The sequence below is a fragment of the Streptomyces colonosanans genome, from assembly GCF_001866645.1.
GTDB classification, from domain to species: Bacteria; Actinomycetota; Actinomycetes; order Streptomycetales; family Streptomycetaceae; genus Streptomyces; species Streptomyces colonosanans.
Map to the genome: position 1 here is coordinate 57,672 of NZ_MLYP01000043.1, position 105,522 is coordinate 163,193.

The 105,522-nt window shown below is 70.3% G+C and carries 98 protein-coding genes, 3 tRNA genes and 2 pseudogenes (1 of these 103 cut by a window edge); 51 read left to right on the forward strand and 52 right to left on the reverse strand.

Features of this window, described 5'->3' with window-relative positions:
• Positions 1 to 74, forward strand: partial view of a radical SAM family heme chaperone HemW gene (hemW, locus tag BIV24_RS17160; RefSeq protein ID WP_071367289.1) — the final stretch only. 1,159 nt of this gene lie to the left of the window's left edge; the window shows 74 of its 1,233 coding nt (coding positions 1,160–1,233); its start codon lies beyond the left edge, outside the window; its stop codon occupies positions 72 to 74.
• A gap of 103 nt (positions 75 to 177) precedes the next feature.
• Positions 178 to 321 (forward strand): hypothetical protein, encoded by a 144-nt coding sequence (locus tag BIV24_RS33905; RefSeq protein WP_425442571.1) that lies wholly within the window; start codon positions 178 to 180, stop codon positions 319 to 321.
• Here BIV24_RS33905 and BIV24_RS17165 read toward each other — a convergent pair.
• Together BIV24_RS17165 and BIV24_RS17170 are read right to left on the reverse strand one after the other, a co-directional pair.
• On the reverse strand, positions 299 to 1,108 hold the full coding sequence (locus tag BIV24_RS17165; RefSeq protein WP_071367200.1) for a DUF3097 domain-containing protein: 810 nt from the start codon (positions 1,106 to 1,108) through the stop codon (positions 299 to 301). The two genes, BIV24_RS33905 and BIV24_RS17165, sit on opposite strands and share 23 nt — an antisense overlap.
• Before the next feature lie 45 nt (positions 1,109 to 1,153).
• On the reverse strand, positions 1,154 to 1,888 hold the full coding sequence (locus BIV24_RS17170) for an MBL fold metallo-hydrolase (protein ID WP_071367201.1): 735 nt from the start codon (positions 1,886 to 1,888) through the stop codon (positions 1,154 to 1,156).
• A 194-nt stretch (positions 1,889 to 2,082) separates the two neighbouring features.
• Between BIV24_RS17170 and hrcA the strand changes: the two genes are divergently transcribed.
• From hrcA to BIV24_RS17225, 11 genes are all read left to right on the forward strand, one after another.
• Complete coding sequence (gene hrcA, locus BIV24_RS17175) at positions 2,083 to 3,102, forward strand: heat-inducible transcriptional repressor HrcA (protein ID WP_071367202.1); 1,020 nt, start codon at positions 2,083 to 2,085, stop codon at positions 3,100 to 3,102.
• Positions 3,103 to 4,239: a molecular chaperone DnaJ gene (gene dnaJ / locus BIV24_RS17180; protein WP_071367203.1), complete on the forward strand. Its 1,137-nt coding sequence runs from the start codon at positions 3,103 to 3,105 to the stop codon at positions 4,237 to 4,239.
• Between the two features lie 145 nt (positions 4,240 to 4,384).
• Entirely contained in the window at positions 4,385 to 5,503 is a 1,119-nt protein-coding gene (locus BIV24_RS17185) for a nitronate monooxygenase (RefSeq protein ID WP_071367204.1), read from the forward strand.
• Positions 5,500 to 6,240: a 16S rRNA (uracil(1498)-N(3))-methyltransferase gene (locus BIV24_RS17190; protein WP_071367205.1), complete on the forward strand. Its 741-nt coding sequence runs from the start codon at positions 5,500 to 5,502 to the stop codon at positions 6,238 to 6,240. The genes BIV24_RS17185 and BIV24_RS17190 overlap by 4 nt, the downstream gene beginning before the upstream one ends.
• 15 nt (positions 6,241 to 6,255) lie before the next feature.
• A complete protein-coding gene (locus BIV24_RS17195; RefSeq protein WP_071367206.1) occupies positions 6,256 to 6,648 on the forward strand; it encodes a VOC family protein in 393 nt (130 codons plus the stop codon).
• 97 nt (positions 6,649 to 6,745) lie between these two features.
• Entirely contained in the window at positions 6,746 to 7,312 is a 567-nt protein-coding gene (locus tag BIV24_RS17200) for a hypothetical protein (protein ID WP_177198749.1), read from the forward strand.
• Between the two features lie 71 nt (positions 7,313 to 7,383).
• Entirely contained in the window at positions 7,384 to 10,590 is a 3,207-nt protein-coding gene (locus BIV24_RS17205) for a S41 family peptidase (protein ID WP_071367208.1), read from the forward strand.
• A 183-nt stretch (positions 10,591 to 10,773) separates the two neighbouring features.
• Positions 10,774 to 11,127 carry a histidine triad nucleotide-binding protein gene (locus BIV24_RS17210; protein WP_071367209.1) on the forward strand — a complete coding sequence of 118 codons (354 nt, stop codon included), beginning with the start codon at positions 10,774 to 10,776 and terminating at the stop codon, positions 11,125 to 11,127.
• Between the two features lie 14 nt (positions 11,128 to 11,141).
• Entirely contained in the window at positions 11,142 to 12,047 is a 906-nt protein-coding gene (locus BIV24_RS17215) for a ribonuclease Z (protein ID WP_071367210.1), read from the forward strand.
• Between the two features lie 55 nt (positions 12,048 to 12,102).
• On the forward strand, positions 12,103 to 13,101 hold the full coding sequence (locus BIV24_RS17220; RefSeq protein ID WP_071367211.1) for an adenosine deaminase: 999 nt from the start codon (positions 12,103 to 12,105) through the stop codon (positions 13,099 to 13,101).
• Positions 13,102 to 13,296: 195 nt separating this feature from the next.
• The gene (locus BIV24_RS17225; protein WP_071367212.1) at positions 13,297 to 14,409 is read left to right on the forward strand and encodes a carbohydrate kinase family protein; all 1,113 of its coding nucleotides are present in this window, start codon (positions 13,297 to 13,299) and stop codon (positions 14,407 to 14,409) included.
• A 42-nt stretch (positions 14,410 to 14,451) separates the two neighbouring features.
• Here BIV24_RS17225 and era read toward each other — a convergent pair whose 3' ends face one another.
• The 8 genes from era to BIV24_RS17265 all read right to left on the reverse strand — a co-directional run bounded on the left by era (position 14,452) and on the right by BIV24_RS17265 (position 21,213).
• Positions 14,452 to 15,411 (reverse strand): GTPase Era, encoded by a 960-nt coding sequence (era, locus tag BIV24_RS17230; protein ID WP_071367213.1) that lies wholly within the window; start codon positions 15,409 to 15,411, stop codon positions 14,452 to 14,454.
• An 85-nt stretch (positions 15,412 to 15,496) separates the two neighbouring features.
• Positions 15,497 to 15,850: a cytidine deaminase gene (locus BIV24_RS17235; protein ID WP_071367214.1), complete on the reverse strand. Its 354-nt coding sequence runs from the start codon at positions 15,848 to 15,850 to the stop codon at positions 15,497 to 15,499.
• 85 nt (positions 15,851 to 15,935) lie between these two features.
• On the reverse strand, positions 15,936 to 16,295 hold the full coding sequence (locus BIV24_RS17240; protein WP_071367290.1) for an MmcQ/YjbR family DNA-binding protein: 360 nt from the start codon (positions 16,293 to 16,295) through the stop codon (positions 15,936 to 15,938).
• A complete protein-coding gene (locus tag BIV24_RS17245) occupies positions 16,292 to 17,602 on the reverse strand; it encodes a hemolysin family protein (protein ID WP_071367215.1) in 1,311 nt (436 codons plus the stop codon). Before BIV24_RS17245 ends, BIV24_RS17240 begins: the two co-directional genes overlap by 4 nt.
• On the reverse strand, positions 17,599 to 18,096 hold the full coding sequence (gene ybeY / locus BIV24_RS17250) for an rRNA maturation RNase YbeY (protein WP_071367216.1): 498 nt from the start codon (positions 18,094 to 18,096) through the stop codon (positions 17,599 to 17,601). Before ybeY ends, BIV24_RS17245 begins: the two co-directional genes overlap by 4 nt.
• 12 nt (positions 18,097 to 18,108) lie before the next feature.
• Positions 18,109 to 19,179 (reverse strand): PhoH family protein, encoded by a 1,071-nt coding sequence (locus BIV24_RS17255; RefSeq protein WP_079168329.1) that lies wholly within the window; start codon positions 19,177 to 19,179, stop codon positions 18,109 to 18,111.
• A gap of 664 nt (positions 19,180 to 19,843) precedes the next feature.
• Positions 19,844 to 20,110, reverse strand: coding sequence for a protealysin inhibitor emfourin (locus tag BIV24_RS17260; protein ID WP_071367218.1), 267 nt, complete (start codon positions 20,108 to 20,110; stop codon positions 19,844 to 19,846).
• A 32-nt stretch (positions 20,111 to 20,142) separates the two neighbouring features.
• Positions 20,143 to 21,213 (reverse strand): M4 family metallopeptidase, encoded by a 1,071-nt coding sequence (locus tag BIV24_RS17265; protein WP_071367291.1) that lies wholly within the window; start codon positions 21,211 to 21,213, stop codon positions 20,143 to 20,145.
• Positions 21,214 to 21,557: 344 nt separating this feature from the next.
• Here BIV24_RS17265 and leuA point away from each other — a divergent pair, with 344 nt between their 5' ends.
• Together leuA and BIV24_RS17275 are read left to right on the forward strand one after the other, a co-directional pair.
• Entirely contained in the window at positions 21,558 to 23,279 is a 1,722-nt protein-coding gene (leuA, locus tag BIV24_RS17270; protein WP_071367219.1) for a 2-isopropylmalate synthase, read from the forward strand.
• Between the two features lie 183 nt (positions 23,280 to 23,462).
• A complete protein-coding gene (locus BIV24_RS17275) occupies positions 23,463 to 24,167 on the forward strand; it encodes a TerB family tellurite resistance protein (protein WP_071367220.1) in 705 nt (234 codons plus the stop codon).
• Between the two features lie 18 nt (positions 24,168 to 24,185).
• Here BIV24_RS17275 and BIV24_RS17280 read toward each other — a convergent pair whose 3' ends face one another.
• Positions 24,186 to 24,719: a GNAT family N-acetyltransferase gene (locus tag BIV24_RS17280; RefSeq protein WP_071367221.1), complete on the reverse strand. Its 534-nt coding sequence runs from the start codon at positions 24,717 to 24,719 to the stop codon at positions 24,186 to 24,188.
• A 264-nt stretch (positions 24,720 to 24,983) separates the two neighbouring features.
• Between BIV24_RS17280 and BIV24_RS17285 the strand changes: the two genes are divergently transcribed.
• The 6 genes from BIV24_RS17285 (at position 24,984) to BIV24_RS17310 (ending at position 31,618) form a co-directional block, all read left to right on the forward strand.
• The gene (locus BIV24_RS17285) at positions 24,984 to 25,772 is read left to right on the forward strand and encodes an SCO2525 family SAM-dependent methyltransferase (protein WP_071367222.1); all 789 of its coding nucleotides are present in this window, start codon (positions 24,984 to 24,986) and stop codon (positions 25,770 to 25,772) included.
• A gap of 68 nt (positions 25,773 to 25,840) precedes the next feature.
• Positions 25,841 to 27,679 (forward strand): SCO2524 family protein, encoded by a 1,839-nt coding sequence (locus BIV24_RS17290; RefSeq protein WP_071367223.1) that lies wholly within the window; start codon positions 25,841 to 25,843, stop codon positions 27,677 to 27,679.
• 3 nt (positions 27,680 to 27,682) lie between these two features.
• Entirely contained in the window at positions 27,683 to 28,600 is a 918-nt protein-coding gene (locus BIV24_RS17295) for an SCO2523 family variant P-loop protein (protein ID WP_071367224.1), read from the forward strand.
• Positions 28,597 to 29,580, forward strand: coding sequence for an SCO2522 family protein (locus BIV24_RS17300; protein WP_071367225.1), 984 nt, complete (start codon positions 28,597 to 28,599; stop codon positions 29,578 to 29,580). The genes BIV24_RS17295 and BIV24_RS17300 overlap by 4 nt, the downstream gene beginning before the upstream one ends.
• 1 nt (position 29,581) lies before the next feature.
• Positions 29,582 to 30,550 (forward strand): SCO2521 family protein, encoded by a 969-nt coding sequence (locus BIV24_RS17305; protein WP_071367226.1) that lies wholly within the window; start codon positions 29,582 to 29,584, stop codon positions 30,548 to 30,550.
• A gap of 39 nt (positions 30,551 to 30,589) precedes the next feature.
• Positions 30,590 to 31,618, forward strand: coding sequence for a hypothetical protein (locus tag BIV24_RS17310; protein WP_071367227.1), 1,029 nt, complete (start codon positions 30,590 to 30,592; stop codon positions 31,616 to 31,618).
• Positions 31,619 to 31,632: 14 nt separating this feature from the next.
• Here BIV24_RS17310 and BIV24_RS17315 read toward each other — a convergent pair whose 3' ends face one another.
• Together BIV24_RS17315 and BIV24_RS17320 are read right to left on the reverse strand one after the other, a co-directional pair.
• A complete protein-coding gene (locus tag BIV24_RS17315; protein WP_071367228.1) occupies positions 31,633 to 32,466 on the reverse strand; it encodes an ABC transporter permease in 834 nt (277 codons plus the stop codon).
• The gene (locus BIV24_RS17320; protein WP_177198750.1) at positions 32,463 to 33,377 is read right to left on the reverse strand and encodes an ABC transporter ATP-binding protein; all 915 of its coding nucleotides are present in this window, start codon (positions 33,375 to 33,377) and stop codon (positions 32,463 to 32,465) included. Before BIV24_RS17320 ends, BIV24_RS17315 begins: the two co-directional genes overlap by 4 nt.
• A 133-nt stretch (positions 33,378 to 33,510) precedes the next feature.
• Between BIV24_RS17320 and BIV24_RS17325 the strand changes: the two genes are divergently transcribed.
• Positions 33,511 to 34,716 carry a sensor histidine kinase gene (locus BIV24_RS17325; protein ID WP_071367229.1) on the forward strand — a complete coding sequence of 402 codons (1,206 nt, stop codon included), beginning with the start codon at positions 33,511 to 33,513 and terminating at the stop codon, positions 34,714 to 34,716.
• Positions 34,713 to 35,366 (forward strand): response regulator, encoded by a 654-nt coding sequence (locus BIV24_RS17330; RefSeq protein ID WP_071367230.1) that lies wholly within the window; start codon positions 34,713 to 34,715, stop codon positions 35,364 to 35,366. Before BIV24_RS17325 ends, BIV24_RS17330 begins: the two co-directional genes overlap by 4 nt.
• 38 nt (positions 35,367 to 35,404) lie before the next feature.
• Here BIV24_RS17330 and BIV24_RS17335 read toward each other — a convergent pair whose 3' ends face one another.
• Both BIV24_RS17335 and BIV24_RS17340 read right to left on the reverse strand, forming a co-directional pair.
• Entirely contained in the window at positions 35,405 to 35,686 is a 282-nt protein-coding gene (locus tag BIV24_RS17335; protein WP_071367231.1) for a DUF397 domain-containing protein, read from the reverse strand.
• Positions 35,668 to 36,501, reverse strand: coding sequence for a helix-turn-helix domain-containing protein (locus tag BIV24_RS17340; RefSeq protein ID WP_071367232.1), 834 nt, complete (start codon positions 36,499 to 36,501; stop codon positions 35,668 to 35,670). The genes BIV24_RS17335 and BIV24_RS17340 overlap by 19 nt, the downstream gene beginning before the upstream one ends.
• A 364-nt stretch (positions 36,502 to 36,865) precedes the next feature.
• Between BIV24_RS17340 and BIV24_RS17345 the strand changes: the two genes are divergently transcribed.
• From BIV24_RS17345 to BIV24_RS17360, 4 genes are read left to right on the forward strand one after another with little or no spacing between them, the layout of a single operon-like run.
• On the forward strand, positions 36,866 to 37,081 hold the full coding sequence (locus tag BIV24_RS17345; protein WP_071367233.1) for a hypothetical protein: 216 nt from the start codon (positions 36,866 to 36,868) through the stop codon (positions 37,079 to 37,081).
• A 59-nt stretch (positions 37,082 to 37,140) separates the two neighbouring features.
• The gene (gene recO / locus BIV24_RS17350; RefSeq protein WP_071367234.1) at positions 37,141 to 37,887 is read left to right on the forward strand and encodes a DNA repair protein RecO; all 747 of its coding nucleotides are present in this window, start codon (positions 37,141 to 37,143) and stop codon (positions 37,885 to 37,887) included.
• Positions 37,888 to 37,911: 24 nt separating this feature from the next.
• Positions 37,912 to 38,748, forward strand: coding sequence for an isoprenyl transferase (locus tag BIV24_RS17355; RefSeq protein ID WP_071367235.1), 837 nt, complete (start codon positions 37,912 to 37,914; stop codon positions 38,746 to 38,748).
• Between the two features lie 24 nt (positions 38,749 to 38,772).
• On the forward strand, positions 38,773 to 39,225 hold the full coding sequence (locus BIV24_RS17360; RefSeq protein ID WP_071367236.1) for a hypothetical protein: 453 nt from the start codon (positions 38,773 to 38,775) through the stop codon (positions 39,223 to 39,225).
• A gap of 22 nt (positions 39,226 to 39,247) precedes the next feature.
• Here BIV24_RS17360 and BIV24_RS17365 read toward each other — a convergent pair whose 3' ends face one another.
• The 4 genes from BIV24_RS17365 to BIV24_RS17380 are packed head-to-tail and all read right to left on the reverse strand — an operon-like array spanning position 39,248 to position 42,375.
• Entirely contained in the window at positions 39,248 to 39,670 is a 423-nt protein-coding gene (locus BIV24_RS17365; protein WP_071367237.1) for a Fur family transcriptional regulator, read from the reverse strand.
• 58 nt (positions 39,671 to 39,728) lie between these two features.
• On the reverse strand, positions 39,729 to 40,634 hold the full coding sequence (locus tag BIV24_RS17370) for a metal ABC transporter permease (RefSeq protein WP_071367238.1): 906 nt from the start codon (positions 40,632 to 40,634) through the stop codon (positions 39,729 to 39,731).
• Positions 40,634 to 41,401 (reverse strand): metal ABC transporter ATP-binding protein, encoded by a 768-nt coding sequence (locus BIV24_RS17375; RefSeq protein WP_071367239.1) that lies wholly within the window; start codon positions 41,399 to 41,401, stop codon positions 40,634 to 40,636. The genes BIV24_RS17370 and BIV24_RS17375 overlap by 1 nt, the downstream gene beginning before the upstream one ends.
• Before the next feature lie 17 nt (positions 41,402 to 41,418).
• Positions 41,419 to 42,375 (reverse strand): metal ABC transporter substrate-binding protein, encoded by a 957-nt coding sequence (locus BIV24_RS17380; protein ID WP_071367240.1) that lies wholly within the window; start codon positions 42,373 to 42,375, stop codon positions 41,419 to 41,421.
• 200 nt (positions 42,376 to 42,575) lie between these two features.
• Here BIV24_RS17380 and BIV24_RS17385 point away from each other — a divergent pair, with 200 nt between their 5' ends.
• A complete protein-coding gene (locus BIV24_RS17385) occupies positions 42,576 to 43,958 on the forward strand; it encodes a glycine--tRNA ligase (protein WP_071367241.1) in 1,383 nt (460 codons plus the stop codon).
• Positions 43,959 to 44,034: 76 nt separating this feature from the next.
• On the opposite strand, the gene BIV24_RS17390 is transcribed toward BIV24_RS17385, so the two are convergent.
• Positions 44,035 to 44,490, reverse strand: a complete 456-nt coding sequence (locus tag BIV24_RS17390; RefSeq protein ID WP_071367242.1) for a VOC family protein — start codon at positions 44,488 to 44,490, stop codon at positions 44,035 to 44,037.
• A gap of 21 nt (positions 44,491 to 44,511) precedes the next feature.
• Here BIV24_RS17390 and BIV24_RS17395 point away from each other — a divergent pair, with 21 nt between their 5' ends.
• Positions 44,512 to 45,135, forward strand: coding sequence for a CGNR zinc finger domain-containing protein (locus tag BIV24_RS17395; RefSeq protein WP_071367243.1), 624 nt, complete (start codon positions 44,512 to 44,514; stop codon positions 45,133 to 45,135).
• Positions 45,110 to 45,319: pseudogene (locus BIV24_RS34460) on the forward strand (hypothetical protein); the annotation flags it as partial. The gene BIV24_RS17395 and the pseudogene BIV24_RS34460, both read left to right, overlap by 26 nt.
• Before the next feature lie 102 nt (positions 45,320 to 45,421).
• Here BIV24_RS34460 and BIV24_RS17400 read toward each other — a convergent pair.
• Both BIV24_RS17400 and BIV24_RS17405 read right to left on the reverse strand, forming a co-directional pair.
• Entirely contained in the window at positions 45,422 to 46,018 is a 597-nt protein-coding gene (locus tag BIV24_RS17400; RefSeq protein WP_071367244.1) for an HAAS signaling domain-containing protein, read from the reverse strand.
• Positions 46,015 to 46,389: a PadR family transcriptional regulator gene (locus BIV24_RS17405; protein WP_071367245.1), complete on the reverse strand. Its 375-nt coding sequence runs from the start codon at positions 46,387 to 46,389 to the stop codon at positions 46,015 to 46,017. Before BIV24_RS17405 ends, BIV24_RS17400 begins: the two co-directional genes overlap by 4 nt.
• 43 nt (positions 46,390 to 46,432) lie before the next feature.
• Between BIV24_RS17405 and BIV24_RS33390 the strand changes: the two genes are divergently transcribed.
• Positions 46,433 to 46,606 carry an LAETG motif-containing sortase-dependent surface protein gene (locus BIV24_RS33390; protein ID WP_245766845.1) on the forward strand — a complete coding sequence of 58 codons (174 nt, stop codon included), beginning with the start codon at positions 46,433 to 46,435 and terminating at the stop codon, positions 46,604 to 46,606.
• A gap of 62 nt (positions 46,607 to 46,668) precedes the next feature.
• Here the strand turns inward: BIV24_RS33390 and BIV24_RS17410 are convergent, their stop codons facing one another.
• The 4 genes from BIV24_RS17410 to BIV24_RS17425 form a co-directional block, all read right to left on the reverse strand.
• Positions 46,669 to 48,102 (reverse strand): hypothetical protein, encoded by a 1,434-nt coding sequence (locus tag BIV24_RS17410; RefSeq protein ID WP_071367246.1) that lies wholly within the window; start codon positions 48,100 to 48,102, stop codon positions 46,669 to 46,671.
• 361 nt (positions 48,103 to 48,463) lie between these two features.
• Positions 48,464 to 48,781 carry a helix-turn-helix domain-containing protein gene (locus BIV24_RS17415; protein ID WP_071367247.1) on the reverse strand — a complete coding sequence of 106 codons (318 nt, stop codon included), beginning with the start codon at positions 48,779 to 48,781 and terminating at the stop codon, positions 48,464 to 48,466.
• Positions 48,782 to 48,791: 10 nt separating this feature from the next.
• Positions 48,792 to 49,871 carry a tyrosine-type recombinase/integrase gene (locus BIV24_RS17420; RefSeq protein WP_071367248.1) on the reverse strand — a complete coding sequence of 360 codons (1,080 nt, stop codon included), beginning with the start codon at positions 49,869 to 49,871 and terminating at the stop codon, positions 48,792 to 48,794.
• Positions 49,872 to 50,065: 194 nt separating this feature from the next.
• Positions 50,066 to 51,517, reverse strand: coding sequence for an MFS transporter (locus BIV24_RS17425; protein ID WP_071367293.1), 1,452 nt, complete (start codon positions 51,515 to 51,517; stop codon positions 50,066 to 50,068).
• A gap of 106 nt (positions 51,518 to 51,623) precedes the next feature.
• Between BIV24_RS17425 and dusB the strand changes: the two genes are divergently transcribed.
• From dusB to BIV24_RS17440, 3 genes are all read left to right on the forward strand, one after another.
• Positions 51,624 to 52,769, forward strand: coding sequence for a tRNA dihydrouridine synthase DusB (gene dusB / locus BIV24_RS17430; RefSeq protein ID WP_071367249.1), 1,146 nt, complete (start codon positions 51,624 to 51,626; stop codon positions 52,767 to 52,769).
• Positions 52,770 to 53,838: 1,069 nt separating this feature from the next.
• A complete protein-coding gene (ppdK, locus tag BIV24_RS17435; protein ID WP_071367250.1) occupies positions 53,839 to 56,580 on the forward strand; it encodes a pyruvate, phosphate dikinase in 2,742 nt (913 codons plus the stop codon).
• Positions 56,581 to 56,793: 213 nt separating this feature from the next.
• On the forward strand, positions 56,794 to 57,576 hold the full coding sequence (locus tag BIV24_RS17440; RefSeq protein WP_071367251.1) for a sulfite exporter TauE/SafE family protein: 783 nt from the start codon (positions 56,794 to 56,796) through the stop codon (positions 57,574 to 57,576).
• A 3-nt stretch (positions 57,577 to 57,579) separates the two neighbouring features.
• Here the strand turns inward: BIV24_RS17440 and BIV24_RS17445 are convergent, their stop codons facing one another.
• Together BIV24_RS17445 and BIV24_RS17450 are read right to left on the reverse strand one after the other, a co-directional pair.
• Entirely contained in the window at positions 57,580 to 58,218 is a 639-nt protein-coding gene (locus BIV24_RS17445; protein WP_071367252.1) for a class F sortase, read from the reverse strand.
• 113 nt (positions 58,219 to 58,331) lie between these two features.
• Complete coding sequence (locus BIV24_RS17450; protein ID WP_071367253.1) at positions 58,332 to 58,853, reverse strand: hypothetical protein; 522 nt, start codon at positions 58,851 to 58,853, stop codon at positions 58,332 to 58,334.
• A 582-nt stretch (positions 58,854 to 59,435) separates the two neighbouring features.
• Here BIV24_RS17450 and BIV24_RS17455 point away from each other — a divergent pair.
• Complete coding sequence (locus tag BIV24_RS17455) at positions 59,436 to 60,317, forward strand: intradiol ring-cleavage dioxygenase (protein ID WP_071367254.1); 882 nt, start codon at positions 59,436 to 59,438, stop codon at positions 60,315 to 60,317.
• 45 nt (positions 60,318 to 60,362) lie between these two features.
• Here the strand turns inward: BIV24_RS17455 and BIV24_RS17460 are convergent, their stop codons facing one another.
• Entirely contained in the window at positions 60,363 to 61,832 is a 1,470-nt protein-coding gene (locus tag BIV24_RS17460; RefSeq protein ID WP_071367255.1) for a membrane-associated oxidoreductase, read from the reverse strand.
• Positions 61,833 to 61,834: 2 nt separating this feature from the next.
• Complete coding sequence (locus BIV24_RS17465; RefSeq protein ID WP_071367256.1) at positions 61,835 to 62,530, reverse strand: SanA/YdcF family protein; 696 nt, start codon at positions 62,528 to 62,530, stop codon at positions 61,835 to 61,837.
• A gap of 150 nt (positions 62,531 to 62,680) precedes the next feature.
• Between BIV24_RS17465 and BIV24_RS17470 the strand changes: the two genes are divergently transcribed.
• The 3 genes from BIV24_RS17470 (at position 62,681) to dnaG (ending at position 67,397) form a co-directional block, all read left to right on the forward strand.
• A complete protein-coding gene (locus BIV24_RS17470; protein WP_071367294.1) occupies positions 62,681 to 64,036 on the forward strand; it encodes a deoxyguanosinetriphosphate triphosphohydrolase in 1,356 nt (451 codons plus the stop codon).
• A 92-nt stretch (positions 64,037 to 64,128) separates the two neighbouring features.
• The gene (locus BIV24_RS17475; protein ID WP_071367257.1) at positions 64,129 to 65,394 is read left to right on the forward strand and encodes an NAD(P)/FAD-dependent oxidoreductase; all 1,266 of its coding nucleotides are present in this window, start codon (positions 64,129 to 64,131) and stop codon (positions 65,392 to 65,394) included.
• Between the two features lie 101 nt (positions 65,395 to 65,495).
• Entirely contained in the window at positions 65,496 to 67,397 is a 1,902-nt protein-coding gene (dnaG, locus tag BIV24_RS17480; protein ID WP_071367258.1) for a DNA primase, read from the forward strand.
• 19 nt (positions 67,398 to 67,416) lie between these two features.
• Here dnaG and BIV24_RS17485 read toward each other — a convergent pair whose 3' ends face one another.
• A complete protein-coding gene (locus tag BIV24_RS17485) occupies positions 67,417 to 67,611 on the reverse strand; it encodes a hypothetical protein (RefSeq protein ID WP_245766846.1) in 195 nt (64 codons plus the stop codon).
• 292 nt (positions 67,612 to 67,903) lie between these two features.
• Between BIV24_RS17485 and BIV24_RS17490 the strand changes: the two genes are divergently transcribed.
• A complete protein-coding gene (locus BIV24_RS17490) occupies positions 67,904 to 69,115 on the forward strand; it encodes an RNA polymerase sigma factor (protein ID WP_071367259.1) in 1,212 nt (403 codons plus the stop codon).
• A 34-nt stretch (positions 69,116 to 69,149) separates the two neighbouring features.
• Here BIV24_RS17490 and BIV24_RS17495 read toward each other — a convergent pair whose 3' ends face one another.
• The 4 genes from BIV24_RS17495 to BIV24_RS17510 all read right to left on the reverse strand — a co-directional run bounded on the left by BIV24_RS17495 (position 69,150) and on the right by BIV24_RS17510 (position 74,927).
• A complete protein-coding gene (locus BIV24_RS17495; RefSeq protein ID WP_425442572.1) occupies positions 69,150 to 71,066 on the reverse strand; it encodes an ABC transporter ATP-binding protein in 1,917 nt (638 codons plus the stop codon).
• Positions 71,067 to 71,071: 5 nt separating this feature from the next.
• Positions 71,072 to 72,805 (reverse strand): ABC transporter ATP-binding protein, encoded by a 1,734-nt coding sequence (locus BIV24_RS17500; protein ID WP_071367261.1) that lies wholly within the window; start codon positions 72,803 to 72,805, stop codon positions 71,072 to 71,074.
• Positions 72,806 to 73,059: 254 nt separating this feature from the next.
• A complete protein-coding gene (locus tag BIV24_RS17505; RefSeq protein WP_079168331.1) occupies positions 73,060 to 74,508 on the reverse strand; it encodes an FGGY family carbohydrate kinase in 1,449 nt (482 codons plus the stop codon).
• A gap of 113 nt (positions 74,509 to 74,621) precedes the next feature.
• Positions 74,622 to 74,927: a hypothetical protein gene (locus tag BIV24_RS17510; protein ID WP_071367295.1), complete on the reverse strand. Its 306-nt coding sequence runs from the start codon at positions 74,925 to 74,927 to the stop codon at positions 74,622 to 74,624.
• 165 nt (positions 74,928 to 75,092) lie between these two features.
• Here BIV24_RS17510 and BIV24_RS17515 point away from each other — a divergent pair.
• The 3 genes from BIV24_RS17515 to BIV24_RS17525 all read left to right on the forward strand — a co-directional run bounded on the left by BIV24_RS17515 (position 75,093) and on the right by BIV24_RS17525 (position 75,486).
• Positions 75,093 to 75,165: transfer RNA gene (locus tag BIV24_RS17515), tRNA-Asn, on the forward strand.
• A 5-nt stretch (positions 75,166 to 75,170) separates the two neighbouring features.
• A tRNA-Asn gene (locus BIV24_RS17520) sits at positions 75,171 to 75,243 on the forward strand.
• 169 nt (positions 75,244 to 75,412) lie between these two features.
• Positions 75,413 to 75,486, forward strand: a tRNA-Ile gene (locus tag BIV24_RS17525).
• Positions 75,487 to 75,752: 266 nt separating this feature from the next.
• Here the strand turns inward: BIV24_RS17525 and BIV24_RS17530 are convergent.
• A complete protein-coding gene (locus tag BIV24_RS17530) occupies positions 75,753 to 76,484 on the reverse strand; it encodes a DUF4232 domain-containing protein (RefSeq protein ID WP_071367263.1) in 732 nt (243 codons plus the stop codon).
• A gap of 188 nt (positions 76,485 to 76,672) precedes the next feature.
• Here BIV24_RS17530 and BIV24_RS17535 point away from each other — a divergent pair, with 188 nt between their 5' ends.
• Positions 76,673 to 78,184 carry a transcriptional regulator gene (locus BIV24_RS17535; RefSeq protein ID WP_071367264.1) on the forward strand — a complete coding sequence of 504 codons (1,512 nt, stop codon included), beginning with the start codon at positions 76,673 to 76,675 and terminating at the stop codon, positions 78,182 to 78,184.
• Positions 78,185 to 78,243: 59 nt separating this feature from the next.
• Here BIV24_RS17535 and BIV24_RS17540 read toward each other — a convergent pair whose 3' ends face one another.
• The gene (locus BIV24_RS17540) at positions 78,244 to 79,281 is read right to left on the reverse strand and encodes a rod shape-determining protein (RefSeq protein ID WP_071367265.1); all 1,038 of its coding nucleotides are present in this window, start codon (positions 79,279 to 79,281) and stop codon (positions 78,244 to 78,246) included.
• Between the two features lie 881 nt (positions 79,282 to 80,162).
• On the opposite strand from BIV24_RS17540, the gene BIV24_RS17545 reads away from it, so the two are divergent.
• Positions 80,163 to 83,777 (forward strand): S8 family serine peptidase, encoded by a 3,615-nt coding sequence (locus tag BIV24_RS17545; protein WP_071367266.1) that lies wholly within the window; start codon positions 80,163 to 80,165, stop codon positions 83,775 to 83,777.
• Between the two features lie 160 nt (positions 83,778 to 83,937).
• Here BIV24_RS17545 and BIV24_RS17550 read toward each other — a convergent pair whose 3' ends face one another.
• Positions 83,938 to 85,386: an acyl-CoA synthetase gene (locus BIV24_RS17550; protein ID WP_071367267.1), complete on the reverse strand. Its 1,449-nt coding sequence runs from the start codon at positions 85,384 to 85,386 to the stop codon at positions 83,938 to 83,940.
• A gap of 134 nt (positions 85,387 to 85,520) precedes the next feature.
• Positions 85,521 to 86,126 (reverse strand): hypothetical protein, encoded by a 606-nt coding sequence (locus BIV24_RS17555; RefSeq protein ID WP_071367268.1) that lies wholly within the window; start codon positions 86,124 to 86,126, stop codon positions 85,521 to 85,523.
• Positions 86,127 to 86,454: 328 nt separating this feature from the next.
• Here BIV24_RS17555 and BIV24_RS17560 point away from each other — a divergent pair, with 328 nt between their 5' ends.
• Complete coding sequence (locus BIV24_RS17560; protein ID WP_071367269.1) at positions 86,455 to 86,943, forward strand: isochorismatase family protein; 489 nt, start codon at positions 86,455 to 86,457, stop codon at positions 86,941 to 86,943.
• Positions 86,944 to 86,987: 44 nt separating this feature from the next.
• Here the strand turns inward: BIV24_RS17560 and BIV24_RS17565 are convergent.
• The 4 genes and pseudogenes from BIV24_RS17565 to BIV24_RS17580 all read right to left on the reverse strand — a co-directional run.
• Positions 86,988 to 87,146, reverse strand: a pseudogene (locus tag BIV24_RS17565) (helix-turn-helix domain-containing protein); the annotation flags it as partial.
• Between the two features lie 119 nt (positions 87,147 to 87,265).
• Positions 87,266 to 90,217 carry a glycoside hydrolase family 35 protein gene (locus tag BIV24_RS17570; RefSeq protein ID WP_071367270.1) on the reverse strand — a complete coding sequence of 984 codons (2,952 nt, stop codon included), beginning with the start codon at positions 90,215 to 90,217 and terminating at the stop codon, positions 87,266 to 87,268.
• Between the two features lie 619 nt (positions 90,218 to 90,836).
• Entirely contained in the window at positions 90,837 to 91,811 is a 975-nt protein-coding gene (locus BIV24_RS17575) for an aldose epimerase family protein (protein ID WP_071367271.1), read from the reverse strand.
• A gap of 114 nt (positions 91,812 to 91,925) precedes the next feature.
• Positions 91,926 to 92,822 (reverse strand): SGNH/GDSL hydrolase family protein, encoded by an 897-nt coding sequence (locus BIV24_RS17580; protein ID WP_071367272.1) that lies wholly within the window; start codon positions 92,820 to 92,822, stop codon positions 91,926 to 91,928.
• A gap of 237 nt (positions 92,823 to 93,059) precedes the next feature.
• On the opposite strand from BIV24_RS17580, the gene BIV24_RS17585 reads away from it, so the two are divergent.
• Positions 93,060 to 93,554, forward strand: a complete 495-nt coding sequence (locus BIV24_RS17585; protein ID WP_071367273.1) for a DUF3145 domain-containing protein — start codon at positions 93,060 to 93,062, stop codon at positions 93,552 to 93,554.
• A 119-nt stretch (positions 93,555 to 93,673) separates the two neighbouring features.
• Here BIV24_RS17585 and fabF read toward each other — a convergent pair whose 3' ends face one another.
• The 5 genes from fabF to BIV24_RS17610 all read right to left on the reverse strand — a co-directional run bounded on the left by fabF (position 93,674) and on the right by BIV24_RS17610 (position 98,679).
• The gene (gene fabF, locus BIV24_RS17590) at positions 93,674 to 94,945 is read right to left on the reverse strand and encodes a beta-ketoacyl-ACP synthase II (protein ID WP_071367274.1); all 1,272 of its coding nucleotides are present in this window, start codon (positions 94,943 to 94,945) and stop codon (positions 93,674 to 93,676) included.
• 121 nt (positions 94,946 to 95,066) lie between these two features.
• The gene (locus tag BIV24_RS17595) at positions 95,067 to 95,315 is read right to left on the reverse strand and encodes an acyl carrier protein (RefSeq protein ID WP_071367275.1); all 249 of its coding nucleotides are present in this window, start codon (positions 95,313 to 95,315) and stop codon (positions 95,067 to 95,069) included.
• A 103-nt stretch (positions 95,316 to 95,418) separates the two neighbouring features.
• Positions 95,419 to 96,450 carry a ketoacyl-ACP synthase III gene (locus tag BIV24_RS17600; protein ID WP_071367276.1) on the reverse strand — a complete coding sequence of 344 codons (1,032 nt, stop codon included), beginning with the start codon at positions 96,448 to 96,450 and terminating at the stop codon, positions 95,419 to 95,421.
• A 16-nt stretch (positions 96,451 to 96,466) separates the two neighbouring features.
• Complete coding sequence (locus BIV24_RS17605) at positions 96,467 to 97,381, reverse strand: ACP S-malonyltransferase (RefSeq protein WP_071367277.1); 915 nt, start codon at positions 97,379 to 97,381, stop codon at positions 96,467 to 96,469.
• Between the two features lie 89 nt (positions 97,382 to 97,470).
• Positions 97,471 to 98,679, reverse strand: coding sequence for a PucR family transcriptional regulator (locus BIV24_RS17610; RefSeq protein WP_071367278.1), 1,209 nt, complete (start codon positions 98,677 to 98,679; stop codon positions 97,471 to 97,473).
• A gap of 85 nt (positions 98,680 to 98,764) precedes the next feature.
• Here BIV24_RS17610 and BIV24_RS17615 point away from each other — a divergent pair, with 85 nt between their 5' ends.
• A complete protein-coding gene (locus BIV24_RS17615; protein ID WP_071367279.1) occupies positions 98,765 to 99,421 on the forward strand; it encodes a pirin family protein in 657 nt (218 codons plus the stop codon).
• 92 nt (positions 99,422 to 99,513) lie between these two features.
• On the opposite strand, the gene BIV24_RS17620 is transcribed toward BIV24_RS17615, so the two are convergent.
• Positions 99,514 to 100,986 carry a M1 family aminopeptidase gene (locus BIV24_RS17620; RefSeq protein ID WP_079168333.1) on the reverse strand — a complete coding sequence of 491 codons (1,473 nt, stop codon included), beginning with the start codon at positions 100,984 to 100,986 and terminating at the stop codon, positions 99,514 to 99,516.
• 342 nt (positions 100,987 to 101,328) lie between these two features.
• On the opposite strand from BIV24_RS17620, the gene BIV24_RS17625 reads away from it, so the two are divergent.
• A complete protein-coding gene (locus BIV24_RS17625; RefSeq protein WP_177198751.1) occupies positions 101,329 to 101,601 on the forward strand; it encodes an NAD(P)-dependent oxidoreductase in 273 nt (90 codons plus the stop codon).
• Positions 101,602 to 101,625: 24 nt separating this feature from the next.
• On the opposite strand, the gene BIV24_RS17630 is transcribed toward BIV24_RS17625, so the two are convergent.
• Both BIV24_RS17630 and BIV24_RS17635 read right to left on the reverse strand, forming a co-directional pair.
• On the reverse strand, positions 101,626 to 101,895 hold the full coding sequence (locus BIV24_RS17630; protein WP_071367280.1) for a DUF397 domain-containing protein: 270 nt from the start codon (positions 101,893 to 101,895) through the stop codon (positions 101,626 to 101,628).
• Positions 101,855 to 102,703, reverse strand: a complete 849-nt coding sequence (locus BIV24_RS17635) for a helix-turn-helix domain-containing protein (RefSeq protein WP_071367281.1) — start codon at positions 102,701 to 102,703, stop codon at positions 101,855 to 101,857. Before BIV24_RS17635 ends, BIV24_RS17630 begins: the two co-directional genes overlap by 41 nt.
• 94 nt (positions 102,704 to 102,797) lie before the next feature.
• Here BIV24_RS17635 and BIV24_RS17640 point away from each other — a divergent pair, with 94 nt between their 5' ends.
• The 3 genes from BIV24_RS17640 to BIV24_RS17650 all read left to right on the forward strand — a co-directional run bounded on the left by BIV24_RS17640 (position 102,798) and on the right by BIV24_RS17650 (position 104,846).
• Positions 102,798 to 103,247 (forward strand): ATP-binding protein, encoded by a 450-nt coding sequence (locus tag BIV24_RS17640; protein WP_071367282.1) that lies wholly within the window; start codon positions 102,798 to 102,800, stop codon positions 103,245 to 103,247.
• 130 nt (positions 103,248 to 103,377) lie between these two features.
• A complete protein-coding gene (locus tag BIV24_RS17645) occupies positions 103,378 to 103,962 on the forward strand; it encodes a type IV toxin-antitoxin system AbiEi family antitoxin domain-containing protein (protein ID WP_245766847.1) in 585 nt (194 codons plus the stop codon).
• A complete protein-coding gene (locus tag BIV24_RS17650) occupies positions 103,959 to 104,846 on the forward strand; it encodes a nucleotidyl transferase AbiEii/AbiGii toxin family protein (protein WP_245766848.1) in 888 nt (295 codons plus the stop codon). Before BIV24_RS17645 ends, BIV24_RS17650 begins: the two co-directional genes overlap by 4 nt.
• Positions 104,847 to 105,012: 166 nt before the next feature.
• On the opposite strand, the gene tnpA is transcribed toward BIV24_RS17650, so the two are convergent.
• Complete coding sequence (gene tnpA, locus BIV24_RS17655; RefSeq protein ID WP_071367284.1) at positions 105,013 to 105,441, reverse strand: IS200/IS605 family transposase; 429 nt, start codon at positions 105,439 to 105,441, stop codon at positions 105,013 to 105,015.
• Positions 105,442 to 105,522: the final 81 nt, after the last annotated feature.

Here is a 105,522-nt window from a genome sequence, read left to right on the forward strand (position 1 = left end):
CGGAGGGGCGGGCCGTTCTGACGCTGCGGGGGCGGCTGCTGGCGGACGCGGTGGTGCGGGACCTGGTGGACTGATCACTCCGGCGGGTGAATCGGTGCGGGACGGCGGTTCGGTCCCTGACCTGGTTCGTACGCTGCTGCCGTAATTGACGGTGGCGGAAACCGGAGGACTGCGGAGATGACCGCTGTGATGGACCGACCGATGACCACCGACGTCGTGGCGTTCTTCGAGAACCTCGAGGTTCCCGAGGGATACAAGGCCGAGCTCCTCCGGGGGGAAATCGTGACCTACCAGGCAATCAAGCCCCACCGCTGGCCGTGACGAAGTCGATCAACTCCTCCACTCGGCCCAGCAGTTCCGGCTCCAGATCCTTGTAGGACCGCACCCGCGACAGAATCCCCTGCCAGGCCGCGCCCGTGTTCTCCGGCCACCCCAGTGCCCTGCACACCCCCGCCTTCCAGTCCTGGCCGTGCGGAACCCGAGGCCACTCCCTGATGCCCAGGGACGCCGGCTTCACCGCCTGCCAGATGTCGATGTACGGGTGGCCCACCACCAGGGCGTGTTCGCTCGTCACCGACTGCGCGATGCGCCACTCCTTGGTGCCGGGGACCAGATGGTCCACCAGGACGCCGAGGCGGGCGTCCGGGCCGGGAGAGAAGGCCGAGACGATCGAAGGCAGGTCGTCCACGCCCTCCAGGTACTCCACCACCACGCCCTCGATGCGCAGGTCGTCGCCCCACACCCTTTCGACCAGCTCCGCGTCGTGGCGGCCCTCCACATAGATCCGCCCGGCACGGGCCACACGCGCGCGTGCGCCGGGGACGGCCACCGAACCCGACGCCGTACGGGCCGGACGCGCCGGCGCCTTCGACGGCCGTACCAGCGTCACCACGCGTCCCTCCAGCAGGAACCCCTGCGGCTCAAGCGGAAACACCCGGTGCTTGCCGAAGCGGTCCTCCAGGGTGACCGTGCCCGCCTCGCAGCGGATCACCGCGCCGCAGAAGCCGGTGTGCGGCTCCTCGACCACCAGACCGGGGTCCGCGGGGACCTCCGGCACGGGCTGGGGCTTCTTCCAGGGCGGGGTCAGGTCCGGCGAGTACTGGCGCATTCGGATGACGATAGGAGAAGCCCGGGGGTGATGTCGTACGGCCGCCTACGACACGCCGAAACGGGCCGCCAGCCCGTCCCGCTGGGAGCGGACGAACCGCGCGTCCACCACCGCACCGTGCCCCGGCACGTACAGCGCGTCCTCCCCGCCCAGCTCCAGCAGCCGGTCCAGGGCGGCCGGCCAGTGCGAGGGAACCGCGTCCGGGCCCGCCTGCGGCTCACCGGACTCCTCCACCAGGTCCCCGCAGAACACCGTCCCCGGGTCCCCGGGGACGAGGACGGCCAGGTCGTGGGCCGTGTGACCCGGGCCCACGTTCGCCAGCAGCACCTCCACCCCGCCCAGGTCCAGCGTGCGTTCGCTCGCGACCTGGTGGTGCGGACGCACCAGCACGTCCGCGGCCTCGGCCGCCTCACCCGGGGCCAGGCCGTGGCGCACCGCGTCCGCCAGCAGTTCGTCGCGCTCGCGGACGAACAGCGCCTCGAGGCCCACCGCCCCGAACGCCTCCGCGCCCGTGAAGACCGCCGCACCGAAGACATGGTCGAAGTGGGGGTGCGTGAAGGCGAGATGCGTCACACACCGGTCCGTGCCCAGCGGGGCGAGCAGCCGCCCCGCCTCGGCGCGCAACCGCGCACCCTCGCCCAGACTCGACCCCGGGTCGATTATGAGCGCGCCATGGTCACCGACCACCAGCCCGGCCGTGCAGTCCCAGACCGGAAGCCGTACGCGGCCGGCCCGCGGACCGAGCGCCTCCCACCCGGACTCTTCCCACAACACCTTCATGCGGCGACGCTATGGGCAGGTATCCGGGCCCGGCAAGACAGTCCCGGACAGGTCGGTACACGTCGGTGGACAGCCGGGCCCGCCCTTGCCGGGGGTGTACCCGACGGCCGTACACTGGGCCGGGGATGCTGGCACTCGCACGGACAGAGTGCCAGGGGAGACGTCGACGGGAAGAGTTGCTGGAGGTGTGCGCGATGCTCAGTGAACGCAGGCTCGAAGTGCTGCGCGCCATCGTCCAGGACTACGTCGGCACCGAGGAGCCGGTGGGCTCCAAGGCGCTCACCGAGCGGCACCAGCTCGGCGTCTCCCCGGCCACCGTCCGCAACGACATGGCCGCGCTGGAGGAGGAGGGCTATATCGCCCAACCGCACACCAGCGCCGGACGCATCCCCACGGACAAGGGCTACCGCCTCTTCGTCGACAGGCTCGCGGGCGTCAAGCCGATGACCGCGCCCGAGCGCCGCGCGATCCAGAACTTCCTGGAGTGCGCGGTCGACCTCGACGACGTGGTGGCGCGCACGGTGCGGCTGCTCGCGCAGCTCACCCGGCAGGTCGCCGTCGTGCAGTACCCCTCGCTGACCCGTTCGACCGTGCGGCATGTGGAACTGCTGTCGATGGCGCCCGCGCGCGTGATGCTCGTGCTGATCACGGACACCGGCCGGGTCGAGCAGCGCATGATCGACTGCCCCGCACCGTTCGGGGAGGCGTCTCTCGCGGATCTGCGCGCACGGCTCAACAGCCGGGTCGTCGGACGCCGTTTCGCCGACGTCCCGCAACTGGTGCAGGACCTGCCGGAGGCCTTCGAGGAACCCGAGGACCGCGGCACGGTCTCGACGGTGCTCTCCACCCTGCTGGAGACGCTCGTGGAGGAGACCGAGGAACGGCTGATGATCGGCGGCACCGCCAACCTCACCCGCTTCGGGCATGACTTCCCTCTCACCATCCGGCCCGTCCTGGAGGCGCTCGAGGAGCAGGTCGTGCTCCTCAAGTTGCTGGGTGAGGCGAAGGATCCGGCCATGCGGGTGCGTATCGGTCATGAGAACGCGTACGAGGGACTCAACTCCACGTCCGTGGTCTCCGTGGGCTACGGTTCGGGCGGCGAGGCGGTAGCGAAACTCGGCGTGGTCGGACCGACCCGCATGGATTACCCGGGAACGATGGGAGCGGTACGAGCGGTGGCACGGTACGTCGGACAGATCCTGGCGGAGTCGTAAGTGGCCACGGACTACTACGCCGTACTCGGCGTACGCCGCGATGCGTCACAGGATGAGATCAAGAAGGCGTTCCGCCGGCTCGCGCGCGAGCTGCACCCGGACGTCAACCCCGATCCGAAGACGCAGGAGCGGTTCAAGGAGATCAACGCCGCGTACGAGGTGCTCTCGGACCCGCAGAAGAAGCAGGTCTACGACCTCGGCGGCGACCCGCTGTCCCAGGCGGGCGGCGCCGGTGCGGGCGGCTTCGGCGCGGGCGGTTTCGGAAACTTCTCCGACATCATGGACGCGTTCTTCGGCACGGCGTCGCAGCGCGGCCCGCGCTCGCGTACCCGCCGGGGCCAGGACGCCATGATCCGGCTGGAGATCGAGCTCGACGAGGCGGCCTTCGGCACGACGAAGGACATCCAGGTCGACACGGCCGTCGTCTGCAACACCTGCAACGGCGAGGGCGCCGCGCCCGGCACCGCCGCGCAGACCTGTGACATGTGCCGCGGCCGCGGTGAGGTCTCCCAGGTCACGCGGTCCTTCCTGGGCCAGGTCATGACGTCCCGGCCGTGCCCGCAGTGCCAGGGCTTCGGCACGGTCGTCCCCAACCCCTGCCCGGAGTGCGCGGGCGACGGGCGAGTGCGTTCCCGCAGGACGCTCACCGTCAAGATCCCGGCCGGCGTCGACAACGGCACGCGGATCCAGCTCGCGGGCGAAGGCGAGGTCGGCCCCGGCGGCGGCCCCGCCGGCGACCTGTACGTCGAGGTCCACGAACTGCCGCACCCGGTCTTCCAGCGCCGCGGCGACGACCTGCACTGCACGGTCACCATTCCGATGACGGCGGCGGCCCTCGGCACGAAGGTCCCGCTGGAGACACTGGACGGCCTGGAGGAGGTCGACATCCGGCCCGGCACGCAGTCCGGGCAGTCGATCCCGCTGCACAACCGAGGTGTCACGCATCTGCGCGGCGGCGGCCGGGGCGACCTGATCGTCCACGTCGAGGTTCAGACGCCGAGCAAGCTGGACGCGGAGCAGGAGCGACTGCTGCGCGAGCTGGCGAAGCTGCGCGGCGAGGAACGGCCCCTGGGGCAGTTCCAGCCGGGGCAGCAAGGGCTGTTCTCGCGACTGAAGGACGCGTTCAACGGACGATGACCCGGGCGGGGGCACCCTGCGCCGGTGAGACATCCGGCGCGGGGTGACTCTGTCGGCGCCCCGAACCTCTTGCCGCCCATTCCCTGACACATGCCGACGGAAGGCCGGATTCGGACCTGATCGCAGGACGTGACACGATGCCGTCATGTCCTCCGCGCTGACCGATCTCCTTCGGTACCCGATCGTGCAGGCTCCCATGGCGGGCGGCGTCTCCGTACCCCAGCTCGCCGCCGCCGTGTCCGAGGCCGGCGGCCTGGGGTTCCTCGCCGGCGGGTACAAGACCGCCGACGGCATGTACCAGGAGATCAAGCAACTCCGCGGGCTCACGGGCCGCCCCTTCGGCGTGAACCTGTTCCTGCTGCAGCCGGAGCACCCCGGAGCAAGCACCGGTTCCACCGGAACCGCTGCCGCCACACCGCCCTCCGCCGCCGTCGAGGTCTACGCCGACCAGCTCGCCGGCGAGGCCGCCTGGTACAAGACCGAGCTGGGCGACCCCGACAGCGGCCGCGACGACGGCTACGACGCCAAACTCGCCGTCCTCCTCGACAATCCGGTGCCGGTGGTCTCCTTCCACTTCGGGACCCCCACCCCGGACGTCCTGGACTCGCTGCGCCGCGCGGGCACCCTCACCCTCGTCACCGCGACCACCGCAGAGGAGGCCCTCGCCGTGCAGCACGCGGGCGCCGACGCGGTGATCGTGCAGGGCGTCGAGGCCGGCGGCCACCAGGGCACCCACCGCGACAACACCGAGAACGACGGCTGCGGCATCGGGCTGCTCACACTGATCGCCCAGGTCCGCGAGACCGTGCGGATCCCGGTCGTCGCCGCCGGAGGCATCATGCGCGGCAGCCAGATCGCCGCCGCGCTCGCGGCGGGCGCGAGCGCGGCCCAGCTCGGCACCGCGTTCCTCGCCACGCCCGAGTCCGGCGCCCCCGCGCTGCACAAGCAGGCGCTGACCGACCCCCGGTTCGTCCGCACGGAGCTGACGCGCGCCTTCTCCGGGCGCCCGGCGCGAGCCCTGGTCAACCGCTTCATGCGCGAACACGGCCCGTACGCGCCCGCGGCGTACCCCGAGGTCAACCACCTCACCTCGCCGCTGCGCAAGGCGGCCGCCAAGGCGGGCGACGCGCAGGGTATGGCGCTGTACGCGGGGCAGGGCCACCGCATGGCCCGCGAACTGCCCGCCGGGGAACTGGTGGAGGTGCTGGCGGCGGAACTGGAGGCGGCCAGGACCGTGTTGTCGCAGGGAGGTGCGGACCGATGACCGCTCCCGTGTTCGTCGTGGACCGACTCGACGTGATCGGGCCGGAGTTCGTGCTCGACGGCTCCGAGGGGCGGCACGCCGTCTCGGTGAAGCGGCTGCGGCCCGGCGAGGACGTGGTCCTCACCGACGGGCGCGGCCGGTGGGCCGAGGGCGTGGTGAAGGCCGCCGAGGGCAAGGACCGCCTGGTGGTCACGGACCTGGAGTCCGTTCACGAGGAGCCGCCTCAGTCCCCGCGCATCACCGTCGTCCAGGCCCTGCCCAAGGGGGACCGGGGCGAGCTGGCCGTGGAGACCATGACCGAGGTGGGCGTGGACGCGATCGTCCCCTGGGCGGCCTCCCGGTGCATCACGCAGTGGAAGGGCGAGCGCGGGGTGAAGGCGCTCGGCAAGTGGCGGGCCACCGCTCGTGAGGCCGGCAAGCAGTCCCGCCGCGTGCGCTTCCCGGACGTCGCGGACGCGGCGACCACCCGGCAGGTTGCCGCACTTCTTGCCAAAGCCGACTTCGCGGCGATCCTGCACGAGAGCGGCGACGAGCCCCTGGCGAGTGTGGAACTCCCCGCCGAAGGCGAGATCGTGCTGGTCGTCGGACCCGAAGGGGGCGTCTCCCCCGAGGAGTTGGCGCTGTTCGGGGAGGCGGGCGCGAGGGCGTTCCGGCTGGGGCGTACCGTCTTGCGTACCTCGACCGCCGGTACCGCGGCGGCCGCGCTGCTGCTCGGTCGTACGGGCCGCTGGTCCTGATCCAGGGGGCGCACCATGGAACTCGCCCAAGTACGGCTGCTTGTCTCGGACTTCGCCGCCTGCTATCGGTTCTACGCCGACGTCCTCGGCCTCAGGCCCCAGTCGGGGGCGGCGAACGGACCGTACGAGAAGTTCAGCCCCGCCGCCGGCTCGGCGGGCATAGCACTGCAGGACCGGGCGATGATGGCCGAGGTCCTGGGCGAGCTGGGCGACGAGGCGACGGGCCACCGCTCGCTGGTGGTGCTGCGCGTGGACGACCTGGAGGCGTACTGCGAGCAGATAACCGCCCGCGGTGCGACGCTTCTGCACGGTCCGGCCCCCATGACGGACCGGATGCGCGTCGCCCACCTCAAGGACCCCGAGGGCAACCTGGTGGAACTCCAGCAGTGGCTGCTGCTGCGCAACTGACGGCACACCGGGGGGCGGTCACCGGGGGCGCACGCGGGCGCTCGAGTGGCCGTATGCGCTCTACCGTCACGGGCGGGAGAGTGGGAGGCTGCCACCCATGCGGGCATTGAGGCGGATGCGACGGCCGGCCGGACGGCGGCTCGCGGGGGTCACCGGCCTTGTGGTGGTCGCCGTGGGCGGGGCCGCGGCATGCGAACCCGCCGATCTGAGCTCCGCGTCGGTGGCGTACACGACCAGCCAGACCGCGACCAAGCAGCTGGAGCGGCAGCACGTGAAGGTGCGCTGGCTCAGCTGCAGCGGCGACTACGGCAGCAGCACCAGGTCCGTCACGGGCGGCGGACAGCCCGCGCCGAGCGAGACCACCGTCGTCACCGTCGACTGCAAGGGGCAGACGGACGACGGCAAGGACATCACCGTCAAGGGCAGAGTCACCCGCGCCGTCGACGGCAAGTGCGTCCGCGGCGACCTCAGGGCCACCGTCGGCGGCAAGCAGTGGTTCCACGTGAAGGGCCTCGGCAACTGCAACGCGCCCAATACGCCGGCGTACACCCCGCCCGTCTCGTACCACCCGATCACCCCCGGGCAGCCCCGGCCCACCGTCACCGTCACGAAGACCCTCTGGTGCCAGGGCGACCCCAAGTGCTGGCCGGTCGAGGGCAAGTGACACGCGCACGGGAACAAGCGCAAGTGCGTAAATCCCTGTCAGGAAGCGTGATCACTGCTTAGGGTGAACCGGTGACTCAGTCCGCATCGCGCGCGTATCTCCGGTTCCCGCACCTGCACGGCGAGTTGGTCGCCTTCACCGCCGAGGACGACGTCTGGGTCGCCCCGCTCGACGGCGGTCGCGCCTGGCGGGTCAGCGCCGACAACGTCCCGGTGAACCATCCCCGCATATCCCAGGACGGTACAACCGTCGCCTGGACCTCCACCCGCGACGGCGCCCCCGAGGTCTACACCGCCCCGATCGACGGCGGTCCGGCCAAGCGCCTCACCCACTGGGGCAGTTCGAGGACCCAGGTGCGCGGCTGGACCCCAGAGGGGCATGTGCTCGCGCTCAGCACGGTCGGTCAGGCCTCGCTGCGCCGTACCTGGGCACATGCCGTGCCACTCGACGGCGGCCCCGCGACCAGCCTGCCCTACGGGCCCGTCGGCGCGGTCGCGTACGGGCCCGGCACGGTGCTGCTCTCCGCCGTGGGCCGCGAGGCCGCCTTGTGGAAGCGCTACCGGGGCGGAACCGTCGGCAAGTTGTGGATCGACCGCACGGGCGAGGGGGAGTTCGTACGGCTCCACGAAGGCCTCGACGGCAATATCGAGTACCCGGCGTGGGTGGGAGAGCGCGTCGCCTTCCTCTCCGATCACGAGGGTGTCGGCGCCCTGTACTCGTCATTGGCCGACGGGTCGGACCTGCGCCGCCACACCCCCCTCGAGACAGGCTTCTACGCCCGGCACGCCTCCACCGACGGCACCCGGGTCGTCTACGCGTCCGCCGGTGAACTGTGGCTCCTCGGCGACCTGGACGGGGCCGAACCCCGGAGGCTGGACATCCGGCTCGGCGGGCAGCGCGTCGACCTGCAGCCGTATCCCGTGGACGCCTCCCGTTCGTTCGGGGCCGCCTCGCCCGACCGCACCGGACGCGGCAGCGCGATCTGTGTGCGGGGCGCCGTCCACTGGGTCACCCACCGCTCGGGGCCCGCCCGCGCGCTCGCCGCCGAGCTCGGCGTACGGACCCGGCTGCCCCGCACCTTCCGCGTGGACGGCGAGGAGTGGGTGGTGTGGGTGACGGACGCGGAGGGCGACGACGCGCTGGAGTTCGCGCCCGCCACCGGACTCGCGCCCGGAGCCACCCCGCGACGGCTCGCGGCCGGGCGGCTCGGGCGGGTGCTCGGACTCGCGGTGGCACCCGACGGCAGCTGCGTCGCGGTCGCCGCGCACGACGGGCGGGTGCTGCTCGTCGAGCGGGACAGCGGCGAGGTGCGCGAGGTCGACCGCAGCGAGGACGGCGAGGCCGGCGGGCTGGTCTTCGCGCCGGACTCGGCATGGCTGGCCTGGTCGCACCCGGGCCCGGGCCCGCTGCGCCAGCTCAAGCTCGCCAGCACGGCCGACCTGTCGGTGACGGAGGCGACACCGCTCCGCTTCCGGGACTACGCACCCGCGTTCACGCTGGACGGCAAGCACCTGGCGTTCCTCTCGGACCGCTCCTTCGACCCCGTCTACGACGAGCACGTCTTCGACCTGGCGTTCGTGGGCAGCTCGCGGCCGCACCTGATCACGCTCGCCGCGACCACCCCGTCCCCGTTCGGGCCGCAGCGGCACGGCCGGCCCTTCGAGGCGCCCGAGAAGGACGAGACACCCGACAGCGAGGGCGCGCCCACGACCCGGATCGACCTGGAGGGACTCGCCGACCGGATCGTGCCGTTCCCGGTCGAGGCCGCGCGCTACTCCGGGCTGCGGGCCGCCAAGGACGGCGTGCTGTGGCTGCGGCATCCGGTGCAGGGCGTGCTGGGCGCCTCGCGGGCCACCCCCGACGACCCCGACCCCAAGACGGAACTGGAGCGGTACGACCTCGTCCAGCAGCGCATCCAGCATCTCGCCTCGGACGCCGACGCCTTCGCGGTCAGCGGCGACGGCAAGCGGGTGCTGCTGTGGACCGACGGCCGGCTCAAGGTCCACCCGAGCGACCGGAGCAGCTCGAACGACGACGACGGCGACACGAACCTCACCATCGACCTCTCGCGCATCCGGCAGACCGTCGACCCTGCGGCCGAGTGGCGGCAGATGTACGACGAGACCGGCCGCCTCATGCGGGACAACTTCTGGCGGCCCGACCTGGGCGGGGCCGACTGGGAGGGCGTACTGGACCGGTACCGGCCGGTCCTGGAGCGGCTCGCCACCCACGACGACCTCGTGGACCTCCTGTGGGAGGTGCAGGGCGAACTGGGCACCTCCCACGCGTACGTCATGCCGGACGGCTACGGGCTGGGCTCGGACCGGCGTCAGGGCCTGCTCGGGGCCGACATCTCCCGGCAAGCGGACGGGAGCTGGCGCATCGACCGCGTACTGCCCTCGGAGACCTCCGACCCGGACGCGCGCGCACCGCTGGCCGCACCCGGAGTCGCCGTACGGGCCGGGGACGCGATCGTCGCGGTCGGCGGGCACCCGGTGGATCCGGTGACCGGCCCCGGACCGCTGCTGGTCGGCACGGCCGGCAAGCCGGTGGAGCTGACGATCTCACCGGCCGGTGGCGGCGATCCGCGGTACGCCGTCGTGGTCCCCATCGCGGACGAGGAGCCGCTCAGGTACCACGCCTGGGTGGCGGAGCGGCGGGCGTATGTGCACGAGAAGTCCGGCGGACGGCTCGGGTATCTGCACGTGCCGGACATGGTGGGCGCCGGATGGGCGCAGCTCCACCGCGACCTGCGGGTCGAGGTCGCCCGGGAGGGGCTGGTCGTGGACGTCCGGGAGAACCGGGGCGGGCACACCTCCCAGCTGGTCGTGGAGAAGCTGGCCCGGCGGATCGTGGGGTGGGACCTGCCGCGCGGACAGCGCCCCTCCAGCTACCCCGAGGACGCGCCGCGCGGGCCCGTCGTCGCCGTCGCCAACGAGTTCTCCGGGTCGGACGGGGACATCGTGAACGCGGCCATCAAGGCGCTCGGGATCGGGCCGGTGGTGGGAACGCGGACCTGGGGCGGGGTCATCGGGATCGACAGCAAGTACCGGCTCGTCGACGGGACGCTGGTGACCCAGCCGAAGTACGCGACCTGGCTGGAGGGTTACGGGTGGGGCATGGAGAACCACGGGGTCGATCCCGATGTGGAGGTCGTCCAGGCGCCGCAGGACTACGCGGCCGGGCGTGACACGCAACTCGACGAGGCGGTGCGCATGGCGCTGGCCGCGCTGGAGGACCGTCCGGCGAAGCGGCCCCCGGAGCTGCCGTCGCTGTGATGCGCCGGGGCCGGTGCCGGCGGGGCTGCGCACCGCCGCCGTGGCGCGCGTGATCCGCCACCCAGCGGCGGGCGTTCCCCACCGGCCCGCCCTCAGGACGGGCCGGAGACGGGCGTTCCCCCGGTGCCCGTCCGGCCGATACCATGCCGTCGTAGTGATCAGTCTGTGTGAGGAGGCACGCACATGGCGGGAGAGCCGCAGGACGACTGCCTGTTCTGCAAGGTCGTCGCGGGGCAGATCCCGGCGACCGTCGTCAGGGAGACCGAGACCACCGTCGCCTTCCGGGACATCAACCCCCAGGCGCCGACGCATGTGCTGGTCGTCCCCCGGGCCCACTACCGGGACATCGCCACCCTCGCCGCCGCCGAACCGGCCATCACCGCCGACCTGCTCCACGAGACCGGTGAGGTCGCCGCGCAGGAGAAGCTGGACAGCTACCGCGTCGTCTTCAACACCGGCAGCGGTGCCGGGCAGACCGTCTGGCACGCGCACGCCCACGTCCTCGGCGGCCGTGGCCTGCAGTGGCCCCCCGGATAACCGGACAGCACACCGTGTCCGTACGTGAAGTGGTGGTCCTCGGCACCGCCAGCCAGGTCCCCACCCGGCAGCGCAACCACAACGGCTATCTGCTGCGCTGGGACGGCGAGGGCATCCTCTTCGACCCCGGCGAGGGCACCCAGCGGCAGATGCTCCGCGCCGGCGTCGCCGCCCACGACCTGCACCGGATCTGCGTCACCCACTTCCACGGTGACCACTCCCTCGGACTGGCCGGCGTCATCCAGCGCATCAACCTCGACCAGGTGCGCCACAAGATCACCGCGCACTACCCGGAGTCGGGGCAACGGTTCTTCGAACGGCTGCGGTACGCGACGGCGTACCGCGAGACCGTCTCGCTGACCGAGGCGCCGGTCGCCGCCGACGGGCCCCTCGCCGTCACCCCCGCATACACCCTTCAGGCCCGCAGGCTCTCCCACCCCGTCGAGTCCTACGGCTACCGGCTCGTCGAGCCCGACGGCCGCCGGATGCTGCCCGAGCGGCTCGCCGCGCACGGCATCAAGGGGCCCGACATCGGGCGGATACAGCGCGAGGGCTCCCTCGGCGGCGTCTCGCTCGACGAAGTCAGCGAGATGCGGCGCGGGCAGCGTTTCGCCTTCGTCATGGACACCCGGCTGTGCGACGGCGTGCACGCGCTCGCCGACGGCTGCGACCTGCTCGTCATCGAGTCCACGTTCCTGGACGAGGACGCACAACTCGCCGCCGACCACGGGCACTTGACCGCCGGGCAGGCCGGGCGCGTCGCCGCCGACGCCGGCGTGCGCCATCTCGTCCTCACCCACTTCAGCCAGCGCTACTCCGATCCCGACCTGTTCGCGCGGCAGGCGCGGGACGCCGGGTTCGAGGGGGAGCTGACCGTGGCACACGACCTGATGCGGGTGGCCGTGCCGAAACGGCGGTGACGGGCGGCCACCGTGGCGGGAAAGGGGCAGCCGTAACCGCCCGTACGATATCTCGATGCCCCTCCCCAAAGCCGAACTGCACCTTCACATCGAAGGCACCCTCGAACCCGAGCTGGCCTTCGCCCTCGCCGCACGCAACGGCGTCGAGCTGCCGTACGCCGACACCGAACAGCTGCGCAAGGCGTACGCCTTCGAGGACCTCCAGTCCTTCCTGAACCTGTACTACGAGCTCATGGCCGTCCTGCGGACCGAGCAGGACTTCGAGGACCTCGCGAACGCCTATCTGGAGCGGGCCGCCGCGCAGGGCGTGCGGCACGCCGAGATCTTCTTCGATCCGCAGGCCCACATCGCCCGGGGCGTACCGATGGGGACGGTGGTCGAGGGCCTGTGGCGCGCGCTCGGCCGCAGCGAGGAGAACCACGGCGTCTCCACCCAGCTGATCATGTGCTTCCTGCGTGACGAGTCCGCCGACTCGGCGCTGGAGACGCTCGACGCCGCGAAGCCGTACCTGGACCGGATCGTCGGTGTCGGCCTCGACTCCGCCGAGGTCGGGCATCCGCCGGTGAAGTTCCGCGAGGTGTACGAGGCCGCCGCCGCCCTCGGACTGCGCCGGGTCGCGCACGCCGGGGAGGAGGGGCCGCCGGAGTACATCACCGAGGCCCTCGACGTGCTCGGCGTCGAGCGGATCGACCACGGGCTGCGCTGTATGGAGGACCCGGCGCTGGTCGAGCGGCTGGTGCGCGAGCGCGTGCCGCTGACGCTCTGCCCGCTGTCCAACGTCCGGTTGCGTGCCGTCGACGTCCTCGAGGAGCACCCGCTGCCCGCGATGCTCGACGCGGGGCTGCTGTGCACCGTCAACTCCGACGACCCCGCGTACTTCGGCGGATACGCCGGCGACAACTACCACGCGGTGCGGGACGCGCTCGGCCTGAGCACGGAGCGGATGCGGGAGCTGGCCCGCAACTCCTTCGTCGCCTCCTTCCTCGACCACGACGAGGAGCGCCGGGCGCGCTACCTCGCCGAGGTGGACGCGTACGAGTTCGCGAAGGATTAGAGAAGGAACAGAGCGGTCCGGGCCCCGGCGCGGCGGTCGCCCGCCGGGGCCCGCGTGTCGTACGCCGGCGGTTCCCCGCCGGTAGCGGCTCACGTGGTGCGCGCCGGGCGCCGACGGCGGCTTCGGAGTCACCGCACCCTGCGGCGGGACACGTGGTGCACACTGACGGGATCCGTATCGTGTCAGGAGCGCACCGTGACCGCGTTCATCGGAGAAGGCCCGCACAACCAGGCCCACATCGACCCGCTGGCGGCGCTGCGCGCGCCCGGAGATCCGTCGTGGGACGTGTACCTCACGGGGACGGTCTTCCTCGACATCATCTTCACCGGGCTCGACTCCGCCCCGGTGCGCGGGACCGAGTCCTGGGCACGCGGGATGGGATCGAGCCCCGGTGGCGTCGCCAACATGGCCACCGCCCTGGCCCGCCTCGGCCTGAGGACCTCCCTGGCGGCGTCCTTCGGCGACGACCACTACGGCGAGTACTGCTGGGACGCCCTGGAGCAGGGCGAGGGCATCGATCTCTCCCCCTCGCGGACCGTGCCCGGCTGGCACTCCCCGGTCACCGTCTCCATGGCGTACGAGGGGGAGCGGACCATGGTCTCGCACGGCCATGAGCCGCCGCCGGAGGAGCCCGCCCCCGACTGCCCGCCCCGCGCCCGGGCCGCCGTCGCCTCGCTGACCCCGGGCCGGCCCGCCCCCTGGATCGCCAGGGCCGCCGAGAAGGGCGCCCGCGTCTTCGCCGACGTCGGCTGGGACGGCACCGGCGCCTGGAACCTGGCGGCCCTCGCCGATCTCGAACACTGCGAGGCGTTCCTGCCGAACGCGGAGGAGGCCATGCGCTACACGGGCACCTCCTGCCCGCGCGCCGCCGCGCACGCGCTGACCGAACACGTGCCGCTGGCTGTCGTCACCCTCGGCGCGGAGGGCGCGTACGCCGTGGACCGGCGGACGGGCGAGACGGCCAGCGAGCCCGCGATCGCCGTGGAGGCGCTGGACCCCACGGGCGCAGGGGACGTCTTCGTGGCGGGATTCGTGACCGGCACGCTGGCCGAGTGGCCGCTGGCCGACCGTCTCGCGTTCGCGGGACTGACGGCCGCGCTCTCCGTGCAGGAGTTCGGCGGGTCGCTGTCGGCGCCCGGTTGGTCCGAGGTCGCGGCCTGGTGGCGCAGGGTCCAGTCGTACAAGGGCCAGGAGCCCGCGGCGCTCAGCCGGTACGCGTTCCTGGAGGGGCTGGTGCCGAAGGCGTGCGGCGAACCGTGGCCGCGGCGCAGGGCGGTGCCGACCATCGGGTTCGGCAGATCGGCGTGACCGGCGCGGGGTCACACCCCGCGCCCCGCCGGGCGAGAGCCCTCAGAAGCCCAGCCGCCGCAGCTGCTTCGGGTCCCGCTGCCAGTCCTTGGCCACCTTCACATGCAGGTCCAGGAAGACCGGCGTGCCCAGCAGCGCCTCGATGTGCTTGCGGGACTTGATGCCGACCTCCTTCAGGCGCTTGCCCTTGGGGCCGATGATGATGCCCTTCTGGCTGGGGCGCTCGATGAACACGTTCGCGTGGATGTCGAGGAGCGGCTTGTCGGCCGGGCGGTCCTCGCGCGGGAGCATCTCCTCCACGACCACCGCGATCGAGTGGGGCAGCTCGTCGCGCACGCCCTCCAGCGCGGCCTCCCGGATCAGCTCGGCGACCATGACCTGCTCGGGCTCGTCCGTGAGGTCGCCCTCGGGGTAGAGCGCGGGCCCCTCGGGCAGCATCGGGATCAGCAGATCCGCGAGCAGCTCGACCTGCTTGTCCCCGACCGCGGACACGGGGACGATCTCCGCCCACTCGATGCCCAGTTCCTTGCCCAGCTGGTCGATCGCGATCAGCTGCTCGGCCAGGGCCTTGGAGTCCACGAGGTCCGTCTTGGTGACGATCGCGATCTTGGGGGTCTTCTTGATCCCCGCCAGCTCCTTGGCGATGAAGCGGTCGCCCGGACCGATCTTCTGGTCGGCGGGCAGGCAGAAGCCGATCACGTCGACCTCCGCCCACGTCGTCCGTACGACGTCGTTCAGCCGCTCGCCCAGCAGCGTGCGCGGCTTGTGCAGGCCCGGGGTGTCCACCAGGATCAGCTGGGCCTCCGGCCGGTGCACGATGCCCCGGACCGTGTGCCGCGTCGTCTGCGGCCGGTTCGAGGTGATCGCCACCTTCTGCCCGACCAGAGCGTTCGTGAGGGTGGACTTGCCCGCGTTGGGGCGGCCCACGAAACAGGCGAAGCCTGCCCGGTGGACGGCCTCGGTAAGCTCGGAAGACTGGGTACGAACGCTCATGGCGCCCATTGTCCCTGATCGTCGGAGCCCCACCGCACCGCCGGTCGCCCGCCGGCCGGAATGATCTTCCGGAAGCCGCGCGGCACCAAGGAAATCAGTCGGCCGCAACCGTCGCGCCAACCGTCCCGTCAGGCCCGGCCACCAGCACCGGCGTCCCAGCCCCTCCAAGGTCCCGTACGGCCGCCAGGTCCTCGGCGGAGGCGGATTCCGCCTCCGTCACCACGGCCGCCGCCTCCAGCGACGTCGCGCCCGACGCCACGGCCATGGCCACCGCCGTCCGCAGCGCGCTCAGCTTCAGGGAGTCCAGGGACACGGTCCCGGCCGCATAGGTACGGCCCGTCTCGTCGCGTACGGCCGCGCCCTCCGGCACGCCGTTGCGGGCCCGTACGGAACGGGCCAGCGTGACGATCTTGCGGTCCTCGGGGTCGAGCGCGTTGGTGTCGGTCATGCCCCGAGCATACGAAGCGTGACCGGGGCCGTCCCGCAACGGGGTGCACACGGGCACCTTCGGCGCCGTCGCTCTCCCAGTGTGCTCAGGGGCGGTCGAGACGAAGGCGGTCGGCGCGCGGCAGACCGGCGACGACCAGGTCGTAGGAGTCCTCGACGAGCTCCCGGACCAGACCGTCCGGGAGCTTGCCATCGACCGTGACCGTGTTCCAGTGTCGTTTGTTCATGTGCCAGCCGGGCACGATCAGGCCCTCGTACTCACCGCGCAGCCGGACCGCGTCCTCCGGGTCGCACTTGAGGTTGACCTTCAGGGGCTGCGCGTCGAGGTTCGTCAGTGCGAACAGCCTGCCCTGGACCTTGAAGACCGAGGTCTCCGGGTTGAAGGGGAAGTCCTCGACGACCGCATTGAAGGACAGGCAGAACACGCGCAGCTCCCGAGGGGTCACTCCGGCCACTTCTCCTCGTCGCCGGATGGCTCCACCGGGGCCACCGGCTCCACCAGCACCGTCACGATCTTGTTCCGGCGGCCGGCCGCGGCCTCCGCGGTCAGCTGCAGTTCCCGGCCGTCCGGGAGTTCGACCATGGACGTCGCACCGGCGATCGGCACCCGGCCCAGGGCCTTGGCGAGGAGGCCGCCGACCGTCTCCACGTCCTCGTCGTCGTACGACTCCAGTCCGTACAGCTCGCCGAGGTCGCCGATGTCGAGGCGGGCGGTGACCCGGTAGCGGTCCTCGCCCAGCTCCTCCACCGGCGGCAGCTCGCGGTCGTACTCGTCGGTGATCTCGCCGACGATCTCCTCGAGGATGTCCTCGATGGTGACGATGCCGGCCGTGCCGCCGTACTCGTCGATGACGACGGCGACGTGGTTGCGCTCCTTCTGCATCTCGCGCAGCAGGTCGCCCGCGTTCTTGGTGTCGGGCACGAACGTCGCGGGCCGCATCGCCGTGGACACCAGCTCCGCCTCGGCGTCCCGGCTGATGTGCGTCTTGCGGGCGAGGTCCTTCAGGTACACGATCCCGACGACGTCGTCCTCGCTCTCCCCGGTGACGGGGATGCGCGAGAAGCCGGACCTGAGCGCCAGGCTCAGTGCCTGGCGGATGGTCTTGTGACGCTCGATGACCACCAGGTCCGTCCGCGGGACCATCACCTCCCGCACCAGGGTGTCGCCCAGCTCGAACACCGAGTGCACCATGCGGCGCTCCTCGGCTTCGATGAGGGACTCCTTCTCCGCGAGGTCGACGAGGGCGCGCAGCTCCGCCTCGGAGGCGAAGGGGCCGCGGCGGAAGCCCTTGCCGGGAGTGAGCGCGTTGCCGATGAGGATGAGGAGGGACGGGATCGGTCCCATCACCCGGGCCAGCGGAACCAGGACGTACGCCGCCGCAGTCGCCGTGGTCAGCGGGTGCTGGCGGCCGATGGTGCGCGGGGAGACGCCGACCGCGACGTACGACACGAGGACCATGACCGCGATCGCGATCAGTAGGGCCTCGGTGGTCTGGTGGAACTCGCGCAGGCAGGCGAACGTGACCAGTGCGGCGGCGGCCATCTCGCAGGCGACGCGGACCAGCAGCGCCACGTTGAGGTAGCGGGTCGGGTCCGCGGCGACCTGGGCGAGCTTGCCGCTGCCGCGCCGGCCGCCGCGCACGGCCTCCTCGGCGCGGAAGCTGGAGACGCGCGCCAGGCCCGCCTCCGCGCAGGCGGCGAGCCAGGCGACGACGATCAGAGCGACGGCACCGAGGACGAGTTGCGGACTCATGACACGGTCGGGGCCGGGGAGGGGCCCGTCAGACCCTTCTCCGCACGCCAGCCGTCCACGATGGCGGCTTGGAGGCCGAACATCTCGGCCTTCTCGTCGGGCTCCTCGTGGTCGTAGCCGAGCAGGTGCAGCACGCCGTGCACGGTGAGCAGCTGCAGTTCCTCGTCCATGGAGTGCTGCGTCGGAGCCTCGGCGCCCTGCTTCGTGGCGACCTCCGGGCACAGCACGATGTCTCCGAGCAGGCCCTGCGGCGGCTCGTCGTCGTCCTTGGACGGGGGCCGCAGCTCGTCCATGGGGAAGGACATGACATCCGTGGGTCCCGGCAGGTCCATCCACTGGACGTGGAGCTGCGCCATGGCGTCTGCGTCCACGACGATCACCGAGAGCTCGGAGAGCGGGTGGATGCGCATCCGCGCGAGCGCATAGCGGGCGATGTCGAGGATCGCCTGCTCGTCGACCTCGGTGCCGGACTCGTTGTTGACGTCGATCGACATGGTGGTGCTGGTCTACTTCCCCTTGTGCCCGTGCGCGGCCTTGCCGCGGGGCTTGTGCGTGCCGTTCTCGGTGCCGTACTTGCTGTCGTACTGCTCGTACGCGTCGACGATACGGCCGACGAGCTTGTGCCGTACGACGTCATGGGACGACAGCCGGGAGAAGTGGACGTCCTCGACGCCTTCGAGGATCTCCTGGACCTGCCGCAGACCGCTCTTGGTCCCGTTCGGAAGGTCCACCTGGGTCACGTCACCCGTGATCACTATCTTCGAGTCGAAGCCGAGGCGGGTGAGGAACATCTTCATCTGCTCGGGGCTCGTGTTCTGGGCCTCGTCGAGGATGATGAAGGCGTCGTTGAGGGTGCGTCCGCGCATGTAGGCGAGCGGAGCGACCTCGATCGTGCCCGCCGCCATGAGCCGCGGGATCGAGTCCGGGTCGAGCATGTCGTGCAGCGCGTCGTAGAGCGGGCGCAGATACGGGTCGATCTTCTCGTACAGCGTGCCGGGCAGGAAGCCGAGGCGCTCGCCCGCCTCGACGGCGGGGCGGGTCAGGATGATGCGGTTGACCTGCTTGGACTGCAGGGCCTGCACTGCCTTGGCCATGGCGAGGTAGGTCTTGCCCGTGCCTGCGGGACCGATACCGAAGACGATCGTGTGCTTGTCGATCGCGTCCACATACCGCTTCTGGTTGAGCGTCTTGGGGCGGATCGTGCGGCCGCGCGAGGACAGGATGTTCTGCGTGAGCACCTGGGCCGGCGTCTCCTCGGGGCCCTCCCCGTTCTCGCTCGCCCGGAGCATGGCGATCGAGCGTTCCACTGCGTCCTCCGTCATCGGCTGACCGGTGCGGAGCACCAGCATCATCTCGTCGAACAGGCGCTGGATCAGTGCGACTTCACCCGCGTCGCCGACCGCGCTGATCTCATTGCCCCGGACATGGATGTCGGCCGCCGGGAAGGCCTTCTCGATCACGCGCAGGAGGGAGTCTCCGGACCCCAGCACGGTGACCATGGGGTGCTGGGCGGGAACGGTGAAGTGCGCTCGGGCCTGTCCCTCCGCGGGGCTGGGCGCTGTGGGTGTCTGAGTCATGGGCCGGCTCTGTAGGCCTGCGATTCCTCCTCCGTAGGGCCGCGCAACTGCGGGCGGCCTCGCCGGTTTCAAGAGTACGACGCGCGGCTGTCAGAGCCGTAGGACTTTTCCTCGGGCACCTGTACGACCCCGGCCCTCGCGGGGGCAGTGTGGCCAGGCGGGAGGCCAGGACCCTGGCCCACGCCCGGTAGCCCGCCGGCGACGGATGGAAGCGGTCCGTCGCCAGCCACTCGCCCGGGACCTCGGGCGGGCCTCCGGACGGCAGGTGGAAGACGGTGACTCCCCTCGCGGCCACCGTCCTCACCTGCCGGTCCAGAACCCGGACGTAGAGACCGAGCGGTCCCCGGACCCGGCGCGGGAGCGCGGTGTGACCGCCGAGCGAGGGCAGGCCGGCGAAGACCACCGGCACGTCCTCGCCGAGCCGCAGCCGCACGTCTCGGACCAGCCCCTCCACGTCCCGGCGGAACGCCCGCGGCCTGCGCAGCCGGGGACTTCGCGGTCGCCGCCGGGGACACCCCGGACCGGGCGGTGCGGTCCGTGCGGTCAGGGCTCGCCCAGGGGCCCCGTTCCGCCGGGTGACATGCCCTGCGGGCCCGCCCGTTGTGCCGCGGCCGGCCCGCGGAGTTCGGGATGCGCCGAGAGGAGCGGAAGGCCGGTCACAGCACTAGGCGCCTTCCTTGAGTACCCGCGAGATCAACTCCCGCTGTTCCTCGGTCAGCCGGGGGTCCGCGCAGTACGCGGTCCTGCCGTTCACGGTGATCTCGTAGCTGAAACCGTCCGGCACGCCGATCGGCGGTGTGTCCCGGCCCGCGGCGAGCGCGCGCTCGGCCAGGGTGTGCCACTCCTCGGCGTCGGCCCGTCCCGAGGTCTCCACCTCGCCCCGGCGCTCGATGCCCGCGAACCCGCCCGTGCGCCTCACCCGAATCTGCATGGGACCTGTCTAGTACGAGTCGGGCGCCCCGGCTACGAGGTTGGTACCCCGACCTGCTCCCAGGCCTTGAGGACGGCCTCCTGCTCCTCGCCCTCGTGGTAGCGCGCCCTGGCCGCCGCGACCGTCAGCTTCGCGAAGTCCGCGAACGTGGCCCGGGGCTTCAGCCGCCCGCCGGTCAGCACGTCGTACCAGACCTGTCCGGCCCGCTCCCAGGCGTTCCCGCCCAGTGCGGTGGCGACCAGGTAGAACGCGTGATTGGGAATGCCGGAGTTGATGTGCACGCCGCCGTTGTCCCGGCTGGTCCTCACATAGCCGTCCATCGTCCCGGGCTGCGGGTCCCTGCCGAGCGCGGTGTCGTCGTAGGCGGTGCCGGGTGCCTTCATCGAGCGCAGCGCCTTGCCGGTGACATGCGGGGCGAGGAGCCCGGCGCCGATCAGCCAGTCGGCCTCGGCGGCCGTCTGGCCGAGCGCGTACTGCTTGATCAGCGAGCCGAAGACATCCGAGACCGACTCGTTGAGGGCGCCCGGCTGGCCGAAGTAGGCCAGGTTCGCGGTGTACTGGGTGACGCCGTGGGTGAGTTCGTGGCCGATGACGTCCACCGGGAGGGTGAAGTCGAGAAAGGTCTGGCCGTCCCCGTCGCCGAACACCATCTGCTCGCCGTTCCAGAAGGCGTTGTCGTAGTCCTCGCCGAAGTGCACGCTCGCGTCCAGTGGCAGCCCGTTGCCGTCGATGGAGTCGCGGCCGTACGCCGTCAGATACAGCTCGAAGGTGGCGCCGAGGCCCGCGTACGCACGGTTGACCGTGCTGTCCCTGCCGGGCTTGTCGCCCTCGCCGCGGACCTTCTTGCCGGGCAGGGTCTGCTGGTGCCCCGCGTCGTAGACGGTGCGGTGCGGCCGGCCGGCGGCCGCACCCTGGGGCGCGGCCACGGTGGGCGCGCCGATGACCGTGGTGAGCCGGCGGCGGGTGCGCTCCAGGGCGTCGCGCTCCAGGGTGCGACGCGCGGGAGTGGCGAGCGCGGTGTCCCCGTGCTGGGCGAGCTTGTCGAGGACATGCGGTGGCACAACGGTGCAGAAGGCGGGCTCGTGGCCGCTGGGGGTGGTCATGGACTGCACCATTGCACTGCGTGACGATGCTGTCACGACCCGCAACCATGATTGGTAAAAGTCGCACCAGGGGTCCGGTGTTCCATGAGGGGGCGTCGGGTCCCGAGGGTCGGACAGCTGTGATGTCCCGCACTTTTCACCCGAAATGTCCCCCCGGTCCCGCATACTGATACAGACCTTCGCATCGGGCGCGGCTCGGCTAGCATGCGAGGCATCATGCGTTTCGGGCTGCTCCTTCTTAGCTGCCGCGGCGAGGGCCTGTAGTCGAGGCCGACTCCCTCCCCGCGGAGCTTGGCGTTGCGTCGTCGGCCGTCCTTCCGGACACCCTGAGGAGCCCACGCATCATGGCGAACCGTCAGCAGCCCACGTCCATGCCGATCCACAAGTACCGTCCGTACGAGATGGTCGAGATCCCCGACCGCACCTGGCCGGACAAGCGGATCACCCAGGCTCCCCGCTGGCTCTCCACGGACCTGCGCGACGGCAACCAGGCCCTGATCGACCCCATGTCACCGGCGCGCAAGCGGGCGATGTTCGACCTGCTGGTGAAGATGGGTTACAAGGAGATCGAGGTCGGCTTCCCGGCCTCCGGCCAGACCGACTTCGACTTCGTACGCTCGATCATCGAGGACGAGGGCGCGATCCCCGACGACGTGACGATCTCCGTGCTGACCCAGGCCCGCGAGGACCTGATCGAGCGGACCGTCGAGTCCCTGAAGGGCGCGAAGCGCGCGACGGTCCACCTGTACAACGCCACCGCCCCGGTCTTCCGTCGGGTCGTCTTCCGCGGCTCCAAGGACGACATCAAGCAGATCGCGGTCGACGGCACGCGGCTGGTGATGGAGTACGCGGACAAACTGCTGGGCCCCGAAACCGAGTTCGGCTACCAGTACAGCCCCGAGATCTTCACCGACACCGAGCTGGACTTCGCGCTGGAGGTCTGCGAGGCGGTCATGGACGTCTGGCAGCCCGGCCCGGACCGCGAAATCATCCTCAACCTGCCCGCCACCGTGGAGCGTTCGGCCCCGTCCACGCACGCGGACCGCTTCGAGTGGATGCACCGCAACCTCTCCCGCCGCGAGTACGTCTGCCTGTCGGCCCACCCGCACAACGACCGCGGCACGGCCGTCGCCGCCGCCGAGATGGCCGTGATGGCCGGCGCCGACCGCGTCGAGGGCTGCCTGTTCGGCCAGGGCGAGCGCACCGGCAATGTCGACCTGGTCACCCTGGGCATGAACCTCTTCTCCCAGGGCGTCGACCCGCAGATCGACTTCTCCCGCATCGACGAGATCCGCCGGACGTGGGAGTACTGCAACCAGATGGAGGTCCACCCGCGCCACCCCTACATCGGGGACCTCGTCTACACGTCCTTCTCCGGCTCCCACCAGGACGCCATCAAGAAGGGCTTCGATGCCATGGAGGCCGACGCCAAGGCCCAGGGCAGGACGGTCGACGAGATCGAGTGGGCGGTGCCGTACCTGCCGATCGACCCGAAGGACGTCGGCCGCTCCTACGAGGCGGTCATCCGCGTCAACTCGCAGTCCGGCAAGGGCGGCGTCGCCTACGTCCTGAAGAACGACCACAAGCTGGACCTGCCGCGCCGGATGCAGATCGAGTTCTCGAAGATCATCCAGACGAAAACGGACGTGGAGGGCGGCGAGGTCACGCCGAACGAGATCTGGACGGTCTTCCAGGACGAGTACCTGCCGAACCCGGACAACGCCTGGGGCCGCATCCAGGTCAAGGTGGGCCAGGCGACCACTGACAAGGAAGGCGTCGACACGCTGACCGTCGAGGCCACGGTCGACGGCGAGGACAGGACCCTGACCGGCTTCGGCAACGGCCCGATCTCCGCGTTCTTCGACGCCCTGCAGTCCATCGGCATCGACGTACGCCTGCTGGACTATCAGGAGCACACGATGAGCGAGGGCGCCTCTGCGCAGGCCGCCTCGTACATCGAGTGCGCGATCGACGGGAAGGTCCTGTGGGGAATCGGCATCGACGCGAATACGACACGTGCCTCGCTGAAGGCGGTCGTCTCCGCGGTCAACCGCGCCGCCCGCTGACCCTCTGACCGGCACGTTCACGGCCCCGTCCGCCCCACAGGGCGGGCGGGGCCCCGTCGTGGACCGGCCATTTCGGCCCGATGTCACGGAGAGGTCTCGTCCGGGGTACTGACTCCGCATCGCCAATGTGGCTAACATCACGCAAGCAGCGGCGATGTTGCCGCTGCGATACGGAGGTGCGACGTGCTGCCAGGACGGGGACGCAACGGCCGTGGAGCCCGCACGGGCCGCGTTTCGCAGGTCCTGGGCATCCGCACGGCGTGGACCAGCATCGGTGACGGCGAGTTCTTCTGCCCCGGATGCGGGGGTGACCGCAACTACCAGCGGCTGACCGGACGCCGCCGGTTCACCCTGGCCGGCATCCCCGTCCTCCCCCGGGGCGAGACGGGCCCGGTGGTGGAATGCACGGCGTGCGGCCACCACTACGGCACGGACGTCCTCGACCACCCCACCACCACCCGCTTCTCGGCGATGCTCCGCGACGCGGTCCACACGGTCGCCCTCGCGGTCCTCGCAGCGGGCGGCACCTGCTCCCGTACGTCCCTGGAGGCGGCCGCGACCGCTGTCCGCTCCGCGGGCCTCGACGACTGCACGGAGGACCAGCTGAGCGCCCTGGTGGAGGCCCTGGCCGCCGACACGGGCCGCGTCCTGTGCGAACCCGGCGGTGCGAGCCTGGCCATAGAGCTCCACGAAGCCCTGGACCCCCTGGCTCCGCACCTCGCCCCCACGGGTCGGGAGTCGATCCTGCTCCAAGGCGCCCGTATCGCCCTCGCGGACGGCCCGTACACCCCCGCGGAACGCGATGTCCTCACCACGGTGGGTGCGGCCCTGACGATCTGCTCGGACGACGTGACCCGCCTCCTGGCGGAGGCCCGCACGCCGTCGTGACGGGGGCGTCCCCGCGTCTCACAGGCCGAGCGTCATGATGAGCCGGTCCTCGTCGACGCCGAAGTAGTCCTTGCGTACGCCCTCGTCGGACGAGAAGCCCAGCGACCGGTACAGCGCGATCGCGGCGGCGTTCGTCGGCTCCACCGTCAGACGGGCCTCGCGGACCCCCTCGGCGCGCAGCCTGCGCAGCACCTCCAGCATCAGCCGCCGCCCCAGTCCCCGCCCCCGCTGGTCGCGGGTGACACCCAGGCTGACGATCCAACTCCGGTAACCGTCCGAGGTGGTGACGAACAGGACGTACCCGTGCAGGTGCTCCCCGTCGTCGAGGACGAGCAGGCGATCCCCATGCAGGTCGAACAACTGACGGAGTACGAAGTAGGGGTAGGGCTCCTGAGGAAAGGCCTCCCTGTCGACACGGACGAGTTCGGGCAGATCCGCCTCCGTGACCCCCCTCATCGTCAGCGGCCGGTCGACGAACGCCTGGTCGTGGAACAGCGCCGGGCCGCTCAGGCCGCCGCGCGAAGGGATACGCTCCTCTGGAAACGCAGTCATGCCGCCCCCCTGCGGGATGAAGTCAAGGGCACGCTGTCGCCCGAACGGGTGGTACGGGCGGGACGCGCGATCTCTGTCGTTCGGGTGTTTTCGGCAGAGTCCCGACCATCTTGAACGGGGCGATCCGGGCCGTACAAGGCCGGAACAGGCCCAAATAGTCATTCAGTGCGATGCGCCCCCGGTGCGCCTCGTGCGACGTAAAGTGTTCCGCCAGGTCGGCGCGAGAAGGATCCGCCTGACCTCCGGCGTTGGTACCGTAAGCCAATGACCTTCAGTTCGCTGGGAGATGCGCAGCTGAATGCGGATGTCTCCTGGGCTGCATTCGATCCGATCGCCTACGTGGATCACAATTACCGTGACCTGCAGGCGGAGGACGCGGAGATCCTTCAGATCCTGCGTGATCATTTCGTTGATCATTTTTCACGAGGTGCCGCAGGACCGGTTTCGGGTATCGACGTGGGTGCCGGTGCGAACCTCTATCCCGCACTGGCCATGCTGCCCTGGTGCGACCAGATCACCCTCTTCGAGCGCTCGCCCGCGAACGTGCGCTACCTGGAGAGCCAGGTCGGTTCCTACGACCGGAACTGGGACCAGTTCTGGAGCGTCCTGTGCGAGAACGAGGCATACGCCGCCCTCGGCATGGAACCGCGGGCCAAGTTCCGGAAGGCCGTCCAGGTCGAACCGGGCAACCTCTTCGACCTGGTGCGGCACGAGGGGAAGTGGTCCATGGGGACCATGTTCTTCGTCGCGGAGTCGATGACCAACTCCCGCGAGGAGTTCACCCGGGGTGTCGAGTGCTTCCTGCGCGCCCTGGCCCCCGGCGCCCCTTTCGCCGCCGCGTTCATGGAACATTCGAAGGGTTATCACGCGGGCGAGCATTTCTTCCCGGCGTGCGACGTGGGAGAATCAGAGGTGTACGAGAGCCTTGCGCCTTTTACGAGCGACTTCGAGACCCGGCGCCTGAAGGCCTCGGCCGCCGTACGCGAGGGGTATTCGGGAATGATCGTCGCCTGCGGCCACCGGAATTCGGATCCCGGCATTCCGACTGGTTGAGGACCTCGTCTTCAGGGCAGAAGAAGGCTCTCAAGTGATAGCAGCGCGGCCTGCGTGAGGGGCATGGGATGCAGATCAAGCCACGCCAGCATCTGCTGGATATCTGGCAGGCGGTCGCCCGCCAGTCGTTCGACGGCGGAGAGTGGACATGGGGTAAATGGGGTGGGCAGAGCAGTGTCGCCGACGCCGAACGCCTGCTGTGTCTCCTGTACCCGGCCACCGAGATCCCGTCGTTCCGGCTGGACGATCCGGACACCACGTCGGACGACGTCCAGAACGTGTTGAGGAAGGCCGGCGGACGGCTTGAGCTGCCCACCAACATCGTGACGGCCGCAGCCCAGTTCATGCGCACGCACACCGGCGACGACAAGAGGCCCACGTTCGCCGGCGGCTACTACTTCGCCTCCGCGGACAAGGACCAGGACCTCACCAGGGAACAGCGTGAGCTGGGGGTGGTCGACTCGTATTCGATGTCGATCACCCTCTGCCTGGCCACGCTCGGCTTCCTCAAGGTGTACGAGTCCAAGACCCGCCGCAGCGACGTCCTGGAGACGATCCAGGAACTGCGCAGCGCCACCAGTAACCGGCTCACCGCGGCCATGGTGTGCCTGCTGCGCTCGTTCACGGTCAACGTCTTCGACGCCGACTCCTCCCAGGGCCGCACGCTCTGCGAACTTCTCGGCCAGGGACGGCTGTCGCAACGGCACGTCCTGCAGAACTTCCAGCGCCGCTTCCGGGCCCTGCGCGCCGCCGTCGTCGAGAGCATCTCCCTCGGTGTCGACGTCGAGGAGGTCCTCAAGGACGAGAACCAGCTCTTCGAGTGCGGTTGGGCCTGGAGTCTGGTGAAGGACGCACCCGAGGTGGAGACCGACGAACCGATCGGGCAGCCCGCCGGGGTCGCCAACCCGGTGCCGTACCTCTACTTCACGGTCGTCGCCCTCGACGGCATCCAGGACCTGTTCTCCGACCGCACCCTCACCCTGGGCCTGCTCACCCCCGAACAGCAAAGGCTCGCCGAGGCGTTACGCCTGCGCTGGGAGATCACCCAGCAGTACTGGTCGGGCATCGCCCGTTTCGACCCCGACCGCTGGCCCCTGGAGGACATCCCCTGGCGTACCACCGGCCAGAAGCTGGAATCCGAGTACTTCTCCCTCTCCATCGCCGCCATCCTCGTCCACGACCTGATGCGGCGCCGTGCCACCGACGACGACCTGACCCGCACCGTCAGCGTCATGGAACGCCTCGCCGAACGCGGCCGCATCACCAGCCGCCTGACGCGCGACGACCCCATGGTTCAGTTGCACAACCCCGGCATCACCCTGCCGCTGCAAGGCAGCGAACGCATGGGGCCGCCCATGCAGTGGACCATGACCGACTTCTCCGCACAGCTGCTCAAGCGGACCATCCAGCTGGGCACGCTCTCCCGCAATCTCGCTTCGCACGACCGGCTGCTCAGGCTCGCCGAGAACGTCTTCGGCCACCTATGGCGGCGCCGCATCCGGGACGGGGACGGCGTGGGCCTGTGGGACAACGTCCACGCCGCCTACCCCGACTCGCCCGTCCTGGAAGGCCCGGTCTCCTGGAACATCACGGAGCGCGTCATCGAGGTGATGGTCCAGGTCCATCACATGTACCGGCAGTCGCCGATCCGCAGCATCGAACTGACTGAAATCGCACGGGCGTTGCTCAGTGAGTCCACCCACATCCTCGGCAACGAGCAGATGGAGCCCGCACCGTCCTCCGAGGGCAACCGCGGGATGGAACTCAGGAGTATCGAGGTCAAGTTGCGTCGGGCCCGCAAACTCGTGGACGAACAGCCCGGCACCGCATGCGCGTTGACGCTCGACGTACTCGGACAGCTCGACGCCCTCGCCCGTGCCCGCGATGCCGCGGTCCAGGGGGTGTGACCTGTGCTCGTCTTCGCGGCCTCCGACAAGGGAGGCACGGGCCGGTCCGTCACCAGCGCCAACCTCGCCTACCACCGGGCGTTGGCCGGTGACGACGTCTGCTACCTGGACTTCGACTTCGGCTCGCCCACCGCGGCGGCCGTCTTCGACGTGCCCGACGCACGCCAGGCCGCCGAGGACCGGGGCCTGCACTCGTATCTGATCGGCGAGGCCGCCGAGCCGGCCCGCATCGACGTCTGGTCGGACACCGAGCACCGGGTCCTGCGCACCCGGCCGCCGGGCTCCGGCCGTCTGGTGCTGATGCCCGGCGACGTCAGCGGCGGCGAGTTCGCCACCACCGACGACAACCTGCGCCGCTGCGTGGACCTCCTGCTCCGGCTCAACAGCGAGTTCGACCTGATCATCGTCGACCTCAGCGCCGGCCGCAGTTACGCCGTCGACATGGTTCTGGAGGCCACCTCGCTACGCGAGATGAGTGGTGTCGAGGCCCGCTGGCTTGTGTTCCATCGCTGGACCCGCCAGCATGTGGCAGCCGCGGCGAGCCTGGTCTTCGGCAAACGCGGCATCGTCGCCGGCGGGGTGGCCCGAGGCCACGACGAGGAAGCTCTGCGCAACGTCATCCGCTTCGTACGCGCCGCCGTCCCCGATCCCGAGTCGGCGCTCTGGTCGCAGGTGTCGCCCACCCAGTCGGCCTGGATGCGCGAATGCGACCGGGACCTCAAACAACTCGCCTCCACCCAGGGCATCGGCTACAGCCTGGTCCTCGGTTCCGTGCCTCTGGAGCCCGTCCTGCAGTGGCGCGAGCAGCTCATCACCGACGAGGACGTGCTCGACAGCCAGATCGCCAACCGGGAGACCTGGGACGCGCTGAGCGAGCTGGCCGGACGGCTCACCGACGACAAGTTCTGGGAGCAGCCGTGACGGATTCCGTGTTCCGGGAGACCACCGCGGAACCCCGCACCCAGTCCGTGCCGCTGGCTCATCTCTCCCTGGAGCTGGGCCACCTCTACATGGAGGACTTCGAGGCCGGCCCCGAGCGGCTGCGCGAGCACTTCGCCGAAGTACGGATCTGGGTGGACGCCGCCCGTGCTTCCGCCGCGCGCCGCATCGGCGGCAAGCGGCCCCGCATCAGTACCTGCTTCCTCATCGACGACTACTTCAGGCGCTTCTCCACCCCCGCCGAACTCGTCCCGATGGTCCTCGAAGAAGCCGAGCGGGCCGGCCTCGTCATCGACTACCTGGCCCGCGAGTCGGGCTGTGCCGTCGCCGACAAGACGGAACTGGCCGAAGCCGTGATGCACCGCCTCGTGGAGTCGCCGCCGCCCGGCAGCTACGGTTCCCGCCCGCCCGTCAGCCAGACCGGCTGGCTCGCCAACGGGCAGCGCACCCCCGCCACGCGCACCGCCATGGCCGAGACCACCGGCTGGCAGCCGCCCCAGGAGACCGCGGCCCGCAACCACTCCGTGTTCATGGACGTCGAACTGTGGTCGGAGAAGGACAAACAGCGCCTGTGGTCCTGCCCGTTCCTCGCCGCCGTCTGGCAGCTGGCCCGCCTCGGCCTGCTGCGCCACCTCGGCGAGCCCGTGCTGATCCCGCGTCTCTGGAACGGCGGCGACTTCCCCTACGACTGGGACCAACTGCCTCCACTGCTCCAGCTCAACGCCTCAGCGGCGCCCTTCAGCGCCTACCGCACCTGCACGCTGATGGCCAACCGCTTCCTGCCTGTCGAGGACGCCGTCCGGCTCATCCTCGACCAGATAGACGTCGACTCCGGCGCACTGCGGCAGGTTGCCGAGCGGTCCGCCCGCGAAGGGGCCGCGGTGCCGGCCGCGGTCGCGCAGCGCGCCACCTACGTGTTCTACGAGGAGTCGGCGGGTGCCTTCTCCTACGGGGAGACCTGAGATGCGAGTCCTGGCACTGTCGGCGCCTTTGGTCCTGGCCTGCGGCGAGGTGCGCACCTGCCTGCTGCCGTCCTTCCAGGCGCTGGACGGCCGGGCAGCCGCCCAACTGCTGAGGCTGCGCGCCGACGAACTGGTCCGCGTCTCCGAACGGCCCAACCTGTACGCGCTCTCCCCGGACGTCCTCACCGGGGTGGACTGCCGACTGCCCACCTCGAACGGCACCAAGGTGCGGGCCGTCGGCACGGTGGCCGCCCGCGCCGCACTCACCGAGGGCCGCGTCCTGCAGGCCACCGCCTACTTCAGTGCCCCGGCCGGCGGACCCGACACGCGCCGGCCCTGGGGCCACTACCTCGTCAGGCCCGGTCTCGTCGAACCCTTCGGAAAGCTCCCCGAACAGGCCACCGCCGAAGGCGTCCTACGCGGCGGCGGACGCGGCGAACTGGACCTGGGAATGATCTCCGAGGGCCTGCTCGCCCAACTGCTGCGCCATCCGCTGCTCGACCACAAGGCACCTTTCAAGTCCCGGCGCACTCATCTGCGCTGGGCCGCACGGCGCGCCCCGGAGGGCGAGGGCCCCTCCCTGGAACGGTTCACCCTGGCCGAGAACGGTCTGCGGACCGTCTCGCTCAGGCTGCCGGAGAACACCCCGGCCGCCGCGGCCGCAGGCCTGTGCGAGGACCTCGCCCTGCACGACTGGCTGCTGACAACCGTCGTGCACATGCTGGACAACAGCCGGCTCGGTGCGGCGGACGGCCCCTCGGCCGTCCTGGCGCTGCGCCCGGCCGTCGATCACCTGCTGCATCTGTGGATGCCACGCGCACACGTCGACCACACACTGGGCCACCTGTGGGACGTGCTGGAGCGGGAGCCGGGGTTCACTCGCCAGTGGCAGACCCTGGTCCAGCGCATCCGTGACCAACTGGCCGTCCAGGCCGTTCCGTTGCTGCACAAAGCGCTGAGTACGCGCTGAGGAGCGGCACCAACGACACACCCGACGGGGGAGAACGACATGAACGGAGCATCGTCAGGGGACGTACGGGTCGCGCCGAGGAACCAGGACCAGCCGCAGACAGCGAAGCTGTTCAAGAGAACGCTGATCACGGTCGTGGTGGGGGTCGCCACCTATGTGCTGACCAACGTCCTGAACCAGGACAAGAACCAGGTGTGGCAACTGACCGTGTCCGTCGTCCTGGGTGGCGCGGCACTGATCATCCAGTACCTCGTGGAGTTCGAGGGGCGGCTGGAGGCCATGGAGGAGGGCCAGAAGAAACGCATCCGTGAGATGAGGGACCGCCTGGGCGGCCATCACGCGGAGATGCTCGCGGTGGTCGACGACCGCTTCGCCAAGATCAATGACGCGACGGAGCTGTTCAGCCAGGTGGACCGTTCGGTGCTCCGTTCCGACGGGGTGACACGGCTGGCCCGCAAGTACACACAGGTCGGCGAGCAGGGCTCGGAGATCGTGAAGACCTTCGCCCAGGAGGAGATCGCCCGCCTCGCCTCGCTGATGGAGAGCCTCAGCAACGGCAGCGCGGACTGCCCGGGCGAGAACCACGAGTGGCTGATAGACCTCACCACGTGCGCGAAGAGGACGATCTACGCCACCAGCACCGACGTGGACCGGGACTTCTGGTCGAGCGAGCCCGCCAAGCGCTATCTCGCCGCACAGGGAGAGGCGATCAAGAAGCGCCAAGTGGAGGTACGGCGGCTGTTCCTCGTGGAGGAGTCCCGCGATCTCACCGGGAGCCTGGAAAGACTGTGCGAGACGCAGCGCCGGTTCGGCATCGACGCGCGGATCGCTGTCCGGTCGCTGCTGGAACCGAGTGCCCAGATGACCCCGTTGAACGACTTCATCATCTTCGACGGCGAACTCTGCTACGAGACCGAGCCGGACGTGCGGGTCGTACCCGCCAAGACCACGCTGAAGATGAAGCGGGAGCACGTCGAGGAGCGGATCAACCGGTTCGGTGTGCTCTGGGAGGCCAGCGGGCCCGCTGATCCGGACCCCGGGCCCGAACCCACCACCACGTCCGACTGATCCGGCCGCACGCCTCACACATCGCGGCGGTCCACGGCGACCACCGCGACGACGGCCGCCACCGACGCCCACACCGCGAACACGACCCAGCCGCCCGCCACCGTGGTCGGATACCGGGAGACCAGGGTGTACGGCTCATGGCCGTACTCGATATTGACGAGGCGGGCCCAGGCGTTGAAGGGGAGCGCGTTCCTGACGCAGGCCGTCCAGTGGTAGCGCTCGGTGACGAAGGAGGGCAGGAGCAGCAGGAGGAAAACGGAGAGCACCATGGTGGTCGCACTGTGCCGGATCAGCGCAGCCAGCCCCATGCCGACCAGCGCGGACACCGGGGCGAGCAGTGCCGATGCCGCGACCACCCGCAACGCGCCGGGGTGGCCGATCGACAGGCCCTGGCCGCGCCCGTCGAGGATGGCCTGTGTCGCGATGAAGGAGGCGCCCGCGATGACGGCGCCGTACACCGTCATGACGGCGGTCACGACGAGCATCTTGGCGGTTGTCAGCGCCCGCCGGTCGGGCACGGCCGCGAAGGTCGTACGGATCAGTCCCGTCGAGTACTCGCCGACGATCGTGATCGCGCCGATGCTCGCCGCCGCGAGGACCAGGATCAGGGCGGCGCCCTGCGTGAAGGCGTCCCGTAGCGCCCAGGAGGTGAAGTGCGCCCGGACGACCCCGTTGTAGTGCGGGTAGTTGGTGTAGTCGGCGCGGGCCGCGTTGGCGTTGAAGAAGATGATGCCGAGGGCGCTGGAGCCGAGCGCCCAGTAAGTGGACCGCAGTGACCGGAGCTTGATCCACTCGGCGGCCAGCAGGTCGGTGAAACGAGCGGCGGGCAGGGCAAGGGCGGTCGTCATCGGGGCTCTCCGGCGAGGTATTCGACGCTGTCGGCGGTCAGTTCCATGAAGGCGGCCTCCAAGGAAGCGGTCTGGGTGGCCAACTCGCGTAGCAGAAAACGATGTTCGAAGGCGATCTCCCCGATCCGGTCGGAGCTGAGCCCGGTGACCTTCAGCGTCTCCTCGTCGTACGGCGCAACCGCCGCGCCCTCCGCCGACAGCGCGTCGGCCAGCGCACCGGCGTCGGGCGTGCGGACGGTCACGGCCGGCCGGGTCCCGCGCTCGGCGAACGCGGTGAGGCTCTCGGCGGCGATGAGTTCACCGCGCCCGATGACGATCAACTCGTCGGCGGTGTTCTCCATCTCGGACATGAGGTGGCTGGAGACGAAGACCGTACGGCCTTCGGCGGCCAGCTTCCGGAACAGCCCTCGCACCCACAACACACCCTCCGGATCAAGCCCGTTGAGCGGCTCGTCGAAGAGGAGGACGGGCGGGTCGCCGAGCAGGGCGGTGGCGATCCCGAGCCGCTGCTTCATACCCAGCGAGTAACCGCCGATCCGGCGCCGTGCCGCGGCCCCCGCGAGCCCCACCTCGATGAGGACCTCCTCCACTCGGCGTGCCGGGATGCGGTTGCTGCGGGCCAGCGCCTGCAGATGCGCCCGCGCGGTCCGCCCGCCGTGCACATCCCCGGCGTCCAGAAGGGCACCGACATGGTGCAGCCCGCGCGGATGCCGGCGGAAGGAGTGCCCGCTGACGGTGGCGGTTCCGGAGGTCGGCTCGACGAGACCGAGCAGCATCCGCAGGGTGGTGGTCTTGCCCGCGCCGTTCGGGCCGAGGAAGCCGGTGACATGGCCGGGACGGACGGTGAAGGACAGGTCGCGGACGGCCATGGTGCCGCCGTAGCGTTTGGTGAGTTGGCTGACTTCGATCACGGGGTCCACGCTCGCGCGGGCGGGGGATGCAGGGCATCGCCCCGCTGCTGACACTGCAGGCGGCCGGTTGTCGACCGTGGTTGTACATCCTCGGCACGATGACCGCCGGCCGAGTCGGACCTACGATCACGGCATGCACGCCACTTCGCCGCTGCCTCTGCTCAAGCGTGTGCCGCCCGGCGCATGGATCACACTCGTCTGGTGTACGAGCATGCTGCTCACGCTCCTGGCGCGGGTCAGGCTTCCTGGTGAGTGGCAACCGGACCAGCTCCCGGCGGTCCAGCTGTACCGCTGGGACGGCCTGCTGATCCATGCGCTGTCCACCGTCATGGTGCTTGTGGGCGCCTGGCTGCTCGAGCGGCGACCGCTCGCGGCACTGACCTGGCTGATCCTGGCCCCGATCTGCGAGACCGCAACCCTGGGGGCGGGCGGGTTGCCGATGGCGCAGTACCTGACGCCGATCGTGGCGCTGTACTTCATCGCGTCGGCCCGGCCGCGCCGCACCGCTGGTGCGGCCCTGGCCATGGGAATCGGCACCCTGGTCGTGTACATCGCGACAAGGTTGCTGTGCGGGTGGCCCGCCGGCATCTCGGCGGAGGTGGCCGTGGCGCTGGTCACCGTGATCGCCTGGCTGCTCGGCACATCTACGCGCCATGCCCGCGAGCACGCGGAGAGGATGAGCGCCCAGACGGCGGCTCAGGCGGTGACCGCCGAACGGCTGCGCATAGCCCGCGAGATGCACGACACGGTCGCCCACAGCATCGGCATCATCGCCCTTCAGGCGGGCGCGGCGGCCCGGGTGGCGACGACCCAGCCGGAGGCGGCACGCGAGGCGATGCGCGCGGTGGAGACGACGGGCCGGGAGACGCTGGCGGGCCTGCGGCGGATGCTGGTCGCGCTGCGGGCGGCCGATGCGGGACAGGGGGACGACACGGCCGCGGCGGCGCAGCCCGCAGGGCTGGACGACGTGGACCGGCTGGCCGCGGCGACGACCGCGGCGGGGGTGCGCGTCGAGGTGCAGCGCGTCGGCGAGCCGCGTCAACTCCCCCCAGACATCGACCTGTCCGCGTTCCGGATCATCCAGGAGTCGGTCACCAACGTCGTACGGCACTCGGGTACGCATGCGTGCCGGGTGACCGTGGACTACGGCGAGGAGGAACTCGCGCTGGAGGTGACGGACGACGGCCGGGGCCGCAGCACCTCGACGGACACGGGCTTCGGCCTGGCGGGCATGCGCGAGCGGGTGGCGCTGCTGCACGGCCAGTTCAGCGCGGCGCCGCGCCCCGAGGGCGGCTTCCGGGTGGCCGCGCGGCTGCCGGTGCCGGCGGGTGCCCGATGACGGTCCGGGTGGTTCTCGCAGACGACCAGCAACTGATCCGTACGGCGCTGAGCATGGTCATGGCCGACATCGAGGACGTGGAGGTGGTGGGGGAGGCGGCCACGGGAGCGGAGGCGGTGTCCTTGACCGAGGAACTTGCCCCGGACGTGGTCGTGATGGACATCCGCATGCCGGAGATGGACGGCATCGAGGCGACGCGCCGCATCACGGAAGGCCCGACGGACACGAGGACCGTGGTCCTGACGACCTTCGACGACGACGAGTACGTGTACGGGGCGCTGCGCGCGGGCGCGTCCGGGTTCCTGGTGAAGGACATGGCGCTGGACGACATCATCGGCGCGGTACGGGTGGTGGCGTCCGGCGACGCGCTGATCGCACCGAGCGTGACCCGCCGCCTGATCCAGGACTTCACGGCCCGCCCGGAACCGGCCCGCAGCCGCCGCGACCTGACGGCCATCACGGACCGGGAGCGGGAGGTCCTGACCCTGGTGGGCGGCGGCCTGTCGAATGCGGAGATAGCCGCCGAGCTGTACATCAGCGTGGCCACGGCGAAGACGTACCTGACCCGGCTGCTCACCAAGCTGGACGCCAGGGACCGCGTCCAACTGGTGATCATTGCGTACGAGGCGGGGCTGGTGGCAGTCGGGTAGGTGCTGGGGTTGGGGGTGGCGTGAAAGCACGACACTGGCTAGAAGCGGGCGGTCCCCGCCGTACGGATGAACTTCGTCCACGCCACCGAACCGAAGAGCAGCACGGCACCACCGGGCACCTTGCTGTCGCGGACCGGTACGACACCGGGGATTCCGTCGGCGACCTCGACGCAGCTGCCGCCCTCGCCGTTGCTGTAGCTGCTCTTGCGCCAGCGGGCGGCGCCGGGGAAGTCGTACGCGACCTCGACGCAGCTGCCGCCGTTGCCGTCGCTGTGCGTGCTCTTGCGCCAGCGGGCGTTGCTCAGGTCGTACTCGCGCATCGTCTGAAGTCCTCCGCCGCCGAGTCGATCAGGGCAAGGGACGCCTCTGGCGACAGCGCGACGGCCCTCAGCAGATCGTATGCGCGCTGTGCACGCTTCACCACGGCTGGATCGTCGACGAGCGTTCCCGAAAACGACGTCTCTGTATAGGCAGTTGGCGGTGCGTCCTCAAAGTCCATCAACTGGAGCATCCCGCTCATGGCAGTATGCGCCCCCTGCCGGTACGCCAGTACCTGCACCAACACCTTTCGCTGCCGCCCTGCCTCCGCCACGTGCTCCAGCTGCATCGCCATCGCCTCCGGCCTGCCCACCGGGATACGCAGCACGTTCTCGTGCAGTACGACCCAATACTCGGGTCTTGTAGCGTCGGCCAGGATGCGTGACCGCTCCAGTCGCGCGGTCACCGTCTCCTCCACGTACTCGTCGGTGGCGAACGGGTTGTTGGCCAGCGTCACCGCCCGCGCATACCCACCCGTCTGCAACACCCCCGGCACCAACGTCGGCGCGAACTCGCAGATCCTCGTAGCCGTCCGCTCCAGCTCGACCACGGCCGCGAAGTAATCCGCGTACCGCTTGTCATCAATCAGCTTTCGCCAGGTGCGCTCGAAAAAACCATCGGTTTGCAGGACCTCGTCGATCCGCTGGGCCACGTCCAACTGTGGTTTGCGAATAGCCTGTTCGAATTGGCCGACATAGCCGCCGGAGACGAAAACCCTCACCCCCAGCTCGACTTGGGTGAATCCCGCGTCCTCCCGCCGGCGTTTCAGCTCCGCGCCGAAGAACTCCCATGCCGCCTGGCGCGAACCGTTGGCCATGGCCCACCGTCCCTCCGCTGCCTCGCACTTGTAGGGCACAGACACCTGCCGAGTGTAGGTGCGGAGCGTCACCATGGAGATGCAAAGTGTAAAGCTGGAAAAGAAAGGGGAGCACGGTGGCTGCGGTACACGTATCACCCGGTGGACGACACTCGGCGCGCTGCGTCGAGGAGGCGGAGGAAACAGTGAAGGATTTGCGGGCGGTGCTCGCGAACGCGGGAATTACATTGCCGTCACTCCGGCTCGACCCGGCAAGTGTTGCGCGTGAGGTTCCCCGCCCGATCGTGGAATTGGGTGGCTGTTCCGTCGATGTCGCCGCCCGGCTGGCGGCGGCCCTGCGCCCGCAGCGGGTCGCGGAGGCGGGATGAAGCCGCCGATCGGGTCGTACGCCGTCGATGTCCGCACCGGAAGGGTGGGCGTGGTGATGGGGCACGAGAGCCCGTACGTACAGCTGAGACCGTACGGCGGGGGAAGGGAGTGGGACGTCGAGCCGGAGGCCGTACGCCCCGCTACGCCGACGGAACGCCTCCGCGCGGCGACCGCGTACGCCAACGCCCGCAGTCGCGGTGAGGTGCCCTGAAACGCGTACCCCGGCGAACGGGGGCGGGGGTGCTCCCGGCGTAGGCGAGAATGGGGTCCATGAGTCTGTTCCGCGACGACGGCATTGTGCTGCGCACCCAGAAGCTGGGTGAGGCGGACCGGATCATCACGCTGCTCACGCGCGGGCACGGGCGGGTACGTGCCGTGGCGCGCGGGGTGCGGCGGACCAAGTCGAAGTTCGGGGCCCGGCTGGAGCCCTTCTCGCATGTGGACGTGCAGTTCTTCGCGCGGGGGGGCGAGCTGGTGGGGCGCGGGCTGCCGCTGTGCACGCAGAGCGAGACCATAGCTCCCTACGGTGGCGGGATCGTGACCGACTACGCCCGCTACACCGCCGGGACCGCCATGCTGGAGACCGCCGAGCGGTTCACCGATCACGAGGGGGAGCCGGCGGTCCAGCAGTATCTGCTGCTCGTCGGCGGGCTGCGCACGCTCGCCCGTGGCGAGCACGCGCCGCACCTCGTCCTCGACGCCTTCCTGCTGCGCTCCCTCGCCGTCAACGGCTACGCGCCCAGCTTCGGCGACTGCGCGAAATGCGGCATGCCCGGACCCAACCGGTTCTTCTCGGTGGCGTCCGGCGGCTCTGTGTGCGGCGACTGCCGGGTGCCCGGCAGCGTCGTACCCTCGCCCCGGGCCCTCGAACTGCTCGGCGCGCTGCTGACGGGCGACTGGGGGACCGCGGACGCGTGCGAGCCGCGGTACGTCCGGGAGGGGAGCGGGCTGGTGTCCGCGTATCTGCACTGGCACCTGGAGCGCGGGCTTCGCTCGCTGCGTTACGTAGAGAAGTAAGCACGTAAGAGGAGACGAGAGCACATGGTTGTACGCGGGATCCTGGGACGCCAGCGCCGTGAGTACACGACCCCGGAGCCGCACCCGTCGGGGGCCCGCCCGCCGAAGCTCCCCGGCGAGCTGATCCCGAACCATGTGGCGATCGTCATGGACGGGAACGGGCGGTGGGCCAAGGAGCGCGGGCTGCCGCGCACCGAGGGGCACAAGGTCGGCGCCGAGCGCGTCGTGGACGTGCTGCAGGGCGCGATCGAGATGGGCGTCGGGAACATCTCCCTGTACGCCTTCTCCACCGAGAACTGGAGGCGTTCACCGGACGAGGTGCGCTTCCTGATGAACTTCAACCGCGACTTCATCCGCAAGAGCCGCGACCAGCTCGACGAGCTCGGTATCCGGGTGCGCTGGGTGGGCCGGATGCCCAAGCTGTGGAAGTCGGTGGCCAAGGAACTCCAGGTCGCCCAGGAGCAGACCAAGGACAACGACAGGCTCACGCTCTACTTCTGCATGAACTACGGCGGCCGTGCCGAGCTCGCGGACGCGGCGCAGGCCCTGGCGGCGGACGTGAAGGCGGGCAGGCTCGACCCGGCGAAGGTCACGGAGAAGACCTTCGCGAAGTACCTCTACTACCCGGACATGCCGGACGTGGACATGTTCCTGCGGCCGAGCGGCGAGCAGCGCACCTCCAACTACCTGATCTGGCAGAGCGCTTACGCCGAGATGATCTTCCAGGACGTGCTGTGGCCCGACTTCGACCGGCGTGACCTGTGGCGGGCGTGCGTGGAGTTCGCCTCCCGCGACCGCCGCTTCGGCGGGGCGATCCCGAACGAGGAGCTGCTGGCCATGGAGGGCCGGCAGGAGGACTGACTCCCTTCGCTAGGATCCCGCCGCATGGACATGGACATGGACATGGGGCGGGATGCGGGGCCCCCGTTACCGGGAGGCCCCGAAGCCGTTCGTCCTGCTGAGCGTCGTCAAGCCACTGGTGCCGCCCGCGTCGTCAGTGGCTGTGCGGCAGCCGCCGTCTTCGGCTTCGCGGCGCTCGTCGTACTTTTCGGCTTCGTCTGCACGATCGAAATGGAGTCGTTCCCGGGGTTGCGGGACAACCTGGCGCCGCTGGCCGTCTACGCGCTCGCCTTCGCGGTGCTGCTCACCGTCGGTGGACTGGCGCTCGCCGGACGGCGGTCGTACGGGGGGTGGGCGGCCGTCGCCGTCCTGGGGGTCCTTATGGCTCTGCGCATGTGGACGCTCGCCCCGATGCTGCACTGCTGGTCGTACGACAGCGTGGGGCGCGACGACGACGGCTCCTACTCTTGCGTGAACCGGGGCGACATGCTGCCCTGAGCCCGTGCCGCCGTCGCGGTCGTCAGCCTTCGGCCGCGGCCCCCGCGCACCCCGCGCACGTCCCGAAGATCTCCACCGTGTGCGCCACGTTGACGTAGCCGTGCTCCGCGGCGATCGCCTCGGCCCACTTCTCCACGGCCGGGCCCTCGACCTCGACCGCCTTGCCGCAGACGCGGCAGACCAGATGGTGGTGGTGTTCACCGGTCGAGCAGCGGCGGTAGACCGATTCACCCTCGGACGTGCGCAGAACGTCGACCTCACCCGCCTCGGCGAGGGACTGCAGGGTGCGGTAGACCGTGGTGAGCCCGACCGAGTCGCCCTTGTGCTTGAGCATGTCGTGGAGCTCCTGCGCGCTGCGGAACTCGTCGACCTCGTCGAGCGCCGCAGCCACGGCTGCACGCTGGCGGGTGGATCGTCCCCGTACGGGCGGGCCGGCGGTCGTCACCGTTGCCTCCTTGCATCTGCGCCTGCCGGGCCATTGTGCCAGCCCGGACTGCGCGCGGTCAGACTCCGGCCTCGCCTCTTGCCTTTCGGGTGGCCGGAATCGCGCACTCCACCGGGTCGCCGGCGGCCTGTGCGGCGGCAGCGGCCGCCCGGGCGCGGCGACGGGCCAGCGGGGTGGCGAGCGCCGTCATCGCGATGAACGCGGCGATCGCCAGCAGCACGATCGTCGCACCGGGCGGCACGTACTGGTAGTACGACGTGATCGTGCCGCTGAGGGTGACGGTCACGCCGATGGCGACCGCGATCGCGAAGGTCGCCGCGAAGCTGCGGGTCAACTGCTGCGCCGCCGCCACCGGGACCACCATCAGGGCGGACACCAGGAGGAGACCGACCACGCGCATGGCGACGGTGACGGTCACCGCTGCCGTGACCGCCGTCAGCAGGTTCAGTGCCCGCACCGGCAGGCCCGTCACCCGCGCGAACTCCTCGTCCTGGCTGACCGCGAAGAGCTGCCGGCGCAGACCGAGGGTGACCAGGACGACGAAGGCCGCCAGCAGGCAGATCGCGACGACGTCCGACTGCGACACCGTCGACAGCGAGCCGAACAGGTACGACGTCAGGTTCGCGTTCGAGCCGCCCGGCGCGAGATTGATGAGCATCACGCCGCCGGCCATACCGCCGTAGAAGAGCATCGCTAGGGCGATGTCGCCGCGCGTCCTGCCGTACCAGCGGATCAGTTCCATCAGGACCGCGCCGAGAACCGAGACGATCGTCGCCATCCACACCGGGGAGGTGGACAGGAGGAAGCCGAGGCCGACGCCGGTCATCGCCACATGGCCGATGCCGTCGCCCATCAGGGCCTGGCGGCGCTGTACGAGGTAGATGCCGACCGCGGGGGCCGTGATGCCGACCAGGACGGAGGCCAGGAGCGCCCGCTGCATGAAGGCGTAGTTCAGAAAGTCCATCAGCTCAGCAGTCCCGTGCGGATCGGTTCGGTGCCCGCGGCGTCGTGCGGGTGTACGTGGTCATGGCCGGGCAGGGCATGCTGGCCCACGGCCTTGGGGGGCGGGCCGTCGTGCAGGACGCAGCCGTCGCGCAGGACGACCGCGCGGTCGATCAGCGGCTCCAGGGGGCCCAGTTCGTGCAGCACCAGCAGTACGGTCGCACCGGCCGCCACCTGGCCCTTCAGCGTCTCGGCGAGCACCTCCTGGCTCGCCAGGTCGACGCCCGCCATCGGCTCGTCCATGATCAGCAGCTCGGGTTCGGAGGCGAGCGCGCGGGCGATCAGCACGCGCTGGTGCTGGCCGCCGGACAGGGCGCTCACCGAGTCCTTCGCCCGGTCCGCCATGCCGACCTGCTCCAGGGCCCGCCGTACGGCCTCGCGGTCGGCCTTGCGCAGGATGCCGAAGCGGGCGCGCGACAGGCGGCCGGAGGAGACGACCTCGGTCACTGTGGCGGGCACACCGCCCGCGGCGGTCGTGCGCTGCGGCACGTACCCGACGCGCCGCCAGTCGCGGAAGCGGCGCCGCGGGGTGTCGAACAGTTCGATCTCGCCGGCGCTCAGCGGCACCTGGCCGATGATGCTGCGTACGGCGGTCGACTTGCCCGAGCCGTTCGCGCCGAGCAGCGCGACGACCTCACCGCGGTGCACGGTGAGATCGATGCCGCGCAGGACCGGGCGCGAGCCCAGGTCGGCGCGTACGCCGCGCAAGCGTATGACGGACTCTTCCATAGTGTTCTCCATGACGATCACTTGGTTCCCAGGGCCGTCTGCAGTGCCTTGAGGTTGGCCTCCATGACCTGGAAGTAGTCGGTGCCGCGGGACCGGGAGGTGATGCCCTCGATCGGGTCGAGGACGTCCGTCTTCAGGTTCGAGTCCTCGGCGATGGTCTTCGCGGTCTTGTCGCTGACGAGCGTCTCGTAGAAGACGGTGGAGACACCGTCGGCCTTCGCCGTCTTCTGAAGGTCCCTGACGCGGGCGGCGCTGGGCTCGGATTCCGGGTCCAGGCCGTTGACGGCCTCCTCGGTGAGGCCGTAGCGCTCGGCGAGGTAGCCGAAGGCGGCGTGCGTGGTGATGAAGACCTTGCTCTTCGTGTTCTTGAGGCCTTGCTCGTACCGGGTATCGAGAGCGTCGAGCTTCTTGACGAGCGCGTCGGTGTTCTTCCGGTACGCGTCCGCGTGCTGTGGGTCGGCCTTCTCGAAGGCCTTGCCGACGCCCTTGGCGACCTCGGCGTAGCGCACCGGGTCGAGCCAGATGTGGGGGTCCTTGCCGCCGGACTCCTCGCCCTCGTGGGCGTCATGCTCCGCCGCGTGGCCGCCGACCTCGTTGCCGTGCTGCTCCAGGGAGGTCAGGGAGGCGGCGTCGATCTTCGTCCCGACCCCGGACTGGGCCACCGCCTCGTCGACGGCGGGCTGCAGCCCCTTGAGGTAGAGCACGGCATCGGACTTGTCGAGCTGCACAGTCTGCTTGAAGCTGATCTCCAGGTCGTGCGGCTCCTGGCCGGGCTGGGTGAGACTGGTGACGTGGACGTACGTGCCGCCGATCTGCTCGGCGAGGAACGCCATCGGGTAGAAGGACGCGACGACGTCGAACTTGCCGCTGCTGTTCGTGGCTGTGTCGGAGGAGCAGCCGGTGAGAGCCCCGAGGCCCAGCGCAGTGGCCGTCGCGAGAGCGGTCCCGGGTATGAGGCGTTGCCGTACGTTCATGACACTCATTTTCAACAAACATGGAAACCGTTGTCAACAAGCGTCCGGCTGCCGACTCGGCGCACTCCCGGGGTCCCGCTCCGGGTGCCCTACCGATTTGATTGAAGGGGAGCCCTCGCCGGTAACCTGAAGCATTCAGCTCTGAAGCAATGCTCTGCAGCAGTCGCTTCGTCGCCCGTCGTCGTAATGAAGAGAGCACCGTGGCCGCCGACAAGATCGACACCATCGTCAGCCTGAGCAAGCGCCGTGGCTTCGTATTCCCCTGCAGCGAGATCTACGGCGGCCAGCGTGCCGCCTGGGACTACGGACCGCTGGGTGTCGAGCTCAAGGAGAACCTCAAGCGTCAGTGGTGGCGCTACATGGTGACGTCGCGCGAGGACGTCGTCGGTATCGACTCGTCGGTGATCCTGGCGACCGAGGTCTGGATGGCCTCCGGTCACGTCGCCACCTTCACCGACCCGCTCACCGAGTGCACCTCGTGTCACAAGCGTTTCCGCGCCGACCACCTGGAAGAGGCGTACGAGGCCAAGCACAACCGCCTCCCGGAGAACGGCCTCGCCGACATCAACTGCCCCAACTGCGGCAACAAGGGCCAGTTCACCGAGCCCAAGCAGTTCTCGGGCCTGCTCTCCACCCACCTCGGCCCGACGCAGGACAGCGGCTCGATCGCCTACCTGCGCCCCGAGACCGCGCAGGGCATCTTCACCAACTTCGCCCAGGTCCAGCAGACCTCGCGCCGCAAGCCGCCGTTCGGTATCGCGCAGATGGGCAAGTCGTTCCGCAACGAGATCACGCCGGGCAACTTCATCTTCCGGACGCGCGAGTTCGAGCAGATGGAGATGGAGTTCTTCGTCAAGCCGGGCGAGGACGAGAAGTGGCACGAGTACTGGATGCAGGAGCGCTGGAACTGGTACACGGGTCTCGGCCTGCGCGAGGAGAACATGCGCTGGTACGAGCACCCGAAGGAGAAGCTCTCCCACTACTCCAAGCGCACCGCCGACATCGAGTACCGCTTCCAGTTCGGCGGCTCGGAGTGGGGTGAGCTGGAGGGCGTCGCCAACCGCACGGACTACGACCTCTCCGCGCACGCCGAGGGCTCCGGCCAGGACCTCTCCTACTTCGACCAGGAGGCGGGCGAGCGCTGGACCCCGTTCGTCATCGAGCCGGCGGCCGGTGTCGGCCGCGCGATGCTGGCGTTCCTCCTCGACGCCTACGTCGAGGACGAGGCCCCGAACGCCAAGGGCAAGATGGAGAAGCGCACGGTGCTGCGCCTGGACCACCGCCTGGCGCCGGTGAAGGTGGCCGTGCTGCCGCTGTCCCGGAACCCGGAGCTGTCCCCGAAGGCGAAGGGGCTGGCCCAGGCCCTGCGCAAGCACTGGAACATCGAGTTCGACGACGCGGGTGCCATCGGCCGCCGCTACCGCCGCCAGGACGAGATCGGCACGCCGTACTGCGTGACGGTCGACTTCGACACGCTGGACGACAACGCGGTGACGGTGCGTGAGCGTGACTCGATGAAGCAGGAGCGCGTCTCCCTCGACCAGATCGAGGGCTACCTGGCCGCGCGGCTCCTGGGCTGCTAGGCAGGTACTTCCCGGGCGCCGGGCGGGCTGGAGCGATCCAGCCCGCCCGGCGTTCTGTGTGCCGGGGCTCGCGCGCCTACGCCACGCAGAACTCGTTGCCCTCCGGGTCGCACATGAGCCACCAGTGGCCCGCCGGACCCTTGTCCACCTCCTCGACGCGGGTCGCGCCCAGGGCCTCCAGGCGTGCCACCGTGGCGTCGCGGGCGTCCGGGCCGGCGTGGACGTCGATGTGCAGGCGGTTCTTCGCGGGCTTCGGCTCGGGCACGTCCTGGAAGAGGATGCGGCGGCCCCGGCCGATGCCGGTGGCCTTGTCGTACGGGTCGTCGGGGTGCCGGATGGCGGCGAAGCCCCGGAAGACGCGAGTGCCGTTGTGCTCCGCGACCGCCGCCTCGGGGAGCCGGCCCGCCGCCAGCAGGCCGGTGATCAGTGCGCTGTTGTCCTCCACCTGGTACGCCAGCGCCGCCGCCCAGAAGTCCGCCAGGGCGGGGGCGTTGCGCGTGTCGACGACCAGTTTCCACTCCAGTGCTGTCATGTAACCGTTTATATTGGTTACATGGTGCCGTCGTCCAGTGACCGATCCGAAACGCCCGGGCTCGTGCTGCGGTCCCACACCGGGGCCGCCTACCGCTTCGACCCGGGCGCCCTGAGCCTGGAGCTGCTTCCCACCGGAGGCCCGGGCGCCTTCCGGCGGTACGAGTGGCTGCACACGCCCGTCGATCTCGCGGCGTGGGCCGGGCGGTCCCGGCTGGTACCCACGCCCGTTTTGCGGATCACCGAGGACGAGCTCACGGCGGCGCGCGCGGTGCGGGACGCGCTGTGGCGGATCGTCGTCGCGCGAACGGAAGGGACGCCGGGCGCCCCGGACGACGTACGCCTCCTCAACGAAGCGGCCGCGCTGCCACCCCTGGCCCCGGCCATCGGTACCGACGGGGCCCGAGCCTGGGCGGGGCCCGGCAGCGGCGCCCAGCTGCTGTCCACCGTCGCCCGCGATGCCGTGGACCTGCTCACCGGCCCCCACGCGCAGCGCATCCGCACGTGCGCCGCCGCCGACTGCCAGTTGGTGTACGTCGACGCCTCCCGGCCCGGCCGCCGCCGCTGGTGCTCCATGGAGCACTGCGGCAACCGCCACAAGGTACGGACCCTGCGGGCACGCCGGGCCGAGGAGGAAGGGTCCTGACAACGCCCTCGTGGGTCCGCTGGTCGTGGACCACACGGATCTGTGGCTGGGGCCGCACAACGGGCCGCGCATGGTCACCTACGCGCCCGCCGACGAGGAGTCGCGGAAGAGGCTGGAGAAGCTGCACGCCATAGCGAAAGGCCGTGGGTTCGAGTTTTCCGGAGGGAGCTCGAAGCCGAACTGACGGGCAGACCACACGTAAACCTACTCCGCCGGGCCGGGGTTCGTCCGGACCTACCGAACCGGCGGGGCCGAGGCGACAAACCCGCAGACCGGAAACAGCGTCTCAGGCGCGGCGGACCCGCCAGAGCCATGCTGCCGTGCCGGCCACCAGGGCGAGCATCGCCAGGTTGGCCAGGAGAGCCGGGGTGTCACCCGCCGGGCCGCCGCTGGACAGGTTCCAGGTGACGATGACGGCAGTCGGCAGGGCGGCGGTAAGCATGACGCCGGTGGTCTTCTGGACGGCGATCCAGTGCACTGAGGTGCAGAGAAGTACCGCGCCGGTGATGCGGAACAGGACGCCGAACAGCGGGCCGGGATGGTCTGGGAAGACCATCATGAAGGGCAGCGAGAGGGTGAGCATCAGGAGCGGGACCAGGGGGTGCACCTTGCCGCGCCGGGCGGGTGCACCAGCACTGCCCCGGGCCGGGCCCCCGGTGGCCCCGTTCCCCGCCTCGGCCAGCGCCGTCGCCGCGATCGTGCGGGGGTCCCCCAGCTCCGACAGGACCTCGCCGGTCGCGGCGTCGGGGTGTTCGGCACGTGTCACCTCGATGTGTTCGGCGAGGTCGGCGAGGAGTTCCTGGCGACGGTCGGCGGGGAGTGCGGAGGCCTCACGCTCGACGGCGGCGAGGTAGTCGCGTACGGGGTCGGCAGGGGTCTTCATGCGAGGTCTCCGGTGGAGGGGTGCGGGGTGGTCAGGAAGCTGTCGACGGTGTTGCGGAAGCCGGGCCAGACGCGGGCGAACTCGTCGAGTGCGGCCCGGCCGCTGTCGGTGAGCGCGTAGTAGCGACGGGGTGGTCCGGAGGCGGACTCCTGCCACGTGGTGGTGACCAGGTCGTCGCGGCGGAGCCGGGAGAGCAGCGGGTAGACCGTGCCCTGGCTGGTGGCCAGGGCACCGGAGTCCTCCAGGGCGTGGAGGAGTTCCACGCCGTAGCGGGGGCGGTCCCGCATCAGGGCGAGTACGCAGTACTCCAGGACACCCTTGCGCAGCTGGGCGGCTGCCCGGGCCTGCTTGGTCGAATCACCGGGTTCCATGCGATGCAAGGTACCTGATGGGGCAAGCGGATGGGAAAGGGGGGTGCGGTTCCCACTCATCCGCGCCCAGCCGACTACGGACAAGGGGACCGGCCTCGCCGAGACCGGTACGAACGACGACACCGGGGCGATCGCCGGTGTGGCCGCCGCACTGATCGCCGTCGGTGGCTGCACCACCGTCGCGGTACGCCGCCGCAAGACCCGCCGCGCCGCCTGAGCGGAACCGGCGCAACCCAAGGGCGGCCCACCGTCATGCTGTTCTGCTGGAGTGGGGAACAGCTACACCACGGCCCGTGAGGAGTACCTCTCCATCGCCCAAAGGGACTTACATTCCTGACGACCTTCTGGGGCGTGGTCCGGCGTTGCGGAGGTTGTATTCGACGAGGCCAGCCTGGTCGACGGTGCCGGTGTAGCGCAGGGCTGCGCCGACGGACAGGCCGAACAAGTCGCAGATGCGGCGGGGGTCGCCGCCGGTGGCCTCGGCCTCGTGGAGGAGGCGGTCCTCCCGGAGCCGACTGGTGGGTATGCCGAGCACGTCGTTGATCCAGACGTGGCTGACCGGCTCCACACCGCAGCCCGTGGTCTGGGAGACGAACAGGTGGGGGTTGGCGGTGCGGGCCAGCGCCGGTTCCGGTAGTCCAGGTAGGCCGCCAGACGAGTACGCGCGGGTTCGGCGAGCAGGACAGTCCGGTTCGGCAGGAACAGCCGCCCATCGCGCAGGTCGGTGGTCTTCAGCCTGCGCAGTTGCCCAGAGGTGAGCGCGTGGAAGATGGCCAAGGCTGCCAGGGCCGCGCGCGGCGCCTCCTGATCGTGCAGGATTCTGCGGAGATCGTCGGTCTCGACGGGCAGGGGAATGGTGGTGCTCGGCATGCCACAGAAGATCCGGGCGGTGGGGTCGGTGAAGATGACGCGCTGGTTCTTCAGTGGCCGCAGGATGTGCCGCAGGCCCTGGAGCATGTCGACGCGTGGGGTTCCGCTGTTGGGCAGGACCGCGACGACGTCGGCCCGGGTGATAGATCTCAGTGAGTCCTTGTCCTGGTCCGCCCACGCCTGGAGGGCGGGCAGCGCTTTGGTCACCATCCGCTGAATCCACCGGTGCGGTCGCGCTTTGACGCGCGGTGCGGTGTTACTGCCCGACAGCTTCAGTTCGAACCAGGTGGTGAGTTCGCCGACCATGGGTTCGGGAAGCCCGGCGGTACGCTCGCGGAACCAGGGGACGATGTTCGGTGTGCGGTCGTCGTCGAGCATGTCGAGCTGGGTGAGCAGCCTCAGCAGGGGCCTGACCGGGAGGAACAGGTCCCGCAGCAACAGGACGTCGGACGCCAAGAACCGGGCGCCGGGCGTGTCATGGATGCTCAGCAGAACTCGCAGCCCGCGGTCCAGGCCCCAGGCGGTGCTGTACTCCAGGCCATGGTGATGCGCGTAGTCGCCGACCGCGGCCTTCAGCGCCGCTGCTACCTCGGGTGCGTCAACGTCGGGGAAGCCGCGCTCTTGGCCGCGCCGCAGGTCCCGGCCGGACGGTGGGAACAGGACGAGCTGCCGGTGCCCTGCTGGCACCAGCGGGGGCGGAGGCTGCGGAGCCGGCTCGGGCCGAATCCGCGACGACTTCGGGTTCAGCAGCTGCAAGCGCCGTTCCGTGTCCGCGAAGTACAACTGCTGCCCATGTCGGTTCGCCCCTTCCAGGTCGAGGGCATGGCGGCGGGGCCGCAGCATCGGGGCTTGCTTGGTGCACAGCCGACACGCGCCGGTCTCGCCCAGGTGAAGGACGCGACCGCAGATCCGGCATGGGCGGCGTTCGGGTACAGCCGACGCCAGCCCCTGCACCCGACGCACATCTTGCCGTAGCGCCGCAGCATCCCCCAGGCGAAGCAGTCCGGGCAGGACGCCGGACGTTCTGCTGACGATCCGCGGTAACAGTTACGGCACTTGAACGCGGTCCAGTAGTCCTCGGTCGATCCGCACTTACGGCACGGCGGCGGGTCGCACGGTTGCGGCCGACAGCGATGGCAGTACTTCGCGCCCTGGCTGGACACGGGCCGTTGGCGGCACCGTGGGCAGGTCCTCGGCGGCGCCATCAGAGCGGCGGAAGGGTCCGGCCGCGGCCCAGCCGCGGCACCACCGGCGTGGCCCCGGTCGCAGCCTGCAGCTCGTCCTGTGGCCTCCTGGCCGCCGCCACCTCCGGCTCGTGGACCAGCAGGTCCGCCGTCGTGCACTTCAACACCAAGCAGATGATGTCCAGGTCATCGAGCCGAACCGTTGTGGGCGTCCCCGTCCACAACGCCGACATCTTGCCCGTGCTGATCTCCAGCCCGGCATCCGCCAGGCGCCGGCGCATCTCGGTGGACTTCCAGATCCCCTGCCCGGCGGCTTTCATCCGCAAGTTCCAGCGCATAATCTCTTCCTCAGCCCAGGCCCAGCCGGTCTGTGACCCGCTGGTTCGCCGTCGCCCACGTCTGTTCGATGTGGTTCTCGTGTACGTGGATGTACCGGGTCGTAGTGGACAGCCATTCGTGGCCCAAAAGCTCTTGGACCGCCTTCAAGTCGACGCCTTGCAGGTAGAGCGAGGACGCACAGAAGTGCCGTAGCACGTGCGGTGTCAGGCGCCCGGCCCAGGCGGGAAGGAAGGTCGCCACCGCGCACTTCAAGCCCGACCGCAGCGCGTCGTCACCGGCCCGGAGACAGAACCCGGTCAGGGGGTCGCGGCGCTCGCTGGGGAACATCGGGGCGTCGGGGTTGTCATAGTCGTCACCGAACTGGTGCCGTACGTCGCCGAGCCACCAGTCCATCAGGGCGTCAGTCGAGTTGATGGCGGGCACCAGTCGGCCTTTCGGCCCGCGCCCGCGACTGCCCTTGCCGTGCCGGACGTGCAGCTTCCCGAAGTCGCCCAGGTCCGGCCGCCAGTCCCGGATGTCCAGCTTGAGCGTCTCGGTCATGCGCGTCCCGACCCGCCGCCACAGCGAGGCCACTATGTAGTCCCGGGCCGCGGGCAGGAACTTCCTCGCGCTCCCCAACGACTCCCGCCACCCGTTGAACAGCTGGTCGACCTCTGCCTCGGACGGTGGGATCCGCTGCGTTCCGTACTCGCTCTTGGCGGGGCGGTTGAACTCGTCGATCGGCTGCACCAGCACGTGACCGGTCAGCGCATGGATGTCGCCCTGGTAGCGGGCGATCAGGAAGTCGAAGAACTGCGCGAGCGTCCACGCCTTGCTCTGGACCGTGCTGTGCGCGAGCCGTTTGACCTTGCGCTGATCCGCGAGGAACCGGTCGGCGTCTTCCGGGCCCGTGGTCCACACCGGCCGGCCGAGGAACCTCACGAACTCAAAGATCGCCCGCCGGTCGTCGGCGATTGAACCATCCGTCATACCGGCGCCGACGCCTGCAAGTAGGAACTGGTCGACCAGCTCCTGCTCGAAGTCCTCGTACTCCTGTGCCGTCGCCAGCCGCCGCGATGTTCCGATCGACCGGACGACCGCGAGCGTCATCGACGCCTCAGCTCACTGTGAACGACCATGCGTCATGGATAGCGGCAGACCGTCAGGAATCTCGACGGAACGTCGAAGTCTCCAGGCGATCGAGTGAACCCCCGCTCACCAGTACCGCAGGTCAGAAAAGGACGGCCTGTACTGCAAGAACTCACGGGAGTCCCGACACTGGAGCGGGCCGCTCTGTAGCGTGCCTACGCGGAGATGCCGGCGGCTTCCCGCACCTCCGCCGACTCCAGCCGCTCGGCGGTCCGCTCGGCTGTACGCCGACCCCACCGGCCTGTGGTGAGCCCGCCCAGGGCCAGCACAGCGACACCGCAGGCCGTGAGGATCCACCAGCCGGGGCGGGCGGCGGCGACGAAGGTGTCCCGGTACGGAGAGGAGCCCACGCCCGCGCCCGCGGCCAGCACCGCGCCGACCACCGCGACACCGAGGGTCTGGCCGAGCTGGCGGCTGGTGGAGGCGACGGCGGCGGCGACTCCGGCCTGGGCACGGGGCATACCGGAGACGGCCGTGTTGGTGATGGGGGCGTTGACGAAGCCGAAGCCGATGCCGAACAGCACGTACCCGATGCAGAGCGTGACGTTCGACGTCTCCGCCTCGAAGGCGGCGAACAGCACGGCGCTCGTGGTCATCGCGCAGCCCGCGATCAGGAGCGGCAGGCGCGGGCCGCGGCTGCCGATCAGCCGGCCGGACAACGGTGCGCACAGGAAGGTCGGTACCGCCATAGGAAGCATCCACAGGCCCGCGTGCAGGGCGTCCAGACCGCGCACGTTCTGCAGGTAGAGCGTGGACAGGAACAGGAAGCCGCCCAGCGCCGCGAACGCGCTGATCGCGATCGCCGTGGCCCCGCTGAACGGCGCAGAGCGGAAGAAGCGCAGGTCGATGAGGGGTTCGGTGCGGCGCGGCTCGTACCGGAGCAAACCCAGCAGTGCGGCGAATGCGACCGCGCCGAACGGCAGGATCGTGGCGAGGCCGGAGTTCGGGGCCTCGATGATCGTGTAGGTCAGGCAGCCGAACAGGGCGATCACCAGCAACTGGCCGACGGGGTCGGGGCGGCGGGGCTTCGGGGCCCGGGACTCGGGGATGAAGCGAAGGGTCAGGAGGATCGCCGCCAGGCCGACCGGGAGGTTGACCCAGAAGATCGACCGCCAGCCGACGGACTCCACCAGCAGCCCGCCGACCAGGGGGCCCGCGGCCATCGATATGCCGACCACGGCACCCCACACGCCGATCGCGCGGGCCCGTTCGCGGGCGTCGGTGAACGTGTTGGTGATGATCGACATGGCCACCGGGTTGAGCATCGAGCCGCCCACCGCCTGCACCATGCGGAAGGCGACGAGCGACTCCAGGTCGGGGGCCAGAGAGCACAGCAGCGAGCCGAGGCTGAAGACGACGAGCCCCGCTATGAAGACACGCTTGCGGCCGATCCGGTCGGCGGTGGAGCCCGCGAGCATCAGCAGCGAGGCCAGCACGAGCGTGTACGCGTCGATCGTCCACTGCAGTCCGGCCACCTTGGCGTGCAGCTCCCTCTGCATCGAGGGCAGCGCCACGTTCAGGATGGTGTTGTCGAGGCTCACGATCAGCAGGCTCATACAGCAGATCGCGAGCACCAGCAGGCTTCGTCGGTGACTGAGCTCCGGCATGTACACCACCGTACGCCCGTTTCAATAGTGTGTCTAACTAATGACCACTACATGATCACACGCGGACGAGCGCCGAGTACCCCTCGAAGTGCGTGACAATGGGGGAATGCCCACGCCCACGATGAACCCGACCTTGCAGATCGGCCCGCACACCGTCCAGCCGCCCGTCGTCCTCGCGCCCATGGCCGGGATCACGAACGCGCCGTTCCGCACGCTGTGCCGGGAGTTCAGTGGCGGCAAGGGGCTCTTCGTGAGCGAGATGATCACCACCCGGGCGCTGGTCGAACGCAACGACAAGACCATGCAGCTGATCAAGTTCGACGCGACCGAGAAGCCGCGCTCGATCCAGCTGTACGGCGTGGACCCGGCGACCGTCGGCAAGGCCGTCCGCATGATCGTGGAAGAGGACCTGGCCGACCACATCGACCTGAACTTCGGCTGCCCGGTGCCGAAGGTGACCCGCAAGGGCGGCGGGTCCGCGCTGCCGTACAAGCGGAACCTGCTGCGGGCGATCCTGCGCGAGGCGGTGAGCGGCGCGGGCGACCTCCCGGTCACCATGAAGATGCGCAAGGGCATCGACGACGACCACCTCACCTTCCTCGACGCCGGACGGATCGCCGTCGAGGAGGGCGTCGCGGCCATCGCGCTGCACGGCCGTACGACCGCCCAGCACTACGGCGGCACGGCGGACTGGGACGCGATCGCGCGGCTGAAGGAGCACGTGCCGGAGATCCCCGTGCTCGGCAACGGCGACATCTGGTCGGCCGAGGACGCGCTGCGGATGGTGCGCGAGACGGGCTGCGACGGCGTGGTCGTGGGGCGCGGCTGCCTGGGGCGGCCGTGGCTGTTCGCCGATCTGGTGGCGGCCTTCGAGGGGCGGAACGACTTCGTCCGCCCGCCGCTGCGCGAGGTCGCGGACGCCATGGTCCGGCACGCCACCCTGCTCGGCGAGTGGATCGGCGACGAGTCGCGCGGGGTCATCGACTTCCGTAAGCACGTGGCCTGGTACCTGAAGGGCTTCGCGGTCGGCTCGGAGATGCGCAAGCGGCTCGCGATCACGTCCTCGCTGGAGGAACTGCGGGCTGGGCTCGACGAGTTGGACCTCGACCAGCCCTGGCCGGCGGGCGCCGACGGGCCCCGCGGCCGTACGTCCGGCAACAACCGGGTGGTGCTGCCGGACGGCTGGCTGAAGGACCCGTACGACTGCGCGGGGGTCGGTGAGGACGCGGAGCTGGACACGTCCGGGGGCTGATCCCGGCGGGCGTCAGCCCTTCGTCGGGTGCGGCGTCGAGCCGTACGCCGTCAGGAAGCGGTCGCGGAACGACGGGCGCGGCCGGTGCCGCCGCCGCGGGGTCGTGCTCCGGTTCGGGCTCTGCTGCGACACCGGGTGCCGACTCGGCGTTGTGGGGGGTCGGTTCGGGCTCCGCTGCGACACCGGGTGCCGACTCGGCGTTGTGGGGGTTCGGTTCGGGCTCCGTCGTGTTGCCGGGTGCCGACTCGGCGTTGCCGGCGTCCGGTTCGGGCTCTGCTGCGACACCGGGTGCCGACTCGGTCTTCTCGGCGTCCGGTTCGGGCTCCGCCGGTGATCCGGCCGGCCGCTCCGGAGCCGCGTCGGCAACGCCTCCAGTTTCGGCTGCCGCTCCGTGGTCGGCAGGACCCCGTCCGTGACCACCCCGGCCTTGCCCGTCGTCTGTCGTTGGCGTGCGTCGAGAGGCAATCCGAGGGTCCTTCCGTGCGAAGCCCGCGGTGGAGGGGCGGGCCGCGCCGGGGAGAGCGGGCGCGTCGGCATCCCGTACGGGCGGCCGGATGGGTCCGTTCAACCGCGCCGCCCCAGCACCCGGCAAACACCCGGCGATGCGCAGGTCGACGGCGGCCGGTAAGTCACCGCCGTCGCCGCGTCGACCAGTGCGTGCGCACCCCCGGCGTCCCGTCCCGACGCGCGTCCGCATGGTGAAATCGGGCCGCCCCGGATACCGTGATTCTCGCCACCCTTGATAAGGGTTGCGCTCAGATGAGCGAATCTTGGCAGGCTGCACTTCTCCAAGGTGTGGCACTCAGTGCCACCCTTCGATCGTTCATCGATCAAAATCAGACGTGTCAGAGGGTGCTCATCTGAGCAGAAATAGGCGCTTGTGGGCACTGTTGTGTTCAAGAAGTGAAAACACTCGCCGCCAAACGCTTGCCAAGCTTTGACTTTCGATCCAGTGGCGGACGGGTGGTTACATGCGCATGACGCGCAAGTGGACGTGCCCAGATGCCTTCGATCTGGGTATGTTCCTCGCCGTCAGGGCAGCCACCGCGTCCTCGAGGAGTCGAGACCCGTGTCGGAAAACAAAGATCTCCGCGTAACTGAAAAGGGCGTCGAGGGGGTGAAGTTCGTTTACGACTTCACCGAGGGCAACAAAGACCTCAAGGACCTCCTTGGTGGCAAGGGCGCGAACCTCGCCGAGATGACCAATCTGGGCCTGCCCGTTCCTCCGGGCTTCACCATCACCACCGAGGCCTGCAAGGTCTACCTCGACAGCGGCGAGGAGCCCGCGGCACTGCGTGACGAGGTGAGTGCACACCTCGCCGCGCTCGAGGGGCGGATGGGCAAGAAGCTCGGCCAGGCCGACAACCCGCTTCTGGTTTCGGTGCGTTCCGGCGCGAAGTTCTCGATGCCGGGCATGATGGACACGGTCCTGAACATCGGCCTCTCCGACAAGTCCGTGCAGGGCCTGGCGAAGCAGGCCGGCGACGAGCGCTTCGCGTGGGACTCCTACCGCCGCCTCATCCAGATGTTCGGCAAGACGGTCCTCGGTGTGGACGGCGACCTCTTCGAGGACGCGCTGGAGGCGGCCAAGAAGGCCAAGAAGGTCGCGGTCGACACGGAGTTGGAGGCCGCGGACCTCAAGAAACTGGTCGCCAAGTTCAAGAAGATCGTCAAGACCGAGGCCGGACGGGACTTCCCGCAGGACCCGCGCGAGCAGATGGACCTTGCCATCAAGGCGGTCTTCGACTCGTGGAACGGCGACCGCGCGAAGCTCTACCGCCGCCAGGAGCGCATCCCGCACGACCTGGGTACGGCGGTGAACATCTGCTCCATGGTCTTCGGCAACCTGGGCCCCGACTCGGGCACGGGCGTGGCGTTCACCCGCGACCCGGCCTCCGGCCACCAGGGCGTGTACGGCGACTACCTGCAGAACGCGCAGGGCGAGGACGTGGTGGCGGGCATCCGCAACACGGTCCCGCTGTCCGAACTGGAGCGTATCGACAAGAAGTCGTACGACCGGCTGATGCAGATCATGGAGACGCTGGAGAACCACTACAAGGATCTCTGCGACATCGAGTTCACCATCGAGCGCGGTCAGTTGTGGATGTTGCAGACCCGCGTCGGCAAGCGCACGGCGGGCGCCGCCTTCCGTATCGCCACCCAGCTGGTCGACCAGGGGCTCATCGACGAGGCCGAGGCGCTGCAGCGCGTCACCGGTGCCCAGCTCGCCCAGTTGATGTTCCCGCGGTTCGACGAGAAGGCGAAGGTCGAGCAGGTCGGCCGGGGTATCGCCGCTTCGCCGGGCGCCGCGGTCGGCAAGGCCGTCTTCGACTCGTACACGGCCGTGAAGTGGTCGCGTTCGGGCGAGAAGGTCATCCTGGTGCGCCGTGAGACGAACCCTGACGACCTCGACGGCATGATCGCGGCCGAGGGCATCCTGACGTCGCGCGGCGGCAAGACCTCCCACGCGGCCGTCGTCGCGCGCGGCATGGGCAAGACGTGCGTGTGCGGCGCGGAGGAGCTGGAGGTCGACACCAAGCGGCGGCGGATGACCGTGCCCGGCGGCCACGTGGTCGAGGAGGGCGACCTCATCTCGATCGACGGGTCGAGCGGGAAGGTGTACCTGGGCGAGGTCCCGGTGGTTCCCTCGCCGGTCGTGGAGTACTTCGAGGGCCGGATGCACGCGGGTGCCGACGACGCCGACGAGCTGGTCGAGGCCGTGCACCGGATCATGGCGTTCGCCGACCGCAAGCGGCGCCTGCGCGTGCGCGCGAACGCGGACAACGCCGAGGACGCGCTGCGGGCGCGGCGCTTCGGCGCGCAGGGCATCGGCCTGTGCCGTACGGAGCACATGTTCCTCGGCGACCGGCGCGAGCTGGTCGAGCGCCTGATCCTGGCGGACACGGAGACCGAGCGCGAGGAGGCCCTCAAGGAGCTGCTCCCGCTGCAGAAGAGCGACTTCGTGGAGCTGTTCGAGGCGATGGACGGGCTCCCCGTGACCATCCGCCTGCTGGACCCGCCGCTGCACGAGTTCCTGCCCGACGTCACCGAGCTGTCGGTGCGGGTGGCGCTGGCGGAGGCCCGTCAGGAGCCGCACGAGAACGAGCTGCGTCTGCTCCAGGCCGTGCACCGTCTGCACGAGCAGAACCCGATGCTGGGTCTGCGCGGTGTGCGCCTCGGGCTGGTCATTCCGGGCCTGTTCGCCATGCAGGTGCGTGCGATCGCCGAGGCGGCGGCCGAGCGCAAGGGCGCGAAGGGCGACCCCCGCGCGGAGATCATGATCCCGCTCGTCGGCACCGTGCAGGAGCTGGAGATCGTGCGCGAGGAGGCCGACCAGGTCATCGCCGAGGTCCAGGCGGCCGCCGGCACGGAGCTGAAGCTGGCGATCGGCACGATGATCGAGCTGCCGCGTGCCGCGCTGACGGCCGGCCAGATCGCCGAGGCGGCGGAGTTCTTCTCCTTCGGCACGAACGACCTGACCCAGACGGTGTGGGGCTTCAGCCGCGACGACGTGGAGGCCTCGTTCTTCACTTCCTACCTGGAGAAGGGCATCTTCGGCGTCAGCCCGTTCGAGACGATCGACAAGGACGGCGTCGGCAAGCTGGTCCGCGACGCGGCCAAGGCGGGCCGGGCGACGCGCCCCGACCTGAAGCTGGGCGTGTGCGGCGAGCACGGCGGCGACCCCGAGTCGGTCCACTTCTTCCACGAGGTGGGGCTGGACTACGTGTCCTGCTCGCCGTTCCGGATCCCGGTGGCCCGTCTGGAGGCCGGGCGGGCGGCATCGGAGGCGCAGGGCAGCGACCACCGCTGACCCGTTTCGTCATACTCCCGGGGCCGTTGTCGGTCATCCGAACCCTCACCGATACGAGGACGGCCCCGGAGCACCGGAGAGGGCGGCACCCCTGTGCGGGAGGTGCCGTCCTCTCTTTCTGTGCTGACCTGCGACCATGCGCGATCCGCGGGAACCTCTGAAGACCCTCAGGTCCATGGACCGCACCCCGCTTCGCTCCCTAGGGTCGCGATCATGCCCGATATATCGATGACCATGGTCGCCGTCCTCTGTCTCACCGCGCTCGCGGCCGGCTGGATCGACGCGGTGGTCGGCGGCGGAGGGCTCTTGCTGCTTCCCGTCCTGCTGCTCGCCCTGCCCGGCGGGACGGCGGCGTCGTACGCGCTCGGCACCAACAAGGCGGTCGCGATCGCGGGGACGACGGGCGCGGCCGTGACGTACGCGCGCAAAACGCCGGTCGACGTGGCCCTGGCCGTGCGGATCGGGCTCGCGGCGCTCGCCGGGTCCACGGCCGGGGCGGTCGTGGCCGCCGGGATGAGCACGGACGTCCTCAAGCCGGTCGTCATGGTCGTGCTGCTCGCCGTCGGCACCTTCGTGATCCTGCGGCCCGCCTTCGGGACCGCTCCCTCGACCGCGCCGGTCTCCGCGCGCCGTGTACTCGCCGCGATCGGACTCGCGGGCCTCGGTATCGGCTTCTACGACGGTCTCATCGGCCCCGGTACGGGTACCTTCCTCGTCCTGGCGCTCACCGCGGTCCTCCACCTGGACCTGGTGAACGCCTCCGCCATCGCCAAGATCGTCAACTGCTGCACCAACGCCGGCGCCCTCGCCACCTTCGCCTGGAAGGGCACGGTCTTCTGGCAGCTGGCCCTGGCGATGGCGGTCTTCAATCTGGCGGGCGGGATGTTCGGCGCGCGCACCGCGCTGAAGAAGGGCAGCGGGTTCGTCCGGATCGTGCTGCTGACGGTGGTGTTCGCGCTGGTCGCGAACCTCGCCTACCAGCAGTGGCTGGCCTGAGGGTCAGCGGCTGCCCGTGAGGCGGGCGAAGACCACCACGTTCCCCTGGTAGCCCGTGGCCTTCGAGTAGCCGCCGCCGCAGGTGATCACGCGCAGCTCGGGGTGTTGCGCCGCTCCGTACACCTTGTTGTCGGGGAAGTCGCTCGCCTCGTACGCCTCGACCGCGTACACCGTGAAGAGGGCGGTCGAGCCGTCGCGGCGGTCCACCTCGATCGTGCTGCCCTTCGTCAGTGCGCCGAGGTCGTAGAAGACGGCCGGGCCCCGGGCGTTGTCGACGTGCCCGGCGATGATCGCCGTGCCGGTGTCGCCGGGGGTGATGCCGTCCTCGTACCAGCCGGCGAGGTTCTTCCGCTTGACGGGCGGGGCCTCGAGGCCGCCGGTCCTGGTCAGGCCCAGGCCCATCAGAGGGGCGTCCACACGTATCGAGGGTATGCGTATGCGGTCGGGCCGCGAGCGCGGCAGCGCGGCTGCGGCGGACTGTTCGCGGTCGGCGTCCGAGGACGCCTGCGCGGCCGATGGCTGCGGTGGTGCGTTGCTCGCGGTGGCGCTGTGCAGCAGCCACGCACCACCGAAGAGGGCTATCGCCGTGGCGGAGGCTATGGCGGCGTTGCCGACCCCTCCGGAACTCCCGGACCTGCGCATATGGACCTCCTTCGTGGACACGGCGTCCCGTGCCCCCTCCGGGCCGCGAGGGGCATCGGACCCGGAGAGGGAGGGGACGGCGGTACCGGCGGACGGACAGCGGAGGGTGTCCGTCAGATCCTGTCGCCTCTCGCACGGCGATGCAGGAGCCAGGTACCGCCCGCGGCGGCGACGGCGAGGGCCGCCACTCCTGCCGCGGTCTGCACGGGGTCGGGGCCGAGTGCGCCGCCGACCCCCGTCTTCACACTTCCCTGCGGACCCGTCCGGTCCGTGGTCGCGGTCAGGGTGACCGTCAGGTCGCCGGTCACGGTCGCGTGCCGGCCTCCGAAGCACGTCGCGACGATCTCGTACGTCCCCGGCTGTGCGCTCGGCGGCACCCTGAACCGCCCGGTAACGTCCAGCTCGCGCGTGCTGGGCGCGAGCATGAAAGTGCCGGCACCGACCGCGGTGGCATCGCCCGACGCGGAGCCGCCCGCGCCGCACGCCGCCGTGTTCACGGTGACCTGGGTCCCCGGCACGACGCTGGAGGGGGCGACCTCCAGACTCCCGGCGCCCTCGCCGTACGCGGGCACGGCCACCAGGCCCGCGGCCACGGTGAGCGCGGTACCGGTCAGCAGGCGGGCCGTACGTCGCATCGTGGTGCTCCTCCGAGGGGGCACGGCCCGCGGCACCCCCAATGTGCCGCTGCGTCGGTCGTACCCCTGCCCTTTCGAGGTAAAGGGAACTCGGCCGTACCCGCTCGCTGACGGTACGTCAGGAAGGGGGTGAACGAGTGCCGATGACCTGGGCCGAGGGGGGTGCGGGGCGGCGTTCCGGCAGGTCAACGACGTACGGGCGGTGAGCTGCGGCCGGAAGCCCGATGGGGGCGGGGGGTGGCGGTGAAAGGGTGAATCGGGGGTTGGTGCGCAGGGGCGCCCGGTCCCGTCCGGCCTCGAGCATGGTCGAGGCGTCGGGCTGTTCCGCATGGACACCGCCACCGGGAGAAGACCGCGTCAGTCCGCGAGGGCCTCCGTCACCGCCCGGTGGCCCACCGCGGCCAGTACCGGATTCGTCTCCCGGTAGTAGTGCTCGGCCGTCAGGCCGAAGCACAGGGCCCAGCCCCGTCCCCGCGCCCAGGCGGTGTCGCGGCGGCAGTCGGGCGTCCGTGTCGCTCGTGCGGGCGACGGCCCCGTGTGCCCCCACCGGGCGTCCCGGCCGTCGCGCCTAGGGTCCCCGCCATGACCGATAGCGACATCACCCGGCGGCGTGCGCTCGCGCTGGGCGGCGCCGCGGCCGGTGCCGTCCTGGGACTCGGAATCGCCTCCTGCACCTCCTCGGACCGCGGCTCCCGCGCGTCGGGGCAGAACGACACGTCGAACGCCGTCCCGGACGCCGAACTGTGCATGCTCAACCCGAGTACCACCGAGGGGCCGTACTACCTGGAGGGCGCGCTCTTCCGCAGGGACATCACCGAGGGCAAGAAGGGCGTTGCGCTCACGGTACGGCTGACCGTGCGCAACCAGCGCCGTGCCTGCGCACCCCTGAAGGGCGCATTCGTCGAGATCTGGCAGCCCGACGCCTGGGGCTACTTCTCCGGCTACACGGCCCTGCCCCCGGGCGGCACGGTGCCCCCCGCCGACGCGGACACCAGTGGTGCGAGCCCCGGGACATATCTGCGCGGCTTCCAGAGGACCGGCGCCGACGGCGTCGCCGAGTTCAGGACGATCTTCCCCGGCTGGTACCGGTCACGCGCCCCCCACATCTACGTCAAGGTGCACACCGGCGGCAGGAAGGCCGGTCATACCTACGAGGCCGGCAGGGTCAACTGGACCGGGCAGCTCTTCTTCGATGACCGGTACACCGACGCGGTGTACGCGAAGGCCCCGTACACCGAACACATCGGGACGGGCGCGCGGCTCGCGCAGGACAGGGTGTATCACGGTGGCGGCGAGAGGGACGGCCTGATGCACGTCACCGGGAACGCCGACCGGGGGTTCGTCGCGACGCTGACCGTCGGGATCGACCGCACGAGGGAGAACGCGGGGGCGGAAGTGGACGGCGAGAGCCCTGCGCGGCCGAGTTCCGCGCCGCCGAGCGCCCCGTCACCGGGTCACCGCTAGGCGAGTTCCGCGCCGCCCCGCGGCGCCTCGACCGCTGCCGGACGTCTACTGCCGCGACAGCGAGCGGGTGATGCCCGCCGCGATCGTCGTCGCCAGGACCCAGCCGGTGGCGATCAGCAGGTACGACAGCCACTGGAATCCGCCGCGTGGCGCGAATGCCCCCTCCTGCCCGAAGTCGATGATCGGCAGGAGCAGGTCGAGAGTGTAGAAGAGCGGGTTGAAACCGGGCGCCTCGGAGGGCTTCAGCGCGGGCGGGTGCTGCAGGGCGAAGGCGAGCGTGCCGGTACACAACAGCAACAACAGCCAGAGCGCGGCACGCATCGGGCGGAAGCCGTAGCCGACCGCCGCGTCCTGCACATGGCCCCACAGCCGGGCGTAGGCCGGCAGCGTGCGGCGGTGTCGGCGGAGCTTGGCCAGTTGGACGGTGCGTGCCGCGCCCTCGTCGCCCGCCGTGCGGTACGCCGCGGTCAACTGCTCGTACGGGTAAGGCTGATAGCCGTCGGCCTCGCGTTCCAGCAGCGGGAGGCGCTGCTCGGCGGGGAGGTGCGGGGCCAGTACGCGGTAGCTCAGCCCGTCGATCCGGACCTGCCGGGGCCAGAACTCCGGCGGGACGTGCAGCAGGTCCAGTTGGGTGCGGCGCAGGTTCACGGCGCCCTCGACGGGTGCGGCCTCGCGCAGCCACAGTTCGCCGATGACGCAACTGCTGGCGCGCAGGGCTTGTCCGGTCGGGTGGGACAGGTGGGCGTAGGTGAAAACGAGTTGGCCCGGAATCCGGGAGCCGCTCAGGTTGACCCGGCCCTGGGCCCGTAGCCCTTTGGCGAGCAGGTCTGTGCCAAGCGTCAGAGTCTCGGCCTCAAGGGCCGTGTCGCCAGGGGTGTGCAGCCGCGCGTCGTTGAGGTTGACCTGCCCGCCGACGGTGGCCCCCTTCAGCCGGACCTGACCGTGGGCGATCAGCCCGACGGCCCATACGTCCGTGCCCACCTCGGCGTGGTTGAGCTGGAGGACGGGCTCCTCGGCGGCCTCGTCGGGGCTGCCGAGCCGCGCTTTGTTGACGAAGACCGCGCCGGAGAGCTTCGCGCCCGCGAGCCGTACCGGACCCGAGATACGGCAGCACGTGAGCCGCAGTGTCCCCTCGACGCGGAGCGTTCCCGCGGTGAGTCCCGGGAGGACCGAGTCGGTCAGGACGAGCGCGGGGATCCGCGCCCCGTACAGGTTCGGGGCCTTCTCGAAGTGGCAGGCCCGAAGGCGGACGGGGTGTTCGATCGTCCCGTACATCAGATGGAGCGTCCCGGTGATGCGCGCGCCCCACATCTTCAGTCCGGCGATCTCGCCGCCTTGGGCGGGCCCGTCGAGCAGCAGTGCCCGCAGCACCTTGGCCCGGACGGTCCGCTCGGGGCCCCAGGACGCGCCCGCCGCGGGGTCCTCGTCGCGACCTTCGCGGAAGTCGACTGCTGCACCGAGCGGGAAGGCCTCCCAGACGCGGCGTTCGGCGGGGGTCAGGTCAGTGATCTCCACGGTCAGCCCCGCCCCGCCGTCAGCGCCTTCGCGACGCCCTGCTCCTTCGGGCCGAGGAACGTCGGATCCGGCTGGAACAGTGCCTCCAGGGCCGCCTTGCCCGCCGCGAAGACCTCCCGCGCGCCGCCGTAGTACCAGGTCGCGTCGTGCTTGGCGTCGACACCCACGCCGTACGAGGTCACGCCCGCCGCCTGGCACAGGGCGACCGCACGCCGGACATGGAAGCCCTGAGTGATCAGCACCGCCCGGTCGACGCCGAAGATCTTCTTCGCGCGGACGCAGGAGTCCCAGGTGTCGAAACCCGCGTAGTCGCTGACGATCCGCCCGTCGGGCACGCCGTGCCTGGTCAGGTAGGCGCGCATCGCGTCCGGCTCGTCGTAGTCCTTGCGGCTGTTGTCGCCGGTGACGAGGACGACCTCGATACGGCCCGCCCGGTACAGCCGCGCCGCCGCGTCCAGCCGGTGGGCGAGGTACGGGGACGGCTCGCCGTTCCACAGGCCGGCGCCGAAGACGACGGCGACCTCGGTGCGGGGCGCGTCCGCGGTCGTGCGGAGCCGGTCGCCCGTCGCCAGGAACAGCCACGTCGCCGGCAGCAGCGCCAGCACGCACAGGAGCATCAGCAGTTGTACGGCCTTGCGCTGCCCGGCACGTGTGCGCGGCAGGCGCGGTCTGCGGATCGTCAGGCGCAGCAGGCCCATCGAACACATCCCCCAAGGATCGGTGGCTACGCCAGTGAGGACGTGTCGGACCGTGATCCGGTTCACGCGGCGCACGAGGGGCGTGCGGGACGCTCGCCGGATACGGTCGCCCACATCCCGATCCTCCCCGGCTGCGATTACTGTCGGGTCATGGACGGGACTGCACCGAAGGCCCACGAGACCCCCGCACGGTACGAGAGCGGCTGGGCGGGCGGCCCGGCGTACGACGCGGCGGACGTCGAGCGCTGGGCGCCGGAGCCCGACAAGCGCCCGGGCCGCACCGCCTTCGAGCGGGACCGCGCGCGGGTGCTGCACTCGGCCGCGCTCCGCCGCCTGGCGGGCAAGACCCAGGTCGTCACCCCGGGCACCCGCAGCCAGGCCCAGGCCTGGGACGCCACCCCCCGCACCCGGCTCACCCATTCGCTGGAGTGCGCCCAGGTCGGCCGCGAGCTGGGCGCCGCCCTCGGCTGCGACCCCGACCTCGTCGAGGCCGCCTGTCTCTCCCACGACCTCGGCCACCCGCCCTTCGGGCACAACGGCGAACAGGCGCTGAACGAGTTCGCGGAGGACTGCGGCGGCTTCGAGGGCAACGCCCAGTCCCTGCGCCTGCTCGCCCGCATCGAGCCGAAACGGTTCGTCCGCAGCGCGGCGACGGGGAAGCTCGTCAGCGTGGGCCTGAACCTGACGCGCGCCGTCCTGGACGCCGCCACCAAGTACCCCTGGCCGCGTGGCGCCCACCCCAGCGACCCCAAGTCCCCGAAGTTCGGCGTCTACGAGGACGACCGGCCGGTCTTCGACTGGGCCCGCATGGGCGCTCCCGGCCGGCGCACCTGCTTCGAGGCCCAGGTCATGGACTGGGCCGACGACGTGGCGTACTCGGTGCACGACGTGGAGGACGGCCTGCACGCGGGCCACATCGACCCGGGCTGGCTGCACGCCGAGCCCGAGCGGCAGGCGGTCTTCGCCGTCGCCGTCGGGCGGTACGTGCCGGCGGACACCGACCCCGACGAACTCGCCGAGGCCCTCGACCGGCTGCTCGCCCAGGAGTGGTGGCCGCACGGGTACGACGGCTCGGCGGTCGCCCAGTCCCGCCTCAAGGACGCCACCAGCCAGCTCATCGGCCGCTTCTGCCTGGCAGCGGAGGGCGCGACCCGGGCGGCGTACGGCAGCGGCCGCCTCACCCGGTACGCGGCCGAACTCGTCGTACCGCGCAGCACCCGCATGGAGTGCGCGGTCCTCAAGGCGGTCGCCGACCGGTATGTGATGCAGCGCGCCGAGCAGGAGCGGCTGCGCGCCGACCAGCGCGTCGTGGTCGCCGAGCTGGCCGAGGCACTCACCGGCCGTGCACCCGACGGCCTCGATCCGCAGTTCCGGGCACTGTTCCAGGAGGCGGGCGACGACCGCGCCCGCAAACGGGTGATCGTCGACCAGATCGCCTCGCTCACGGACGCCTCGGCACGCTCCCTGCACGCGCGACTGACGGGGGCGCCTGTGACCTGGACGTGACCGAGCGTGGCCTGATCGGGCCACCCCTCTTCCCGCATCACGCTCCGTGCGGGACGCTCGCATGGGGCGACATCCTCACGAGGAGGCATCAAGTGGTCGACGCGGATCAGACGTTCGTCATCGTGGGAGGAGGTCTGGCCGGTGCCAAGGCGGCCGAGACGCTCCGTGCGGAGGGCTTCACCGGCCGCGTGATCTTGATCTGCGACGAACGCGACCACCCCTATGAGCGGCCTCCCCTCTCCAAGGGCTATCTGCTCGGCAAGGAGGAGCGCGACAGCGTCTTCGTGCACGAGCCCGCCTGGTACGCGCGCCACGACGTCGAACTGCACCTCGGCCAGACCGTGGTCGCCGTCGACCGCGCCGCGAAGACGGTCCGATACGGCGACGACGGGACGCTCGTCCACTACGACAAGCTGCTGTTCGCCACCGGCGCCGAACCCCGGCGCCTGGACATCCCGGGCACGGGCCTCGCAGGCGTCCACCATCTGCGCCGCCTCGCCCACGCCGAGCGCCTCAAGGGCGTCCTGACCGCGCTCGGCCGGGACAACGGCCACCTGGTGATCGCGGGTGCCGGCTGGATCGGCCTGGAGGTCGCCGCGGCGGCCCGCATGTACGGCGCGGAGGTCACCGTCGTCGAGCCCGAACCGACCCCGCTGCACGGAGCCCTCGGCCCCGAGCTGGGCAACCTCTTCGCCGAACTGCACCGCGAACACGGCGTCCGCTTCCGCTTCGGGGCCCGGCTGACCGAGATCGTCGGCCAGGACGGCATGGTGCTGGCCGCCCGCACCGACGACGGCGAGGAGCATCCCGCGCACGCCGTGCTCGCCGCGATCGGTGCGGCGCCACGGGTCGGCCTCGCGGAGGCCGCCGGGCTGGAACTGGCCGACCGTGCGCACGGGGGCGGCATCGCGGTGGACGCGCGGCTGCGCACCTCCGACCCCGATATCTACGCGGCCGGCGACGTGGCGTCCTTCCCCCTTGACCTGTTCGGCACCCGGCTGCGCGTGGAGCACTGGGCGAACGCGCTGAACGGCGGCCCGGCGGCCGCCCGTTCGATGCTCGGGCACGACGTGATCTACGACCGGGTGCCGTACTTCTTCTCGGACCAGTACGACGTGGGGATGGAGTACTCGGGGTGGGCGCCGCCCGGGTCGTACGACGAGGTGGTGATCCGGGGCGACGTCGGCAAGCGGCACTTCATCGCGTTCTGGCTGAAGGAGGGGAGGGTGCTGGCCGGGATGAACATGAATGTGTGGGACGTCACAGAGCACATTCAGTCCCTGATCAGGGCGAGGGCGGTGGTGGACCCGGAGGCGCTCGCGGACCCGGGGGTACCGCTTCAGACGCTGTCCGCCTAGGCGTCCGCGGGGTGCCCGTGGCCTGTCGCGCGGCTCCCCGCGCCCCTTCCGGGCGCCCCACGAGCCCCATGGCTGCCCGCGCTCCCCCGTAGAATCTCCTCGTGGCAGGACGGATCAACGACGAGGACGTGAAGGCGGTACGGGACGCGGTCCCGATCGACTCCGTCGTGTCCGAGTACCTCCAGCTGCGCAACGCGGGCGGCGGGAACCTGAAGGGGCTGTGCCCCTTCCACGACGAGAAGTCGCCGTCCTTCCAGGTCAGCCCGAGCAAGGGCCTGTACCACTGCTTCGGCTGCCAAGAGGGCGGCGACACCATCACCTTCGTGATGAAGGTCGACCACCTCGCCTTCTCGGAGGCGGTCGAGCGCCTCGCCGCCCGCGCGGGCATCACGCTGCGGTACGAGGAGGGCGGGTACAACCCCACCCACCAGCGCGGCGAGCGCATCCGTCTGGTCGAGGCGCACCAGATCGCCGCCCAGTGGTACGCCGAGCAGCTGGGCACCAGCCCCGAGGCCGACACGGGACGCGCGTTCCTGGCCGAGCGCGGCTTCGACCAGGCCGCCGCCATGCACTTCGGCGTCGGCTACAGCCCCCAGGGCTGGGACCACCTCACCCGCTATCTGCGCGGCAAGGGCTTCAGCGACAAGGAACTGCTGCTCTCCGGCCTCTCCCAGGAAGGCCGCCGGGGCCCCATCGACCGCTTCCGCGGCCGGCTGATGTGGCCGATCCGCGACATCGGCGGGGACGTGGTGGGCTTCGGCGCGCGCAAGCTGTACGAGGCGGACAACGGCCCCAAGTACCTGAACACCCCCGAAACGGCGATCTACAAGAAGTCGCAGGTCCTCTACGGCATCGACCTGGCGAAGAAGGAGATCGCGAAGGCGAGCCGCGCGGTCGTGGTCGAGGGCTACACCGACGTCATGGCCTGTCACCTCGCGGGTGTCACCACGGCCATCGCGACCTGCGGCACGGCCTTCGGCGGTGAACACATCAAGATCCTGCGGCGGCTGCTGATGGACAACGGCTCGGCGCGGGTGATCTTCACCTTCGACGGTGACGCGGCCGGTCAGAAGGCGGCGCTGCGTGCCTTCGAGGACGACCAGAAGTTCGCCGCCGAGACGTACATCGCGATCGCGCCGGACGGCATGGACCCCTGCGAGCTGCGCCTGGCCAAGGGCGACGAGGCCGTCGCCGACCTGGCCGAACCCCGCACGCCGCTCTTCGAGTTCGCGCTCCGCCAGATCGTCGGCCGCTATGACCTGGAAACCCCCGCGAGCCGTGCCGGCGCGCTCGACGAGGCGGCTCCGGTCGTCGCCCGCATCAAGAACAGCGGCGCCCAGCACGAGGTCGCGGTGCAGCTCGCCGGCATGCTCGGCATCCTGGACACGCAGTTCGTGGTCAAGCGGGTGGCGCAGCTGGCCCGTTGGGCGCGTGAGCGGGGAAGGGGTCCGGCCCCGAGCGGGCCACGCCCGGCGCGGCCGTACGAGGCGGCGCCGCGTCCGACCGTGACGGGCCCTGCGCTCAACCTCCGCAACCCGGTCTACGCGACCGAGCGCGAGCTGCTCAAACTCGCCCTCCAGCAGCCGGAGTTGGTCTCCCCGGCGTTCGACGCGTACGGCGTCGACGAGTTCACCGCGACGCCGTACGCGGCCGTCCGTGAGGCGATCCTGGAGGCGGGCGGTACGGAGTACGGCGCACAGGATGCGCAGGAGTACCTGATCCGCGTCCGCGAGGCGGCCCCCGACGACGCGGTCCGCGCCATGGTCACGGAACTCGCGGTCGAGGCGATCATGCGCCGGACGGTGGACGATGCCTACGCGGGCACCGTGCTCGTCACGGTCCGCCGCCGTGCGGTCGAGCGCCGCGTCCGCGACATCCAGAGCTCCCTGACCCGCCTGGGCTCCCACGGGGACCCGGCCCATTTGTCCGCGGTGCAGAACGAACTGTGGGTTCTGCAGCAGTACGACCAGGCGTTGCGGGAACGCGGGGTGGCGGCGCTCTGAACCGCGGCCGTGCGGGCGGCTACGCCTCCGAGGGCGCGTCGGGCGGCGTGATTCCGAGGTGACCCGTGATCGCCTGAAGCTGCTCCGTCATCGCCACCTGACCGGATGCCAGAGCACCGAGAAGCTCGCCGTGCTCGGTCAGGGCCTCGGCGTGCGCCTCCAGCGTCTTGCCGTGCTCCAGCTGTGTGTCCCGCAGCGCCCGGATCAGCTGCAAGTCGGATGAGCCTCCAGCGCCTCGATGCGCCGCCGTAGCTCCTCTATCCCGCCCGTGCCTTCCGTCCTGCCTTACGCAGCGGAACTCCAGCGTCCCCCGGCCGTCAATCCGATGGTCCGACGAGCTGAGTAACCGCCCGGTCACGGACCGGACTCAAAAAGTGGACGCACGCCCCTCGTGGCGGCGATGTGTCATACGCCACACTGGGTTCCGGTTCCTGAGTTTCCGGAGCGCGGCCTACCCGTACACGGCGGGTCCGGCACCCCTCGCGGCTCCGCTCAACGACTCCGGGATGCCCGGCGGGCGGACCGTCGGCCCCATCCCCGACGTATTGCTGCCGCACGCCCTGGTAGCGACATTCCTGGAGGTCGCCCCCGTGCAGACCCAGACCCTCACACAGACCGACATGAGTACGGACGAGCCGGACGCGGAGACCGACGTCCTTTCGGCCGTGCCCTCGCAGAACCGGCCGGTGCACCACCCCGAGACGGAGACGGAGCCGCAGAGCCCGCCCGCCGGCGCGGTGGAGACCGTCGAGGCCGGCGAGGCGTCCGAACCCGTCGAACCGTTACGCGGCCAAGCCGACGGCGCCGGCCCCTCCTCGGACCTGTTCCGCCAGTATCTGCGCGAGATCGGCCGCGTCCCCCTGCTCACGGCCGCGGAGGAGGTCGAACTCGCCTGCCGCGTCGAAGCCGGCCTGTTCGCCGAGGAGAAGCTCGGCAACACCCCCGACCTGGACACCCGGCTCGCCCTGGACCTCGACAGGCTGGTGGTCATGGGGCGGATAGCCAAGCGGCGGCTCATCGAGGCCAATCTGCGGCTGGTCGTCTCCGTCGCCAAGCGGTACGTCGGCCGCGGGCTGACCATGCTCGATCTGGTCCAGGAGGGGAACCTCGGCCTGATCAGGGCCGTCGAGAAGTTCGACTACGCCCGCGGGTACAAGTTCTCGACGTACGCGACCTGGTGGATCCGCCAGGCCATGTCGCGCGCCCTGGCCGACCAGGCCCGCACCATCCGCGTCCCCGTCCATGTCGTCGAGCTGATCAACCGCGTCGTCCGCGTCCAGCGCCGCATGCTCCAGGAACGCGGCTACGAGCCGACGCCGCAGGAGGTCGCCGCGCACCTGGGCCTGTCCGGCGAACGCGTCAGCGAGGTGCTGCGGCTCGCCCAGGAGCCGGTCTCGCTGCACGCGCCCGTCGGGGAGGAGGACGACGTGGCCCTCGGCGACCTCATCGAGGACGGCGATGCCACGAGCCCGGTCGAGTCCGCCGCCTTCCTGCTGCTCAGGCAGCACCTGGAGGCGGTCCTGTCCACCCTCGGAGAACGGGAGAGGAAGGTCGTACAGCTGCGGTACGGGCTCATGGACGGCCGTCCCCGCACGCTGGAGGAGATAGGCCGCATCTTCGGCGTGACCCGGGAGCGGATCCGGCAGATCGAGTCGAAGACCCTGAACAAGCTGCGGGACCACGCGTTCGCGGACCAGTTGAGGGGATACCTCGACTGACCGGGGGCCGCCCGCACGAGCGGCCCCCGAAGGCTCAGTCGACCTCGGCCACGGCCTGAGCGAACTGCGCCTTGTACAGCCGCGCGTACGCCCCGTCGGCCGCCAACAGCTCCTCGTGCGCGCCCTGTTCGACGATGGAACCGTTCTCCATCACGAGGATCGTGTCCGCGTCCCGGATCGTCGACAGACGGTGCGCGATGACGAACGACGTCCGCCCGTGCGCGAGTTTCGCCATCGCCTTCTGGATGAGCACCTCGGTACGGGTGTCGACCGAACTCGTCGCCTCGTCCAGCACCAGGATCACCGGGTCGGACAGGAATGCCCGCGCGATGGTGATGAGCTGCTTCTCACCGGCGCTGACGCCCGTGCCCTCGTCGTCGATCACGGTGTCGTAGCCGTCCGGCAGCGTGCGGATGAACCGGTCCGCGTGCGCGGCCCGGGCGGCCTCCTCGATCTCCCCGCGCGTGACCTCGCGCGCGGCACCGTAGGCGATGTTCTCCGCGATCGTGCCGCCGAAAAGCCAGGTGTCCTGGAGCACCATCCCGATCCCGGCCCGCAGCTCGTCCCGGGACATCTTGGCGACGTCGACGCCATCGAGGGTGATCCGGCCTCCGGTGACCTCGTAGAACCTCATCAGCAGGTTCACGAGCGTCGTCTTTCCCGCTCCGGTCGGGCCGACGATCGCGACCGTGTGCCCCGGCTCCACCTTCAGCGACAGGTTCTCGATGAGCGGCTTGTCGGGGTCGTAGCGGAACGACACGTTCTCCAGCGCGACCCGTCCGCGCAGCTCCTCGGGGCGCAGCCCGGGCTCGGGGTCAGCCTCCTGCTCCTCGGCGTCCAGCAGTTCGAAGATCCGCTCCGCCGAGGCGACACCCGACTGCACGAGGTTCGCCATCGACGCGACCTGCGTCAGCGGCATCGAGAACTGCCGCGAGTACTGGATGAAGGCCTGGACGTCGCCGATGGACAGCGAGCCGGAAGCGACCCGGAGGCCGCCGACGACGGCGACCAGCACGTAGTTCAGGTTGGAGACGAACATCATGAGCGGCTGCATCACACCGCTGTTGAACTGCGCCTTGAACCCGGCCTCGTACAGCTTCTCGTTCTGCTCGGCGAACTGCTGCGCCGACTCGTCCTGGCGCCCGAACACCTTCACCAGCGTGTGCCCGGTGTACATCTCCTCGATGTGCGCGTTCAGCTTGCCGGTGGTGCTCCACTGCTGCACGAAGTGCGGCTGCGAGCGCTTGCCGATGCGTGTGGCCACGACGAAGGAGAGCGGCACGGTCACCAGCGCGACCAGCGCCAGCAGCCACGACACCCAGAACATCATCGCGAGTACACCCACGACCGTCAGCAGTGAGTTGACGAGCTGGCCCAGCGACTGCTGGAGCGTCTGGCCGATGTTGTCGATGTCGTTGGTCGCGCGGCTGAGCACCTCACCGCGCTGCCGCTGGTCGAAGTACGACAGCGGAAGCCGCGACAGCTTCGCCTGCACGGCCTCGCGCAGGCGGAAGACGGTCTTGTTGATGGCCCGGTTGGAGAGCCGGGTGGAGACCGCCATCAGCAGGCCGGCCACCAGGAACGCTCCCAGCGCGAGCAGCAGGACGTTCCCCACGGCACCGAAGTCGATGCCCTTGCCCGGGGTGAAGTCCGTCCCGGAGAGCATGTCGGCGATGCTGCCCTCGCCCCGCTTCCGCATGGACTCGAGGACCTGCTCCTTGGTCGCCCCCGACGGCATCTGGCGGCCGATGATTCCGGCGAAGACCAGGTCGGTCGCCTTGCCGAGGATCTTCGGTCCGACCACGGACAGGGCCACGCTCAGCACACCGCAGGCGAGCATCCCGTACATCGTGCCGCGTTCGGGCTTGAACTGGGCGAGAAGCCGCTTTCCGGACCCCTTGAAGTCCATCGAGCGCTGGTCGGGGCCCGCCCCGCCCATCATGCGTCCCATGGCCATCAGGCAGCCTCCGCTTCCGTGAGCTGGGAGAGCACGATCTCCCGGTAGGTCTCGTTGCCCGCCATCAGCTCGTGGTGGCGGCCGGTGCCGACGACCCGGCCCTCGTCCAGGACCACGATCCGGTCGGCGTCCCGGATGGTCGACACTCGCTGGGCGACGATCACCACGGTCGCCTCGGCGGTCTCCCGCGCCAGTGCCGCGCGCAGGGCCGCGTCGGTGGCGTAGTCGAGTGCGGAGAAGGAGTCGTCGAAGAGGTAGATCTCCGGGCGCTGCACCAGCGTGCGCGCGATGGCGAGCCGCTGGCGCTGCCCGCCGGAGACATTGGTGCCGCCCTGCGCGATGGGGGAGTCGAGGCCGTTCTCGAGCAGCTCGACGAACTCCTTGGCCTGCGCCACCTCCAGCGCGTGCCACAGCTCCTCGTCGGTGGCGTCCGGATTGCCGTACCGCAGGTTGCTGGCGACCGTGCCCGCGAACAGATACGGCTTCTGCGGGACGAGCCCGACCGTCCGCGCGAGCAGCCTGGGCTCGATCTCCTGGACGTCGACGCCGTCCACGAGTACCTCGCCGTCGGTGACGTCGAAGAGCCGGGGGATCAGCCCGAGCAGGGTCGACTTGCCGCTACCGGTGGACCCGATGACGGCCGTGGTCTCGCCGGGCCGCGCCACCAGGTCGATGTCCTTGAGCACCGGCTCCTCGGCACCCGGATAGCCGAAACCGCCACCACGGATCTGCAGATGCCCGTGCTGCCGCAGTTCGACGACGGGCGCGGTGGGCGCTACGACGCTCGTCTCGGTGCCGAGCACCTCCTGGACGCGCTCGGCACACACCTCCGCGCGCGGCACCATCATGAACATGAACGTGGCCATCATGACGGACATCACGATCTGCATGAGGTAGGCGAGGAAGGCGGTCAGATCGCCGATCTGCATGCCGCCGCTGTCGATGCGGTGCGCGCCGAACCAGACCACGGCGATCGACGAGAGGTTCACCACGGTCATCACCATGGGGTACATCAGCGCCAGCATGCGGCCGGTGCCGAGGGAGACCTCGGTGAGATCGGTGTTCGCGCCCTTGAAGCGGTCCTTCTCGTAATCGTCCCGGACGAAGGCGCGAATGACGCGGTTGCCGGAGATCTGCTCGCGCAGCACCCGGTTCACCGTGTCGAGGCGGTCCTGCATGCTGCGGAACAGCGGCCGCAGCCGGCGCACGATCAGCGTCACGCAGATGCCGAGCACCGGGACCACCGCGACCAGGACGCCGGACAGCGGGACGTCCAGGCCGAGGGCCAGGACGATGCCGCCCACGCACATGATCGGGGCCGACGCCATCAGGGTGAACGTCATCAGGACGAGCATCTGGATCTGCTGCACGTCGTTCGTGGTCCGGGTGATCAGCGACGGCGCCCCGAAGTGACCCACCTCACGGGAGGAGAACGACTGCACTCGGTCGAAGACGGCGGCCCGGATGTCCCGGCCGATGGCCGACGCCGTACGGGCGCCGTAGTAGACGGCGCCCATGTTGCACACGACCTGACCCAGCGAGACAGCGATCATCAGGCCGCCGAAGCTCAGGATGTATCCGGTGTCGCCCTTCACGACACCGCTGTCGATGATGTCCGCGTTGAGGGTGGGCAGATAGAGCGTGGCGCAGGTCTGCAGGAACTGCAGCAGCACCAGTAGGACGATGGGTTTCTTGTACGGGCCCAGATGGGCCCTCAGAAGTCGTATGAGCACGCGGGATCTCTCGGAGTCGTCGGCAGGCGGGGCGATCGGTGGAGCACCATTCCCTATCGTCGGACACTCCACCGGCGTTACCTCAACCGATTAACCCGACGGCGGGGCGAAATACTGACTCGGCCTCAGTCGTGCGACGTAGGCCGACGGGAGCCCGGCAGACCCCGCACCAGGAACTCCCGCACGCATACGACGGCGCCCGAGACGCACGGCACAGGCGGCGTGAGACGTACGACACAGTGGGTGCCCCGCGGTCAGAATGCCCCCGGATGGGTCTGCTCGCGTACGGACGTGTACTGCTGGCGTACGGCCTGGCCCACCGCCAGCTCCTCGCCCGGCTCCAGGACCCGCGCGGCCGCGCCCTGCCAGGTGGGCGGGGTGTGCGGGGCGAGGGTGCCCTGGGAGACGCCGAGCGCCCAGGCCGCCTGCCGGGCCGCGCCGATCGCCGTGTAGTCGGCGGGCTGCGGCACCACGACCTGCACACCGAACAGCGCGGGTGCCGCCGCCTGTACGGCGGGCAGTTCCGCCGCGGCACCCAGCAGGAAGATCCGCCGTACGTCGACCCCGCGGCCGCGCAGCACGTCCAGCGCGTCCGTGAGCCCGCACAGCATGCCCTCGAAAGCGGCCCGCGCCAGGTGCTCGGGCTTCATCGACTCGCGCCGCAGTCCCGCCAGGGTGCCCGCGGTGTGCGGCAGGCTGGGGGTCCGCTCGCCCTCCAGGTACGGCAGCATGACGAGCCCGTGCGAGCCCGGCGTCGACTTCATCGCCAGGTCGGAAAGCGACTCCAGGTCGGGAACGCCGAGCAGCTCCGCGGTGCCGCGCAGGGCGCGCACGGCGTTGAGTGTGGTCACCACCGGCAGATGCATGCCCGTCGCGTCCGCGAGCGAGGTGATCATCCCGGTCGAGTCGACGAGCGCCTCGGGGTGCACCGCCATCACGGACCCGGAGGCGCCGAGCGAGACGACCGCGTCGCCGAGCCCGATGCCCAGGCCCAGGGCGGCGGCCATGGTCTCGCCGGTGCCCGCGGAGATCAGCAGTCCCTCTGGTGTCATACCCGCCGCCTCGGACGGGCCGAGCACCTCGGGCACCATGGCCGGGTGGCCGAGCGCCAGCTCGACGAGGTCGGCGCGGTAGGCGCCGGTCGCGGCCGACCAGTAGCCGGTCCCCGAGGCGCCGCCGCGATCGGTGGTTCTTCTCGCGGGCCGCCCCAGCAGCTGCCATACGAGCCAGTCGTGGGCCTGCATCAGCGCGGTGGTGCGCAGCGCGTTGTCGGGTTCGGTCCTGGCGAGCCAGCGCAGCTTGGCCACGGGCTGCGCGGCCTGCGGTACGCAGCCGACGGCCTCGGCCCAGGCCTGCCGTCCGCCGAGGGTGTCCATGAGGTCGGCCGCGGCGACCTGTGCCCGCCGGTCACCGCCGACCAGCGCGGGCCGCACACAGGCGCCCTGGGCGTCGAGCGGGACGAGGGCGTTCTGCTGTGCGGAGACGCCGATGGCCTGCACGCCCTCCAGGAGGCCGCTGCCGGCCGCCTCCCCCAGGGACAGCAGCCAGGCCTGCGGGTCGACGTCGGAGGGGCGGCCGCCCCCCTCGGGGGTCTCCATCGGATGTGGCGCATACCCCTGCCTGAGCACGGCCCCCGTGTCCGTGTCACAGACGACGATACGAGTGAAATCGGGCGAACTGTCCAACCCGGCAACTATCCCCATGGCGGAAATTCTGCCGTACCGACGCGGGTGTGCGCGCCGCGCCCGGACGGCCCTCGGTGGGCGTGCGGGGCGTGCGTGCCCGCTGCCTCCCGGAGGCCGGCCGTCCCGGGTGGTCAGGTGCTGCCGGTGCCCCAGTCGTCCTTGCCGCCGCCGTTCGCCCGCCGTTCACGCAGGGAGCGCACACGGGTGGTGACCGAGTCGGGCACACGGTCACCGACCTTGTCGCTCACCGCGTGGAAGGCCCGGCCTGCGTACTCGCGCCCTTGCTGGGCGGCGGACTCGGCGGTGTTGCGCACCGCGGGGTTCTGCGCGACCTGGCGTGCGGACTTCTTCAACTGCTCGTACCGGTCGCGCCCGGCCCGCGCGCCCAGCACGTAGCCGAGACCCACCCCGGCGAAGAACGTGAGCCGATAGCGCATGACGGCCACCCTTCCCTTGCGTCTGCGTCGTTCCTTGCGTGGGCATCGATCGCGGGGGATACCGATTGGCGGAGCACCCCCCTGCTTGCGCTAATGTATGTGTCGCAGCGAACGAGCGCCCCCTGGCGGATGTCCAGAGAGGTACGTTCGATGCAAACGAGGCATTCCTCCGTAGCTCAATTGGCAGAGCAGCCGGCTGTTAACCGGCAGGTTACTGGTTCGAGTCCAGTCGGGGGAGCTCGGTCCTCCGTAGCTCAATTGGCAGAGCAGCCGGCTGTTAACCGGCAGGTTACTGGTTCGAGTCCAGTCGGGGGAGCATGCTGAAACAAGGACCCCGTACGGGGTCCTTTTTCATGTCCCCAGGAACCGCCACACGCATGGTGGAGTCCTCAAGGTCCTGTGAAGCCGACCATGCGAAGCAGGAGATCGTATGAGCGGCTATGCTGCGGCAGACGGCGCGCACACATGTACGCGACGCGCCGTACGGGGCGGTAGCTCAGCCGGTTAGAGCAGCGGACTCATAATCCGCCGGCCGTGGGTTCGAGTCCCACCCGCCCCACCGCAGGGTTCTCCCGGAGAACCGTTTCTATCTGCGGAGACGCGCGAACGGGGGCCGCCACTCCACAGTGGCGGCCCCCGTTCATTCATTCGGACCATGATCCAGTGCGTACGGAGGAGACACGGGTCAGATCGTGGCGCGACGCCTGACGACTCCCGCCTCCTGCGGGAAGCCGCCCGTGCTCCCCAGGAGCACCACGCTGAAGGCCGTGCCGGTGAAGGTGGCCACGCAACGGAGAATCCTGACGGCGAACATGCTTCTGCGCCTCACCAGTTGATGGCGTCGTCCATCGACTGCTGCCAGTACGTGACTTCGAGCGTGTCGTCGACATAGGTGCCGTCGGCGGGCAGCGACGGGTGGGCGCCGGCGCCCACGCTCTCCTGGCCGGAGGGGCCCTGGAAGTAGACGGTCAGGGACTTCACCTTGTGGCCGCCTGAGCCGCTGTCGTCGGCGGCGGACAGTTTCACCGAGGCGTAGCCGGACTCGCCCTGCTTGAGCGTGACGACGGCCTGCGGCTTGGAGTCCTCGTCGGCCCGGGGCACGGACTGGGCCTCACCGAACCGGACGGCCGGGTAGCCGTAGAGGTAGCAGGGCTTGCCGCCGGTGTTGGTGACCGTGAGGAGCATGTGGTTCACGGGGCGGGGCAGCGGCTCCGCGACGGTTTTGGTGTTGGAGCCCTCGCAGGTGACCGGCTTGCCGGAGTCCGCGCCGCCCGCCGCTTGCGTCGAACCCTCGGGCGCGGGCCTTGCGTCCGACGAGGAGGCCTCGGAAGGGCCGGATCGGTCGGTGGAAGCGGTGGGGGTGGTGGAACTGGTGGAACCCTTGGGGGTGGTGGGGGCGGATGCGGACGCCGACGAGGTGGAGGAGCCGGACGGAACGGGCGCGCCGTCCTCGACGGTGCCCGTTCCGTCCTTGCAGGCGGTCAGGGAGAACGCGGCGAGAACGACGGTCGCGGCGGCACCGACGAGGCGGGTGCGGGAGGTGCGGATCCTGGACATGTGGCTGTGCCCCTTCGGTGTTCGGGTGGCTGTGATGCTTGGATGACTGGAGCTTGCGAGGTGATCCGTCCCAGCCGCCACTCATGGCGGGCAGTCAGGGACGCTGGAACGCTGAAACGGGCTCTGACCAGGGGGAATACACTGTCCCTGGAACGCGTGACTGGGACACGGGGGAGACGGAGGAACGGGTGTCTGGGGCGAGGGGAGCCGGGGGGCCGGACGAGTTCGCGGCACTGCTGCGGGAGCTCAAGGACCGCTCGGGGCTCAGCTACGGGACGTTGGCCAAGCGGCTGCACATGAGCACGTCGACGGTGCACCGCTACTGCAACGGCAGCGTGGTGCCGAGCGAGTACGCGCCGGTGGAACGTCTGGCGCGGGTGTGCCGGGCGACGCCTCAGGAACTGGTGGAGCTGCACCGCCGCTGGATTCTTGCGGACGCGGCGCGGGGCCAGAAGACGGACCGGGCTCATGGGGCGTGGGCGGCGGGAGCGGCCGTGGATCCGGCCCCGGCGGTGACGTCGGATCAGGGGGCCGGTTCGGCTGGTTCACCGCAGACGTCGGGTACCGGCTCGGCGGCGGACGCGGCCGAGCCGGTGGACGCGGCGTCCACGGCGGAGCCGGGCTCAGCGACAGCGCAGGGCCCCGCCGCAACCCCGACGCCCGGAACGGACTCGCCCCGCGCGGCGGCCTCGCGCGGACCGGGCGGGGACGGTGACCTGGTCGTCGTCGACGTGCCGCGCAAGTTCGGGCCGCCACGGCGTCGCAGTGCCGTGCTGATCGCCTCCATCGCGGTGGCCGCCGTGCTGGGCACCGTGGTGCTCGCCGCGAATCTGCCGCCCGGTGGTGGTGGGAGCGATGCCGGGGGCCGGCAACCGGCGGGTGCCACCGCCGTGGCGGACGTCGAGGAGCCTTCCGCGTCGGCCTCTGCCACCCCGTCCCCGAGCGGGAAGAGCCGCGAGCCGTCCGCGAGCCCGTCGGTCTCCGCCCCCACCACCGAGTCCGGCCAGGTCAGGCCCGGCGCCTCGGCGGGCGGTGGCAAGCAGGGAGCGGCCGAGCCCGGCGGTGGCAAGCAGGGGGCGGCCGAGCCCGGCGGTGGCAGCGGCGGCGTACCGCTCACCGTCGCCACCCGCCCCTACGTCTACGACAACCCGTGCAGCCAGCACTTCCTCGTCGACAGCGCACCGGAGCACGTCGGCCCGCCCGCGTTCGAGCAGGACGCCCCGCGCTGGGCCGCCGCCAACCACGCGGTCTCCTCCGGTGAACAGCGCGTCGCTCTCACCGTCCAGGGCAGCAGCGAGGACACCGTCGTACTGGAAGCGCTGCACGTCCGGATCCTGGGCAAGGCCGCACCGCTCGCCTGGAACGACTACGCGATGGGCGTCGGCTGCGGCGGCGGCGTGGACACCAGGTCCTTCGACATCGACCTGGACGACGGCAGTCCCGGCGTCACCGTCAAGAACGGTCGGCGCGACTTCCCGTACAAGGTCAGCGAGTCCGACCCGGAGGTCTTCTATGTCACCGCGCACACCAAGGCCCACGACGTCCGCTGGGACCTGACCCTGGACTGGTCCAGCGGGTCGCGCCGCGGCACTCTGCACATCGACGACAACGGCACCCCCTTCCGTACGAGCGGGAACGTCGGCCGCCCCGGCTACGACTACCCGCTGGGCGGCAGCGAGTGGATCGAACGGGCGGGCTGACGGGCGGGCAGGCCACAGCATCGAGGCCCCCCGGCGAATGACCGGCGCCCGGCGTACGGTCAGGCCGCGAGCGGATTGAACGTCAGTTGTGGGATCCGGCCCTCCAGCATGGCGCCCACGCCCTGGATGGCGCAGATGTCGGGTCGCTCGGCGATGTGCACGGGCATGCCGGTCGCCTGGCGCAGCATCTGGTCGAGCCCCGGCAGCAGCGCGCTGCCGCCGACCATCATGATCCCGCGGTCGGCGAGATCGGCCACCAGGTCGGGCGGGCAGTCCCGCAGCACCTTGCCGATGCCGTCGAGCACGGCGGTCAGCGGGGTCTGGATGGCCACCCGTACGGCGGCGGTGTCGATCCGGACGGACCGGGCGAGCCCGGTTGCCACGTCCCGTCCCTGGATCTCGGTGGAGGCGGGGCCGTGAGAGGTGAGCCCGTTGTCGGACAGAGCGATCTGCAGGGGGCGTACGGACTGGCTCGGCAGCAGCAACGCGTGCTCGTGCCGCAGGTGTTGCACGATCGCGCGGTCGACGGCCTCGCCGCCCACCGGCATCCGTTCGGCGGTGACGATGTTCCCCAGCGACAGCACGGCGATCTGGGTGGCCGCCGCCCCGCACACCATGATCATGGAAGCCTCGGGCTGCTCGACCGGCAGTCCGCACCCCACGGCGGCGGCGACGAGTGTGTCCACCAGTTCGACTCTCTTGGCCCCCAGCCCGACCAGGGTCTCGATGGTCGCGCGCTGGGCCAGGGGATCCGCGTCGTGCGGGGTGCAGGCGGCGGCCCGTAGCCAAGGCCTGCGGCGCAGGGCGCGGCGCAGCTTCTCGCCGAGCAGGTGGCGCAGCATCCGCTGGGCCATCTGGATGTCGACGACGGTGCCACCGGAAACGGGCCGTACGACACGGATATACGCGGGAGTGCGCCCTGTCATCTTCTCCGCCAGATCACCGACCGCTATCAGCGCGCCCGTCCGGGTGTTCACGGCGGCCGCGCTGGGCTGGTCCACCACCAACCCGGCGCCCTTGACGTACACACGGGTCTTGGCCGCCCCGAGGTCCACGGCGAAGTGGCAGCGGCGCAATTGGTCAAGGCTGACGGTCATGGCGGTACCTCCCGAGAAAAGACCGCGGGCGGCCGCCGGGCGACCGCCTCTCCTTACGCATCGTGCGCGGGAGAGAGGGGCCGCGCCCTTCGGGGTGGGCCGGGCGGGGTACGGCCGAACGGGGAACTCGTCGGCGATGCCGGGTGTGGTGATTGACCGACGGGCCTGAGGGGTTCAGTCGCCTCCGGGGCAGGGCGGAGGCCGGACATCGTGAGCGTGCGCGAGGCCGGCCGCCGGGGGCCCGCGCCGTGGTGGGGGTGAGGACGAAGCCGGCGCCCGCGGCGCGCGGCCTGCTGTTCGACGCGGGCAGACCCCTACGACGAGCGCACGTGGCGCTGCTCACCGTTCTTGTGGACTGAGCAGAGGTGAGCCCGCTCGGCCGCGCGCCCCGAACGGTCCCCGGCGCACTGGTCCCCGGCGTACTCGACCCCGGGGCAGCGGCACGGATCCTGTCCGTGGTCCGATCCCGGGAGGCCCCCGCGGCCGGAGGCCGCTGATGGACAGCCCTGGCGACCTGGCCGTGTGGGTACGGCCAGCGGCGACGGGGAGGCTCCGAACCATCACTCCGGTGGAGCGGGGGCCCCGTACGCCGACGTCCTGCCCGGCGTCCCGGATCGCACGATCACGCGAACCCGACCGGCCCACGGCCCTGCAAGCCCGAGAGCCGACCCTCACACGATCGAGTTGAAGCGACCCTCTGCACACTCCCCGGCGAACAGATGCCAACCCCCTGTCGCGCTTGGAGGTGTTTGGATCTGGATGGCGGGTTCGCGCCCGGTGACGGGAACCCGCCACTGCGCCTTCTCGCCATGCACGGTCAACTCCCTTGCTGCACAAGCCCCCTGACACTCTTCGGAGCACTCGACGAAGAGAGGGCAGGGATGTACAGAGGACCAGTCAGAGGTGGGGTGACCCTCCTGTCGGCCGGGATCGTGCTCGCGCTGCTGCCGCCGGGCAACGCCGGCGCGGCGAGTAGCCCGCCGGCTCCCACGCACACCGCCACCGCCGCCCAGACCGTCACTCTCGTGACGGGCGACAAGGTGACCGTCACCGACCTCGGCGGTGGGAAGAAGACCGTCTCCGTCGAGCGGCCCCGAGGGGTCACCGGGGCGGTACGGACCGACGTCGCGAACGGGGGCGTCACCGTCGTGCCGGACGAGGCGCTGCCGTATCTGCGGGCCGGCAGGCTCGACCGGCGGCTGTTCGATGTCAGCGCCCTGATCCGGCAGGGGCTCGCCGACGGGAAGACCGACACGCTGCCGCTGATCGTGACCTATGGCAAGGGTACGCGGCAGGCGACGTTCCGCGGTGCGGCGCGGACCCGCTCGCTGTCCAGCATCGACGGGGCCGCCCTCGACGCCGCAAAGGGGCGGACCTTCTGGCGGTCCCTCACCGGGCAGGCCGGCATCGGCAAGGTCTGGCTCGACGGTCAGGTCAAGACCGACATGGCGGAGAGCAACGCGCAGATCGGGACCCAGTCCGCGTGGGACGCCGGATTGACCGGCAAGGGTGTCACCGTCGCCGTCCTCGACACCGGAGCCGACACCGGGCACCCGGACCTGGCGGGGCGCGTCTCTCAGTCCAAGAGCTTCATCGACGGGCAGGAGGTCGCCGACCGCAACGGGCACGGCACGCACGTCACCTCCACGGTCGGCGGCAGCGGATCCGCCTCCGACGGCACCGAGCGCGGTGTGGCCCCCGGCGCCACCCTCGCCGTCGGCAAGGTGCTCAGCGACGACGGCTTCGGCAGCGAGTCCGAGATCATCGCCGGCATGGAGTGGGCCGCACGCGACGTGCATGCCAAGGTCATCTCCATGAGCCTCGGGTCGCAGGAGGCCAGCGACGGCACCGACCCCATGGCCGAGGCCGTCGATGCCCTGTCCCAGGAGACCGGCGCCCTCTTCGTCATCGCGGCAGGCAACACCGGCGCGCCCTCCTCCATCGGCTCGCCCGGCGCCGCCGACTCCGCGCTGACCGTCGGCGCCGTCGACTCCGCCGACCAGGCCGCCTACTTCACCAGCGCCGGACCCCGGTACGGGGACAACGCGCTCAAGCCCGATATCTCCGCCCCCGGGGTCGACATCCTCGCCGCGCGCTCCCAACTCGTCGGCGGCAGCGGCTACTACACCCGGATGAGCGGTACGTCGATGGCGACCCCGCATGTCGCCGGCGTCACCGCGCTGCTCGCCGAGAAGCACCCTGACTGGACCGGCGCACGGCTCAAGGACGCGCTGATGTCCTCCTCGAAGCAACTCGACTCCTCCGCCTACCAGTTGGGTGCGGGCCGGGTGAGTGTCCCGGACGTCGTCACGGCACGCGTCACCGCCACCGGCAGCGCCGACCTCGGCTTCTACAGCTGGCCGTACGACGCGAACAAGCCGGTCACCCGCACCATCACCTACACCAACTCCTCAGATGCGGCAGTCGAGTTGAGCCTCGATGTGCAGGGTGCGCCCGACGGGGTCGCCATGCTCGCCGACTCCACGCTCACCGTGCCCGCGCACGGCACCGCGTCCACCATCGTCACCGGTGACGGTTCCAAGGCGCCGGTCGGGAACGTCTCCGGGCAGATCATCGCCTCCGAGCACGGCACTCCCGTCGCCCACACCGCGTTCGGGCTGGTCAAGGAAGACGAGCGGTACACGCTCACCGTGCACGTCAAGGACCGGGACGGCAGCCCCGCCCCCGCCGACCTCGTCGTGCAGCAACTCGCGCGGAACACCGACCCGTTCCCTGCCTCCGTCGGCGACTCCGGCACCCTCGAGCTGCGGCTCAAGCCGGGCACCTACAGCCTGGCCTCCTTCCTCGACGTGCGCGGCAGCCATGGCGCCGACTCGCTCGGGCTCGGCTTCCTCGCCGCCCCTGAGCTCACTCTCGACCGGGACCGCGAGGTCACCCTGGACGGACGGCGGCTGAGGGAGATCAGCGCCGACGTCCACCGGACCACCCAGACCCGTCAGCTGCTGATGGAGTACGACCGCAACGCAAACGGCTCCGACTACTTCGGCGCCGTCCAGGTGCCGGTGAAGTACGACAGCATCTTCGCCGCTCCCACCGCGAAGGTCACCCAGGGCAGCTTCGAGTACCGCACCGTGTGGCGGCTCGGCCAGCCCCTGCTGGAGGTCAAGGGCCTCGGCGAGGCGGTCGCACAGCCCGGCGCCACCCTGCTCGAGGGACGCACCCGCCTGCCGCTCGTCGACGTCGGGGACGGTCCGTTCCCGGCGGGCGTGCGCGGCAAGGCCGTCCTGGCCCGTCTGACCGATGGCACCGACCCCACCGCCCTCGCCCAGGCCGCCCAGGACGCCGGCGTCACCGCACTGTTCGTCACCGACGACACCCCCGGGCGCCTGAACGCCTGGTGGGGCACCGACGACAACGCGGACCGGCCGCTGCAGATCGCCACCGTGAACGCGGCGGACGCGGCCCGGCTGCGCAAGGCCGGGCAGGCCGACATGACGGGGACCCGCAACACCCCGTATGTGTACGACCTCGCGCAGGGCCACCCGGGAGCCATCCCCGACAAGGACCTCACCTATATTCCCGGCCCGCGTGAACTCGCCGTGCTGGACGCGAAGTTCCACGCCGTGAAACCGGTGAGCGGCGGCGAGTTCCGGTACTCGCTCACCGACGCCTTCCCCATAGGCATCGGCTTCCAGGAGCGGATCGACTACCCGGCCGAGCGGACCGACTACGTCTCGACCGGACCCGGTCAGCTGTGGCACGAGTCCGTGAACGCCGGCGACAGCACCCTGGAGGAACGAAGCGGACTGATCGGCTACCGGGGCGGAGACCATGCCGCGCTGAACTGGTTCAAGCCCGTCTGGCACCCCTGGCTCGGCACCGGCCTGGGCTGGGGACAGCAGCGCTCCGGGAACGTGATGCAGTTCAACACGCCCGGCTGGGGCGACTCCGGACCCGACCACACCGGCTTCGGTGACACGTGGAGCGCCGACAGCGGCATGACCCAGGCCACGGCCGTGTACCAGGACGGCACACTCGTCGACCGGCGCAGCGGTTCCACCGCGTACGTGTGGGACGCGCCCGCCGACGAGCACACCTACAAGCTGGTCACGGACACCACGCTGGACGCGGACCGCTGGAAGCTCTCCACCAAGGGCCACTCCGAGTGGACCTTCCGCTCGTCCGCGACCCCGGCCGACCGCGCGACCTTCCTGCCGCTGCTCAACCTCGCCTACGACGTCGACACCGACCTGTCGGGCGATGTCCGCGGTGGCCGGGTGCCGGTCGGGATCTCCGCCTCGTACGTCGCGGGCGCGCCCGGCACCGGCACGATCGGCGACGCGAAGCTGCAGGTGTCGTACGACGACGGCGCCTCCTGGCAGACCGTCCCGCTCACCGGCGGCACGGGGGACTCCTGGATGGGAACGCTGACCGTGCCGTCCGATGCACGGTACGTCTCCCTGCGTGCGTCGGCGAGCGACGAACGTGGCGGATCGGCCACGCAGGAGATCATCCGGGCGGTGGGCGTGAAGTAGCTCCACGGCCGACGATGCCCCGCACCCCCCAGGGCCACCAGGTCCTGGGGGTGTACGCGGAGCCGGCCCGCCGTCTCGCGCGGCGGCGCGGGCGAGCGAGGCGCCGGTGCCCGCCCACTGCGGCGGCCCGTCGGGCGCGGACTCCCGTGCCGGAAGAACGTCAGCCCGCGCCCAGCGCCCGCTTGATGATCTTCCCCATGTCGTTGCGCGGCAGGGCGTCGAGATGGCGCACGACACGCGGGCGTTTGTGCGGGGCGAGCCGCCGGGCCACATGGTCGGCGAGTTCCCCGGCACCGGGTGGGGCGGCCGGGTCGACGGGGACGACCCAGGCGACGATTCGCTCGCCCAGGTCGTCGTCGGGCTCCCCGGTGACGGCGGCCTCCCGCACCCCCGGGTGTTCCAGCAGCGCGTTCTCGATCTCGCCCGCCCCGATCTTGTACCCGCCGCTCTTGATGAGGTCGGTGGCCTTGCGGCCCACGATGCGCACGTAGCCGTCGGCCTCGCGGACCGCCATGTCGCCGGTACGGAACCAGCCGTCCGCGGTGAAGGCGCCGGCGGTGGCGTCGGGGCGGTTGAGGTACCCGGTGAACAGGTTCGGGCCGCGGACCTGGATCTCACCGACCGTCTCCCCGTCGTCCGCGGTGATCGGCGAGTCGTCGTCCTCGACGAGCCGCAGTTCGACCCCGGGAAGCGGCACCCCGACCGTGCCCGGGCGCGGCTCCTCGTCCGCGCGCACACTCGTGTTCATCAGCGTCTCCGTCATCCCGTACCGCTCGATGACCCGGCGACCGGTCGCGGCGGCGATCCGCTCGTGGTCGTGCACCGGCAGTGCGGCCGACCCGGAGACCAGGAGCCGGGCCCCGGCCAGCGCCTTGGCCAGCTCCGGGTCGGCGGGCAGTGCCTCGGCGATGCGGTGGTACATCGTGGGCACGCCGAACAGCATGGTCGCCCCCTCGCCCAGCTCGCGCGCCACCCCGTCCGTACTGAACCGCCCGAGGTGCCGCACGGATCCACCGCGCCGCAGCGGGCCGAGGACGCCGAGGACCAGTCCGTGCACATGGAACAGGGGCAGGCCGTGCACGAGGACGTCGTCCGCGGTCCACTGCCAGGCGTCCGCGAGCGCGTCGAGCGTCGCTGCGACGGCGCGGCGGGGGATCACGGCGCCCTTGGGCGGGCCGGTGGTGCCGGAGGTGTAGACGATCAGGGCGGGATCACCCTCGCCGGTGTGGCCCTCCGGGAGAACTCCGGTGCCGTGCACGTCGACATCGATCCGTTCCAATGCGCCGACCGGAGACGGTAGTTCGGCATCAGTGGCGGCCAGTACCAGCGACGGTGCGCTGTCCGAGAGGATGTGCCCCAGCTCGCGTTCCCCGGACTTCGGGTTGAGCGGGACGAAGGGCACGCCGGCACTGAGCGCGGCCACCGCCGCGACGGCGGTCTCCAGGGAGGGCGTGGCCCACACGGCCACCCTGCCCGCGTTCCCGATCCGCCCGGCGAGCGCACCGGCGGCCGCGGCCAGCTCCGCGTACGTCAGGGCCCGCTCACCGAACCGCAGTGCGGGCCGCCGCGTGGTCCCGGGATCGGACAGGGCCGGAAAGAGGGAGGGCACGCGGGGACTCCTTGTGGCGAAGCGGACGTACGGACTCAGGGACTGTTCCTCCAACGGAGCGAGCGAAACCCGCCCGGCGAGGAGGCGAACACGTCGCCTGCTCGGTCCCCGGCCCGCGGTCGTCGAGGCGATCGTCAGGGCCGGCTGCCGACGGCTGTCCGCTGCAGCAGCCCCCAGGTGAACTCCGCCGCGCACGCGTGCCGGGCGCCCGACGTGTCGGGGGCGTTGAAGGCCAGACCCCAACGGGTGGGGGCCGTGCCCTCCAGGGGGCGGGCCGGGGCGAAGGCGCGGGCCACTTCGTCGACCGTGCAGGACCAGGGGGTCAGGTCCTCCAAGGTCTCCAGCCGGGGAACGGGCGCGCCCGGCGCCCGCACCAGCCACTCGTTCCACACGACCCCGTTCGGTGCCACCAGGACCTCGAAGCGCAGGTCCGGCCAGAGCGGGACCGGCCACAGCAGGGCGTCGCAGACCAGGTCTCCGATCCGGCGCGGTGTCGTCGACTCCGGTGTCCCGAGGACGGAGCGGTACCTCAAGGCGGCGGCGCGGGAGCGGGGGGCGTGCAGCATGGCCTGCCAGCGGCGGTTGGCCTCACGCATGTCCGTGATCGAGGCACCCAACTCGCGGCGGGCGTCTTCGACGAGGTCCGGATTGTGGTCGGCCATGCGGCGCAGCAGGACCAGTTGGAAGTCGAGGGGCGTGAAGGGGCCGGCGGGGCGTTTCGCGGACGGCATGCGGTCCATCCTCGCGCACGGCACGGACACCGGCACGGACGCCCGGAGCCCGCGCACAGCCAGTGCCCCGGCAGGCAGCGTTCGCCTGCCAAGGAGCGGCGTTCGGTGCGTGCTCTGGGGCCCCTGCTCGAAGAGCTCGGGGGAGCGTGCCGGGCGTCGCGACAGGGCGAACGTTGCCTGTTGGGGAAACTAGGGCCTGTTTGGAGTTGTGATCGCGTGGCTGGGCGGAGGATGCTGATCCAGATGATTCTTTCGCGTAGTTGGAGCCCGGCCGATTGGCTGCTTATGGCCTTGGCGCCTGGATCCCGGTGCGCCGGGCGGCCCTACGATCATTGCTATGACTTCCGCACTGATCCTCATCGACCTGATGCCGCGCATCATCGCCCTCCCACTCGCACCGCACTCCGGTGACGAAGTGCTTGCGCGTTGCCGCGAGTTGGCCCAGTCGTTCCGGGCGAGTGGGCAGCCGGTCGTGTTGGTCCGTGTGGAGCGCCCGAACGTCGCCGAGCAGCCGCCGGGCAGCGACTTCGCCGATGACCTGGTACACGGCGGCGACGTCGTGGTGGTCAAGCGCACGATCGGAGCGTTCTACGGCACCGATCTGGACGAGCAGTTGTGCAAGCTCGGTGTGGACACCTTGGTGATCGCCGGGCTGGTCACCACGATGGGTGTCGAGTCCACCGCACGGGCCGCGGCCGACTACGGCTACCAGCTGGAGTTCGTAGCCGATGCGATGTCCGGACTGGCCGCGGACGAGCACGAGTTCACCGTAGAGCGGATCTTCCCGCGCTTCGGCAAGGTGCGGAACAGCGCCGATTACAGCTGATGCCGGCTCAGTCCGGTATGTCCGGCACCTCGCCGAGTGGTCACCTCGCCGAACTGCCGGTAGCGGTCGGCCCATCGCTGGGCCGTGGTGGGCGAGACCTGGAAGCGCTCGGCGGCCCGGCGCAGGGGCCAGCCGTCCTCGACCACGCAGCGGGCCAGGCGCAGGCGTCCGGTCTCGGTCAGGGGTGCATTACGGTGGGGCACGAGGGCCTTTCGGTTGGTGTAGACGTCGCAATCCACACCGAACCGGAAGGCCCTCACCCGTTCAAGATCCCTCAGCCGAGACCTGCATCACCCGTCCACAACCTCCCCGGACAGAACAACTAGCGCTCCCAGCCAGGGGAGTGCACACGCGTCACGGGAACTCCCCCGGCCGCCCGGCCGAGCAGCGTCAGCTCGACCCTGCCTGGACCCGACGGAGTGGTCCCGTCGGCCAGGACCGCCAGTGCGAGCGTGTTGGCGCCCCGGGTGTCGAGCACCCCGTTCGGCAGGACGAAGGTGTGCTGCGGACCGACGTCGTTGATGTACTGGCCCATGTTCCAGCCGTTGAGGAAGATCTGCACCCGGTAGGCGCGGGCCGGGTCGTCGGTGAGGGTCAGCCCGATCGACGCGTCCGTGCCGGGATCGACGGCCGGCCGGAAGACCGTCCGATACCAGACCACGCCCTGCACCCGGTCGCTGCGCGGGAGACCGGCGGGCTGCCAGCCGTCGTCCGCGAACCCGGGCAGATGCCAGCCGTTCCGCTCCCCGTACAGGCCGCCGTTGTTGAGCGGACCGCGCACGGGATCGGGGGCGGCCTCGCCCTGGATCCGCCAGCGCACCGCGGGCGTTGCTCCGTCGAAGGCGACGGAGGCCAGCCCCCGCCCCGCCTTGTGGGTGTCGTTCGCCCGGAGGTCCTCGTCGTGCTGCATACGGCGGACGAGCACCGACAGGACATGGGCGCCGGACGCCCCGACCGTGACGGGGAACGTCGCCGTCGCCGACCAGGTCCCCTGCCGGACCGTCTTCCGGTCCGGAACCGGCATCCGGTGCGTGCCCAGCGGCCTGCCGTCCAGCCACGCCATCAACAGCCCCTGGGTGCCCGTGACGTAGGCGAGGGAGACCGACGTAGCGTCGGCCGCGCCCTCGAAGCGGCCCCGGTACCAGACGTCCCCGTAGTGGAAGCCGTAGTCGTCGGCGAAGAGGACGGGCTGTCCGTCGGGCAGGGGAGTCGTGCTGAACGAGGAGGTGCGGTCGGCCTTCCGCCACGCCGAGTCGTCGAAGCCGGGGGCCGACTCGGGGTTCTCGGCCTTTTGGCGCCACTCGGTCAGCCCGGGCAGCCGGACAGGTGCCGCGCCCGGCAGCCGACGGGTGGCGCGCAGGCTGCCGGAAGCGGTGGCGCGCGTGCGCAGCGGATTCCCGTTCCAGACGACCTCGGCCACCCCGCGCGGCGCCCACACCTCCAGGTCGGCCTCGTCGACCGTGTCGCCGGTGAGGTACGCGGTCGTGCCGCGCAGGGCGGCGGTGCGCAGCAGAGCGGGCCCGTACACCAGGACCGGCCCCGACGGGGTGGTGTGGCGCCACAGCCGCGCGGATGTCTCGTCGTCCGCGAACAGGAGCAGCAGCGGCCGTGACACGCCGGCGCCGGTCACCGACACCCGGGTGAGTCCGCCGAGGGGGACGTCCACGCGCAGGGCGCCGTCTTCGTACGCGTACCCGGCGTTCCCCTCGAGCACGGTGACGGCGGGCTCGCCGGCGCAGGTAAGGACGGTCCGCGTCGCCTCCTGCGAACGTCCTGTGAGCACCGCGACGTCCTGGCGCCCGGTGGTCAGCCGCAGCATGGGCTGGGCGGTGGAGTAGCGCAGTGTCCGCCGCCCGAGGGAGATCCCCGTGGTCAGCAGCCGGGCGTCCCTGCCGGGGACGGGCACGGGGACCGCCGTCCCGGCGAGCGGGACGGTGGCGACGGCCTCGGCGGACGTGTCGTTGCGCAGCACGTGGACATGTGCCCCGGTGTCCGGGTTGGTGAGGTGGTAGGCCTTGATCCCGGGGGCACCGGTGTCGATGTCCTCCGCCCGGTCCAGCTTGGCCAGCTCGGGCACGCTCTGCAGCAGATACCCGATCTGGTGCAGGGGGACCAGCTTGGCGGTCGGCCGGCGGCCCTCGTCGAGTCCGGCCCCGTAGTCGTACGACGTGTAGACGACCGGTGCGGGCAGCCAGCCCCACGATGTGCCGCCGAAGGCCATGTAGACGTTGTGGGCCTTGATGCCGTTGGCGAGGTTGGTCAGGTAGAAGCGCCGTTCGTACGCCGCGTCCCGGGTGCGGCGGGACTCCGCGTACCCCTTGCCGCCGAACTCGACGCCGCCCCACGGATCGAACCAGCCGCCCCCGAACTCGGCGAGGAAACCGGGGGTTTCGGGACTCGCGGTCGATCCGCCCTTCGGCCCCCCGATGCCGAAGTACCCCCAGTCCGGAGGGGGTTCGGAGGGTGACGGGTAGCCGTCGAAGCCGTACAGCCAGCGCCCGCGCTCACCTGAGGTGTCGAACGAGCCCGGCACCCAATGCCCGTTCCTGCCCTTGTCGTTGTGGAAGAGCGGCACGTCGACGCCGTCGGCGCGGACCTTCCGGTACAGATGGGCCATGTAAGCGCGGCCGGTGGCCTCGGTGACGTGGTTCGCGTACTCGTTCTCCAACTGGTAGAGGACGATCGTGCCGGTGCCCCTGGTGTACAGGTGCCGCACCGCGATCCGGTTCACGGCGGTCAACCACTCGTCCACGTACGACAGATAGGTGGGGTCGGCGGTACGGGCCGTGCCCCGGGTGGCGGTCAGCCAGCCGGGGAAGCCGCCCGCGTCGACCTCCGCGTTGATGTACGGGCCCGGGCGCAGGATCACATACAGCCCCGTCTCGGCGGCCGTGCGCAGGAACAGGTCCAGATCGCGGACGCCCGTGAAGTCGTACGAGCCCGGGGCGGGGGAGTGGTAGTTCCACGAGACGTAGACGCTGACCGTGTTGTAGCCGTGGGCGCGCAGCTTCTGCAGGACGTCCCGCCACAGCGAGGGGCTCGGCAGCCGGAACGGGTGCACCTCGCCGGACCACAGCACGACCCGTCCGCCATCGACGATCATCGAGTACCGGTCGAAGCCAACCGTGTGCGCCTTCCCGTCCGCGCCTGCCGGGCCGGGGGCCGGCCCGGCAGGCGCGGTGACGGCGGCGTACGCCCCGGTGCGTCCGGTGAGCGAGAGGCCGAGCGCGGCGGTGCCGGCGATCGCGCTGAAGGTACGTCTGCTCAACACCAAGAGTCTCCTCAGGGGCGCGGGTGCCGACATTGTCCACGCAGCACGGCACGGCTCCGCGCTCATGCGGAGCTCGGCGCGGGCGGATTACCCAGTACGGGCGTGCCCCGCGCCGCATGCGAACGCCTGGACGTTTGTGAAGGGTTCGTACGAGATCCGGGCGCGCCGCTCGATCGAGGAGCGCCGGGTCACCGCGACGATTAACGTCTGAACCGGGACGAGTGCCCTACCCGGCAGCCCCGGTCCGGGACCTGACCACCGGACCGGGGCTCGCCGTATCCCGCCCACGACGGCAGCACCACCCGCGTGCTGACGCGCCGTCTTGAGAGAACGGACAAGCCCGTTCCCCAGTGCTGTGAACGGAAGGGTTCACCGGCTCGCGACGCCCGGCACGGCTCCCCCACGCTCGGTTTCTCCCCCACTCTCGGCTCCGCTCGAGCGGGGGGACCCCCAGCGCGGGAGGGGCCCCCACCGCCGCGTTGTCGCATCACCCGAGTACATCCAGTACGCGGGTGATGTGCTCCGCCTTGCGATGCTCCCCCACCGCCTGAAGGGCGAGGGAGGTGCCCCCAGCACCGGACGCCCCGAGCTTTCCGGCAGACCTTTCCGGTCGCAGCACTAGCTAGCCGCGGACGCCGAAGCCGTACACGCTCTGCGAGCGGTACACCTCGCCCGGCCGCAGCTGCGTGCTCGGGAACTCCGGGCGGTTCGGGGAGTCCGGGAAGTGCTGCGTCTCCAGCGCGATCCCCTCGCCGGCGGTGAACGGGACGCCGAGATGGTCCGCGGTGTACAGCTGGAGTCCGGGCTCGGTCGTCGCCACGGTGAGGAACCGCCCGGACGCCGGGTCGTACAACTCGGCGACCTCCTCCGGCGTGCCGGTCACCCCCTTGTCGAGCACGAAGTTGTGGTCGTACCCCGAGCCGACCGTCCGGGACTCCCGGAAGTCGAACCGCGTGCCGTCCACGTCGTCGAGCACGCCCGTCGGGATCAGGCCCGCGTCCACCGGGGTGAACCGCGAGGCAGCAATGCGCAGTTCGTGCCCGCCCGCGCTGCCCGAACCGCCCAGGTTCCAGTACGCGTGGTTCGTCAGGTTCACCACGGTCGGCGCGTCCGTGACCGCCTCGTACCCGATCCGCAGTGCGCCGTCCGCGTCGAGGCTGTACGTCGCGGAGACCTCCAGCCGGCCCGGGAAGCCCCCCTCGCCGTGCGGGCTCACCCGGGACAGCCGCACACCGTGCTCGACGGGCTCGACCTCCCACACACGCTTGTCGAAGCCCCGCTCGCCGCCGTGCAAAGAGTTCGGCCCGTCGTTCGGCTCGAGCGCGTGGGTCCGGCCGTCGAGAGTGAAGCGGGCGCCCGCGATGCGGTTGGCGTACCGCCCCACCAGCGCCCCGAGGTACGGCCCCGGATTCCCGACGTAGCCGTCCAGGTCCGGGAAGCCCAGGACCACGTCGGCCGGACGGCCGTCCCGGTCGGGGACCTCGGCCGACTGCACGATCCCGCCGTACGACAGAACCCGCACCCGCACCCCGCCCCGCTCCAGCGTCCAGCGGTGGACCGGCGTACCGTCGGACAGCGTGCCGAAGAGTTCACTCATGCGGAAACCCTAGTGTCGCGTGTTGCTGATCGCGTACTTCGCGCGATACCTCAAAGGCCCGCTGACCAGCAGGTTTGTGATCCGCAGAGGTAACGTCGACCGAATCACAAGACACTAGGTCACAGGCTTCTTCGCGGTGACGGTGCGGTAGGCGATCTCGGCGAGCCGCGCCTGGCCGTTCCTGCTCGGATGGAACCAGTCCCAGTGGCTGAGCTGGCCGGGGCCGAAGTGGTAGTCGAAGACCGCGTTGCCGTCGAAGCGGCATCGCCGGTCCTTCGCGCAGACCTCCCGCAGGACCCCGTTGTACGCCTCCACACGGGCGTGCACCATGTCGCGCCGCTTGGTCGCCGCCGCGTCCAGCGCGTCCGCGTCGGCCAGCATCGACGGGCAGATGCCCAGCTTCCACACCTGCTTGCCGAGCGGGTTGGTGCGGCCCTGCGACCACAGCCGTTTCAGGTTCGGCACGCTCGACACGTACACCTGCGTCCTGGGCAGCGACTCGCGCAGCGTGTCCATGGCGTCCTTGAACTGGGTGCGGAAGTCGGCGGCCGAGGTCATCGACGAGGTGGAGGTACGGCAGACGTCATTGGCGCCCACCATCACCGTCACCAGTTCCGGCTTCTTCGCCGCGGCCTGCGTCATCTGATCGGGCAGATCCGTCATCCGTGCCCCGGTCACCGCGTAGTTCCAGCTGCGCTCGGCGGCCCCGGCCGCCCCGAGCAGCCGTACGGCGAGGCTGTCGACATCGCTGTCGCCGCCCGTCGCCCACGACACCTCGGGGCAGTCGGACAGCACGGTGCAGGCGTCGAAGCCGCGCGTGATGGAGTCACCGACGGCGGCGATCGAGTCGGGGGAACGGTCCCAGACCGGGGTGGGCTTCGCGGACGACCGCGCGGCCGAGCCCGGCGGGGTGCTCCCCCGGCCACCGGAGGCGTCGCACCCGACGATTCCCACAATGGCCGCGGTTGCGATCGTGACGACGGCCCGCGAACGGTGGCTTCGCTTCCGCATCCCCTGGTCCCCTCGTTCGTCGTCCACGGTCGGTCTGTGCCCGCGATCGTTCGACCGACCTTCGAACATGTTGGGTCAACCCCGCGTCCCCTTGGGTGAAACCTTGGAGTTTGCGGGCATCGGGACCGACGGTACGTCACACTCCTTGCGCCGCCGCACGGTAGCCTCGCCCCGTGGCCGTCCTGCCACACCCGTTCCGTAAAGTTACAAGATGTCGCGGTCTGCCCGGAGGTTCAGGTGACGACACGTGGAGTCCTGTACGTGCACTCCGCGCCACGCGCACTGTGCCCGCACGTCGAGTGGGCAGTCGCGGGCGTGCTGGGGACGCGTGTCAGCCTCGACTGGATCCGGCAGCCCGCCGCCCCCGGCACCTGGAGATCCGAGTTCTCGTGGCAGGGCGAGATCGGCACCGCCTCCAAGCTCGCCTCCGCGCTGCGCGGCTGGCACCTGCTGCGCTTCGAAGTCACCGCGGAACCCTGCCCGACCGCCGAGGGCGAGCGCTACAGCTGCACTCCCGACCTCGGTATCTTCCACGCGGTCACCGGCATCCACGGCGACATCCTGATCCCCGAGGACCGGCTGCGCGCCGCGCTGGTGCGCTCCCAGCATGGCGAGACGGACCTGGAGGCCGAACTCGCCAAGCTGCTGGGCAAGCCGTGGGACGACGAACTGGAGCCCTTCCGGTACGCCGGCGAGGGCGCTCCGGTGCGGTGGCTGCACCAGGTCGTCTGACGCCCCCTCAACGCCGCGCGAACCCGAGGCCGCGCGAACCCGAGGCATGAGACCTCAAGGGCATGGGAAGGGCCCCCACCAGGTGGTGGGGGCCCTCCTCATGGGTGCCTGTGCCGGGATCAGACCGAACGGAACGCCAGGACCACGTTGTGTCCGCCGAAGCCGAACGAGTCGTTCAGCGCGGCGATACGGCCCTCGACGGGCAGCTTGCGGGCCTCGCCGCGGACGATGTCGGCGGTGGCCTCGGCCTCCGGGTCGAGGTTCTCGACGTTGATCGTCGGCGGGGCGATGCGGTGGTACAGCGCGAGAACGGTCGCCACCGACTCCACGCCGCCCGCGCCACCGAGCAGATGACCCGTCATCGACTTGGTCGCGGAGACCGCCATGTGGTCCGTGTCGTCGCCGAACACCTTGCGCAGCGCCTTCAGCTCGGCCACGTCACCGGCCGGGGTGGAGGTGGCGTGCGCGTTCACGTGCACGATCTCCGCCGGGTCCAGGTCGTTGTTGTCGAGCAGGTTCTGCAGGGCGTGCGAGATACCGCGGCCCTCGGGCTCCGGCTGCACGATGTCGTGGCTGTCGGCCGAGATGCCCTGGCCGACCGCCTCCGCGTAGACGCGGGCACCGCGCTTGGCCGCGTGCTCGGCCGACTCCAGGACCAGGACGCCCGCGCCCTCGCCCATGACGAAGCCGTCACGGGCGTCGTCGTAGGGCCGCGACGCGCCCTCGGGGTCGTCGTTGTTCTTGGACATTGCCATCATGTTGCCGAACGCGGCGATCGGCAGCGGGTGGATGGCCGCCTCCGTACCGCCGGCGACGACGACGTCGGCGCGGCCGGTGCGGATCATCTCGATGGCGTAGCCGATGGCCTCGGCGCCCGACGCGCAGGCGGAGACCGGGGTGTGCACACCGGCATGGGCGCCCACGGCCAAGCCCACGTTGGCGGACGGGCCGTTCGGCATCAGCATCGGCACGGTGTGCGGGGAGACACGGCGGACGCCCTTCTCCTTCAGCACGTCGTACTGGTCCAGCAGGGTCGTCACACCGCCGATGCCGGAGGCGATGACCGTGCCCAGCCGGTCGGGGTCGACGTTGCCGTCCTCGCCCGCCTTGCCGGTGAAACCGGCGTCCGTCCAGGCCTCCTTGGCCGCGATCAGCGCGAACTGCGCCGAACGGTCCAGACGGCGGGCCTGGGGCCGCGGGATGATCTCGGACGGCTCCACGGCGATCTGCGCGGCGATGCGGACCGCCTGCTCGGCGGCCCAGTCCTGTTCCAGCGGCCGGACGCCGGACTTGCCTGCGACCAGGCCTTCCCAGGTAGAGGCCGCGTCGCCACCCAGCGGTGTGGTTGCGCCGATACCGGTGACGACCACGGTGCGATTGGTCGAGCTCACGGGAATTCTTTCTCCAACGGATACGAGGATTCAGCGGCGCCACCGCCGGGTGGCGGGGCAACGGCCCGACGGCCGGGCCCGACGGCCCGGGGTCGGGCTTTATGCCCAGGTGATCGGTCGATCAGGCCTGGTGCTTGAGGATGTACTCGGCGGCGTCACCGACCGTCTTGAGGTTCTTGACGTCGTCGTCGGGGATCTTCACCTCGAAGCGCTCCTCGGCGGCGACGACGACCTCGACCATGGACAGCGAGTCGACGTCCAGGTCATCGGTGAAGGACTTGTCCAGCTGGACGTCCTCGGTGGGGATCCCGGCGATCTCGTTCACGATCTCGGCGAGACCGGCGACGATCTCTTCCTGAGTGGCGGCCATGTCAGGCGCTCCTTCGTAGATATTCAGAGGGTGTTGCGCCCACCGCGTCAGCGGCAGGTGTCTGCAGTTCCCGTACCGGATTGCATGATCCGGCACGGAGTGCCTAGGGGAGGGTAACGACCGATGCGGCGTACACGAGCCCCGCCCCGAAGCCGATGATGAGCGCGGTGTCGCCGCTCTTGGCCTCGCCGGTCGCCAGGAGCCGCTCCATCGCGAGCGGGATCGAGGCGGCCGAGGTGTTGCCGGTGGTGCGGATGTCACGGGCGACGGTGACGTGCTCCGGCAGCTTGAGCGTCTTCACCATCGAGTCGATGATCCGCACGTTCGCCTGGTGCGGGATGAAGACGTCCAGGTCGTCCGCGGTGATCCCGGCCGCGTCCAGCGCCTGCTGGGCGATCTTCGCCATCTCGAACACGGCCCAGCGGAACACCGCCTGGCCTTCCTGCGTGATCGCGGGGAACTTGACGTTGCCCTCGCTGTCGAGCGGAAGCTTGGAGACGTCGCCGGCATGCAGTTCGTTCCACGACACGGTCTGCTTGATCGTCTCGGACTTGTCGCCCTCCGAGCCCCACACGGTCGGACCGATGCGCGGCTCGTCGGAGGGGCCCACGACGACCGCGCCCGCGCCGTCGCCGAACAGGAAGGCGGTGGCCCGATCCTCCAGGTCGGTCAGGTCGGACAGGCGCTCCACGCCGATGACCAGGACATGCTCCGCGGACCCCTCGGTGATCATGCCCTTGGCGAGCGTGAGGCCGTAGCCGAAGCCCGCGCAGCCGGCCGAGATGTCGAAGGCGGCGGCCTTGTGAGTGCCGAGCTTGTCGGCGATCTCGGTGGCGATGGCCGGGGTCTGCTTGAAGTGCGAGACGGTGGAGACGACGACCGCGCCGATCTGGTCGGCGGTGATCCCGGCGTCGGCGATCGCCTTGCCCGACGCCTCGATGGCCATCGCGGCGACGGTCTCCTCGTCGTTCGCCCAGTGCCGGGTCTCGATGCCGGAGCGGGAGCGGATCCACTCGTCGGAGGAGTCGATCTTCTCCAGGATCACCTCGTTGGGCACCACCCGGACCGGGCGGTAGCCGCCCACGCCGAGGATGCGCGCGTACGGAGCGCCCTTGGGTGCCTTGATCTTCGACATACTCTCGGGCTCCTTCTCAGGCGCTGTGCTCGGCGATGAGCTCGCGAGCCGCGTCGAGGTCGTCGGGGGTCTTCAGGGCCAGGGTGGCGACGCCCGGCAGCGCACGCTTGGCGATCCCGGTGAGGGTGCCGCCGGGGCAGACCTCGATCAGCGCGGTCGCGCCCAGCTTCTGGAAGGTCTCCATGCACAGGTCCCAGCGGACCGGGTTGGCGACCTGGCCGACCAGGCGCTGCAGCACCTCGGCACCGTCGGTGACGACCTGCCCGTCCTTGTTCGAGACGTACGTGACCTTCGGCTGAGCGGGCGTCAGCGCCTCGGCGGCCCGCGCGAGGGTGTCGACGGCGGGGGCCATGTGACGGGTGTGGAAGGCGCCTGCCACCTTCAGCGGGACGACGCGGCGCACACCCGCGGGCTTGTCCTCGGCCAGGGCGGCCAGCTGCTCCAGGGTGCCGGCGGCGACGATCTGCCCGGCGCCGTTCACGTTCGCCGGGGTCAGCCCCAGCTTCTCCAGGTGCGGGATCGTCGTCTCGGGGTCACCACCGAGCAGCGCCGACATACCCGTGGGCGTGATGGCGGCGGCCTCGGCCATGGCCAGGCCACGCTTGCGTACGAGGCCCAGTGCGGCCGAGTCGTCGAGGACGCCGGCGAAGGCGGCCGCGGTGATCTCACCGACGCTGTGGCCCGCGACGGCATCGGGGGCGATGTCACCCAGTGCCATGGCGGACAGCAGGCCGGCGGCGACCAGCAGCGGCTGGGCGACGGCGGTGTCCCGGATGGCGTCGGCGTCGGCCTGCGTGCCGTAGTGGGCGAGGTCGAGCCCGATGGAGTCCGACCAGGCGGCGACACGGTCGGCGGCACCTGGGAGGTCGAGCCAGGGGGTCAGGAAGCCGGGCGTCTGGGCGCCCTGGCCGGGAGCGACGAGTACGAGCACTCTCACACTCTCTCTTGGGGACGGCCGGAGCCGCCCGTGGGGACAGGGACGAAGAACCGCAGGGGGTTTTGTGGACCTCCCACAAAAGGCTAGATCTGAGGATCAGCCTCGGCCAGACGCCCAAGGATCAGTGCGATCCGCAGCGTGAACGCGGAGCGTACATCAGAGGGTGACCAGCCGGTGACGTCAGTCACACGTCGGAGCCGGTAGCGCACGGTGTTCGGGTGAACGAAGAGCATCCGGGCGGCGCCTTCGAGGCTGGAGGCCTGCTCCAGATACACGCTGAGGGTCTCCAGGAGTGCGGAGCCGGCTTCTTCCAGTGGTCTGTAGATCTCCTCCACCAGTTGCTCGCGTGCGCTGGGATCGCCGGCGATCGCGCGCTCCGGAAGCAGATCGTCCGCCAGGACCGGCCGCGGTGCGTCCTGCCAGGCAGAACACGCCTTGAGGCCCGCCGTGGCGGCCTGTGCGGACCGGGTCGCGGTGAGCAGGTCCGGCACGATCGGCCCCGCGACGACAGGTCCGGCGGCGAACGGCCCGATGAGCGACTTGGCGGCGGCGAGCGGGTTGTCGCTGCCTCCGACGATCACGACGAGCCGGTCCCCGAGCACGCCCGTCAGGACCTGGAGCTTGGCGTGCCGGGCGGCCCGCCGGGTGGCCTCGACGGTCAGTTCGCTGTCACCGTCGGGTGCCGTACCCAGCACCACGCACACATGCTCGGGTGAGTTCCAGCCGAGCGCGGCGGCCCGGCTGATGGCCCCCTCGTCGGCCTCCCCGCTGAGCACGGCGTTCACGACGAGCGACTCCAGGCGCGCGTCCCAGGCGCCGCGCGCCTCGGCGGCCTGGGCGTAGACCTGGGCAGTGGCGAAGGCGATCTCACGGGCGTACACGAGGAGCGCCTCGCGCAGCACGGACTCGTCACCGGGAGCGGCCACCTCGTCGATGGCGGACTCCATGACCTCGATGGTGGTGCGCACCATCTCCACGGTCTGCCGCAGGGTGATGGCCCTGGTCAGCTCGCGCGGCGCGGTGCCGAAGACATCGGTGGAGATGGCCTGCGGGGTGTTCGGGTGCCGGAACCACTCGGTGAACGCGGCGATGCCCGCCTGGGCGACCAGCCCGATCCAGGAACGGTTCTCCGGGGGCATCGCCCGGTACCACGGCAGTGTCTCGTCCATGCGCGCGATGGCCTGCGCGGCGAGGCTTCCGGAGGACTTCTCCAGTCGCTTCAGCGTCGCGGCGTGCGGATGGACGGAGTGCGCTGCGGGTTCGGTTCTGCTGTGGGTTTCGGGTTCGGGCACGGGAACAAGACTGCCTTATCGGGACGGCGTCGTGCCGCGGTGGGTCCCTGCGGGCGGCGGACGCGGGGCTACCGTGGAGCCTGTGATGGATGTACGGCGCGCCGGCGAGCGCTACCGGGGAGGGGACCCGGCCGCCGGGATCGAGTCCCTGCACGCCTTCAGCTTCGGTCCGCACTACGACCCGGACAACCTCCGCTTCGGTGCGCTGATCGCCTGCAACGAGGAGCGGCTGGCACCCGGCGCGGGCTTCGACGAACACCCGCACAGCCACACGGAGATCGTCACCTGGGTGATGGAGGGCGAGCTGACCCACCGCGACTCCACGGGCCGTACGTCGGTGATCCGCCCCGGCGACGTCCAGTGGCTGAGCGCGGCGGGCGGCGTCCGCCACGTGGAACGCAACGACGCCGATGTCCCGTTGGTCTTCGTCCAGATGTGGCTGACCCCCCGGGAACCGGGCGACGACCCCGGCTACGAGGTCGTCCACGGCATCGCGGACTCCACGCCGTACGCGGTCCCTCGGGCGGGCGCCATGCTCCATGTCCGGCGACTCGGGGCGGGGGAGCGGACAGAGGTTCCGGGTGCCGCGTATGTGTATGTCCATGTCGTACGGGGGGTAGTGGGGCTGGCCGGTGAGGAGCTGAGAGCGGGCGACGCGGTGCGGATCACGGGTGCCGCCGAGGACGTGGAGATGCGGGGGCTGACGAGCGCGGAGGTGCTGACGTGGGAGATGGAGGGGTGAGCGGGCCGGATCCGCTGGACTGCCAGGGCTGACGCGCTTGGCGCGCGAGCATCCTTCAGGGAGAGAGCCCTTCTCTCATCGGATCGCTCTCATCACATGCGAGACGGCTTCTTCTTGTTGAAGAGCCAGGTGTCGAAGAGTTCAGTCAGGTCCTTCCCGGACTTGCTCTCGCACAGAGCGACGAACTGCCGGGTGTCGGCGTTGCCGTGCCGGTGCTGTCGCGTCCAGGTACGGAGTATGTCGAAGAAGGTCTCGGCACCGACGGCCTTGCGCACCTTGTGCACGACCATGGCGCCGCGTCCGTAGACGGGCGGGTCGGACACGCGCCCTCCGCTGGGCGGATCGGCGGGAGGGAAGGCCCAGATACCCTTGCTCTCGGCGTCCGTTCCGTCGTAGAAGTCCTCGAAGATCTCGTCGGTGTTCCTGCCGCCCTGCTTCTCCTCCCAGAGCCACTCCGCGTAGGTGGCCAGCCCCTCGCTGAGCCACATGTCCTTCCACTTGCGCGGGGTCACGGAGTTGCCGAACCACTGGTGCGCCAGTTCGTGCACGAGCAGCACCTCGTCCGGAGCTTCGGCGAAGTAAGGCCTGGTCTGGGTCTCCAAGGCGTAGTCGAGTCCGGGCAGGTGGTCGACGATGGCACCGGTCGAGGAGAAGGGGTAGGGGCCGAAGCGTTCGCCTGCCCAGTCGACGATCTCGGGTACCAGGTCCGCGACAGCGGTGGCGTCTTCGGACTCGTCGGGGTCGACGGCGACGTAGACGGGCAGGTGGTCGTGTGTCCAGCCCTTGTGGATCTCGAAGTAGCCGACGGAGACGTGGGCGAGGTAGCTGGCCATGGGCTCCTCGGTGCGCCAGTGCCGTGTCACCGTCTCACCCTTGTCCTCCTCCGTGATCAGCTTGCCGTTGCTTACCACGTCGTAGAAGTCGCCTTCCGCGCCCTTGGGCACGGTGACCGTGATGTCGTACGTGGCCTTGTCCGATGGGTGATGGTTGCCCGGGAACCAGGTCATGGAGCCGGTCGGCTGGCCCAGGGCGGTCGAGCCGTCATCGGTCTCGATCCAGCCTTCGAGACTTCCGTCGTCGCCCTCGATCGTGCGTGGGGTGCCGTCGTAAGTGACGACTGTCTTGAAGACCTCGTCGTTCCTCACCGCCTTCGCCGGCGTCACTATCAACTTGTTGCCCGAACGGGCGACTTGGGCCTTCGCTCCTTGCACCGTGGTGGTGCGCACCCGCAGCCCTGACAGGTCGAGGCCGAAGCGGCGCAGATCCTGGGTGGCCCGCGCTGTGATGACCGCCGTGCCCTTCAGGTGGTTGGTCTCCGGCACGTAATCCAGCGTCAGCCCGTAATGCGCCACGTCGTAGCCACCATTGCCGAGCCCCGGGAACAGCCGGTCACCCACTCCGGCCGCGCCGGGCCTCGCGACCGCGGCGGCACCGTCCCCCGATGCAGAGCCGGCGCAGGACGACGTCATGGCCAGGAGCAGCGCCGCCGCAGCCGGAGCCCAGCCGGACAGAGAGCCCGAGACCGCCGACCGAGGCCGGCGGCCCGTCGCTGTACGAGGTTTCATCGCATGTCTCCCATCGATTGCAGCACGCGAGACGTCAGAAACCCTGCATCGTCCAATGGTTGCCTCAGGATTGGTAAAAGGGTCTTTCCCAGACGGAACTCGCTGAATGCGGTGGCATGAAGCAGCTCAGGCCTCCCGCATCGAAGGCGGCGGAACCGTCCCGACGATTCTTCTTCTGCGACGCCTTGCCCGTGGCCTCGGCGCCGACCTGACGATCAATCGCACCCCTCACGGAAGCGCCGCCCGAGTCCTGGCAGACGACGGCCGCCGCCCCGTTGGCGTTCGTCCAGATGTGGTCGGCCCCTCGGGAGCCGTACGGCGACCGCGGCGAAGGGCACCCTGATGGCCCCCGGCTTTCCGCAGGAATACCGGCCTTTCTGCCTCGGCCACGCAGCGGGCACGGCCGTGCTGCGCACCTCGGGCACCACGCTGGACTGGCTGATCGTCAGCCCAGCCGGTGACTTCGAGCATGACGGAGCACGCTCCGGCCGGTATGCCCATAGCCACGTCCGCATGGCCGGCCGCATCTCCTACGGCGACTTCGCGATCGCCCTGCTCGACGAGATCGAGACTCCTCGCCACCACCACACGCACATCGGTTTCGAGGGCATCTGACCGAGAGAGTCGCTGCCCGGCTTACTACCTCAGACCGTCGACGAACGCGTCCCACGCCTGCGCGCCCACGATTACGACCGGACCGGACGGGTTCTTGCTGTCGCGGACCGGGACGGTGCCGACGGGGCAGCCGTCGGCGACCTCGACGCACTCGCCTCCGGTGTTCCCGCTGTACGAGGACGTGCGCCAGGCTGCGCCGTCGGTGACGGTGCACTCGACGCAGTCGCCGCCAGTGCTGCCGCTGTAGCTGGACTTACGCCACGGTGTGTTCCTCGTGTCCGGACGGGTCTTCATAACGCTCCTCCATCACGCGGGTGATCAGCGCCGCCGAATCCTCCACGGAGAGTGCGGTGGCCTGCAAGCGAGCGTAACGGAGCGCGGCTTCCCTGATGGTCTCCGGATTGGCCGTCATGTGGCCGGAGATGAGGTCTTCCGTGTAGACAACGTCCGGGTCGTCATCGAAGCGCATGGCAGTGAACGAACCAGCCAGGCTGGCGTGTTCACCCGCCGAGTACGACAGCACCTGTACCTGCAGCCAGCGATGGCCTGTGAATTCCAACAGGTGCTCCAGTTGCTTCCGCATGACCTCCAGGCCGCCGATCGGCCGGTGCAGCACGGCCTCGTCCAAGACGACGCAGGCGAGCGGAGGCTGCTCTCGCCCCAGGATGCGTTGGCGTTCCATCCGGGCCGCCACCAGGCCTTCCAAGTCGTCCGGCTTACCGGTGGCGAGCACCGCCCGCGCGTACTCCTCCGTCTGCAACAGCCCGTACACCAACTGCGCCTGATACGTGGAGATGTACGTCGCCTTCGCCTCCATCTCCGCGTACGGCTGGAACCAGTGGGGCAGTTGGCTGCGCAGGACCAGGCCGATCAGGCGGGAGAACAGGCCGTCCGTGCCGAGGGCCGCGTCCACGCGCTCGGAGAAGTCGCGGGTGGGGACCTTCTTCGTGGTCTCGATCTGGCCGATAAGTGATCCCGTGCAGAAGATGATCTCGCCGAGCTGCCCCTGTTTGAGGCCGTGGGCCTCGCGCTGGCGGCGTAGTTCCCAGCCGTAGTAGTCGAGGGGGGAGGCGGTGGGGTCGAGCGACTGGATGTTGGCCACGGCGGCACCTCGCTTCGGAACTACACCTGCAACGCCTCACGGCGTTCATTTCGTTGCGTAGCAGAGCGTATGCACAGCGTTGCATGCTTATGGCGTGAATCACGTAACTGGTCCGCGTACGACGGACGTCGAAAGCGAGTACCACGCCGAGTTTGCCGTGGGAGAGCACTCGGCCAGGCATCTGCGTCGCATCCTGCGGCTGTATCTCGTCGGCTCGGGGCTGGCCGAGGTGACCGACGCCGCCGAACTGGCGCTCACCGAGCTGGTCGCCAACGTCGTGCGGCATGTACCCGGCCGCCGCTGCTGCATCTGCTTTCTGCTCCAGCCTGGCGGAGCGCGGGTCGAGGTCGCCGACGGCTGCCCGGAGTTGCCCGTGCGGGCGGGAGGTGATCCGCTCGGTGACGGTGGGCGCGGGATGGTGATCGTGGCCGCCGTCACCGATCGGTGGGGTGTCACCGTTCGTCCCGACGGGCGGGGCAAGACGGTGTGGTTCGAGTGTCTGGCCGACGGCGTCAGTGCAACTTTGCCGGGACCTTGTCCGTGAACGCCGACGCTGAGCGGCTGCTGTCTTTCGCGTAACGCAAAGAGAATTTTAGTTCTGTGCAGAAATTCGGCATGAAACTGAAGTAATCTTTGAGTCTTCTTGCTAGCGTGAGGGGATGGTTAGCGATCGTATGAACAGTCGCGCAGCCCTCTGGCGAGTCGCTGCCGGCCAGCGCGGCTACTTCACCGCTGCGCAGGCGCTGCGGGCCGGGTACTCGTACCAGACTCAGCGCTATCACGCCCGGCGTGGCAACTGGCTCGCGATCGATCGTGCGCTCTATCGCTTCCGGGAGTTCTCCGATCTCCCCGCGGAGGGTGACGAGCAACTGGTGCGCTGGTCGCTGTGGAGCAAGGGGAGCGCGGTGGTCTCGCATGCCACCGCTCTTGCTGCTCATGACCTGGGCACGGCTAACCCGTCGCGCATTCACCTCACCGTGCCACGTGGTTTTCGCCAGAAGTCCGACGCGGTGATCCTGCACCGCGCGGAACTGGCGGAACCGGATGTGGAGGACCGGGCGGGGTACCGGGTGACGACTCCGCTTCGGGCTCTGGCGGAGTATGCGGCAGACGGTGAGGACCAGGATGTGCTCGACGGAGCTGTGGCAGAAGCGCTGGAGCAGGGCCTCGTGACCCGGAGGAAACTGCTCCACGCCGCTCAAGCGCTGGGGGCGCGTGCGGAACTGGGTGTCGAGCGGGCGCTGGGAGCAATGTTGTGACCGCCCGCTACCGTGACGCCGCAGCGCTGCGGCGCGCCCTCGAAGCCCGGCTGAAGCACGACGCCGACGTGACCGGCACGGACCTGGCCCGACGGCGGCGCCTGGTTGTCTTCGACCGCATGGCGGCTCGGCTCGCGGAGGACACAGTCGGCGGCTGGGTACTCAAGGGCGGGGCGGTCATGGAGTTCCGGCTCACTGAGCGCGCCCGCACGACCAAGGACCTCGACCTTGCACTGCGGCCGGAAGACGGCTTGGACGCGGAGGGCGACGGTGTCCGGGAACTACTGATCGACGCTCTCGCCGTTGATCTCGACGGGGACGGATTCCGCTTTCGCGTCGCTGCCCCCGCCCCACTGCGGGCAGACGCGGCCGGGCGTGGCGGTTGGCGGTTCTCCGTCGAGGCTCACCTGGCAGGAAAACTGTTTGCGGGTGTTCGCGTGGACGTGGTGGACAGAGGGGAGGAGATCGCACGGACCGAACACCTCCCGCTCCCCAACACTCTGGACTTCGCAGGAACCCCGCAGCGCACGATCGAGGCCGTCGACCGGCGGCAGCACTTCGCCGAGAAACTGCACGCCTTCACCCGGGATTACGGTGGACGTCCGAACACGCGTGTCAAGGACTTGGTGGACCTCGTGTTGCTTGCCGAAGACGGCCTGCAAGGTGACGCCACGCTTGTGGAGGTGGTACGGCATGTTTTCGCCGCCCGTGCCACGCACCCTGTACCGGACGAGCTGCCGGACCCGCCACCGTTGTGGCGCGAAACCTACCCAGAGCTGGCGAGGGAACTCGACACCGAGGTCCCACCGGCCCTCGATGCGGCACTGGCGTTGGTGCGAGGGCTGTGGGAGAAAGCCCTGTCCGATGCGTCACCCCTGGCGTGACCGTGGGCTCGGCCGCGCCCGTATCCGAGCCGCTGACGGCGGTGGGGTTCCAAGGTGTCTACCGATGGTCTTGGCCAGTGCTCCGCCCTTCAGGGCGGAGGTGAAGGCCATCCCGTAGGGGCGGCGCGGAGAGTCGTAGCACCGCCCTCGAAGGGGCACAGCCCGGTCAGGCGGGTTGCTTCTGCTGTTCGATGTACTGGCGGACGACGGTGAGGGGTGCTCCGCCGACGGATCCGGCGTAGTAAGAGCCGGACCAGAAGTGTCCGCCCCACAGATACCGGCGCACGTGCGCGTCGAACTCCTTGCGCAGGAGGCGGGCGGAGACGCCTTTCAGCGAGTTGACCAGCTTGGAGAGCTGGACCTTCGGCGGGTAGTGCACGAGCAGGTGGACGTGGTCGTCCTCGCCGTTGAACTCGCTGAGTTCGGCTTCGAAGTCGGTGCAGACCTCTCGCATGATCTCCTCACAGCGCGCCAGGAGATCGTTTGTGAGCACTCCACGCCGGTATTTGGTGACAAAAACCAAATGAACGTGCAGATGGTGGACGACGTGCCGTCCGGTACGTACGTCTGGGTTTGGGGTCCAGCGAGGTGACATGAGCCAATGTTACCGTGGTCGCGTGACCACGGAACGTGAGCAGGTGAGGTGGATGTTCGGGCACCGGGCCCGGCTCACGCT

Excerpts from the sequence above, each read along its gene's own strand:
- BIV24_RS17370 (WP_071367238.1), bottom strand. The coding sequence starts at position 40,634 with ATGGACTTTCTGAACTACGCCTTCATGCAGCGGGCGCTCCTGGCCTCC.
- BIV24_RS17545 (WP_071367266.1), top strand. The coding sequence starts at position 80,163 with ATGTACAGAGGACCAGTCAGAGGTGGGGTGACCCTCCTGTCGGCCGGG.
- BIV24_RS17280 (WP_071367221.1), bottom strand. The coding sequence starts at position 24,719 with ATGACTGCGTTTCCAGAGGAGCGTATCCCTTCGCGCGGCGGCCTGAGC.
- BIV24_RS17400 (WP_071367244.1), bottom strand. The coding sequence starts at position 46,018 with ATGAAGACCCCTGCCGACCCCGTACGCGACTACCTCGCCGCCGTCGAG.
- BIV24_RS17505 (WP_079168331.1), bottom strand. The coding sequence starts at position 74,508 with ATGGGGATAGTTGCCGGGTTGGACAGTTCGCCCGATTTCACTCGTATC.
- BIV24_RS17360 (WP_071367236.1), top strand. The coding sequence starts at position 38,773 with ATGGACATGGACATGGACATGGGGCGGGATGCGGGGCCCCCGTTACCG.
- BIV24_RS17185 (WP_071367204.1), top strand. The coding sequence starts at position 4,385 with ATGTCCTCCGCGCTGACCGATCTCCTTCGGTACCCGATCGTGCAGGCT.
- BIV24_RS17170 (WP_071367201.1), bottom strand. The coding sequence starts at position 1,888 with ATGAAGGTGTTGTGGGAAGAGTCCGGGTGGGAGGCGCTCGGTCCGCGG.
- BIV24_RS17330 (WP_071367230.1), top strand. The coding sequence starts at position 34,713 with ATGACGGTCCGGGTGGTTCTCGCAGACGACCAGCAACTGATCCGTACG.
- BIV24_RS17620 (WP_079168333.1), bottom strand. The coding sequence starts at position 100,986 with ATGAAACCTCGTACAGCGACGGGCCGCCGGCCTCGGTCGGCGGTCTCG.
- BIV24_RS17255 (WP_079168329.1), bottom strand. The coding sequence starts at position 19,179 with ATGACTCAGACACCCACAGCGCCCAGCCCCGCGGAGGGACAGGCCCGA.
- BIV24_RS17345 (WP_071367233.1), top strand. The coding sequence starts at position 36,866 with ATGAAGCCGCCGATCGGGTCGTACGCCGTCGATGTCCGCACCGGAAGG.
- BIV24_RS17375 (WP_071367239.1), bottom strand. The coding sequence starts at position 41,401 with ATGGAAGAGTCCGTCATACGCTTGCGCGGCGTACGCGCCGACCTGGGC.
- ybeY (WP_071367216.1), bottom strand. The coding sequence starts at position 18,096 with ATGTCGATCGACGTCAACAACGAGTCCGGCACCGAGGTCGACGAGCAG.
- BIV24_RS17615 (WP_071367279.1), top strand. The coding sequence starts at position 98,765 with ATGGATGTACGGCGCGCCGGCGAGCGCTACCGGGGAGGGGACCCGGCC.
- BIV24_RS17410 (WP_071367246.1), bottom strand. The coding sequence starts at position 48,102 with ATGCTGCGGCCCCGCCGCCATGCCCTCGACCTGGAAGGGGCGAACCGA.
- BIV24_RS17380 (WP_071367240.1), bottom strand. The coding sequence starts at position 42,375 with ATGAACGTACGGCAACGCCTCATACCCGGGACCGCTCTCGCGACGGCC.
- BIV24_RS17540 (WP_071367265.1), bottom strand. The coding sequence starts at position 79,281 with ATGACCGTCAGCCTTGACCAATTGCGCCGCTGCCACTTCGCCGTGGAC.
- BIV24_RS17555 (WP_071367268.1), bottom strand. The coding sequence starts at position 86,126 with ATGGACCGCATGCCGTCCGCGAAACGCCCCGCCGGCCCCTTCACGCCC.
- BIV24_RS17645 (WP_245766847.1), top strand. The coding sequence starts at position 103,378 with ATGAACAGTCGCGCAGCCCTCTGGCGAGTCGCTGCCGGCCAGCGCGGC.
- BIV24_RS17450 (WP_071367253.1), bottom strand. The coding sequence starts at position 58,853 with ATGCGACGTACGGCCCGCCTGCTGACCGGTACCGCGCTCACCGTGGCC.
- BIV24_RS17310 (WP_071367227.1), top strand. The coding sequence starts at position 30,590 with ATGAACGGAGCATCGTCAGGGGACGTACGGGTCGCGCCGAGGAACCAG.
- BIV24_RS17595 (WP_071367275.1), bottom strand. The coding sequence starts at position 95,315 with ATGGCCGCCACTCAGGAAGAGATCGTCGCCGGTCTCGCCGAGATCGTG.
- BIV24_RS17325 (WP_071367229.1), top strand. The coding sequence starts at position 33,511 with ATGCACGCCACTTCGCCGCTGCCTCTGCTCAAGCGTGTGCCGCCCGGC.
- BIV24_RS17415 (WP_071367247.1), bottom strand. The coding sequence starts at position 48,781 with ATGCGCTGGAACTTGCGGATGAAAGCCGCCGGGCAGGGGATCTGGAAG.
- BIV24_RS17510 (WP_071367295.1), bottom strand. The coding sequence starts at position 74,927 with ATGCGCTATCGGCTCACGTTCTTCGCCGGGGTGGGTCTCGGCTACGTG.
- leuA (WP_071367219.1), top strand. The coding sequence starts at position 21,558 with ATGGCGAACCGTCAGCAGCCCACGTCCATGCCGATCCACAAGTACCGT.
- BIV24_RS17200 (WP_177198749.1), top strand. The coding sequence starts at position 6,746 with ATGCGGGCATTGAGGCGGATGCGACGGCCGGCCGGACGGCGGCTCGCG.
- BIV24_RS17315 (WP_071367228.1), bottom strand. The coding sequence starts at position 32,466 with ATGACGACCGCCCTTGCCCTGCCCGCCGCTCGTTTCACCGACCTGCTG.
- hrcA (WP_071367202.1), top strand. The coding sequence starts at position 2,083 with ATGCTCAGTGAACGCAGGCTCGAAGTGCTGCGCGCCATCGTCCAGGAC.
- BIV24_RS17440 (WP_071367251.1), top strand. The coding sequence starts at position 56,794 with ATGCCCGATATATCGATGACCATGGTCGCCGTCCTCTGTCTCACCGCG.
- BIV24_RS17235 (WP_071367214.1), bottom strand. The coding sequence starts at position 15,850 with ATGACCGACACCAACGCGCTCGACCCCGAGGACCGCAAGATCGTCACG.
- BIV24_RS17210 (WP_071367209.1), top strand. The coding sequence starts at position 10,774 with ATGGCGGGAGAGCCGCAGGACGACTGCCTGTTCTGCAAGGTCGTCGCG.
- BIV24_RS17425 (WP_071367293.1), bottom strand. The coding sequence starts at position 51,517 with ATGCCGGAGCTCAGTCACCGACGAAGCCTGCTGGTGCTCGCGATCTGC.
- BIV24_RS17260 (WP_071367218.1), bottom strand. The coding sequence starts at position 20,110 with ATGCAGATTCGGGTGAGGCGCACGGGCGGGTTCGCGGGCATCGAGCGC.
- BIV24_RS33905 (WP_425442571.1), top strand. The coding sequence starts at position 178 with ATGACCGCTGTGATGGACCGACCGATGACCACCGACGTCGTGGCGTTC.
- BIV24_RS17335 (WP_071367231.1), bottom strand. The coding sequence starts at position 35,686 with ATGCGCGAGTACGACCTGAGCAACGCCCGCTGGCGCAAGAGCACGCAC.
- BIV24_RS17470 (WP_071367294.1), top strand. The coding sequence starts at position 62,681 with ATGGACGGGACTGCACCGAAGGCCCACGAGACCCCCGCACGGTACGAG.
- BIV24_RS17455 (WP_071367254.1), top strand. The coding sequence starts at position 59,436 with ATGACCGATAGCGACATCACCCGGCGGCGTGCGCTCGCGCTGGGCGGC.
- BIV24_RS17625 (WP_177198751.1), top strand. The coding sequence starts at position 101,329 with ATGGCCCCCGGCTTTCCGCAGGAATACCGGCCTTTCTGCCTCGGCCAC.
- BIV24_RS17490 (WP_071367259.1), top strand. The coding sequence starts at position 67,904 with ATGCCCGGCGGGCGGACCGTCGGCCCCATCCCCGACGTATTGCTGCCG.
- BIV24_RS17245 (WP_071367215.1), bottom strand. The coding sequence starts at position 17,602 with ATGAGTCCGCAACTCGTCCTCGGTGCCGTCGCTCTGATCGTCGTCGCC.
- BIV24_RS17630 (WP_071367280.1), bottom strand. The coding sequence starts at position 101,895 with ATGAAGACCCGTCCGGACACGAGGAACACACCGTGGCGTAAGTCCAGC.
- BIV24_RS17220 (WP_071367211.1), top strand. The coding sequence starts at position 12,103 with ATGCCCCTCCCCAAAGCCGAACTGCACCTTCACATCGAAGGCACCCTC.
- BIV24_RS17560 (WP_071367269.1), top strand. The coding sequence starts at position 86,455 with ATGACTTCCGCACTGATCCTCATCGACCTGATGCCGCGCATCATCGCC.
- recO (WP_071367234.1), top strand. The coding sequence starts at position 37,141 with ATGAGTCTGTTCCGCGACGACGGCATTGTGCTGCGCACCCAGAAGCTG.
- BIV24_RS17165 (WP_071367200.1), bottom strand. The coding sequence starts at position 1,108 with ATGCGCCAGTACTCGCCGGACCTGACCCCGCCCTGGAAGAAGCCCCAG.
- BIV24_RS17465 (WP_071367256.1), bottom strand. The coding sequence starts at position 62,530 with ATGGGCCTGCTGCGCCTGACGATCCGCAGACCGCGCCTGCCGCGCACA.
- BIV24_RS17290 (WP_071367223.1), top strand. The coding sequence starts at position 25,841 with ATGCAGATCAAGCCACGCCAGCATCTGCTGGATATCTGGCAGGCGGTC.
- BIV24_RS17530 (WP_071367263.1), bottom strand. The coding sequence starts at position 76,484 with ATGTCCAGGATCCGCACCTCCCGCACCCGCCTCGTCGGTGCCGCCGCG.
- BIV24_RS17575 (WP_071367271.1), bottom strand. The coding sequence starts at position 91,811 with ATGAGTGAACTCTTCGGCACGCTGTCCGACGGTACGCCGGTCCACCGC.
- BIV24_RS17190 (WP_071367205.1), top strand. The coding sequence starts at position 5,500 with ATGACCGCTCCCGTGTTCGTCGTGGACCGACTCGACGTGATCGGGCCG.
- BIV24_RS17600 (WP_071367276.1), bottom strand. The coding sequence starts at position 96,450 with ATGTCGAAGATCAAGGCACCCAAGGGCGCTCCGTACGCGCGCATCCTC.
- BIV24_RS17285 (WP_071367222.1), top strand. The coding sequence starts at position 24,984 with ATGACCTTCAGTTCGCTGGGAGATGCGCAGCTGAATGCGGATGTCTCC.
- era (WP_071367213.1), bottom strand. The coding sequence starts at position 15,411 with ATGGGCGCCATGAGCGTTCGTACCCAGTCTTCCGAGCTTACCGAGGCC.
- BIV24_RS17420 (WP_071367248.1), bottom strand. The coding sequence starts at position 49,871 with ATGACGCTCGCGGTCGTCCGGTCGATCGGAACATCGCGGCGGCTGGCG.
- BIV24_RS17390 (WP_071367242.1), bottom strand. The coding sequence starts at position 44,490 with ATGACAGCACTGGAGTGGAAACTGGTCGTCGACACGCGCAACGCCCCC.
- BIV24_RS17495 (WP_425442572.1), bottom strand. The coding sequence starts at position 71,066 with ATGGGACGCATGATGGGCGGGGCGGGCCCCGACCAGCGCTCGATGGAC.
- BIV24_RS17580 (WP_071367272.1), bottom strand. The coding sequence starts at position 92,822 with ATGCGGAAGCGAAGCCACCGTTCGCGGGCCGTCGTCACGATCGCAACC.
- BIV24_RS17355 (WP_071367235.1), top strand. The coding sequence starts at position 37,912 with ATGGTTGTACGCGGGATCCTGGGACGCCAGCGCCGTGAGTACACGACC.
- BIV24_RS17445 (WP_071367252.1), bottom strand. The coding sequence starts at position 58,218 with ATGCGCAGGTCCGGGAGTTCCGGAGGGGTCGGCAACGCCGCCATAGCC.
- BIV24_RS17305 (WP_071367226.1), top strand. The coding sequence starts at position 29,582 with ATGCGAGTCCTGGCACTGTCGGCGCCTTTGGTCCTGGCCTGCGGCGAG.
- BIV24_RS17395 (WP_071367243.1), top strand. The coding sequence starts at position 44,512 with ATGGTGCCGTCGTCCAGTGACCGATCCGAAACGCCCGGGCTCGTGCTG.
- tnpA (WP_071367284.1), bottom strand. The coding sequence starts at position 105,441 with ATGTCACCTCGCTGGACCCCAAACCCAGACGTACGTACCGGACGGCAC.
- BIV24_RS17265 (WP_071367291.1), bottom strand. The coding sequence starts at position 21,213 with ATGACCACCCCCAGCGGCCACGAGCCCGCCTTCTGCACCGTTGTGCCA.
- BIV24_RS17195 (WP_071367206.1), top strand. The coding sequence starts at position 6,256 with ATGGAACTCGCCCAAGTACGGCTGCTTGTCTCGGACTTCGCCGCCTGC.
- BIV24_RS17405 (WP_071367245.1), bottom strand. The coding sequence starts at position 46,389 with ATGGAACCCGGTGATTCGACCAAGCAGGCCCGGGCAGCCGCCCAGCTG.
- BIV24_RS17340 (WP_071367232.1), bottom strand. The coding sequence starts at position 36,501 with ATGGCCAACGGTTCGCGCCAGGCGGCATGGGAGTTCTTCGGCGCGGAG.
- dusB (WP_071367249.1), top strand. The coding sequence starts at position 51,624 with ATGCCCACGCCCACGATGAACCCGACCTTGCAGATCGGCCCGCACACC.